The following is a 112100-nucleotide window of genomic DNA, read 5'->3' as shown; positions in this document are numbered from 1 at the left end:
GCATTGCCGTACGGGTTGCCCGGTGCTGCGGCGCCGTCGGGCGTCACCCGCAGGATCTTCCCCGACAGCGAGCCCGGATCCTGCGCTGCGTCCCGGTTGCCGGCGTCGCCGCTCGTGACGTAGAGCAGGCCGTCGGGACCGAAGGCGATGCGGCCGCCGTTGTGGTTCGCGCCGCCGCGGGGGATGCCGGTGAGCACGGGTTCGGGGGCGCCCAGCGTGAGCGAGCCCGGTGCACCCGTCAGGGGCATCCGCACGACCCGGTTGTCGGAGTCGGCCGTGTGATAGGCGTAGACGCGGTCTGGGCGCTCGCCGTCGCCGGGCAGGAACGCGAGCCCGAGCAGCCCGCCCTCGCCGCCTGCCGCGACGCCGGGCACGGTGCCTGCCCCACGATGCGAACCGTCGGCCAGCACCTCGACGATGTCGCCGCGATCGCGTTCGCTGACGAGCACGCCGCCGTTCGGCAGCACGAGGATCGACCACGGCGCGTCGAGCTCCGCGGCGATCGGCTCGGGTGCGCCCGACGGCTGCAGCACCGGCGGCGGGGGCACGGGGGTCGCGGGCGGGGCGGTGGAGGGCGGCGGGGAGCTCGGCAGCGGCGTCGGAGTCGGCAGCGGGGGATCTGCCGTGCACGCCGCAAGTGCGATGAGGGCGACCGCGAGCACCGCGCCGGCAGCGGATGCCGCGCGCCCGACGGGCCGCGACCATCGCCGTCGTGGAGTGCCGTTGTCGTCGACGGCGTCGCCGCCGTGCGGAACCCGAGTGCGCGCCATCCCGTCCTCCTCACCCCAGTGTGCCCCGAGTCCGCGCCAGAATGGGAGCATGCCCGCCGAGAACGATGCGAACAGCATCGACCTGAACAGCGACCTCGGAGAGTCCTTCGGGGCATGGCGCCTCGGCGACGACGCGGCGATGTTCGCCCTCGTGTCGAGCGCCAACGTCGCGTGCGGGTTCCACGCGGGCGACGCGGTGACGATGCTCGCGAGCGCGCGCCTCGCAGCGCAGCACGGCGTCGCACTCGGCGCGCACCCCGGCTACCGCGACCTCGCCGGGTTCGGGCGGCGCGCACTCGACACGAGTCCGGTCGAGATCGCCGCCGAGCTCCTCGCGCAGCTCGGCGCCCTCGACGGCGTCGCCCGCGCCGCCGGCACCCGCGTGCGGTACGTGAAGGCGCACGGCGCCCTCTACCACCGACTCGCGGCCGACGACTCCGCCGCCCATGCCTTCGCCGAGGCCGTCGCGGCCTTCGACCCCGCGCTCACCGTGCTCGGCCAGCCATCGGGCGCGATCGTCAGGGCAGCGGATGCCGCGGGCCTCCGCTACGCCCGCGAGGCCTTCGTCGATCGGGGCTACGTGGCCGACGGCTCGCTCGTGCCCCGCGGAGAACCGGGCGCCCTGGTCGCCGATCCCGCCGCGGCATCCGATCGGGCGCTCGAGATCGCCGAGACCGGAGGCATCACCGCCGATGACGGCAGCCGGGTCGAGCTCGGCGCCGATTCGCTCTGCCTGCACGGCGACACGCCCGGTGCCGTCGCGATCGCACGTGCCGTGCGCACGGCGCTCGAGGGCGCCGGGTTCGAGATCGAGGCGTTCGCGTGAGCCGGCGGCTGCTGCCGAGCGGCGACTCGGCGCTGCTCGTCGAGTGCGACAGCCTCGACGAGGTGCTCGCCCTGCACGATGCGCTCGCGGCGGAACCACCGGCCGGGCTCGTCGAACTCGTGCCGGCGGCGCGCACGATCCTCGTCGCCGTCGACCCCGAACGGCTGCCGCTCGAGTCGGCGGCCACGTGGGTGCGGCGCATCCCGGCCGAAGCCGCAGCACGACGGACGGGCCATGCGGCCGACGAGGTGACCGTCGACGTCGTGTACGACGGCGACGACCTCCGGAGCGCCGCAGCACTCCTCGGCGTCTCGGTAGAGGCGCTCGTCGCTCGGCACCAGGCGATCGAGTGGCGGGTCGCGTTCATCGGCTTCGCGCCCGGGTTCGGCTACCTCGTGAGCGACGACTGGCCGTTCGAGGTGCCGCGGCTCGATGCGCCGCGACCTCGCGTGCCCGCCGGTGCCGTCGCGCTCGCCGGTGCCTTCGCCGGGGCCTATCCGCGCCAGAGCCCAGGAGGCTGGCGACTGATCGGGCGCACCGACGCGGGGCTCTGGGATCCGGCCGCTCCGTCGCCCGCGCTCTTCGTGCCCGGACGCCGGGTGCGGTTCAGGGACGTCGGCCGGCCATGAGCTTCACGGTCGAGGCGACCGGCCCGCTCGCGCTCGTCGAGGACCTGGGCAGGCCGGGGCTCGCACACCTCGGGGTGGCGGGGTCGGGCGCGCTCGATCGCGGAGCCCTCGCCCTCGCGAACCGACTCGTCGGCAACCCCGACGGCGCTGCGGGCCTCGAGCTCCTGATGGGCGGGTTCCGCGCGCGATTCGACGCGGAGGCCTGGATCGCCGTGACCGGCGCGTGGGGGCGCGTCACGCTCGACGGCCACCGGGTCGCGCCGTACAGCGCGGCTCGCGCCATCGCCGGGTCGGTGCTCGAGATCGGGCCGGCCGAACGCGGTGCCCGCTACATGCTGGCGGTGCGCGGGGGCATCGACGAGCCGATGGAGCTCGGCTCCCGCTCGCGCGACACGCTCTCGGCGATCGGCCCGGTACCGGTGGCCGCGGGACGGGTGTTCGAGCTCGGCCCGGTGCCCACGGCATCCGTGCCGCTGCTCGATCGCGAGGCCGCCTTCCCGCCGCCGGCCGGTGCGGTGACGCTCGCGCTCCTTCCCGGGCCGCGTGCCGACTGGTTCACGGATGCCGCGCGCGCCGCGCTCTTCGACGCCGACTGGCGCCTCTCGGAGCAGGCCGACCGCGTCGGCGCGCGGCTCGTCGGCCCGGCGCTCGAGCGGCGCGTGACCGGCGAGCTCGCGAGCGAGGCGACCGTGCCCGGGTCGATCCAGGTCGCGGGCGACGGGCGGCCGACCGTCCTCCTCGCCGACCGCCCGGTCACCGGCGGCTACCCCGTCATCGCGATCGTCGCGCCGGCCTCGCTCGACGCGGTCGCCCAGCTCCGCCCCGGCCAGGAGGTGCGGTTCCGGCACGCGCGCGCCGGTCGGGCCTGATCGGCGATCGGCACGGGATCGGATCGATCGACTGCTCCCGCTCCGAGTCCGCGTCGATCTCCGAGGCCGTGGCGGGCAGGCGCAGAAGTCAGGGCTTCGAGAGGAACACCGAGCGTGCGGGCGGGGGCGACGGCACGGCCGTGGCGTCCGTCACGACGGGAGCGCCCGCGATGAACCGGCGGAGCTCCTCGCCGTCGACGAGCTTGGCCGGCGACGGGTCGCTCGCGAGGCGGCGGGGCAGGCCCGCGAACGGCAGTTCGTCGTGCGACGCGTACATCACGACGTTGCCGAATCGACGGCCCTTCAGCATCGACGTGTCCGCGGCGATCGCGAGGTGCTCGAAGACGTGCGAGAGGGTTGCGGCCTGCGATCGGGCGAACGCGAGGCCCGCGCCGTCGGCGACGTTGACGGCGACGATGCCGCCGGGCGCGAGCCGCGGCGAGACGAGCCCGTAGAACTCGGCGCTCGTCACGTGCGCGGGAGTGCGAGCCCCGGAGAAGATGTCGACGATCGCGATGTCGACGGCGCCGTCGAGTCCGGCCGGCAGCTTCGCGAGCACCTCGCGGGCGTCGCCGTGCCGCACGCGAACCTGCGCACCGCGGGGGAGCGGCAGGTGCTCGCGCACGAACTCAACGAGATCGGATTCGAGCTCGACGACCTGCTGCCGCGAACCCGGCCGGGTGGCCGCGACGTAGCGGGGGAGCGTGAGCGCGCCGCCGCCGAGGTGCACGGCCGTGATGGCCTGCCCCTCGGGCCGCACGAGGTCGACCGCGTGCCCGATGCGCCGCACGTACTCGAAGCCGAGCCAGTCGGGGCGCTCGATCTCGACGTGCGACTGCGGGGTGCCGTCGACGTAGAGGGTCCACGAGCCCGGCGATTGGCGCGACTCCTCGAGCCGGGCGAGGTGGCCGCTGACGGCGAGGCGACGTTCGAGCTCTGACACGGATGCCACGCTACCGCGCGGTCCCGCTCGCGCTGCGCCCGCCGGGAGGACGGCTCCGCTCAGCAGGCGCCCCACAGCACGAAGTCGAGGCGGTCGCCGTCGAGCACCTCCGCCGGATGCGGGCCGTGGGCGAGCAGTCGCTCGCGCAGGCGAGACGGCAGGCCGCCCGGTGCCGCGACGAGCACGGCGTTGCCCTCCTCAGCGCCCGAGAGCACGCTCGGGTCGCCCGCGACGAGGAGCGCCGCGGCAGGGGCGGCTCGGGCGATCGCACGCGCCTGCCTGCCGAGCCGGCCGAGCCCCGCGGCGTCGGCCACGTTGACGGCGAGCACGCCGTCGGGCGCCACGAGCCCGAGGCATCCGCTCATGAAGTCGACGGTATCGACGAACGCCGGCGCCTGCAGGCGGGAGTACAGATCGACGATGACGACGTCGAACGGGCCCGCGACCGTCTCGATGACGGATGCCGCGTCGCCGACGACGATCTCGATGGGCGCCCCCTCCGGCAGCGGCAGCCGTTCGAGCACGGTGTCGAGCAGTTCGCGATCGAGCTCGACGACGAGCTGCCTCGCACCGGGGCGGGTCGCAGCGACGTACCGTGCCAGCGTGAGGGCGCCGCCGCCGAGATGCAGCACCCGCAGGGGCGCACCCGGTGAGGCTGCGGCATCGATGACGTGCCCGATGCGCCGCGTGTACTCGAAGAACAGGTGCGTCGGGTCGAGCGGGTCGACGTGCGACTGCGCCGTTCCGTCGACGAGCAGGGTCAGGCCGTGCTTCGAGAAGACGTCCGCCTCGAACTCGATGTGCAGCGCCATGCCTGCATCGTGTCACGCATCGAACCGGTGGCGGTCGAAGTACGCAAATCTGAAACCACCTTGCGTTTTTTCCGCGACTCCTCGGGGCGCCGGCGACTTCTGGCGGAGAAAGTGTTTGACAGACATCCGATCACTGTGCTTCACTCAACCCCAAGCTATTACGCAAGCCACTTGCGAAATAGAAAATGCGCCGTTGCATGCACCATCGGCGAACCCGAAGGAGCAGCGATGGAGCCCGGCACGCACGAGCACCGCATCAGCGCGCTGCGCCGATCGAACACCGCACGCTGCGCCCTTCACCTGCGCGACCAGGGCCCCGCCGCCGTCTCCGAGCTCGCCCGTGCCACCGGGCTCTCGCGGCCCACCGTCGAAGCGGCGCTCGCCGACCTCGTCGCCCGCGGACTCGTCGCGACCGACGAGACGAACGGGCACCGCGGCGCAGGCAGGCCTGCCAGGGTCTCGCGCTTCGTCGGCGGCTCGGGCTACGTCGCCGGCGTCGACGTGGGCATCGCCGGCATGCGCGTCATCCTCGCCGACCTCGCGGGCACCGTGGTGGCACGGGTCGAGCACCGGGGGCCGGTGCCGAAGGACGGCAAGGCGCGAATCGAGGCCGTGCGCGTGCTCGTCGCCGATGCGCTGCGGCTCGCCGATGCACCGGCCCATCGCCTCATCTTCGCCCACATCGGCGTCACCGGTCTGGTGCGCGCCGACGGCCGCATCTGGATCTCGCACGGCTTCGCCGACTGGGAGGGCGTCGACGTCGGCGGCAAGCTCGCGGCCCTCCTCGGCTGCCCCGTCACGCTCGACAACGACGTGAACCTCGCAGCGCTCGCCGAGCAGCGGCTCGGCTCGGCTCGGCTCGCCGACGACATGATCTTCCTCCTCATCGGCAGCCAGATCTCCGCGGGGCTCGTGCTCGACGGCCGGCTCCGGCGGGGCAGCCACAACGCCGCCGGCGAACTCGGCGATGCGAGCCTGCGGGTTCCCCTCGACGAACGCGGACACCTCCTCTGGCGGTCGGCTCCGACCGCACGTGGGGTCTTCGAGCTCGCCGACGCGGGCGATGCCGACGCCCGTGCCGAGGTCGACGGGTTCATCGCGGGCATCGCCGACACGGTCGTCGTGCTCGCCCAGACGATCGACCCCGATCTCGTCGTCATCGGCGGCCCGATGTCACGCGCCGGCGACCGGCTCGTCGCGCCGCTCAACGCGGCGGTCGCCGGGCTCGTGTCGCTGCCGTTCGCCCCGACGATCGTCGCCTCGCGACTCGGCATCGACTCGATCGCCTTCGGCGCGCTGTCGCGGGCGTTCGACCTCAGCTCGGAGCTCGTCTACGGAGTCCACGAGGTGCCCATGCCGGCACTCCGTCGGCCCGACGGCGGCGACGCTCTCGATTCCAACGGAAAGGACTTCGAATGGTGAACATCGACGGGCCGGAGCGTCCGCTCCGACTTGCCGTGATCGGATGCGGGGCGAGGTCGACCCTCGCGCAGCACGCCTCGGCCTCGGGCCTCGGCGAGATCGTCGCGCTGGTCGACCCCGATGCGGCCGCGATCGCTCGTAGCCGTGAAGCGCTGTCGGCGACCGCCGAGGCCTTCGCGAGCACCGGCGAGCTGCTCGCATCCGGGCTCGACATCGACGGCGCCTTCGTGCTCACGCCCGACGACACGCACGCCGAGGTCGCCATCGACCTGCTCCGCGCGGGTGTCGCGGTCTACGTCGAGAAGCCGCTCGCCACCACCACCGAAGACGCCGATGCCGTGCTCGAGGCCGCGATCGACGCCGGTGCGAAGCTCTACGTGGGCCACAACATGCGCCACATGGCCGTCATCCGCACGATGCGCGACGCGATCGCGCGCGGCGAGATCGGCGAGGTCAAGGCGGTCTGGTGCCGTCACTTCGTCGGCAACGGCGGCGACTACTACTTCAAGGACTGGCACGCCGAGCGGGCGAGGTCGAACGGCCTGCTCCTGCAGAAGGGCGCGCACGACATCGACGTCATCCACTGGCTCGCGGGCGGCTACACGACCCGAGTGGTGGGCATGGGCGGCGACACGCTCTACGGCGGCATCGCCGATCGGCGCGACAACTCCGATCGCACGATGCCCGAGTGGTTCAGCCTCGAGAACTGGCCGCCCCTCGCGCAGCGCGAGCTCAACCCGGTGATCGACGTCGAAGACCTGTCGATGGTGCTCATGAGCCTCGACAACGGGGTCTACGCCTCGTACGAGCAGTGCCACTACACGCCCGACTACTGGCGCAACTACACCGTCATCGGCACGAAGGGACGCCTCGAGAACTTCGGCGACACCGACGGCGGCGTCGTGCGGGTCTGGAACGAGCGCCACGTCTACCGACCCGAGGGCGACCTCGAGCACCCCATCGTCGGCGACGAGGGCGGACACGGCGATGCCGACTTCCGCACGGTCACCGAGTTCCTCCGCTTCGTGCGCGAGGGCATCCCCACCGAGACCTCGCCCATCGCGGCCCGCCACGCGGTCGCGACCGCGGCCGCGGCGACGGACTCGCTTCGAAACTCATCGGCCCCCCGTGATGTGCCGGCGCTGCCCTCGGGCGCCGTCGGCTACTTCGAAGGGGCCGGGGACCCGGTCGGCGCGGCGCACACCGCGCCGACCGGTGGGTGACGAGTCACCCGTAATCACCTGCACATCGGGCGATCCCGCCCACTCTAACCGGAGGAGAACACCCATGCGCCGCACAGCGCTACTGGCCGGAGTCGCCGCCACGGCACTCCTGCTCACCGCCTGCTCGTCCAACGACGGCGGGTCGACGTCGACCGCCGACAAGGACATGACGGCGGAGATCAACTACGCCTTCTGGGATGCCACTCAGGAAGCGGCGATCGACACGATCATCGAGGAGTTCAACGAGGAATACCCGAACATCACGGTGAAGAAGGACGTCACGCCGTACTCGGAGTTCTTCGGCAAGCTCCAGACCCAGGCCTCGTCGGACACGCTGCCCGACGTCTTCTGGATGAACGGTCCGAACTTCCAGCTCTACGCCTCGAACGACAAGCTCGAGCCCGTGACCGACGCGGTCGACCCTGCGAACTACCCGCAGGCGCTGAACGACCTCTACTCCTTCGACGGCACCCAGTACGGCGTGCCCAAGGACTACGACACCGTCGCGGTCTTCTACAACAAGGCGCTCTTCGACCAGGCCGGTGTCGCGTACCCGACCGAGGGCTGGACGTGGGACGAGTTCCACGAGAAGGCGAAGGCCATCTCGGACGCGCTGAAGGCCGACGGCGTCTACGGCACCGTCAACGGCCTCTCGGGCGGCCAGGAGGTCTACTACAACACCATCCTCCAGGCCGGTGGCGAGGTCATCTCGGCCGACAGCACGACGTCGGGCTACGACAGCCCCGAGGCGATCGAGGGCATCCAGTTCGTCGCCGACCTGATCGCCGACGGCTCGGCGCCGACGCTCCAGCAGCTCTCGGACACCCCGCAGAACGTGTGGTTCGTCAACGGCAAGTCGGCCATGTTCTGGTCGGGCACCTGGTCGAACGCCGAACTCCGTGATTCCGACATCGTCGACGACATCGAGGTCGCGCCGCTGCCGAAGAACGAGCAGGAGGCGACGGTCATCCACGGCCTCGCGAACGTCGTCGCGAAGTCCTCGAAGAACAAGGCCGCCGCGCAGGCGTTCCAGGAGTTCCTCGCGTCCGAGCGCGCCGCCGTCATCCAGGCCGAGGCCGGCGCAGCGCTGCCCGCCTTCTCGGGCACGCAGACCGCGTTCATCGAGTCGGCGCCGTACAACCTGCAGGTCTTCCTCGACGAGGCCGAGAACTCCTCGTTCCCGTACCCCGTCTCGAAGAACACCGCGGCGTGGAACCAGCTCGAGAACGAACTGCTCCCCGCCGCCTTCTCGGGCGAGCGCCCCGTCGCCGAGGTGGCGAAGGAACTGGCCGAGAAGATGAACGAAGCACTGGCCGAAGAGAACGAATGACCTCCTCAGCAGTACGCGAGGCCGACGTCGCAGCTCCGGCTGCGGCGTCGGCCCCGCCGGCCGGCCGCGGCAGACGCCGGGGCCGCAGCGACCTCGGCTGGGCGCTGGTCTTCGTCCTGCCGTTGTTCGCGGGCATCGCCCTCTTCTACCTGTGGCCGATCGTTCGCAACGTCTGGTTCAGCTTCACCGAGTGGGGGCCCTTCGGCGACTCCGAGTGGGTCGGCCTCGACAACTACATCGAGCTCGCCGGCGACGCCACGATGGGCCGCGCCATCCTGAACACCCTCGGGTACACGGCGATGCTGCTCTGCGGCGTGCCGCTCGCGGTCTACTTCGCGAGCCTGCTGAACCGCCCCGGCCTGCGATTCGCGAACCTGTTCCGCACCGCATTCTTCCTGCCGTACGTCGCGATGCCCGCCGCCATCTCCATGGTCTGGCGCATCATCTACAACGGCGACTTCGGCATCCTGAACTACGCGCTCTCGCTCATCGGCATCGACGGCCCGAGCTGGCTCTCGACCAAGGGCGTCGCGCTCGTCGCCGTCGCCCTCGTCGGCATCTGGATCTCGCTCGGCTTCAACCTCATCATCCTGTCCGCGGGCATGAAGGGCATCCCCGTCGAGCTCTACGAGGCCGCATCGCTCGACGGCGCGACGCGCTGGAAGCAGTTCACGACGATCACCGTGCCGCTGCTCACCCCCTCGATCTTCTTCGTCTCGGTGATGACGGTCATCGCGGGCTTCCAGGTCTTCGACCTGCTCTACGCCCTCATGGGCACGACGAACCCCGCCATCGACAAGACCCAGTCGGTCGTCTACTACTTCTTCACGAACATCAAGACGGGTGACAACGGCTACGCGGCTGCGATCGGCGTCGTGATCCTCCTCCTCGTCGGCATCTTCACGATGCTCCAGTTCCGACTCCAGAAGAAATGGGTCACCTATGTCTAAGCGTCGCGTCGGCGCGCGCGAGTCGAACACGATCGCCTACGTCGTGCTCACGGTCGGGGCGGTCGTGATGATCTTCCCGTTCGTCTGGCAGCTCATCATGTCGCTCGGCACGAACGCCGACGTCATCTCGATCCCGCCGTCGTTCTGGCCCTCGGAGTTCAAGCCCGAGAACTACCTCAACGTGTTCGACCGCGTGCCGTTCCTCAGCCAGTTCTGGGTGTCGGTCGGCATCACCGTGATCCGCACGATCGGCCAGCTCGTGCTGTGCTCGATGGCCGGCTACGCGTTCGCGCGCATGTACTTCCCCTTCAAGGGAGTCGTGCTCGCCCTCATCCTCGCGATCCTCATGGTGCCGCCGCAGGTCTACCTGCTGCCGCAGTACCAGATCATCCAGGGTCTCGGCTGGCTCAACACCGTCATCGGCATCGCAGCGCCCGGCATCTTCAGCGCCTTCGGCACGTTCATGATGCGCCAGTTCTTCATGGGGCTCCCGCCCGAGCTCGAGGAGGCCGCCCGCCTCGACGGCGCGAACCAGTTCCAGATCTTCTGGAAGATCATGCTGCCGCTCGCGAAGCCGGGGCTCTCGGCGCTCGCGATCATCACGGTGCTCTGGTCGTGGAACGACCTGCTCTGGCCGCTCATCGTCGCGACGAGTGCCGAGAGCATGCCGCTCTCCGCCGGCATCGCGACGCTCACGAGCGGTCGTACGATCACGGACTACCCGATGCTGCTCGCCGCGGCGATGATGGCGATGGCGCCGGTCCTGATCCTCTTCCTCATCATGCAGCGCCGGGTCATCGACGGCGTCGCATTCTCCGGACTGAAATGAGCGAGCGGATGACGCAGCGCAACGAATCCCTCCGTGTCGGCCTCATCGGGGCTGGTGCGATCTCCCACGCCCACGTGCCCGGATGGCTCGCGCTCGGCGCGCGGGTCACCGTGTACTCCGAGGCCGGCGCCGAGGCGCTCGCCGAGCAGTACGGGCTCGAGGTCGCCCGCTCGCTCGACGAGCTGTGGCCGGCCGTCGACGTCGTCGACATCGTCACGCCGACCGCGACGCACGCCGGACTCGCGCTCGCCGCGATCGGACACGGCATCGACGTCGTGTGCGAGAAGCCGCTCGCGCGCACCGCTGCCGACGCGGAGTCCGTCGTCGACGCGGCCGAGCGGGCCGGCGTGCGGCTCTTCCCGGCGCACGTCGTGCGGTACTTCCCCGAGTTCCTCGCGGCGCGCAGCGCGATCGCGGCCGGACGCATCGGCCGGCCCGCGGTCTTCCGCTTCCGGCGGCAGAGCGCTGCGCCGCAGTCGCCCTGGTTCTTCGACGACGCCGTCTCGGGCGGCATCGTGATGGACCAGATGATCCACGATCTCGACCAGGCCGAGTGGCTCGGCGGTCCGGTGCGCCGCGTGTTCGCGCGACTGCAGCGCGGCGGCGATGCAGCGGCCCCGGTGGTCGCCGCCCAGGTCGTGCTCGACCACGAGTCGGGGCTGATCAGCCACGTGCACGGCACCTGGGGGAGCCCGGCGCTGCCCTTCTCCTATTCGTTCGACCTCGCGGGCGACGGCGGGGTGCTGCGATTCGACTCGATGCGCGACGACACGATGCGTGCTGCGCTGCCGCCGATCGACGGCGGGGGATACCTGCCCGAGACGAGCGGGGTCGAGAGCCCGTACTCCGCCGAGATCGCCGACTTCGTGCGCGCCATCAGCTCGGGAGGCGCCGCCCTGGTCGACGGCGCCGACGGCGTCCGCGCCGTGCGGATCGCGGAGGCCGCGCTCGAGTCGATCGAGAGCGGCCTGCCGGTCGATCTCGAACCAGCTGGCGAGGCGACGGATGCCTCGACCGACGACGCCATGATCGGAGCCCGCGCATGAGCCGCACGACCGAACCGCTGCGCATCGGCATCCTGTCGTTCGCGCACCCGCACGTCGAGGCGTACGCCCGCGCGCTCGTCGCACGCGGCATCGAGGTCGTCGGCACCGACCTCCCGCCGTACGACGCGGGCACGCAGCGCGGCGCAGAGCTCGCGGCGCGCCTCGGCATCGAGTACCTCGACGACGTCGACGCCGTGCTCGCGCGTGCGCCGCACGGCGTCATCGTCACCGCCGAGAACGTGCGGCATCGCGAGCTCGTGCTCGCGGCGATCGGCGCCGGCGCCCACGTGCTGTGCGAGAAGCCGATCGCGACCGAGGTCGGCGACGCCCTCGCCATGGTCGATGCGGCCGAGGCCGCGGGCGTCTCGCTCATGACCGCGTACCCGGTGCGCTTCGCGCCCTCGTTCCGCGAGCTCGTCGCCCGCGTCCGCGCAGGACAGCTCGGCGAGCTCGTCGCCGTCTCCGGCACGAACAACGGCAAGATCCCGCTCGACCGCAGTTGGTTCACGAGCGGGGCCGCCGCCGGCGGCGGCGCGCTCGTCGATCACGTCGTGCACTGCGCGGACCTCCTCGACGAGCTCCTCGGCGAGCCGGCGCAGGAGGTCTACGCGACGGCGAACCGCATCCTGCACGCCGACCGCGGCGTCGAGGTCGAGACCGGGGGAGTCGTGTCGATCGCCTACCCGTCGGGCGTCATCGCGACGATCGACTGCTCGTGGAGCCAGCCCGACACGGCCTCGACCTGGGGCGGGCTCACGCTCGAGGTGCACGGCACCCGCGGGTCGATGCGGATCGATCCCTTCGCCGCGCACGTCTCGGGCTACGGCGAGGGCGGCGCGACCTGGGACGCCTTCGGCACCGATCTCGATCAGCTCATGGTCGACGAGTTCCTCGGAGCGATCCGCGAATCGCGGGCCCCGCGTCCCGACGGCTCGGTCGGTGTCCGCACGCTCGCGATCGTCGACGCGGCGCAGCGGTCGGTGCGCTCCGGGCTCCCGGAAGGCGTGCTCGCACGGGCCTGAACGAACCCCCGACCGGCGCCCCGAGGCATCCGCTCACCGACTCGATGGTGAGCCGCAGCGGGGCGCCGGTGCGCATCTGGGGGCCACCAGATCGTCGTTATACCGGAGATTCGCAGACAAATCAAGAATCGACTGGACACGGCGCGTCTGGCGACATATAGTTAACCTTTGCGCTCCCAGACCCACCATGCCTTCATATTGCGGTCGGCTTCCGTGCGTGTCGAGATCCTGAGGTCTCCGGCATCCGCACTCGTCTGAGGGGTTCCACTCTCCGCTACCGACAGTGAACCGGCCCGACGGGGCCATGGAGGTTATTCACTTGGCTGCTGCGCGCAACGCGACCACGCCCACCCCCAAGAACGGACGCGGTGCAAGCCGTCTCTCGTTCGCCAAGGTCACCGACACCCTCACGGTACCCGACCTGCTCGCTCTCCAGACGGAGAGCTTCGACTGGCTCGTCGGCAACGAGGCGTGGAAGACACGCCTCTCCGAGGGCAAGGCGGCAGGCCGTCAGGACCTGCCCGAGACCACCGGTCTCGAGGAGATCTTCGAGGAGATCTCCCCGATCGAAGACCTCGGTGAGACCATGCAGCTCTCGTTCACCAACCCTGAGCTCGAGCCTCCGAAGTACACGATCGACGAGTGCAAGGAGAAGTCGAAGACCTACTCCGCACCGCTGTACGTGAACGCGGAGTTCATGAACCACCTCACGGGTGAGATCAAGACGCAGACCGTCTTCATGGGCGACTTCCCGCTCATGACCCCCAAGGGCACGTTCGTCATCAACGGCACCGAGCGCGTCGTCGTCTCGCAGCTCGTGCGTTCGCCGGGCGTCTACTTCGAGCGCACCCCCGAGAAGACCTCCGACAAGGACATCTACTCGGCTCGCGTCATCCCGAGCCGTGGCGCATGGCTCGAGTTCGAGATCGACAAGCGCGACCAGGTCGGCGTCCGCATCGACCGCAAGCGCAAGCAGAGCGTGACCGTCTTCCTGAAGGCCCTCGGCCTCACCTCCGAGGAGATCCTCGAGGAGTTCGCCGGCTACGAGTCGATCGCCCTCACCCTCGAGAAGGACAACATCCTCACGAAGGAAGAGGCGCTCAAGGACATCTACCGCAAGCTCCGTCCGGGCGAGCAGGTCGCTGCCGAGGCCGCGCGTGCGCTCCTCGACAACTTCTACTTCAACCCGAAGCGCTACGACCTCGCGAAGGTCGGCCGGTACAAGATCAACAACAAGCTCGGCCTCGAGGCTCCCCTCACCGACTCGGTGCTGACGGTGCAGGACATCGTCGCCACGATCAAGTACCTCGTCGCGCTGCACGACGAGCGCACCACCCTACCCGGCCGCCGCGCCGGCAAGGCGGTCGACCTGCGCCTCGACGTCGACGACATCGACAACTTCGGCAACCGTCGCATCCGCGCGGTGGGCGAGCTCATCCAGAACCAGGTCCGCACCGGCCTGTCCCGCATGGAGCGCGTCGTCCGCGAGCGAATGACCACGCAGGACATCGAGGCGATCACCCCGCAGACCCTGATCAACGTGCGACCCGTCGTCGCCGCGATCAAGGAGTTCTTCGGCACCTCGCAGCTGTCGCAGTTCATGGACCAGAACAACCCGCTCGCAGGTCTGACCCACAAGCGCCGCCTCTCGGCGCTCGGCCCCGGCGGTCTCTCGCGCGACCGCGCCGGCGTCGAGGTCCGAGACGTCCACCCGTCGCACTACGGCCGCATGTGCCCGATCGAGACCCCGGAAGGCCCGAACATCGGCCTCATCGGTTCGCTCGCATCGTTCGCGCGCATCAACTCGTTCGGCTTCATCGAGACGCCGTACCGCAAGGTCGTCGCCGGCAAGGTCACCGACCAGATCGACTACCTCACGGCGTCCGAAGAAGACGACTACATCGTCGCCCAGGCCAACGCGCCGCTGAAGGCCGACGGTCACTTCTCCGAAGACCGCGTCCTGGCACGTCAGAAGGGCGGCGAGGTCGACCTCGTTCCCGCCGACCTGATCGGCTACATGGACGTCTCGCCGCGCCAGATGGTGTCGGTCGGTACCTCGCTCATCCCGTTCCTCGAGCACGACGACGCGAACCGCGCCCTCATGGGTGCCAACATGCAGCGTCAGGCTGTGCCGCTGCTCCGCAGCGACTCGCCGTTCGTCGGAACCGGCATGGAGGGCTACGCGGCCATCGACGCCGGTGACGTGATCACCGCCGACAAGGCCGGTGTCGTCGCCGAGGTCTCGGCCGACTCAGTCACCGTGCAGCTCGACGCCGGTGGCACGCAGACCTACTTCCTGCGCAAGTTCGACCGCTCCAACCAGGGCACGTCGTACAACAACCGCGTCCTCGTGAACGCGGGCGACCGCGTCGAGGTCGGCGAGGTCATCGCCGATGGTCCTGCGACCGACAACGGCGAGCTCGCGCTCGGCAAGAACCTCCTCGTGGCGTTCATGCCGTGGGAGGGTCACAACTTCGAGGACGCGATCATCCTCAGCCAGAACCTCGTGAAGGACGACGTGCTCTCGTCGATCCACATCGAGGAGTACGAGGTCGACGCCCGCGACACGAAGCTCGGCAAGGAGGAGATCACCCGTGATCTCCCGAACGTCAGCCCCGACCTGCTGGCCGACCTCGACGAGCGCGGCATCATCCGCATCGGCGCAGAGGTCCGCCCCGGAGACATCCTCGTCGGCAAGGTCACGCCGAAGGGCGAGACCGAGCTGTCGGCCGAAGAGCGTCTGCTCCGCGCGATCTTCAACGAGAAGAGCCGTGAAGTCCGCGACACCTCGCTGAAGGTGCCCCACGGTGAGCGCGGCACGATCATCGCCGTCAAGGTGTTCGACTCGCAGGACGGCGACGACGAGCTCGGCTCGGGCGTCAACCAGCGCGTGGTCGTCTACATCGCCCAGAAGCGCAAGATCACCGAGGGCGACAAGCTCGCCGGCCGTCACGGCAACAAGGGCGTCATCTCGAAGATCCTCCCGGTCGAGGACATGCCGTTCCTCGCCGACGGAACCCCGGTCGACGTCATCCTGAACCCGCTCGGCATCCCCGGCCGCATGAACTTCGGCCAGGTGCTGGAGACCCACCTCGGCTGGGTCGCCAAGCAGGGCTGGAAGGTCGACGGCAGCCCGGCGTGGGCCAAGAAGCTTCCGAAGGAAGCGCATGAGGCCGCGCCCGGCACCAAGGTCGCGACCCCGGTGTTCGACGGCGCCCTCGAGGAGGAGATCGCGGGTCTGCTCGACTCGACGCTCCCCAACCGCGACGGCGAGCGACTCATCGACTCGAGCGGCAAGACCCAGCTCCTCGACGGCCGTTCCGGCGAGCCGTTCCCGTACCCGGTCTCGGTCGGCTACATGTACATCCTCAAGCTGCACCACCTCGTCGACGACAAGATCCACGCGCGTTCGACGGGCCCGTACTCGATGATCACCCAGCAGCCGCTCGGTGGTAAGGCGCAGTTCGGTGGTCAGCGATTCGGTGAGATGGAGGTCTGGGCGCTCCAGGCCTACGGCGCGGCATACGCGCTGCAGGAGCTCCTCACGATCAAGTCCGACGACATCCTCGGCCGCGTCAAGGTGTACGAGGCGATCGTCAAGGGCGAGAACATCCAGGAGCCCGGCATCCCCGAGTCCTTCAAGGTGCTCATGAAGGAGATGCAGTCGCTCTGCCTGAACGTCGAGGTGCTCTCGGCCGACGGCACCGCGGTCTCGCTCCGCGACACCGACGACGAGGCCTTCCGTGCTGCGGAAGAGCTCGGCATCAACATCTCCGCGCGCTTCGAGTCGTCGAACATCGACGAGATCTAAGCCTGGCCAGTAGACGACTACAGAGACTTTCCAAGGAGAGAAATTGCTCGACGCAACGACTTTTGACGAGCTTCGCATCGGCCTGGCCACCGCAGAGGACATCCGCAAGTGGTCCTACGGTGAGGTCAAGAAGCCTGAAACCATCAACTACCGCACCCTGAAGCCCGAGAAGGACGGTCTGTTCGGCGAACAGATCTTCGGCCCGAGCCGCGACTGGGAGTGCGCCTGCGGCAAGTACAAGCGTGTCCGCTTCAAGGGCATCGTCTGTGAGCGATGCGGCGTGGAGGTCACCAAGTCCTCCGTGCGCCGTGAGCGCATGGGCCACATCGAGCTCGCCGCTCCGGTCACCCACATCTGGTACTTCAAGGGTGTGCCCAGCCGTCTCGGCTACCTGCTCGACATGGCGCCGAAGGACCTCGAGAAGGTCATCTACTTCGCCGCCTACATGGTCATCGACGTCGACGACGAGGGTCGTCACGCCGACATGCCCGGCCTCGAGAACGAGCTCCGGCTCGAGATCAAGACCATCGGCGACCAGCGCGACGCCCGCATCGCGACGCTCATGGCGCGCAAGGAGGAGGAGCTCGCCGCACTCGAGGCGGAGGGCGCCAAGTCCGACCAGAAGAAGCGCGCCGAAGCGGCCGCCGACAAGGAGATGACGCAGGTCCGCAAGTCGGGCGACGAGCAGATCGCGCACCTCGAGCGCGTGTGGGAGGACTTCCGCACCCTCAAGGTCGGCGACCTCAAGCCCGAGGACTCGGTCTTCCACGAGCTCCAGGACCGCTTCGGCATGTACTTCGACGCCTACATGGGCGCCGAGGCCATCAAGAAGCGCCTCGAGGCCTTCGACCTGGCCGCCGAGGCCGACGACCTGCGCCTGCAGATCGCCGAGGGCAAGGGCCAGAAGAAGATCCGTGCGATCAAGCGTCTGCGCGTCGTCAGCTCCTTCCTGCAGACCGGCAACTCGCCGGCCGCGATGGTGCTCGACGTCGTGCCGGTGATCCCGCCGGAGCTCCGCCCGATGGTGCAGCTCGACGGTGGCCGCTTCGCGACCTCCGACCTCAACGACCTCTACCGTCGTGTGATCAACCGCAACAACCGTCTTCGTCGTCTGCTCGACCTCGGCGCCCCCGAGATCATCGTCAACAACGAGAAGCGGATGCTGCAGGAGGCCGTCGACGCACTGTTCGACAACGGCCGCCGCGGTCGCCCCGTCACCGGCACCGGCAACCGCGCCCTGAAGTCCCTGAGCGACATGCTCAAGGGAAAGCAGGGTCGCTTCCGCCAGAACCTGCTCGGCAAGCGCGTCGACTACTCGGGCCGTTCGGTCATCGTCGTCGGCCCGCAGCTGAAGCTGCACCAGTGCGGTCTGCCCAAGCAGATGGCGCTCGAGCTGTTCAAGCCGTTCGTCATCAAGCGCCTGATCGACCTGAGCCACGCTCAGAACATCAAGGCCGCCAAGCGCATGGTCGAGCGTTCGCGCCCCCAGGTCTGGGACGTGCTCGAGGAGATCATCCGTGAGCGCCCGGTTCTGCTGAACCGCGCACCCACGCTGCACCGCCTCGGCATCCAGGCCTTCGAACCGCAGCTCGTCGAGGGCAAGGCCATCCAGCTCCACCCGCTCGTGTGTGCTGCGTTCAACGCGGACTTCGACGGCGACCAGATGGCCGTGCACCTTCCCCTCTCGGTGGAGGCGCAGGCCGAGGCCCGCATCCTGATGCTCGCCTCGAACAACATCCTGAAGCCGTCCGACGGCCGTCCGGTGACCCTGCCCACGCAGGACATGATCATCGGCCTGCACCACCTGACGACCGGCAAGCCCGGCGCCGCAGGTGAGGGTCGTGCGTTCTCGTCGATCTCCGAGGCCATCCTCGCGTTCGACCAGAACCGTCCGGGCGAGCTCGCGCTCGACCTCGGCGCCACGGTCAAGATCCGTCTCGAGGGCCTGCACTTCGCCGAAGGCGAGACCCCCGAGAACTTCGTTCCCGGCAAGCCGTACCTGCTCGAGACGACCCTCGGTCGCGCCCTCTTCAACGAGGCGCTCCCGGTCGACTACCCCTACGTGAACGCGCAGGCGGGCAAGACGCAGATCTCGGAGATCGTCAACGACCTCGCCGAGCGCTACCCGAAGACCGAGGTCGCTGCGACCCTCGACCGGATCAAGGACGCCGGCTTCCGCTGGGCGACCCGTTCGGGCGTGACCGTCGCACTCTCCGACATCCTGACGCCGCCCAACAAGGGCGAGATCGTCTCGAAGTACGAGAAGCAGGCCGCCAAGGTCCAGGGCCAGTTCGAGAAGGGTCTGACGACCGACCTCGAGCGTCGCCAGGAGCTCATCCAGATCTGGACCAAGGCGACCGACGAGGTCGCCAAGGCCATGCAGGAGAACTTCCCGACCGACAACACCATCAACCGCATGGTGACGTCGGGTGCTCGTGGTAACTGGCTGCAGGTGCGCAACATCGCCGGCATGCGAGGCCTCGTGAACAACCCGAAGGGTGAGATCATCCCTCGCCCGATCATCTCGAGCTACCGCGAGGGACTCTCGGTCGCCGAGTACTTCATCGCGACGCACGGTGCCCGCAAGGGTCTGGCCGACACGGCCCTCCGTACGGCCGACTCGGGGTACCTCACGCGTCGTCTCGTCGACGTCTCGCAGGATGTCATCATCCGCGAAGACGACTGCGGCACGACCAAGGGCCTCGAACTGCCGATCGCGACGACGGATGCCTCGGGCGAACTCGTCCGCGACCCGAACGTCGAGAACGCGGTCTACGCCCGCAGCCTGGCCGCCGACGCGGTCAACGCCAAGGGCGAGGTCGTCGCGGAGGCCGGTGAAGACGTCGGCGACGTGCTCATCGACAAGCTCATCACGGCTGCCGTCGAGACCATCAAGGTGCGCTCGGTGCTCACGTGCGAGTCCGCCGTCGGTGTCTGCGCGAAGTGCTACGGCCGTTCGCTCGCGACCGGCAAGCTCGTCGACATCGGCGAGGCCGTCGGCATCATCGCGGCCCAGTCGATCGGTGAGCCCGGCACGCAGCTGACGATGCGTACCTTCCACACGGGTGGTTCGGCCTCGGCCGACGACATCACGCAGGGTCTTCCCCGCGTGCAGGAGCTCTTCGAGGCGCGTACCCCCAAGGGTGCGTCGCCCATCGTCGAGGCTCCGGGTCGCATCACGATCGACGAGACCGACAAGCAGCGCAAGGTCATCCTCACGCCCGACAACGGCGACGAGCCGATCGCGTACAACGTGCTCAAGCGTTCGACCCTCCTGGTCGAGGACGGACAGCACGTCGAGCTCGGCCAGCAGCTGATCGTCGGCACCGTCGACCCGAAGGAGGTCCTCCGGGTCAAGGGTGTGCGCGAAGTGCAGAAGCACCTCGTCAACGGCGTGCAGGACGTCTACCGCTCGCAGGGTGTGCCGATCCACGACAAGCACATCGAGGTCATCGTGCGCCAGATGCTGCGCAAGGTCACCGTCGTCGACCACGGCGACACCGACCTGCTGCCCGGTGAGCTCGTCGACCGCCTGAAGTACAACGACATCAACCGCGCCGCGCTGACCGAGGGCAAGAAGACCGCCTCGGCCCGCCAGGAGGTCATGGGTATCACCAAGGCCTCGCTCGCGACCGAGTCGTGGCTGTCGGCCGCGTCCTTCCAGGAGACGACCCGCGTGCTCACGCAGGCCGCCATGGAGGGCAAGTCCGACCCGCTCGTCGGGCTCAAGGAGAACGTCATCATCGGAAAGCTCATCCCGGCGGGTACCGGCCTCGGCAAGTACCGGAACGTCGCGGTCGAGGCGACCGAGGAGGCGAAGGCGGAGCGTTACCCGAACCGCATCTTCACCGACGATGCAGCGTTCACCGAGGGCGACCTGAGCTTCGTCGACTTCGACGCGTTCTCGAGCGACGACTTCACCCCCGGCAACTACAGCTAGTCAGCCGATACGACAGCAGGGCCCCGGAGCGATCCGGGGCCCTGCTTCGTTTTCCCGGGCGTACGGCCTCGATACCTCGGATGCATCGGCAGGACACCGGCACATCCGCCCGGTTGCCGGGCCGAACGAAGCGCCGCGCGCGCTCCCGGAATCCGGCCGCATCCGTTGCTACAGTTGGCCAACCACGGGTGCGCGGGGTGCCCGGAAGGAGCGCGATCATGAGCAGCACGACTCCCGGAGCCGACCCGGAACGTCACGAAGAGGAGACCGGTCCGGTCGACGGCGGCGCCGTCGACGATTCCGCGCCCGAGCCCGCTCCCGTAGTGAACGAGACCGGCCCCGTCGATGAGGGCGCGCCGGTCGAGCCCGCAGCCGACCAGGCCGTTCCGGCATCCCCTCCGGCCGCCGATGCGTCCGAGCCCGAGCCCGAGCCCGAGCCCGCCGACGACGACTTGGCCGCGACCTCGCGACTCGACGAGGCCGTCGAGCGGGCGAGCGCCCACCCCGCTCCCGAAGAGACCAACGGCATCGACGACCTGGACGCCTCGGCGACCCCCGGGCCCGTCGCCGCCGACGCCGTGCGCCGTGAGACGTACGTGCCGGCCGCAACCGTGGCAGCAGGCACCGCCGCCGGTGCGGCCACGCTCGCCGACGTACCCGAACCCGTGTACGTTGCCCCGCAGCCCGGACCGCAGACCATCTACGTGCAGGCGCCGACGCCGCCGAAGGCGAAGGGCAATCGCGGGTTCGGAGTGCTCGTCGCGCTCATCGGCACGGTCGCATTCGCGGTGCTCTACGGGGCCATCGGCTATCTGCTCTACGTGAGCTACGGGGCGCCGGCCGGCGAGGCGATCGGCGTCGCCGAGTTCCTCCTGAGCCCGCGATTCCTGGTTCCCGTCGTCGCGTTCTTCGTCGGGTTCGCGCTGCTCGCGGCGATCGTGAACCGCGGCCCGTGGTGGACCTACGCGGTGTTCGGCCTGCTGGTCGGCGCGCTCGTCTACTTCGCGTACATCGGCGGTTCGCTGCTCGCGGTGCAGGCGTGGACGCTCACGCTCGAACAGGCGAACGACTTCATCGCCGAGCGCTGGCTCGACCCGTTCGCGATCATCGCGGCGGTCATCGCCCGTGAGATCCCGATCTGGCTCGGCGGCTGGATCGCCGCACGCGGTCGCACCGTCACCGAGCGCAACCGACTCGCGATCGAGGCGTACGACCGCGAACTCGCGGCGGGGCCGCAGGCGCAGCGCTACTGACGCCTACTCCGAGGCCGCGCAGTCGCGAACGAGTTCGGCGGGCGCCTCGACGAGGAGATTTTCGTTCCATGCGCTGAAGGTGAAGGCGCCGTCGCCGCTCGTGTCACCGGCGGCGAAGCCCGTCGGCAACGGTGCTCCGATGCGTTGCACCTGCATGACTCCCGCGGGTGCGGTCTCGCCGCCCACGACCAGTTCGAGGAGCTCGGCGTCGGCCGACGGCTGGGTGACACTCACCGATGCGCTCGCCCCGAGCAGCGCAGACACCAGGTCGGCAGGGCGCAGGAGCGGCGACCACTGGTCGACGAGGCCGTCGCCGGCCGCGGCGCAGACGTACCCCTGTTCCAGCTCGGGGATGCCGAGTTGCGCGGCGAATGCGTCATTGCCCCGCAGATAGGTGCGCCCCTCGACGACGACGACATCGAAGCTCAGCCCGCCGGCGGTGATCTTCGCCGCGAAGTCTCCGGGCCGACCGCGGTAGTCGACGGCGATCGTGCGACCGGGCACCGGGTCGGCCTCGGGCGTCGCTGCGGTCAGCTCGGTGAACGTGCCCGAGTACTCGACGGAGCCTGCCGCCGCGACGGCGTCGACGACCTCCTCTGCCGCATCGGTCCCGGTCAGGAGCCAGAGCCCGTTGCCATCGATCTGCGACGGGTCGAGGTCGCCGGGATCGACGTGCGACGGGGTCGGCGGCGCCTCGGCAGGCGCCTGGCTGCAGCCGGCCAGCGCGAGCGCCGCGACGAGCGCAAGCGGCGCGGCACGTCTCACGATGTCGCGTCGGCGACGCACGCGCTCTGGGCACGCTGCGCTCCGAGGGTCGCAGCGTCGAGCGAGACCTCACCCGTCGTCGCAGTGGGGCGCACGACGAAGCACGTGTCGTTCTCGTACAGGCCGAGGGCCGAGGGCAGCCAGGCCTCGGTGCCGGTGACCCACTGGGTCAGGTCGATCGCTTCGCCGTCGCCGTGCACGGCGTAGACGCTGTAGGCCGCATCGGGTCCGCTCCAGTCGAGGTGGGCGTTGCCGCCGTCGATGCTCAGTCCGAGACCGCTCACGGCGACCGAGTCGTCGTTGACGGCCGTGATGATGAACCAGGTGACGGCGCTCGCGAGCGCGACGAAGGTGAGCCCGATCGAGACCATGAACGCCGGATGCCGCCACCACTTGCGCTCCTGAGCCGGCGCTTCGGCCAGTTCGGGGAGGACCGAACCAGCGGCGCCGAGCGGGCGGGTTCCTGCGGTCTGCGGTAGGGCGGTCTGACCGGGCGCGCTGCCGAGCGATGGGTTCTGCATCGGATCCTTCCGGGGCTGCGCCGAACGAAACGGACGGCGCCGGCCGACCGCGTACCATGGTATCCCGAACGCCCGAGGGCACGATCCGTGCGCGACGACAGGAGAGCAGTGGTCACAGCGCGCGTCCGCCGGGCCGTGACGGCCGCGCTCGTCGTCGCGTGCGCGATAGTCGCCGGGCCGCATGCGGCTGCGCACGCCGAGGGCGACGGCGGGGCGGACGCCGCGGCATCCGGTGTGCCGACCGGCCCGACCTCGATCGCCGTGCCCTATCTCGGTTCAGCCTCGATCGAACCGGGGGAGGGCTGGCAGATCACCGACTGCACGGGCCCGAGCGCCGCGAGCTCGCTCGTCGTGGCGTGCGACCCGACGAAGATCCTGCTGAGTGCGCCGAGCTTCGATCCCGAAGCGCCCGTCGCGATCGTGCCGGTGCCGCTCTCGAACGGCCGCACCTCGATCACGGTGGACTACTCCGTGGCGCTGGCCCCGCCCGAGGCGCCGACGATCGCCGGTGGAGCATTCGGATACCCCGTCGCCGCGGGATCCGCCGTGCTGCTCCCGCTCAGCGACCTCGGGATCGCCTGCGCCGTCTGCATCGACGGCGGCGCACTCGATGTCGTCGAAGTGCGTCCGGAGGGGGCGGGCAGCGCCGCATCGAACGGCACGCACCTGGTCTTCCGGCCGTCGGCGAGTTTCACCGGCGACGCCGAGCTCATCGTGCGCTACGCCGACGATTACGGCGCCTGGTCGGCCGATGCGTCGGTCGTCGTGCCGGTCTACGCTCCGAAGGCGACGCTCGTGGCATCGAGCATCACGACTCCGCTCGGCGAGGGGGCGCAGACGGTCGACCTGCTGCCGCTCGTGTTCCGGTTCGGGAGCGGCGACGCCGAGATCTCGCTCGTCGGCTGCGGCTCGGCGATCCACGGGTCGGTGGTGTGCTCGCCCGACGGCACGGCGGTCTACGCGCCGTCCGGGGCATCCGTCGACCAGTTCAGCTACCACGTCGTCTCGGCCGACGGCGAGCACGCGACGGGGTCGGTGACGTTCGTTCCGGATGCCGCGGAGCGGACGCTCGTGCCGGCATCGGCGGCCGGCGCCGATGATGGCGTACCGTCGAAGATCGTTCCGCTCGTGCCGGTCGAGGGCGATGCGGCAGGTGGGCGGGCCGGGATCTTCGCTCCGCTGATCGAGACGCTCGACCGGGCGGGCGTGCGATGACGGCGGCGATGGTGTTCGCGACAGAGAGGTGTGCAGCATGAGCGTTCGATTGACGGTCGGCGAACCGGTCGCGGCGGGAAAGCCGGCGTCGTGGCTCCTGAAGGTCGACGAGGCGACCACGGTCGGGGAGGTCGCGGAGTCGCTCGGTGTCGTGCCCAGCGTGCTCGACCCTCAGGCGGGCACGGCGACGCCGCTCGCCGAATCGGCCGTGCTCTCGGGCGCCACGGTTCCTGCGGGGGCCTCGCCGCTGCTCGCACCGGGCACGCTCCGACTCGAGGTCGTCGGCGGACCGTTCGCCGGTGAGAGCGTGCCGATCAGCAGGGGCGATGCGATCACGATCGGCAACGCGGCATCCGCAGGCCTCACGATCGCCGATCCCGCCTTGGCGCCGCAGCACGCGGTGCTGGCGCTGAACGCCCCCACGACCCTCGAGAGCGGCCGGCCGGCCCCGCTCGCCGCGACGCTCGCACCCGCCGTGGACGCCGCGCCGATGTGGGTGAACGGTGAACCGATCACTGCCGAGGTCGCGCTCGTTCCCGCCGACCTCTTCCAGATCGGCAGCAGCATGTTCCGGATCGGCATCACCCCCGGATCCGATGCCGACCTCACTCGCGACGCTCTCGGCGGTCGCGGCTTCAACCGCCCATCGCGCATCGAGCCGACGAAGGCGCAGCCCGTCGTTCAGCTGCCGGGCGACAAGCCCGAAGACCCCGACCAGTCGCCGATGCCGTGGCTCTCCGCGATCATCCCGGTCGTGCTCGGCGTCACGATGGCCGTCGTGTTCCAGCGCCCCATCATGCTGCTCATGGCCGCAGCGAGCCCCATCATGGTCGTCGGCTCGTTCATCGCGAATCGCAAGCTCGCGAAGAAGAAGGGCCTGAAGACCGAGAAGCAGTGGATCGAGGAGGTCAAGGTCGCGGAGCGCCGCATCAGCGACCTGGCGCGCGTGCAGCGGCTCGAGGGCTGGTACCGCATGCCCGACCCGGTCATGATCGCCGACATCGCACTCCGCCCGCTCTCGCGGCTGTGGGAGCGACGCAAGAGCGACGGCGACGCCATGCAACTGCGCGTGGGTGTCACCGAGGTCGCCCTCGACGTCCGATTCGAGGGAGGGGGCAAGGACCGCTCGGCGCCGGCTCGCGTCGGGGTCACGCCGCAACCGGTCGCCGCCGAGCTGCGCTCGGGGGTCGTCGGCATCGCCGGCCCGGCCGATGCCGTGCGCAACCTCGCCCGATCGATGGTCGCCGCCTTCGCGACGATGCGCTCGCCGCGCGATTCCGAACTCATCGTGATCTGCGACGCGGCCGACGATGCGGAATGGGGCTGGACTCAGTGGTTGCCGCACGCGCAGGGCGGCGGGTCCGCGGTGACGATCGGCAACACCGACGACAGCCGCCGCGAGCGGCTGCGCGAGGCGGCCGTCACGCTCGAGACGCGCATGCGCATGGCTGGCCAGCGCGGCGCCGTGATTCCCACCGACATCCTCATCGTCGTCGACGGCGCCCGTGACTACCGCATGCTGCCCGGCATGGTGCCGCTGCTCGAGCACGGTGCCGCGCACGGCATCCACATCATCGCGCTCGACTCCGAACGAGCACGACTGCCGGAAGAGGCGGCGAGCGTCGTCGTGGTCGACCCCGCCGACCCGTCGATCGGCCGGTTCGAGACGGGCAAGGAGTACTACCCGACGGTGCTGCTCGACGGCGTCTCGATCGCCGCTGCCGACCGCATCGCACGGAGTCTCTGCTCCATCCAGCATGTGAGCGGCGTGGGCGACGACGCGATGCTGCCGACGAGCGTGCGCATGGTGGACCTGCTGAAGATCGATCTCGACGACCCGGCGCCGATCATGGCGCGCTGGGCGAAGCAGCCGCGCAACACCTTCGTCGTGGTCGGCGCGAACGCCGACGGCGAGTTCGCACTCGACATCGCACGCGACGGCCCGCACGCGCTGGTCGCCGGAACGACGGGTTCGGGCAAGTCGGAGTTCCTGCAGGCGCTCGTCGTGAGCCTCGCGATGGCGAACCGACCGGATGCGCTGAACTTCGTGCTCGTCGACTACAAGGGCGGCTCGGCCTTCGCGGACTGCGAGCGGCTGCCGCACACCGTCGGCATGGTCACGAACCTCGATGCGCGCGAGACCGAACGAGCGCTCGCGTCGCTCGATGCCGAACTCAAGCGCCGTGAGCGCGTGCTCCGCGACATGAACGCCAAGGATGTCGAGGGCGCATGGGCGAAGGACGCCGACACGGCGGCCAAGCGCGGCCTCGCGCGCCTCATGATCGTCATCGACGAGTTCGCCGAGCTGAAGACGGAGCTGCCCGAGTTCATCGACGGCCTCGTGCGCATCGCTCGCGTCGGTCGTTCACTCGGGGTGAACCTCGTGCTGGCCACGCAGCGGCCCTCGGGAGTCGTGACGCCCGAGATGCAGTCGAACATCAGCCTTCGCGTCGCGCTCCGCGTGACCGATCGGGCCGATTCCTCCGACATCCTCGGATCCGGTGAAGCCGCGCTCATCAGTTCCTCCACACCGGGCCGGGGCTTCGTTCGACTGGGGCCGTCGGCGGCACCGGCCGGATTCCAGACCGCGCGCGTCGCCGGCATCAGGCCGGGCGTGCAGCGTGCGGTCAAGTCGCTCCCGCCGAAGGCTCCGCTCGAATGGGAGTCGCTCGGCTTCGCCGCGCGGTATCCGAGCACGGGCCCGACCCATGCCGCGAACACCGATCACGACGACACCGACCTGCGCGCACTGGTCGACGTAATCACGCTCGCCACGCAGCAGATGGGCATCGCGAAGAATCCATCGCCCTGGTTGCTGCCGTTGCCCGCCGTGCTGCCCCTCGAGCGGTTCGCCGACCATCAGATCGCGCGCACCTCCCTGGTGCTCGGCCTCGAGGACGTGCCGGGCGAGCAGTCGCAGCGCAGTCTGACCTGGGACATCGCGAACGGCTCGCACGTGCTGTTCATCGGCGGCTCGATGTCGGGCCGGACGACGGCGCTGCGAACGATGCTCGCCCAGACGGTGCAGCAGTTCTCGCCGGCCGACCTGCATCTCTACGTGATCGACTTCGGCAACGGCGCCCTGCTTCCGTTGGCCGACGCCCCGCACTGCGGCGCCGTCGTCACGCAGCTCGATGCCGATCGGCTGCCGCGTCTCGTGCAGCGGCTGCTCGAGGAGCTCACGAGCCGCCAGTCGATCCTCTCGGCCGCGGGCGTCGGGCACATCAACGAGCAACGGGCTCAGGCTGCCCCCGGCGACGCCCTCCCGTACGCCGTCATCGCGCTCGACGGTTGGGAGCGGATGCTCTCGACCATGAACGCCGACGCGCTCATCGCATTCCGCGACCAGTTCATGCGGGTGCTCCGCGAGGGCCCCGCGGTGGGCGTGCGCGTGCTCATCACGGGCGACCGGTCGATCACCGGAGACAAGGTGAGCTCCTTCATCGACGAGCAGTACGTGCTGCCGCTGCGGGACATCAGCGACTACCGCACGGCCGGGATCATGGCGAAGGACATCCCGCTCGACCTGTCGCCCGGCCGAGTGCTCTTCGGCGCAGCCGGCACCGAGGCGCAACTCGCCGTGCTCGTACGGGAGACGAGCGGCGAAGCCCAGACCACGGCGCTCCGTCGCGTCGTCGAGCAGGTGCGCGACCACTTCGACCAGTTCCCGCAGCTCGCCGATCTCGCCCAGCCGTTCCGGGTCGACCCGTTGCCCGGCTACATGGCGCTCACCGCGGCCTACGAGCTGCCGCTCGGCGATTCCGGTCCGGCAGACGGCCCGGTCGTGGCGGTCGGCGGCGACCACCTCTCGCGTTTCACGCTCGACTGGCCGGCCGAAGGCGGCTTCGTGGTCACCGGCGGCCGAAAGTCGGGCCGCTCCTCGACGCTCGCCGCCATGCTGCACCAGCTCGCGTGGCGCAAGGAGCCGCTCCTCGTGGTGTCGGCGCGGCAGTCGGTGCTGACCGAGGTCGCGGCCGGTCACGCGGTCACGGTCGTGTCCGCCGCGGATACCGCTCCGGCGCAGCTCGACGAGATCCTCAACGCGCTCGGCGAGCGGGTGACGATCTTCGTCGATGACGCGGAGCTGTGGAAGAACGCGCCGATCGAACACGCGCTCAGCGGGGTCAAGCATCGTGCCGCGTTCATCGTCGCGGCGGATACGGAGTCGGTGTCGACCCTGTTCGGCGGGCCGTTCGTGGAGGCGAAGAAGGCACGGCGTGCGCTCGTGCTCCGCCCCGAGTCATCCGTCATGGGCACGCAGGTGATCGGGAGCCCGATCCCGAAATTCATGCTGGGTCGCGGCTCGGCCGGCGGCGGCGTCCTCACGACCGCTGCGGGCTGGATGCCGGTGCGAGTGCCCGACATCCGCCAGTGACGGTGACGGTCTCGCGCCGCCGTACACTGGATGCCGGAACGGGGGCCGATGCCCCGAACACCGAGGAAGGAAGTTCGCCGTGGCCTCCACGCGTTGCGTCTACTGCGATGCGACCCTGCAGCCGAACAGCATGTTCTGTCTCGAATGCGGGCAGTTGATTCCTCAGTCGGAGAAGCCCCCGGTGCCGGCGCAGTTCTCGCCCGGTGCCGCCGCGACGCCGACGGCTCAGCCGCAGGCCGCCCCGCGTGCGACGTCGGCCGTCGACCCGGTGCCGCTTCCCGGGACGCTCCCGTGGCAGCAACGCGGGACCGCGCAGCCCGACGCGGCGGCGGTCGCGCCCGCGGCAGCCGTCGAGGTCCGGCAGCCCCTGAGCCGTGCCGAGCTCGTGTTCTCCACCGGGCAGCGGGTCAGGATCGCCGGCAACGCCGTCATCGGGCGAAAGCCCGCGCAGACGGCGCAGGCGACCGGCGCTCAGGCGATCGAGGTCGAGGACGACACCCGCTCCATGTCGCGGGTGCATCTCTTCCTCGAGCTGAGCGACGGCATCCTCGTCGCCGGCGACGCCGGTTCGAGCAACGGTTCGGGCGTGGAGCGCGCCGGCGTGCTCACCCCGCTCGAGAGCGGTGGCACCAAGGTCGAGGTCATCCCGGGCGACACCGTGTGGGTCGGCGACGTGAACTTCGTGATCCATTCGGCCTGACAGGTCCGCCGTACTGCATGGGGAGTGCTCCCCATGGGCGGGGCGCCGATCGCCGAGTAACGTACAGGTGTCGGGTCGAGGGTGTTCCATTCAGCGGATGCCTCGGCGCGGCGGTGAACCTGAACGTTCCTGTTGATCCCACGGAGGAAACCATGGCGGAAATCCGCGTCACTTCTGACTCGCTGGCCGGTGTCGCCGGGCAGCTCTCGAGCGGCTCGCAGTCGATCGAGTCGCAGCTGTCGAACCTGAAGTCGCTGGTCGAGGGCCTGATCTCGGGCGACTGGTCGGGCACTGCATCGCAGAGCTTCAACGAGCTCTACTCCCAGTGGGACCAGGCCGGCCTGCAGCTGAAGGAGTCCCTCCAGGGCATCAGCGACCTGCTGAACCAGGCTGCGCTGTCGTACGAAGACAGCGAGAACGCGATCGCCGGCACCTTCAACGGCTGACGAACCCCTTTCTCAGGTGCCGACGCGGTCTCGCGTCGGCGCTTGAGTCGTTCACCCCTCAGGAGCTCGCATGGTCTATTTCAAGGTACGCGCCGACTCGCTCAGCGAGGTGGCCGCACTCATCGGAAACGTCATCGTCGCCTTCGACGCGAACCTGGCGGCCGTCGACGGCACGGTCACGCGAACGGTCGATGCCACCTGGGTCGGTGAAGACGCCGAGAAGTTCGGCGAGAACTGGGCGACGTTCGTCGCCCTCTCCGGTCAGGTGCGTCTCGCGTTGACCGGCCTGCAGCAGGGGCTCATCTCGGCAGACGGCTCCTACACCCGCACCGAATCCGGTGTCGGCGGCAGCTTCAAGGGCGGTCGGCAGGGGCTGGTGGCCGTGAAGAACGCGTCCGGCGGGCTGAGCTCGCGCGTCGCCTCCGGCGAAGAGAAGGCCGAGGACATGGCCGAGTTCTTCGGCCGTGACTACGCCGGCGACGACGAGGTCGAGCAGTTCGGCGGCGGAATGCTCGGCCCTCGCAAGTCCGGCGGCCAAGCCACCGGCGGCGGAGCCGGCGACACCGACGGCGACGGCGACGACGACTCGATCGGCACGGGCGTGTTCCGCCTCGGCGCCGATGGCGAACCCGCGGTGGTTCCCGAACAGATCCTCGGCGCACCCGATTCCGGTGATGCCTCGGCCCCGACGCGCGATGCGGCAACGACCGACGGAGAAGAAGACCGTGGCTGAACAGCAGGCAGACGTCTCGGAGCTGCAGGCTCTCGTGCAGACGATGGGCGAACTCGTGGCGTACTGCTCCGCGCTCAAGCAGGGAGCGAGTGGGTTCGCCTACATGCTGCCCAACGAGTGGCAGGGCCCCGCAATGCAGGCGTTCCTCGGCACGTTCGAGGCCTGGGCGGTCGGCGCGACCTCGCTCGAGGGCGTCGCCGAGTCGCTTCGCCAGCAGGTGGAGACCTCGCACAACTCGTACTCGTCCACGATCGAGAAGCTGACGACCGACTGGTCCAGCATCGAAGCAAACCTCGGATAGGGACCTCATGTCGGACAACGTGAAACTCGATCCTGCACGCCTGGTGCAAGACGGCCAAGAGCTCTACGGCATCGCCAAGTCGCTCGACACCGCGATCACCATGCTGTCGAACAGCCTCGGCGGCAGTGCCGGCATGGCCGGCGACGACAACGCCGCCGAGGAGTTCTGCCAGGGCAGCGAGGGCTACGACGCGCTCGCCGGGCCCACGATCGACGGCGTTCGTTCCTTCTCGAACTCGCTGCGGCTCGTCGACGCCGCACTCAACAACACCGCACGCGCCTACGACGCAGCGCAGAAGCCGGGTGCGGGCCTCGACCCGAACAGCGCCTCGCCGAGTGCGGAGACCGCCCGATTCGACGAATCGAAGGCGAACCCGCCCAGCGCGCTCGGTGCTGGATGGCCCGGCGCCCTCGGCGAGTTCCAGGAGCTCATCGAGTGGGGGCTGCAGCAGGTCGGTGTCGTGATCCCGACCGGCGATGAAGACAAGCTGCAGAGTGCGTCAGACGCGTGGGGCGACTTCGCCCAGAGCATCCAGACCGCCCGCAGCCAGGTCTCGTCGAGTCTGACGAGCGTCGGCGCGATGACCTTCCCGCAGTCGGCATCGGTGCTGAGCTGCCGCAACAGCATCAGTTCGGGCCTGCAGAGCATGGAGACGAACGCTCGCGGCATGCGCGACTGGATCTCCGATTTCCGCACCCAGCTGCGGAACATGCGTGAAGAGCTCGGATGGTTCCTGAAGCAGATGGCGATCGAGATCGCCGCCGAGCTCGCGATCGGCGGACTGCTCACCGTCGTCACAGCGGGAATCGGCGCCATCGCCACCGCGGCGAAGGTCGGCACCACGGTCGTGCGCTGGTGCATCAAGATCGCCAAGCTCATCGACCGGCTCAAGGACTTCCTCAAGGGCATCCGCGGTATCAAGGGCGCCCTCGTGCGCGGCGGCCTTCGCGCCGCGAAGGAGGGCCTGCAGGCAGGTCTGGCGAGCGCGATCGCGACGACGAGTGTCAACGCGGCACGAGCCGACGAGAAGGACTACAAGGCGCAGGACGTCGGCACGGCGTTCATCTCCGCGTTCGCAGGTGGTGCGGTGGCGTCGCCGGCGTCGAGGCTTCTGGGCGGCAGCGGCGGTCCCGGTTTCCGGCCGGGCGTGCGCCAGATCTCCGGCGAGGCGGGTGCGGGCGCGATCGACGGTCTCGCGAGCTCCGCTGTCGAGTCGGGTATCACCGGCAACGACTTCAATCCGATCTCGGCGATGGTGCTCGGCTCCCTCATGGGCGGCGGATTCACGGCTGTCGGTCGAGGCATCAGCGCCGTCCGTGGCGGGGACTCGGGTTCGCCGGCCGGGCCAGGGGTCGGGAACCCCGGCGCCAACACCTCAGCCGACGGAACGCCGACCCCGGGCTCGGGCACACCGTCGTCGAACTCGAACGGCACCGGCGGCACGTCGGTCGACACGGATTCCTCCGGCATTCCGACGCCGGGTTCCGGCGACGGCGGCTCGAGCGGTGCCGGCGACGGCTCGCCGATCGACCTCGGTGATGGCGGGCCCACTCCTGGCGGTTCGGCCGACGGCGGGTCGCCTGACGCGGGTACGCCGAGCACGCCTGATGCGCCGAGCACGCCGGATGCCGGGACGCCTGATGCGCCGAGCACGCCGGATGCCGGGACGCCTGATGCGCCGAGTACGCCTGATGCGCCGTCTGCTCCTGATGCGCCGAGTACGCCGGATGCCGGGACGCCTGATGCGCCGAGTATGCCTGATGCGCCGAGTACGCCTGATGCGCCGAGTACGCCGGATGCCGGGACGCCTGATGCGCCGAGTACGCCTGATGCGCCGAGTACGCCTGATGCGCCGTCTGCTCCTGATGCCGGTACGCCGCATGCCGGGACGCCTGATGCGCCGAGTACGCCTGATGCGCCGTCTGCTCCTGATGCCGGGACGCCTGATGCACCGTCTGCTCCTGATGCCGGTACGCCTGAGGCGCCCAGCGCTCCCGAGGTAGGGACGCCGGACGCCGCCACTCCTGAGGCGCCGAGCACCCCGGATGCGCCGAGCACTCCCGATGGCGGTTCCACCGACGGCGCAACTCCCGAGGCGCACTCCGACGGTGCTCCGCAGGGCGCTGCTGCGCACCACGCCACCACCTCGACTGCAGACGCCGATGCACCCGACGCGCCGGATTCCGCGGCATCCGATGCAGACGGGGCCGACGTCGACGGCACCACGCCCGACCCGGCCGGCGATGCGGCTGCCGAATCCTCGTCCAACGGCGTCGACCTCGGCGACCTCTCACCCGAGGCCGCCACCGCGATGGCGGGCACAGGTGCTGCCGCTGCCGCTGTCGTGCTGATGCGCCCGACCCTTCCCGGATCCCAGGCGGGGAACGGTGCGTCCACCTCGACGAGCAGCACTCCGCAGTCCGCTGGTTCCGACGGTTCGGCACCCATCGGATCGACGCCCGATGGCTCGACCTCCGACGGATCGTCGACCGGTGACGGCTCGACCCCCGACGGCACGGCGCCGGAAGGATCGACGGGATCCGGTGCCGACGGCGGCACGCCCGATGCCGATGCCACCCCGCAGCAGAGCACCAGGACCGAAGCGGAGATCCGGCAGGCGCTCGCCGAGATCAACCCGAACTTCGACCCGCACAACCCGGCGAACGGGTACGCGACGAACTGCGGCAACACCTCGGCGATCCTCAACGACTTCCTGAATGGCAACCCGACGTCGGAGGCGCCCACCGGCACCCTCGACGTGCCCGAGATGGAGGCGCGCACCGGCCTGCCCCAGACCTCGATGACGCCGCAGCAGATCGCCGACTCGCTCACCGCGATGGGTCCCGGATCGCACTGCGTGGTCGGCATCGACCGGTCCAGTGGCGACGGTCACTGGTTCAACGCCTTCTTCGACGGCGACCAGGTATGGACGCTCGACGCGCAGACCGGCGACATGTCGCCGTGGCCGCCGAACGAGCCGACGGCCACCAACTGGGACGCCTCGATCACACCCGAGAACGTCGCTCCCGCGACGCCTGCAACGCCCTCGACCACGACTCCGGCGACACCAGCTACGGCTCCCGACGGATCGACGCCGACGACGGTTGCTCCGGTTTCGACACCGGATGGCTCGACGCCGGATGGTGCGACGCCCGACGGCTCGACGCCGGATGGCGATCGCGCCGCCAGCTCGAACCAACCGAGCCAGACGCCGACGACCCCCGAGCACGCGTCCGACGGCTCCGCCGGCGCGGCAACCACGTTCAACGGGTACGACATCCCTGAGCTCACCCCCGAGATCCGGCAGCAGCTCGAGGCGTTGGCCGCGCAGAACGGGTCGCCCATCGTCGCGAACCCGGATGGCACGTTCTCCATGGCCACGCCGGTGGACGTGACGAGCTTCGAGATGAAGAACAAGAAGCACGACTGGGTCGAGTTCCAGCGACAGGTCGGGCTGCAGCAGCAGGGGCTGAACGCGCTCAGCATCTCCGAGTGGCGGCACAACGTCTCGTACTACGACGCGAACGGCCGTGTCGCCAGGGCCGAACAGGATGCCGGCCATGCGTTGTTGAAGACCAACGGCGTGGTCATGACCAACCAGGCGATCCTGCACGGCCCCGACCAGGTCGCCGGCGGTCGTCCCGACCGCTTCGACGGCGCAGGCTCGCTGGGGGTCAACAGCTCCCTCGGCAGCCAGTGGTCACGTCGTGTCTTCGACTTCCGGAACGACATGCGCATCGCCACCCGCACGATCCCTGCGGCGCTGCAGCCCCACATCCGACTGAACGTCCACCTCGGTGCGACCAATGTTCGCGATGGCGGTCCAGCCGCGACGCAAGCGACGCTGACGTCTGCTCAGCCCGTCAAGTCCGGCCCGAGCGGTACGACGTCGCCATCGACGACGGCGCCGTCCTCCGGCACACCGGCGGCACCGTCCTCCGGGACCCCGTCGTCAGCCTCGACGGCGGCGCCGTCCTCCGGGACCCCGTCGTCAGCCTCGACGGCGGCACCGTCCTCCAGCACTCCGACGGCCGCCACGCCACCGTCGTCGACACGGGCGGGGGCCGTGCCCACGACACCGTCGACGCCCGGATCGGACTCGTCGAATCCGTCGTCATCGACCGGCGACGCTTCGACCTCCCCGACCACGGCGACGGTCTCCTCGCCGGACCCGGGTGCACCTTCGACGCCCGCGGCGTCACCGGCGCCCGGAGCGGTGGCGATGTCCGACGGCACCGTGCACACGACGCGGTTCGACTCCGACTCGCTCACCGGTGCCGACGCCGTTCGGTTCCGCGATGCGCTCGCATCGATCGTGGGCGCACACGGAATCACGCCCGAGCAGTTCACCGATCTGGTCGACACGCCGATCTCGGAGCTCTCCCGCACCGAGCTCGACATCGTCATCGACGTCCGCGACCGGATGCCGTCTCCATCGACGGCCGATGTGCTGCAGAAGACGATCCAGCCGGGCGATGCTGCGAATATCCTCGCGTCGGCGAGCGGCGGCACCGGATCCGGACCCGCGATGCATGACGTGGGAGGATTCGTCGCCCGCCCTGCGGACACGGATGGGCTGACGACCCTGCAGATCCACACGACGCTGGGTCTCGACTACCCCGGGAGCCCATTCCCCGGCAGCCTGTCGAACGGGGACCCGTTCTTCGATGTGGTCTACCAGGCCGATCCCACCCAGTCGCCCCAGGTCGCCGATGCTGTCGCGAAGTTCCTGCAGCGGGAGGTTCCGAGCTCGGTCTGGGCCTTGGCTCCAGCGGATCGTGCGCCAGCGATCCAGTCGTTCTGGGACGGGCTGAGCGCGACCGAGCGTGGCGACTTCGAGGCGCAGTATCCGTCGCTCGGGTACCAGCTGCCGAAGGCGCTCGACCCGTCGAATCCGTTCCGGGGAAGTGGATTCTCCGGTGTCGGGCGCGACTACCTGCCGGAGGCCTCGTACGGTCGAGGTCGGACTGCGCTTCCCGACGGTTCGGAGCTTTGGAAGACATTGCCCGATGGAACCCGGGAATTCGTCGCGGTCCTCCAGCGGACTGATCCGACGAAGCCGGGCATCTGGGTGACGCGCACTCCACTCGGTGCGCCGTCCGGAACGCCGTGACGGAGGACAAGCGGGTCGACGGTCGTGGGTGGGCCACGTTGCGCGGAGAGCGGGTGACGGTCTCGGGCTGGCCTGAATCGACCTCGCTCAAGGTGACTGCGGAGCGCGAGGTTCTCGAGGGCTTCGACCCCACGCCTGCTGACGTGACATACGGGTACTCGCGCGAGCCGTGGGCGTCTGCGGAGGTGCCGGTCGAGGCGCTGTCGCATCTTGTCCTCACCGAGACGCGAGAGCGTGCGGCATCGGCGGTGACGGCGGACGACGTCGGCGTGTTCGGGGTCATCGGGTCGACTTCGGTCCGGCTCGGAGACACGGTCGGCTTCGTCTTCCAAGGGGAACCGCGTCTGCGGGTGGAGTGCGATGAGGTCGAACCGCCGGTCGGGTTCGCGTGGACGCGCAACGCGAGTGGGTGGAGTGCCGACGTGCCGCGCTCGGCGATCACGGCCGTCGAGCGCAGGATCATCTTCGCGTCGTGGCGCGGGGCGAAGGTCCGGGTCGCGCGAGTCGACGGCGACACCGCGATCGTGTACTCGGAACGGATCGTGTACACGGACGCCTACGCGCCGTTCGAGGCTGCCGAGATGGATGCCATCGACGACATGAAGGCGGGTTGGTCGGCGAGAGTGCGTGTGGGCGACCTCGAACCGGCCCGGGCGACTCGCTCGACGTCGCCGCTGGTGCCGGCGCATTTCCCGCTCGCGGTCGGCCGTGTGGGCGAGCGCGCCGAGCAGGTGGGTCTGCTCGAGGCCGACGGTGTGCTCCGCAGCGATCTGGCGGCAGTGGTGCGGCCGGTGGTCGACATGCCCGATCCGCTGATGTCGCTCTATGGGCTTGATTTCGTGCCGCGACCGCAGCGGGAGTGGCGGCGATTCGTGCCGTCAGGCGAGATCGAGGCACCTGAGCTGGTCGTGACCGAAGCTCGCGTCGACGGCGCCTGGAACCCGGTGGGTCGCATCGACGCAGACTCGTGGAGGGTGTTCGGCACCGACCTCGAAGAGATCCGGTTGGATACGATCGAGGCATATCGGTATACCTCGTCGACGGTCGGTCTGGAGTCCGCGCCCCGTGTGCGGACCCGGAAGGCCTACCTCGAAGCGCGCGGGTTGTGAACAGTTGAACGAGACGAGAAGAGGCGACGCAGTGTCGAGCATCCAGAAGGCCGTGACGCCGGCGCAATCGGCCGCGATCCTCGAGCGGGGTCTCGACACCGTCGCCGGGTATGTGGTGCGGCGTGCGGATGCGGAGTACGCGGACACCCCGGCCGAGCTGTATCGACTGCATGCGCTGGGATTCGCAGGTTCGCCGTTCGACCCCGCCGGAGCGATCGATGTGCTCATTCTGCCGGTGGCACCGACCATGCAGTTCGAGGACGCGATCGGTGGCACCGAACGATCCGAGCTCGCGAAGACGGGCGGCGCGTTCCTCGACCGCCCTCCGTTCCTCGGCACGGGGTTCGCCCCGGTCGACCGAGCGGTGCCCGTGTGGTGGCTCGCCCCGACCAGGGTCTCGCCCGGTACCGAGCTCGTCCGCTACCACCAGACCGGTGCGACCGAGGTGCTGGCGACCTACGTCGACGTGGCGACGGGATGGGAGATCGCCGGTGCAGTGACCCGGTTGCCTGTTACCCCGTCCCTCCTCGTCGGTACGCTCGCCGAAGTCGACGGGGCGTACCGTGCCTGCGACCTGGTCGGCGATCTCGTCGTGATGCTCGACGCTGCGACCGGCGATCGCGTCGAGTCCGCCCGCAGAGACGTCCAACGGGTCTTCGAGCTGCAGATGCTCGGTTCATGGAACGGCTTGGAGCTGCGCCTCGTCGAACAGGGCTCGAACGCCGGAGAGCCGATCGCGCGTTGCGTGTACCTCGGCCACGATGCCGACATCGCCGAAGGCCTGGGGCTCGTGAAGATCGAAGCAGGCGTCTACGAACTCGTCGTTCTCGAGGCGCAGCTCGAGGGGCTCCGAACCACGATGCTCGAAGTCGCAGATCTTCCGGCGACACCCTCGCTCTAGCCTGGCTGCAGCCGGGCTCGTGAAGGCATCGTCTGCGCACGGTAGCCTGTCGGTTCACGACTCGAGGAGGAACGCGATGCTGGATGTCGCCACGACACGGTTCATCGAACAGGTGGGTGCATTGCCCGCTGAGGCGCTCGCCGCGGTCTTCGACCAATCATTGGACCTTTGGGTGCCCGCCGGTCGTGCGGCGAGTGGAGCCATCAAGATCTCGGCCGCCAAGAACTCCGAGCTCGATCACGATGTGCGGGCGATGCTGCGCCCCCGCGCCGCGGAGCTCGATGCGCACGCGGCCGGCCTGCATTCCGATGCGACGGGTGCGACCGTGATCGCGGCCCGCGCCATCGAGACCCGCGCGACGCTCGCCGTCGAGCACTACGACGTGCTGGTCGCGCCGTTCGTCGCAGCCGGTGTCGAGGTGCCGTCGCACGCCGAGCCCGCCTGATCCGACCGACGCCCGAGCACCCGACCCATCCGCGGCATGCCGGTTCACCGCGAGTGGCGCATGTGCGACAGGATGGGGAGCGCTCCCCATCGCCCGACGGCTCGATCTGTGGTGTCGTGGAAGCCTTCGCCGCGTGGAGCACGTCGCGTGAAGCCTGCTGAGGAAGGACCGGAATGACCACGTTCAACACGTTCACCCAGGTGGCGCCGATCGGCGAGGAGACCATCGACCGGTTCGCCGGACAGGTCCCCGCCGAGGTCGTCGACCTGTGGCGTCGTCAGGGTGCCGGATTCGTCGGCGCCGACGGGTTCTTCCGCTTCGTCGATCCCGATCGCGCCGCGCAGATGCTCGAGGGCGTCTTCGCGATGCCCGACGGGTCGACCGTGCTGTTCACGACAGCGCTCGGCGACGTCGTCTTCCACGCGGGCGGCGTCTACTTCGTCGTGAAGTTCCGATTCGGAGCGATCGACCTGGCGCAGGGCCTCTCCTTCGACGCGCTCGTCTCGCTCATCGAAGACGAACGTCACCGCGACGACGTCTGGCAGTGGCAACCGTATCCGGCCGCGCGCGACCGTGACGGCGTTCCCGCGTTCGAACAGTGCTTCGGGTTCGTGCCGCTGCTCGCCCTCGGTGGCCCGAACGAGGCGGCCAACCTGCAGCTCGGCGGACTCTACGAGCACCTCGCCCTCATCACGCAACTCGCCGGTCAGCCGCGGGTGCGCGGTGCGCTCCCGCTTCCGACGACGGGCGCGCCGAGCGCGGTTCCGGATGCCGCGGTAGATCGCGACCGTCTCATCGAGGTGGCCCGCGGCCTGTTCGCCAAGCTCACCGAGGGGCCGAACCTGAACATCATCGACCTGCCCGACGGACTCGGCATCTGCGCCGTGCACGCCGTGCGCGGCGGCGGCAAGATCTACGTCGCGCCCGATGAGTCTGTGCTGTTCGTCGCCTCTGCGATGGACTTCGACGCCGGACTCGCGGCCTTCCGCTCGGGGGAGCGCACGCCGCACATCATGTTCGAGCGCCGCGATGGCGGGGCGACCTCGTGACCTCCGTGCTCGAACAGCGCTGCGAACGGCTGCGCCAGCCCGTGACCGAGCTCGTCGCGGTGAGCATCTCGGCGACCCTGCGTCCCCAGGACCTGCCCGAGTTGCGTGCGGCCATCGCCGACGTGCGCGCGATCCTCGGCGAAGACGCCTCGGACATCCCTGCGGGCGCATTCCTCGACTGGTTGCCGACGGCGCTGCGCAACCTCGAGCGTATGGACGAAGCGGTCGCCGGCGGCGATGCCGCCACGTCGTACGCGATCCTCACCGACAAGGCAGATGGCTTCATCCGCCTCACCGACGGTTGCGCCGGCTTCCCGGGGTGGTCGGCGACCTGAGCCCGGGCGGCGGGGCGTCAGCCGCGGAGGAACGGGTCGAGGAATCCGTTGACGATCGTCTGGCTCGCGCGAGCGCCGTAGTTGTCGACCGTGACCTGGCTGATCGCCGCATAGGCGTTCTCGCGCAGCACGACCGGCGGCAGCGGCTGCCATCCGTTGCCCGACCGTGCGACGACGGTCACGTAGGCCACTGAGTCCCTGGGCGCCAGCCAGATGCCGAAGGTGACCTGTCCGCTCTTGGCCGCGGGCACGGGGAGGTACACGCGCGGGTCGCCGGTGCGGAACTGCTCGAGCAGGGCGGCGGCATCCTGCGGGACGACGTGCGCGTACGCGTTCACGCTCTGCTTCACCCGCGAGCCGGTCTCGACGCGCTCCCATCGGTACGACCAGGCCGTCAGCCAGACGATGCCGCCGATGAGCGCCGCGGCACTGAACAGCACGAGCGTGGGTGCCACGAGGCCGCGCAGTCCCGAACGCCGCCCGTCGTAGTCCGACGACATCGCGACGATGGCGTCGTACTGCGTCAGCGAGACGACGAGTCCGATGATCCCGGCGAGGATGAACATCGCCGCGGTGATCATGAGGCCCCTGGAGCGCACGCGGCGCAGCTCCTGGGGGATGGTCGTCAGTGGCCGTTCAAGGTGTTCCATGGGCATCCTTCGGTTCGTCGACCGGCCATTTGCGGTCGATCATCGGCCCCTTCCACTCGAAGTAGCCGAAGACCGAGGTGAATGTGCCGGTCGGCACTCCTCGTCGCGAGGCCTCGTCGACGAGGACCCGGGCTGCCTGATGCGCGGCCGCATCCTCGATCACGGAGTCGAGCATCAACGGGATCAGGCCGCGTCGCGCGCCGTCGAACTCGTCGAAGAGCGTGACCCGTTCGGCGCCGCGATCGCCGCCGAACGCGCGCTTGAGGGCGACACCGTCGCGCACGCCGATCTCGCAGAGCAGCGTGCCGTTGCCGGCCTTCAGCGCGGCGGTGGCGAGCGGGCCCGACAGGGGGAGCCGCTGCATCCGGGCCGACCGCGCATGGTCGTCGAGAACCCCGACCAGGACCATGTCGTGCCATGCGATGAGCGGGGCTCCGGCCATGCGGACCCCCTCATCGGTGATCGTCAGCGCGACGTCGGTGCCGGTCACGAGAAGCATGAGGGCGCGTCGCCGTCGCAGTGCCATGACGGTCGAGATGAGACAGGCGCCGGCGCCCAGCGTGGCGACGATGAGCGTGAACCAGCCCATGCCCGAGACGATGGCGAAGACGAGCCCGGCGGTGACGAGGCATCCGAGTACGACGCTGACGAGGACGATGCCAGAATTCCAGCGGCCGACGGTGTCGACCTTGGCGCGGTCGACGGATGCCTCGAAGATCGGCTCGGCCATCGGTGCCCTCTCGCATTCTGATCGGGCCGGCGGCCGGCTCCGAGCGTGGACAGCCTATCGCCCGGACGTCCTGTCCGGCGCCGGTCGGCAGCTCGTCGATGACGGCAACGGAATCCAGATCTTCGAGACTGCCGGGGGTAGTCGCGAGATCCCGTGCAGCGGGTTCCACGTACCCCCGGCGCCGGAACCGTTGGAATGGCGGCCCGAGATCGTCGCCTTCGAGGCGCTCTCGTCCGAGCAGCGCGACCTCGCCGCAACGGCGCCGCGCTCTTCGAGCAGCTCGCGCGCGACGCGGGCCCGGTGGAGGGGGCCGACTCAACGTCGACACGGCGAGATGCCGCTCCGCGTTCCCGCGACCCGGACAGCGCACGGGTGACGCGGATTGGCTGGAACATCCGCGTGCGGCGTACGCTCGAACGCATGGACCCGCGTCGCACGGCCTGGATCGTGGCCGCCTTCGCCGCGGCGCTCGATCTCGCCCTCGTCGTCTGCGCGTACGGGTTCGTCAGCCTGTTCACGGGTGTCGAGGTGGTCGTCGACCCCGAGGCCGGGCTCTTCGTGGCTCCGGCCGCGATCGGGGCATCCGTCGTCGCCCTGCTGCTCACCCTCGCCGTCACACTCCGGCGGCCAGACCGCATCTGGTCGAGCGTGCTGTTCTCGGCGTTGTGGACGTGGCTCGCCTTCGTCGTCGTCTCGGTCATCGGCTACGCCCTCGCGAGCGAGGGCAGCACCCTGCTCGCCGCGCTGCTGTTCGGCCTCGGCTTCGGCATCGGCTGGTTCGGTCTCCTCATTCCCGCGCTCGCCGCGGTGACGGCCGCCTTCGCCGTGCTCGTGGCGCGTGGTCGCGACTCCGGCATGGAGCGCCCGCGGTGGCCGTGGGAGCGCGACGAAGACGAGTGAGAGGCTCGTCGGCGCGCCATCCGCTCGCCGTTCTGCGACGTGGACTGCGCGGCGGCAGTATCGTGAACCTGATGCAGGGTTCGATCGAGGCGCGCGTGAGTCACGAGGTCGACCGGTGGCTGGCATGGCTGCCCCGGTGGCGACCCGGGACGCACCGCGCGCGCGTGCGCCTCTGCACGCGGTGCTTCGGCTCGCCGATCCTCGCGGCTGCGGGGCTCGACGTCGATGTGCCGCACCCGGTGCAGCACGCCTTCTCGATGCGAATGAAGGGGGTCATCGACCTGGCGGTCGACGACTACACGGCGCGCAACCTGCCGATGCTGCACCGCGAGATCCGGCTCGCCGAGGAACGCAAGGCCCGCCGGCCCTACCGCGCCGGTGAGGGCCTCGAGCCCGAGTTCCTGGGCCTCGACGTCGACCCCGAGCCCGTCCCCGACCAGCCGTTCCTCTTCACCCTCTCAGGCCTGGAAGCGGATGCCGCGGCCGAAGCCGCCGAACCGGCTCCGCGCCCGTTCACGCCTGAGGAGAAGGAGGCGCTCCGCGAGGAGGTGCGCCTCGCCGACGATTTCGCCAAGCAGCTCGGCCGCCGCATCTGCGTCGAGCTGGCGCAGCACCGCTACCGCATCGGCAACGCCGTCGAGCGTCTCGTCGAGCCGCAGATCGAGGACCTGCTCGCTGATCTCGACCGCGAACTCGACTCGCCCGGCTGGCCGAGCTGACCGACGGTGGGGGAGTGGACGACCCACCGCGATCGCGGCAGAAGAGTGGGCATCCCATGAAGTTCCGGGATGAGTACTTCTCGCGCGAGCAACGGTATTCCCTCGGCCTCGAAGAGGAATCCGGTCGGTACTTCTCGTCGTTCCCGGTGAGCAACGGCGTCGTCGACTATGCGGAGTACTACGAGCTCACGGGTGAGCAGTATGCGACGTTCCTCGCGAACCCCACCGAGGCGCTCGCGTTCGTCGACGAGTGCCGTGCTCATGAACACGATGACCTCCTGCTGCAGCAACCGGGCCGGAACCGAGGCACTCCGATCTGAGTGACGTCGACAACCGAATCGAGTCAGGGGAGGATCCGACGATGAATGAGGCACGCCAGGCGCTCGCGCAGTACTTCGTCGAGCACCCGCCCGCGATCTCGGGCGACCTCTTCATCGCCGATGAGTGGTTCGAGGACGAGCAGGACTACCTGCCGGTCTGGGGCTCGCGGCAGTTCCACCTCGACGGTGTCGAGGCATTCGCCCGCTGGGACAATCTCGCGATCTTCATCGACAAGCGCACAGGCGAGGTTCGTCAGGAGTTCCGCACTCCGAATATCGTGAAGATCAGCAGCATGACGCCCGTCGTCGTGACGGAATGAGGAAGATCGTGCTCGAGAGACCAACCCGGACCTTCATCGCGGAGGCCTGCGGGCTCCCGCCGCACGGCGAGGCGACCAACTGATGCTGGGTGCCGAGACGATGCGCTTCGTCGATGAGGCGACGGCACTGTCGCCGACGGATCTCGAAGCGGCGTTCGATCGCCAGGTCGACCTGTGGACCGAGGGCGGCAAGGAGGCGAGCGAAGCGGCGGGGCCGTCCGCGAGCGCGAACTCCGAGCTCGATCATCGGATTCGAGGAGCGCTCCTTCCCCGCGCCGACGAACTCGACGAACTCCCCTTCGGGCTCCACTCGGATGCCCAAACGGTGATCTCCACGGCGGCGCGAGCGATCCTGACACGCCACCGCCTGACCCCTGAGCAGTACACGGTGCTGGTCACCCCGTTCGTCGAGCTCGGCCTCGACATCCCTGTTCGCGCCCCAGGCCGGCCGGCCTGACCGGAGAATGGGGGAGCGGACGACCCGCTGCATCCGCCGTCATTTGACCGCGAGGTTACGGCGCATTACCATTGATCGGGTGTGCGCGTTGTCGCGCGCTCGAATCGTGCCTGCAAGACCGGTGCGAGACGGGCCGAGATGATTCGCACGCATCGGGCGATTCGCCCCCACGGCATACCCACCAACCAAGGCGCTGCAACTCTGCGGTGCCGGTGGGTCGTGATGTGAATTCCATCAAACGCTGTCACCGTGCAGCACCAACAAGGAGAAGCAGTGCCAACCATTCAGCAGTTGGTCCGCAAGGGCCGCTCGCCGAAGGTCACCAAGACCAAGGCTCCCGCCCTGAAGGCGAACCCCCAGCAGCGCGGCGTGTGCACGCGTGTGTACACCACCACCCCGAAGAAGCCGAACTCCGCGCTCCGCAAGGTCGCTCGTGTGAAGCTCTCCAACGGCACCGAGGTCACCGCCTACATCCCCGGTGAGGGCCACAACCTCCAGGAGCACTCGATGGTGCTCATCCGTGGTGGTCGTGTCAAGGACCTCCCCGGTGTGCGCTACAAGATCGTCCGCGGCGCGCTCGACACGCAGGCCGTGAAGAACCGCAAGCAGGGCCGCAGCAAGTACGGCGCGAAGATGGAGAAGAAGTAATGCCTCGTAAGGGACCCGCTCCGAAGCGCCCCGTCGTCGCCGACCCCGTCTACGGGTCGCCCGTCGTCAGCCAGCTCGTCAACAAGATCCTCGTGGACGGCAAGAAGGACCTCGCGCAGCGCATCGTCTACGAAGCGCTCTCGAACGTCGCCGAGAAGAACGGCCAGGACGCCGTCGCCACCCTGAAGAAGGCGCTCGACAACGTGCGCCCGACCCTCGAGGTGCGCTCGCGCCGCGTCGGCGGTTCGACCTACCAGGTCCCCGTCGAGGTCAAGCCCCACCGCGCCAACACCCTGGCACTGCGCTGGCTCACCAGCTACGCCAAGGCTCGTCGCGAGAAGACGATGACCGAGCGTCTCACCAACGAGATCCTCGACGCCTCGAACGGCCTGGGTGCCGCGGTCAAGCGCCGCGAAGACACCCACAAGATGGCCGAGTCGAACCGCGCCTTCGCCCACTACCGCTGGTAGCAGGCAGAGCGGATGCCGCGGCCGCGGCTCGCGGCATCCGCTCCCACTCCCTTTCCCTTCCTGAATCTCCGGAGGAACCCCCGTGGCACAAGACGTGCTCACCGACCTGAACAAGGTCCGCAACATCGGCATCATGGCGCACATCGATGCCGGCAAGACCACCACGACCGAGCGCATCCTGTTCTACACGGGCGTCAACCACAAGATCGGCGAGACCCACGACGGCGCCTCGACGACCGACTGGATGGAGCAGGAGAAGGAACGCGGCATCACGATCACGTCTGCCGCCGTGACCTGCTACTGGAACAAGAACCAGATCAACATCATCGACACCCCCGGCCACGTGGACTTCACGGTCGAGGTCGAGCGCTCGCTCCGCGTGCTCGATGGTGCGGTCGCCGTCTTCGACGGCAAGGAGGGCGTCGAGCCCCAGTCCGAGACCGTCTGGCGCCAGGCCGACAAGTACGACGTCCCGCGCATCTGCTTCGTCAACAAGATGGACAAGCTGGGCGCCGACTTCTACTTCACGGTCGACACCATCATCAGCCGCCTCGGCGCGAAGCCCCTCGTGCTGCAGCTCCCGATCGGTTCGGAGTCCTCGTTCGAGGGCGTCGTCGACCTGGTCGAGATGCGTGCACTCACGTGGCGCGGCGACGCCAAGGGTGACGTCAAGATGGGCGCCGAGTACGCCATCGAGGAGATCCCCGCCGACCTCGTCGACAAGGCCGCCGAGTACCGCACCGCGCTGCTCGAGGTCGTCGCCGAGACGAGCGACGAGCTCATGGAGAAGTACTTCGGCGGCGAAGAGCTGACCGTGGCCGAGATCAAGGCCGCGATCCGCAAGCTCACCGTCAACTCCGAGATCTACCCAGTGCTCTGCGGTTCGGCGTTCAAGAACCGCGGTGTGCAGCCCATGCTCGACGCCGTCATCGACTACCTCCCGTCGCCGCTCGACGTGCCCGCCATCGAGGCGCACGACGCTCGCGACGAAGAGAAGATCGTCATGCGTCACGCCGACGCCTCGGAGCCGTTCACGGCTCTCGCGTTCAAGGTCGCGGTGCACCCGTTCTTCGGTCGCCTCACCTACGTGCGCGTCTACTCCGGTCGCCTCGACAGCGGCGCCCAGGTCGTCAACTCGACCAAGGGCAAGAAGGAGCGCATCGGCAAGATCTTCCAGATGCACGCCAACAAGGAGATCCCGATCGACTCGGTGACCGCCGGCAACATCTACGCGGTGATCGGCCTGAAGGACACCACCACCGGTGACACCCTCTGCGACCCGAACAACCAGGTCGTCCTCGAGTCGATGACCTTCCCCGAGCCCGTCATCGAGGTCGCCATCGAGCCGAAGACCAAGGCCGACCAGGAGAAGCTCGGCACGGCGATCCAGAAGCTCGCCGAAGAGGACCCGACCTTCCGTACGGAGCAGAACCAGGAGACCGGTCAGACGGTCATCAAGGGCATGGGCGAGCTCCACCTCGACATCCTGGTCGACCGCATGAAGCGCGAGTTCAACGTCGAGGCCAACGTGGGCAAGCCCCAGGTCGCGTACCGCGAGACGATCAAGCGCGCGGTCGAGAAGCACGACTACACCCACAAGAAGCAGACCGGTGGTTCCGGCCAGTTCGCGAAGATCCAGTTCGCGATCGAGCCGCTCGAGATCGAAGGCGACAAGATCTACGAGTTCGAGAACAAGGTCACCGGTGGCCGCATCCCGCGCGAGTACATCCCCTCGATCGATGCCGGCTTCCGCGATGCCATGCAGTACGGCATCCTCGCCGGTTACCCGATGGTCGGCGTCAAGGCGTCGATCCTCGACGGTGCCGCCCACGACGTCGACTCCTCGGAGATGGCGTTCAAGATCGCCGGCTCGATGGGCTTCAAGGAAGCCGCTCGCAAGGCGAACCCCGTTCTGCTCGAACCGCTGATGTCCGTCGAAGTCCGTACTCCCGAGGAGTACATGGGCGACGTCATCGGCGACCTGAACTCGCGTCGCGGTCAGATCCAGTCCATGGAGGATGCCGCAGGCGTGAAGGTCGTGCGTGCGCACGTCCCGCTCTCGGAGATGTTCGGTTACATCGGCGACCTTCGGTCGAAGACCTCTGGTCGCGCGGTGTACTCGATGGAGTTCCAGAGCTACGCGGAGGTCCCGAAGGCTGTGGCCGACGAGATCGTCCAGAAGAACAAGGGCGAATAGTCCGATACGCACGAACCTTCCGGTTCGCGTAACATATCAACACAACCCCCGTAGACCTCCGGTCGCAATCCAGCGCCCGGCGGTTCTACACGAGTCCTGAGGAGGACCCACAGTGGCTAAGGCCAAGTTCGAGCGGACCAAGCCGCACGTCAACATCGGAACGATCGGTCACGTCGACCACGGCAAGACCACGCTCACCGCAGCGATCTCGAAGGTGCTCGCCGACAAGTACCCGTCGGCCACCAACGTGCAGCGCGACTTCGCGTCGATCGACTCCGCTCCCGAAGAGCGCCAGCGCGGCATCACGATCAACATCTCGCACGTCGAGTACGAGACGCCGAAGCGCCACTACGCGCACGTCGACGCCCCGGGTCACGCCGACTACATCAAGAACATGATCACCGGTGCGGCTCAGATGGACGGCGCGATCCTCGTGGTCGCGGCGACCGACGGCCCGATGGCGCAGACGCGCGAGCACGTGCTGCTCGCCAAGCAGGTCGGCGTGCCGTACCTGCTCGTCGCGCTCAACAAGTCCGACATGGTCGACGACGAGGAGATCCTGGAGCTCGTCGAGCTCGAGGTTCGCGAACTGCTCTCGAGCCAGGGCTTCGACGGCGACAACGCTCCCGTCGTGCAGGTCTCGGGCCTCAAGGCCCTCGAAGGCGACGAGAAGTGGGTCCAGTCGGTCCTCGACCTCATGACCGCCGTCGACGAGTCGATCCCCGACCCCGTGCGCGACAAGGACAAGCCCTTCCTCATGCCGGTCGAGGACGTCTTCACGATCACCGGTCGTGGAACCGTCGTCACGGGCCGCGCCGAGCGTGGCACGCTGAAGATCAACTCCGAGGTCGAGATCGTCGGCATCCGCCCGACGCAGAAGACCACCGTCACCGGTATCGAGATGTTCCACAAGCAGCTCGACGAGGCATGGGCCGGCGAGAACTGCGGTCTGCTCCTTCGCGGCACCAAGCGCGAAGACGTGGAGCGCGGCCAGGTCGTCGTCGCACCCGGCTCGGTCACCCCGCACACGAACTTCGAGGGCACCGCGTACATCCTCTCCAAGGAGGAAGGCGGGCGTCACAACCCGTTCTACGCGAACTACCGTCCGCAGTTCTACTTCCGCACCACCGACGTCACCGGCGTCATCACGCTGCCCGAGGGCACCGAGATGGTCATGCCCGGCGACACCACCGACATGACCGTTGAGCTGATCCAGCCCATCGCCATGGAAGAGGGCCTCGGCTTCGCCATCCGTGAGGGTGGCCGCACCGTGGGTGCCGGAACGGTCACCAAGATCGTCAAGTAGGTTCTCCTACTGATCGCCGACAGGGGTCGGGCCTTCGGGTCCGGCCCCTTTCGCGTACCCGGGCAGGGTCGGGACTGTTGCATCCGGTCGGGTCCGGCCCCTTTCGCGTATCCGCCGGGGGCCGCGAGCGCAACCCCTTCCCAGCGCGGACCGAGGGTTCTACGCTGAGAAAGATGGCAGCTTCCCCCACGCCATTCGTTCGATCGACGGTTCGCCCAGAGATCCAGGCTCTTCGGGCGCTCGCCGTCGGAGCAGTCGTGCTCCATCACGGCTGGCCCGCCGTCGCGCCGGCCGGCTACATGGGAGTCGACGTGTTCTTCGTCGTCTCCGGCTTCCTGATCACCGGGCTGTTGCTCCGCGATGCGGAGCAACGGGGGCGCATCTCGCTCCGCACCTTCTACCTCCGGCGGGCCCGGCGCATCCTCCCGGCTGCCGTCACCGTGCTCGCCGTGGTCTCGGTGCTCACGATCCTGCTCGTGCCCCAGCGCGAATGGCGATCCTGGTTCAGGGAGATCGTCGCGAGCACGCTCTACTACGAGAATTGGCAGCTCGCGGTCGACTCCCAGATCCCGCGACGGGCCGATCTCGAGTCGACCCCGGTGCAGCACTTCTGGTCGCTCTCGGTCGAGGAGCAGTTCTACCTGTTCTGGCCGCTGCTGCTGATCGTCGCCATCTGGTTCGCGGCGCGCAGGGGAGTCGGCTCTCGACGAGTGCTCCTGCTCCTGCTCGGCGCGGTGACGGTGGCGTCGTTCGTGCACTGCATCGTGCTGACAGCGCAGGATCCCGATCTCGCCTACTTCTCCACGTTCACGCGCACGTGGGAGTTCGGCGTGGGCGGCCTCCTCGCGCTCGTCGCCGCGACACCGCTTCGCGGGCACGAGGGGGTGCGCTCCGTCGTGGCGCTCGCCGGGCTCGTGCTCATCGCCGTGCCGATCGTCACGTTCCGCTCGCCCGACCTGTTCCCCGGCGCGATCGTGCTGGTGCCCGTCGTCGGTACGCTCGCGGTGATCTGGGCCGGCATGCCGCAGCTCGCATGGTCCCCGGCCAGGCTCGCCGCGCTGCGGCCGGTGCAATGGATGGGCGACGTGTCGTACTCGCTCTACCTGTGGCACTGGCCGATCTTCATGTTCGTGCCGTACCTGACCGGAATGCCGAGCCCGCCCTGGCTCATGGTGCTGCTCGTCGCGCTCTCGTTCCTCGTGGCCGGCCTCTCGAAGCGGTACATCGAGGACCCGTTCCGCACTCCCACGAACGGGCTGCGCGCCCGCCCGGCGGTCGTGATCGGCGCGCTGGCCGGAGTCATCGCCCTCGTCGTCGGCGCCGGTGTGGTCGCTCCGAGCGTCGCGGCCGAGCGGAATGTCGCCTGCTCGCGCAGCGACAGGGACTGACGCTCCGACCCCGATCGAGGAGCATCAGACGGTTGTGCCGTCGATCGTCGTCTCGAGATCGATGCTGCCGTGCACGCTGCGGGCGACGGTGCACGAGCGGTCGATCGCCTTGACCATGACGTCGATGAGCTTCGTGCGCTCGGCCTCGTCGAGCGAGGAGAGGTCGAGCAGAAGCTCCTCGTCGACGCGCGAGTACCGGTTGTCGGAGTCGGAGGTGCCGTGAGCCCATACCGTCATCTCGAAGTCGTCGCCGAGGCGCCGAGCGGCGACCCGGTCGGCGCTCATGCCGGCGCAGCCCGCGAGGGCGAGCTTCAGCAATTCGCCTGGCGTGAAGTGCCCCTCAGCCTCCGCCGGGCCGATCAGGACCGTCGACCCGCGTTCGTTCATGCCCTCGAAGGTGCGTTCCCCGGTGCGGGTGACCGTGACGCTGCCCGGTCCGATGCGGTCGCTCACCTGATGCGCGTGCTCGGTCATGTACGCCTCCAGCCTGGTCGTCACGTCGATTCCATCACGGATGTCACGAGCTCGGGACGCTCTCGTCTGCGACATCCCTGTGAACCGAGCCGAGCGCGACACGCCCGGGTTGCACGAAGGGCCTCATTGTGGCAAACTCGTTGAGTTCAACATTTCGAACGCGTGCACTCGTGCGCGCTGATCGGATCACTGTCAGGCAGTGCATAACCACCCGGCTCACCTCGTTCCAACGGGGCTCACGCAGGGGTCAGGTTAGGCCGCAGGCAGGAGAACAGACAATCCGACACACACAACGCCATGGGCGACCATGTCTGCGTGCGCGCCGGTGGGCTCGAAGGTCGAGCGTGTCGAGAGCACCGCCCCGGTATCGCCGGGCGGGTGGTTTCGACAGGCTCGATCACCGGCCTTTGACAGAAGAACAGTGGTGCTTCACACGGAGTAGCTACGCGGCGTCCGATGCCCTCGGAAGGGGTAAGACGCCTTGACAGAGAGAGAGTCAGCAATGGCGGGACAGAAGATCCGCATTCGACTGAAGTCGTATGACCACGAGGTCATCGACACCTCGGCACGCAAGATCGTCGACACGGTGACCCGCGCGGGTGCCACGGTCGTCGGTCCGGTGCCGCTTCCGACGGAGAAGAACGTGGTGTGCGTCATCCGCTCGCCCCACAAGTACAAGGACAGCCGCGAGCACTTCGAGATGCGCACCCACAAGCGCCTCATCGACATCGTGGACCCGACGCCCAAGGCCGTCGACTCGCTCATGCGACTCGACCTGCCGGCCGACGTCAACATCGAGATCAAGCTCTGAGGTAACAGATGTCTTCCGCTACCAAGAACGTGAAGGGTCTGCTCGGCACCAAGCTCGGCATGACCCAGGTGTGGGACGAGAACAACAAGCTCGTGCCCGTGACCGTCATCGAGATCGCTCCCAACGTGGTCACCCAGCTCCGCACCGTCGAGAACGACGGCTACGAGGCTGTGCAGATCGCTGCAGGCGCCATCGACCCGCGCAAGGTCAACCAGCCCGCGACCGGCCACTTCGCCGCCGCAGGCGTGACCCCCCGTCGCCACCTGACCGAGGTCCGCACCGCGGACGCCGCGTCGTACTCCCTCGGCCAGGAGCTCCCCGTCGAGGGTGCCTTCGAGGCCGGCCAGCTCGTCGACGTCGTCGGCACGAGCAAGGGCAAGGGCTTCGCGGGTGTCATGAAGCGCCACAACTTCAAGGGTGTCTCCGCTTCGCACGGTTCGCACCGCAACCACCGCAAGCCCGGTTCCATCGGTGCCTCGTCGACGCCCAGCCGCGTCTTCAAGGGCATGCGCATGGCCGGCCGCATGGGTGGCGAGCGCGTGACCGTGCTCAACCTCCGCGTGCACGCCGTCGACGCCGAGAAGGGCCTGCTGCTCGTCAAGGGCGCGGTTCCCGGTGCTCGCGGCCGTCTCGTTTTCGTCCGCAACGCAGTGAAGGGGGCGTAGTCCATGGCTACCGCCAACACCATTGACGTGCTCGACGCGACCGGCAAGAAGTCCGGCTCGGTCGAGCTGCCCGCCGAACTCTTCGACGTGCAGACCAACGTCCCGCTCATCCACCAGGTCGTCGTCGCCCAGCTCGCAGCAGCGCGCCAGGGCACGCACAAGACCAAGACCCGCGGCGAGGTTTCCGGCGCCGGTCGCAAGCCGTTCAAGCAGAAGGGCACCGGCCGCGCCCGTCAGGGTTCGATCCGCGCTCCTCAGATGACCGGCGGTGGCATCGTTCACGGCCCGCAGCCGCGCGACTACTCGCAGCGCACGCCCAAGAAGATGATCGCAGCGGCCCTCCTCGGCTCGCTCTCCGACCGCGCTCGCGGCGGCCGCGTCCACGCGGTCACGGCCTTCACGGCCAGCGAGACGCCGAAGACCAAGGAAGCCGTCTCGCTCCTCGCAGCGATCGCTCCGGCCAAGCGCTTCCTCGTCGTGCTCACGCACGGTGAAGAGCTCTCGCAGCGCGCGGTTCGGAACATCCCGACCGTGCACGTGCTGCGCGTCGACCAGCTGAACGCCTACGACGTGCTCGTCTCGGACGACATCGTCTTCAGCACCGCTGCCCTCGAGTCCTTCGTGGCCTCGAAGACGGCGAAGAAGGAAGAGGTCTCGGCATGACCGCCGCCGCGAACAACAAGGACCCGCGCGACATCATCATCGCGCCCGTCGTCTCGGAGAAGAGCTACGGCCTGATCGACGAGGGCAAGTACACGTTCATCGTGGACCCCCGCTCGAACAAGACCGAGATCAAGCTCGCCATCGAGAAGATCTTCAACGTCCAGGTGGCGTCGATCAATACCCTGAACCGCCAGGGCAAGACCCGCCGTACCCGGTTCGGCATGGGCAAGCGCAAGGACACCAAGCGCGCGATCGTCACCCTCAAGTCCGGCTCGATCGACATCTTCACGGCTGTCGGCTAGGGAGCAGAGGAATAAGAATGGCTATTCGTAAGTACAAGCCCACGACTCCTGGTCGTCGCGGTTCGTCGGTCGCCGACTTCGCGGAGATCACTCGCTCCACGCCTGAGAAGTCGCTGCTCCGCCCGCTGCCGAAGACCGGTGGTCGCAACAACCAGGGCCGCATCACGACGCGTCACATCGGTGGTGGCCACAAGCGCCAGTACCGCGTGATCGACTTCAAGCGCAACGACAAGGACGGCGTCAACGCCAAGGTCGCTCACATCGAGTACGACCCCAACCGCACCGCGCGCATCGCGCTGCTGCACTTCGTCGACGGCACCAAGCGCTACATCCTGGCTCCGAACAAGCTCTCGCAGGGCGACATCGTCGAGTCGGGTCCCGGCGCCGACATCAAGCCCGGCAACAACCTGCCGCTGAAGAACATCCCCACCGGTACCGTGGTGCACGCCATCGAGCTGCGCCCCGGCGGCGGTGCCAAGATGGCACGCTCGGCCGGAGCATCCGTTCGCCTCGTTGCGAAGGACGGCCCCTACGCCCAGCTGCGCCTGCCCTCGGGCGAGATCCGCAACGTCGACGCGCGCTGCCGCGCGACCGTCGGCGAGGTCGGCAACGCCGAGCAGTCGAACATCAACTGGGGCAAGGCCGGCCGCATGCGCTGGAAGGGCGTCCGCCCGACCGTGCGTGGTGTCGCCATGAACCCGGTCGACCACCCGCACGGTGGTGGCGAGGGCAAGACGTCCGGTGGACGTCACCCCGTCAGCCCCTGGGGCCAGAAGGAAGGCCGCACGCGCAAGCGCGACCTCCCCAGCGACAAGCTCATCGTTCGCCGCCGTAACGTCGGCAAGAAGCGCAAGTAGGAGTTGTAGAAGATGCCACGCAGTCTGAAGAAGGGCCCCTTCGTCGATGACCACCTGCTTCGCAAGGTGATCACGGCGAACGAGGCCGGCAGCAAGAACGTCATCAAGACCTGGTCGCGCCGTTCGATGATCATCCCGGCAATGCTGGGTCACACCATCGCGGTGCACGACGGTCGCAAGCACATCCCGGTGTTCGTCACCGAGACCATGGTGGGTCACAAGCTCGGCGAGTTCGCCCCCACCCGCACCTTCCGTGGACACGTGAAGGACGACAAGAAGGGCCGTCGCCGCTAAGCGGTGACGTGAAGGAGGAGAAGAAATGGTGGAGTCGATCGCACGCGTGCGACACATCCGCGTCACCCCCATGAAGGCCCGCCGCGTCGTCAACATGATCCGCGGCCGCCAGGCACAGGAGGCACTCGCCATCCTGAAGTTCGCCCCCCAGGGTGCGAGCGAGCCGGTGTACAAGCTCGTCGCCTCGGCCATCGCGAACGCTCGCGTCAAGGCCGATGCCACGAACACCTACCTGGACGAGCAGGACCTCTACATCAGCCGCGCATTCGTCGATGAGGGCACCACCCTCAAGCGATTCCAGCCGCGTGCGCAGGGTCGTGCCTTCCGCATCAACAAGCGAACGAGCCACATCACCGTCGTGCTCGCCACGCCCGAGGAGGGTACGAAGTAATGGGTCAGAAAGTAAACCCGTACGGCTTCCGTCTCGGCATCACCACCGACCATGTGTCGCGGTGGTTCTCCGACTCGACGAAGCCCGGTCAGCGCTACGCCGACTACCTTGCAGAAGACATCAAGATCCGTCGACTGCTGCAGACGTCGCTCGACCGTGCCGGTGTCTCGCGCATCGAGATCGAGCGCACCCGCGACCGAGTCCGCGTGGACATCCACACGGCTCGTCCCGGCATCGTGATCGGCCGCCGCGGCGCCGAGGCCGAGCGCATCCGCGCCGACCTCGAGAAGCTCAGCGGCAAGCAGATCCAGCTGAACATCCTCGAGGTGAAGAACCCCGAGGCCGACGCTCAGCTCGTCGCTCAGGGCATCGCCGAGCAGCTCTCCGCTCGTGTGGCATTCCGCCGCGCGATGCGCAAGGGCCTGCAGGGTGCACAGCGCGCCGGCGCCAAGGGCGTCCGCATCCAGGTCTCCGGCCGCCTCGGCGGCGCCGAGATGAGCCGTTCGGAGTTCTACCGCGAAGGCCGTGTGCCCCTGCACACCCTCCGCGCGAACATCGACTACGGCTTCTACGAGGCGAAGACCACCTTCGGCCGCATCGGTGTGAAGGTCTGGATCTACAAGGGCGACATCACCAACAAGGAGCTCGCCCGCGAGCAGGCCAACCAGAAGTCGTCGCGCCCCGAGCGCAGTGACCGTCCCCGCCGTGCGCCCAAGGCGCAGGAGCCGGTGGCAGCAGGAGTTGAGGCATAACCATGTTGATTCCCCGTCGAGTCAAGTACCGCAAGCAGCACCACCCCGGCCGTTCGGGCCACGCCACCGGCGGCACGAAGGTCACCTTCGGTGAGTTCGGCATCCAGGCGTTGACCCCCGCTTACGTGACGAACCGTCAGATCGAGTCCGCTCGTATCGCAATGACGCGTCACATCAAGCGTGGCGGCAAGGTGTGGATCAACATCTACCCCGACCGTCCGCTCACGAAGAAGCCGGCCGAAACCCGCATGGGTTCCGGTAAGGGTTCGCCCGAGTGGTGGGTCGCGAACGTCAAGCCGGGTCGAGTCCTCTTCGAGGTCTCCGGCGTCTCCGAGGAACTCGCTCGTGAGGCCATGACCCGTGCCATCCACAAGCTGCCCCTCAAGGCACGCATCATCAAGCGCGAGGAGGGCGACGCATAATGGCCGTCGGCACCAAGGAGCTCAGCCCCGTCGAGCTCGACACCTTTGAAGACGAGCGACTCGTCGATGAGCTGAAGAAGGCCAAGGAAGAGCTGTTCAACCTGCGCTTCCAGTCGGCCACGGGTCAGCTCGAAAGCCACGGCCGCCTCCGGGCGGTCAAGCGCGACATCGCGCGCATCTACACGGTCATCCGCGAGCGCGAGCTCGGCATCCGGGCAACGCCCGCGCCGGTCGAAGTTCCGGTCAAGGCCGAGAAGAAGACGAAGAAGGCCAAGGCCGAGGCATCCGCTGATGCTGCAGCCGAGGTCGAAGAGACGAAGGAGGCCTGATCATGGCTGAGACCAAGAAGGCTTCGGCCGAGGTCGACACCGCGGCCGAGCTCGTCCGCGGCTACCGCAAGGTTCGTCGCGGCTACGTCGTCAGCGACAAGATGGACAAGACCATCGTCGTCGAGGTCGAGGACCGCGTGAAGCACCCGCTGTACGGCAAGGTTCTGCGCCGCACCTCGAAGGTCAAGGCTCACGACGAGCTGAACACCGCCGGCATCGGCGACCTCGTCGTGATCAGCGAGACCCGTCCCCTTTCCGCCACGAAGCGCTGGCGCCTCGTCGAGATCGTCGAGAAGGCCAAGTAAGCCCCGGGCTTACTTGAAAGAAGGAGATTCAAAGTGCTTCAGCAGGAATCACGAGTCAAGGTCGCCGACAACACCGGCGCCAAGGTGCTCCTCACGATCCGCGTGCTCGGTGGCTCGAAGCGCCGGTACGCCGGCCTCGGTGACACCATCGTCGCGACCGTCAAGGACGCGATCCCCGGCGGCAACGTCAAGAAGGGCGATGTGGTCAAGGCCGTCATCGTCCGCACCGTCAAGGAGACCCGTCGTCCCGACGGCTCCTACATCAAGTTCGACGAGAACGCCGCAGTGATCCTGAAGAACGATGGTGACCCCCGCGGCACCCGTATCTTCGGACCGGTCGGTCGCGAGCTCCGCGACAAGAAGTTCATGAAGATCATCTCGCTGGCACCGGAGGTTATCTAGTCATGGCCAACATCAAGAAGGGTGACCTCGTTCAGGTCATCTCGGGCCGCAGCCAGGCTCGCGGCGGAGATCGCGGCAAGCAGGGCAAGGTCCTCGAGGTGCTCGTCGCCGAGAACCGCGTCGTCGTCGAAGGCATCAACTTCGTGACGAAGCACGTTCGCGTCGGCCAGACGCAGCGCGGCTCGAAGACCGGCGGCATCGAGACCGTCGAGGCCCCGATCCACGTCTCGAACGTCGCGCTCGTCGACCCCGAGTCGAAGAAGCCGACCCGCGTCGGTTTCCGCATCGAGACCGTGACGAAGGACGGCGTCGACAAGACCGTCCGCGTCCGTTACGCAAAGAAGTCAGGTAAGGACCTGTAATGACCGACACGGCTACGCAGGCTGGCAAAATCCAGCCGCGCCTGAAGACCAAGTACCGGGACGAGATCTCGAAGGCCCTCACCGAGGAGCACGGCTACACCAACGTGCACCAGGTTCCGGGTCTCGTGAAGATCGTCGTGAACATGGGTGTCGGCGAGGCCGCACGCGATGGCAAGGTCATCGACGGCGCGATCGCCGACCTCACCAAGATCACCGGCCAGAAGCCGCAGGTCACGAAGGCTCGCAAGTCCATCGCGCAGTTCAAGCTGCGCGAGGGCCAGCCCATCGGCGCGCACGTCACGCTCCGTGGCGACCGCATGTGGGAGTTCCTCGACCGCCTGCTCTCGCTCGCACTGCCCCGTATCCGCGACTTCCGCGGCCTCTCGGACAAGCAGTTCGACGGCACCGGCAACTACACCTTCGGTCTCACGGAGCAGTCGATGTTCCACGAGATCGACCAGGACAAGATCGACCGCGTCCGCGGCATGGACATCACTGTGGTGACCACCGCCAAGACGGACGAAGAGGGCCGCGCGCTGCTCAAGCAGCTCGGGTTCCCCTTCAAGTCGGCCGACGCCGCCAACTGAACCACGGATGCTGCGGGCTCACGCCCGCAGCATCCGATCCGGTCCTCCGCATCCGCGGGAGACCGACACCACAGGTCATCGCTCGTGTAACGGGCGCTGAAACCTGGTGAACGTAAGGAAATACTCGTCATGACGATGACCGACCCGGTCGCTGACATGCTGACCCGTCTGCGGAACGCGAACTCCGCACACCACGACTCCGTGTCGATGCCCAACTCCAAGCTCAAGGCGAACATCGCCGAGATCTTGAAGAAGGAGGGCTACATCGCGGACTTCGAGCTGACTGATGCTCGCGTGGGCAAGACGCTCACGCTGCAGCTCAAGTTCGGCCCCAACCGCGAGCGTTCGATCGCTGGCATCAAGCGCGTCTCCAAGCCCGGCCTCCGCGTCTACGCGAAGTCGACGGAGCTCCCCAAGGTGCTCGGCGGCCTCGGCGTTGCCATCCTGTCCACCTCCAGCGGTCTGCTCACCGACCGTCAGGCCGAGAAGAAGGGCGTAGGCGGAGAAGTCCTCGCCTACGTGTGGTAGTTCCATGTCACGAATCGGACGACTTCCCATCGACATCCCCGCGGGCGTCGACGTCAAGATCGACGGCCAGGCCGTTTCGGTGAAGGGCCCGAAGGGCGAGCTCGCGCTCACCGTCGCCGCCCCCATCGAGGTCAAGCTCGAAGAGAACCAGGTTCTCGTCACGCGCCCCGACGACGAGCGCACCTCGCGCTCGCTGCACGGCCTCACGCGTACCCTCATCGCCAACCAGATCATCGGTGTGACGCAGGGCTACTCCAAGGCGCTCGAGATCGTCGGCACCGGTTACCGCGTCGCGCAGAAGGGCTCGTCGCTCGAGCTCGCGCTCGGTTTCTCGCACCCCGTCGTCGTCGACGCACCCGCCGGCATCACGTTGACCGTCGAGGGCAACAACAAGATCACGGTCGCGGGCATCGACAAGCAGGCGGTCGGCGAGGTCGCCGCGAACATCCGCAAGATCAAGAAGCCCGAGCCGTACAAGGGCAAGGGCATCCGCTACGCCGGCGAGGTCGTGCGTCGCAAGGCCGGAAAGTCAGGTAAGTAATCATGGCTGTGAAGACCAAGACGGCTGCGCGTTCGCGCCGCCACACCCGCCTTCGCAAGAAGGTCGTCGGCACCGAGCTGCGTCCGCGCCTCGTCGTCACCCGTTCGGCACGTCACGTGTTCGTCCAGGTCGTCGACGACAGCAAGGGCCTGACCGTCGCCAGCGCCTCGACCATGGAGGCAGACCTCCGTGTGTTCGACGGTGACAAGACCGCCAAGGCCAAGAAGGTCGGCGAGCTCGTCGCAGAGCGTGCGAAGAAGGCCGGCATCGAGTCCGTCGTCTTCGACCGCGGCGGCAACAAGTACGCCGGTCGTGTCGCAGCGATCGCCGATGGAGCGCGAGAGGCAGGGCTCAACCTGTGAGCGAGAACACTACGAAGGAGACCGAGGTGACCGCAGAAGCACCCGTCGAGACGGCAGCAGCTTCGGAGCCGGCTCGGAACGAGCGCGACAACCGTCGCGGTGGCGGTCGTGACCGCAACCAGGGTGGCCGCGACCGCGGTGGCCGTGACGCCGACAAGAGCCAGTTCCTCGAGCGCGTCGTGACCATCAACCGCGTGTCGAAGGTCGTCAAGGGCGGCCGTCGCTTCAGCTTCACGGCGCTCGTCGTCGTGGGTGACGGCAACGGACTCGTCGGCGTCGGCTACGGCAAGGCGCGTGAGGTCCCGACCGCGATCTCGAAGGGCGTCGAGGAGGCGAAGAAGAACTTCTTCCGCGTTCCTCGCGTCGGCGCGACCATCCCGCACCCCGTCCAGGGTGAGGCTGCAGCCGGCGTCGTCCTGCTCCGCCCCGCTTCGGCCGGTACCGGTGTCATCGCCGGTGGTCCCGTGCGTGCGGTGCTCGAGTGCGCCGGCATCCACGACGTGCTGAGCAAGTCGCTCGGTTCGTCGAACACCATCAACATCGTGCACGCCACGGTCGCGGCCCTGCAGCAGCTCGAAGAGCCGCGCGCAGTCGCTGCCCGTCGTGGCCTCGCCTACGACGAGGTCGCTCCGGCCCGTCTGCTGCGTGCCGAGGCCCAGGCGGCAGAGTCCGCCGCAGCAGCGAAGGCAGGTGCCTGATGGCCAAGCAGCTGAAGGTGACCCAGATCAAGTCCAAGGTGAGCGAGAAGCAGTACCAGCGCGACACGCTGCGCAGCCTCGGACTCAAGCGCATCGGTGACTCGGTGGTTCGCGAGGACAACTCGCAGAACCGCGGCTACGTGAACACCGTCGCGCACCTCGTGAAGGTTGAGGAGATTGACTAATGGCTGACGAGAAGAAGGACGTCGCCGCCGAAGCCCCCAAGAAGGCTCCGGCGAAGAAGACGGCCGACAAGCCCGCCGCCGCGAAGGCAGCCCCCAAGGCTGCTGCCGAGAAGAAGGCCCCCGCCAAGGCCGCAGCAGCGAAGGCCGACTCGGCCGACGCCGCCAAGGCTCCGGCGAAGAAGGCCCCTGCGAAGGCTGCACCCGCCAAGAAGGCCGCTCCCAAGGCGGACGTCGCGGAGAAGCGCGAGCAGGTGCTGAAGGTCCACCACCTCCGCCCCGCTCCCGGTGCCAAGAAGGACAAGACCCGCGTCGGACGCGGTGAGGGTTCGAAGGGCAAGACGGCAGGTCGCGGTACCAAGGGCTCGAAGGCTCGCAACAACATCCGCCCCGGGTTCGAGGGTGGCCAGCTTCCGTACCACATGCGTGCGCCGAAGCTCCGCGGCTTCAAGAACCCGTTCCGCGTCGAGTACCAGGTCGTGAACCTGGAGAAGCTCGCCGAGCTCTACCCGAAGGGCGGCGACGTCACGATCGCCGACCTCGTCGAGAAGGGCGCCGTTCGCAAGAACGAGCGCGTCAAGGTTCTCGGCAACGGCGACATCCAGGTGAAGCTCACCGTCGCGGTCGACAAGGTCTCCGGCTCGGCTGAGCAGAAGATCGTCGCCGCCGGCGGCTCGGTCAAGTAGACCGGAACAGCACCGATTGCACGAGCCAGTCGGGACCTCGCGTATGATTCACGGGGGTCTCGACTGGCTCGAGCCGCATATGGACTGACTCCACACGGAGCAACAGGAGGACGAGTGTTCAACGCCATCGGGCGGATCTTCCGCACGCCGGATCTTCGCCGCAAGCTCGGGTTCACGCTGGGCATCGTCGCCCTGTTCCGGCTGGGTTCGTTCATTCCCGCGCCGTTCGTGGACTTCGGCAACGTCCAGGCGTGTCTCGCCGCGAACCAGGCAGGCGCAGCGGGGCTCTACGACCTCGTGAACCTGTTCTCGGGCGGTGCGCTGCTCCAGCTGTCGATCTTCGCGCTGGGCATCATGCCCTACATCACGGCGTCGATCATCGTGCAGCTGCTGCGCGTGGTGATCCCTCACTTCGAGACGCTGTACAAAGAGGGCCAGGCCGGTCAGGGCCGCCTCACGCAGTACACCCGCTACCTGACGATCGCGCTCGGCGTGCTCCAGTCGACGACGCTCATCACGGTCGCCCGCTCCGGCGCTCTCTTCCCGTCGGGTGCCCCCGAGTGCTCGCAGCTCATCACGAACGACGCCTGGTACGCGATCCTGCTCATGGTGATCACCATGACCGCCGGTACCGGCCTCATCATGTGGATGGGCGAGCTCATCACCGAACGCGGCATCGGCAACGGCATGTCGCTCCTCATCTTCACCTCGATCGCCGCGACCTTCCCCGGTTCGCTCTGGGCCATCGGCATCGCCCGCGGCTGGGACATCTTCGCGATCGTGCTCGCCATCGGCCTGCTGGTCGTGGTCGCCGTGGTCTTCGTCGAGCAATCGCAGCGGCGCATCCCGGTGCAGTACGCGAAGCGCATGGTCGGCCGGCGCACGTACGGCGGCAACAACACGTACATCCCGATCAAGGTCAACATGGCCGGTGTCGTGCCCGTCATCTTCGCCTCCTCGCTCCTGTACCTGCCCGCGCTCATCGCGCAGTTCAACACGCCGGCCGCCGGCGAGACGCCGCAGCCGTGGGTCGTGTGGATCACGAACAACCTCACGCAGGGCGGCCACCCGCTCTACATGCTGATGTACTTCCTGCTCATCGTCGGATTCACGTACTTCTACGTGGCGATCACGTTCAACCCCGACGAGGTCTCCGAGAACATGAAGAAGTACGGCGGCTTCATCCCGGGCATCCGGGCCGGCCGTCCCACCGCCGAGTACCTCGACTACGTGCTCACGCGCATCACGCTGCCGGGCTCGCTGTACCTCGGTGCGATCGCCCTGATCCCGCTGATCGCGTTCGCGGTCGTGGGGGCAGACCAGAACTTCCCGTTCGGCGGCGCTTCGATCCTCATCATCGTCGGTGTCGGCCTCGAGACGGTCAAGCAGATCGACGCCCAGCTCCAGCAGCGACACTACGAAGGACTTCTCCGATGACGGCTTCCGCAACCGGCTCAGCTCGCTTCCTGATCGTCGGGCCCCAGGGGTCCGGCAAGGGAACGCAGGGCGTGCTCGTCGCGGAGGCGTTCGGAGTGCCCCAGGTCGCCACCGGCGACATCTTCCGAGCCAACGTGGCCGGCGGCACCGAGCTCGGCAAGCGCGTGCAGGCGATCATCGAGGCGGGCGACCTCGTTCCCGACGCGCTCACGAGCGAGCTCGTGCGCGATCGGCTCGAGCAGGCGGATGCCGCGGGCGGCTTCCTCCTCGACGGCTACCCGCGCAACCGTGGCCAGGTCGACGACCTCGATGCGTTCCTCACGGCACGTGGCGAGTCGCTCGACGCGGTCATCGAGCTCGAGGTTCCCCGCGAGGAGAGCATCGCCCGGCTGCGGCATCGCGCGGTCGAGCAGGGTCGAACCGACGACACCGAAGAGGTCATCGCGAACCGACTCGCGATCTACGAGCGGGAGACCGCCCCGATCCTCGACGTGTACCGCCCGCGCGGCGTCGTCGTGCGCATCGACGGGGTCGGTTCACTCGACGAGGTGACCGAGCGCATCTTCTCGGCTCTCGCCGCACGCGGACTCGCGCCCAACGGCGTCACCGCCTGAGCGCATCGGTGTTCCGTCGGTCGATCTACAAGTCGCCTGCCGAGCTCCGCTCGATGCGGGCCGCCGGTGAGCTGACCGCTGCAGCGCTCGCGGAGACGCGCCGGCTGCTGGTTCCGGGTGCGACGCCGCTCGAACTCGACGCCGCGGCCGAACGCGTGATCCGCGACGGCGGCGGACGTCCGAACTTCCAGCTCGTTCCGGGCTACCGGCACACGCTCTGCGTGTCGGTCGACGACGATGTCGTGCACGGGATCCCCGGCGATCGCCCGTTCCGGGCCGGCGACATCGTCTCGGTCGACGGCGGTGCCGAGCTCGACGGTTGGAACGGCGATTCGGCGTTCACCGCGGTGCTGCCCGATGCCGCACGCCCCGATGTCGTCGCCGCTCGCGGAGAACTCAGCAGGGTCACGGAGCAGGCCCTGTGGGTCGGCATCGCCACGCTCGCCGGTTCGTCCCACCTCAACGAGGTGGGCGCTGCGATCGAGGAGTTCGTGCGTGGCGAGGGCGACTACGGCATCCTCACCGACTACGTCGGCCATGGCATCGGACGGTCGATGCACGAGGAACCGCCCGTCTTCAACTATCGCGTGGATCGGCGCGGGCCGGCCGTGAAGCCGGGGCTCGTGGTGGCGATCGAGCCCATGATCGTCGCGGGTGCCATCGACACCTTCACGCGCGACGACGACTGGACCGTGACGACCTCCGACGGTTCGGATGCCGCGCACTGGGAGCATTCGGTCGCGGTGCACGCCGATGGGATCTGGGTACTCACCGCGCCCGACGGCGGGGCAGCGGGCCTGGCGCCGTTCGGCGTGCGGCCGACACCGATCGCCTGATCGCTCGGCGCCGCTGCGTGCTGGTTGCGTGTCACGGTTCCATGAGCCGCGAGAGCACGGCGAGCAGCCCCGGATAGTCCGTCGCGTCGCTCACGAGCCGGTCGATGTTCGCGCGATCGCTGAACGCCTCGACGAACTGATCGAACAGCTCCTGGAAGCGGGCCCGTCCGTCCTCCGAGAACGCGATGAGCGCCACGACGTTGACCCGCGCGCCGGTCCACTCGATCGGCTCCTCGTCGATCGCGATCGCGATCGCGGTGCTGGCCGCTGACATCGTCATCGCGTGCGGCACCGCGAGGTGCTCGGTGAAGGCCGTCGAGGAGAGCCGCTCTCGTTCGAGGGCGGAATCGACATAGGCGTGGTCGATCACCCCGGCGGCGATCATGCGGTCGCCGAGCATACGGATGACCGACTCGGGATCATGCCCGCGGAGGCGGCCGCGCACGAACAGCTCGGGCGCGATGTACTCGGAGAGCGCGACCGCGAGGCGGGCTCGACGCCGCATGCTCCGGATGCCGGCCACCTCGGTGCGGATGCGCTCGAGATCGGCTTCGGTGGGAAACACCGCGACCCGTACGAAGTGTTCGACCGGCTGTGCTGGCTCCAGCACCGAGACGACGAGTTCGGCCTGAACGCGCGCCGGGTCGTCGACGGCATCGACGACGCCGACGAGCTCGATCTCGTCGGGGAACGCGGCGCCGATGCGCTCCGCGAGCGTCAGGTGCACGTCGTGGTAGGCCGGCGCCACGATCATCACCCGCACGCGATCCGCGCTCGATCGCTGCCGGTCGAGATACGCGCCCACGTGCATCGCGATGTAGGCGATCTCGTCGTCGTCGACGACGATGCCCTCGGCGAGCGAGAGCTCGTGCGCGATGTAGACCGACAGGTCGTAGATGAGCGGGTATGCCGACTTGATGGCGGCGGTGAGCGGATTCCGAGACGGGCGGCGCTCGGCCGAGCGGGCGACGAGGTTGTCGACGTGCAGGGCGAGCCGATCGATGAACTCGTCGTCGTCGAGATCGACGAGGTACTCCTCGGCGGTACGACCGACGACGGCGCGCACGAGCTCGGCCCGCGATGAGGGAACCGGCTGCGAGGCATCCGACGCCGCAAGCGAACGAGTGGCGGCCCGGTTGCCCAGCAGTCTCGAGAGGTGGGCGAGTTCGGTGTCGCCAATCCGGGTGCCGAACGTCGAGCGGATGACCCGGTCGAGCAGCTGCCCGAGCGGAGCCTCGCCGTCAGCAGGAGCCTGCGGGGCCGGCTCATCGGTATCGAGGGGCCGGTTGCGGCCGACGCGGTCGACGGCGATGGCGATGTGCAGCAGCACGTCGTTCAGTGCGTAGGCGTTGGGCGCGTATCCGGCGGCTGCGAGTTCGGCGACGAGCGCCTCCCGGAAGGCCGGCAGCTCGGGGAACGCGGCGCGCAGGCCGTCGGCGCCTCGACTGCCCCGCGCGGCCTCCTCGTGGAACAGCGATGCGAGGAGCTTCCGAGCCGCGGACTCCGTTCCGAGCAGGCGCACGCGTTCGCCGCTCCGCACGAGCGAGAGGCCGCTGCCGGCCAGCCGTGCCCTGACGCGGCCGAGGTCTGCCTCGATCGTCGACTCGCTCACGTGGAACGTGTCCGCGGCCTCGTAGACGTCGATGCCGTCGCTCGCATCGACCAGCTCCCGGATCAGTTGCGAGACCCGGGCCGCAGGCGGGGCGCCGGCGCCGGCGGAGCGATGCGAGGAGGCGGCGGCCCATGCCGCGCGATCGAGCCGGTATCCGAGCGGCCCGGACTCGACGATGAGCCTGCCGGCGTCGGCGTTGGCGTTGGCGGCGTAGGTGCGGATGGTTCGGGGCGTCACGCCGAGGAGCGCGGAGAATTCGGCCGCCGTCGTCCACCCGGAGCGCTCGGCGAGCGCGGCGACGAGTCGCTCCCAGTTCTCGGCCACGGGTCCTCCTGCTGAGACGCCCGAACTCCGGACGGTGCACACAGTCAACCATCCGAGGCCGCCTCCCGGTTCGGGAGAACGGCTTCCGGGGGTGCGGAAGCGAGTGTGCTGGTGCGGTACCGGCTGACACCGCACAATCGAGGAAGGACGGCGCAGTGCGAGCCGACGATCGACGGAGACCGCCAGGGCGGAGCGAGGAGGCACCGATGCGCATCATCGTCGTCTGCGGCGCCGGCGCCTCGAGCACGTTCGTCGCGATGCGGATCCGGCGTGCCGCCGACGCCAGGGGCATGACCCTCGAAGTGGCGGCGAGCGGGGAGTCCCAGCTCGCGACGGCCCTCATCGGAGCGGACGTGCTGCTCGTCGGCGCCCATCTCGGAGATCGGCTCGCCGCCATTCGCGAACGTGCGGCCGCGGCATCCGTCGATCTGGTCCTGCTCCCGGTCGATGCGGCCGTCGGCGCCGACCCGGATGCACTGCTCGAGCTCGCACTCGCCTCGCGTGAGGCGCGATCGTGACCCGCCGCGCGGTGCCCGCCGCTCCCTCATCCGCGGCGGGCGGCTATGGTGAACGAGGGAACGGATACTCGCGACGGGGGCCGGAAACATGCTGGAACGAACAGTTCGAATCGGATCGACGCACGGCCTGCACGCACGGCCGGCGAAGCTCTTCACCCAGGCCGTCGTCGCCTCGGGCGCCACGGTCACGCTCAGCAAGTCGGGTGGCAAGCCCGTCAACGCGGCGAGCATCCTCGGCGTCATCTCGCAGGGCATCGACCACGGCGACGAGGTCACTCTCGTCGTCGAGGGCGACGACGAGTCGGCAGTGCTCGACTCGCTCGTCGAACTGCTCGGCACCGACCACGACGAATAGCGCGTGGCGTCCGTCTTCCTTCGAACTGATTCGAGAGGGCGAATGATGGAGATCACGGGTACCGGCATCGGTCAGGGAGTGGCCGTCGGCCAGGTCGTGCGCATGGCCGAGCGGCTGCCGGAGCCGGTCGACCGGCCGAGCCACCTCGACCCCGCGCGCGAGACGGAGCGGGCGAAGGCCTCCCTCTCGGTCGTCGCCGCCGAACTCGCACGTCGCGGATCGCAGGCGGGCGGCGCCGCGAAGGACGTGCTCGAGGCGCAGGCCATGATGGCCGAGGACCCGAGCCTCCTCGACGAGATCGTGACGCGACTCCAGGCCGGCAAGACCGCCGAGCGAGCCGTGTTCGAGGCGTTCGGCTCCTACCGCGACCTGCTCGCCGGCATGGGCGGTTACATGGGCGAGCGGGCCGCCGATCTCGACGACATCTCGCAGCGTGTCATCGCGCACCTCCTGAAGCTGCCGGCGCCCGGTGTGCCCGACCCGGGTCACCCGTTCATCCTGGTCGCCAGGGACCTCGCGCCCGCGGACACGGCGACACTCGATCTCGACCAGGTGCAGGGTCTCGTCACGATCGACGGCGGGCCGACCTCGCACACGGCGATCCTCGCCCGCGAGAAGTCGATCGTCGCGATCGTCGGGGCGACGGATGCCGCGAGCCTCGCCGACGGCGACACCATCGTCGTCGACGCCGAACGTGGCATCGTCCTCACCGACCCCTCGGCCGAGGAGATCGCGTCCGCGAAGACGCGGATCGCGGAGCGAGCGGCGCGTTCGAGCGCTCCGATCGAGCCCGGCGCCCTCGCCGACGGCACCGCGGTGCCGCTCCTCGCGAACCTCGGCTCGGCCGACGGCGCTGCCGAGGCGCTTCGGCTCGGAGCCGAGGGGGTGGGCCTGTTCCGCACCGAGTTCCTCTTCCTCGACGCCGACACGGCGCCGAGCATCACCGACCAGCAGGCCCAGTACACGCGGCTGCTGACGGCGTTCGCCGGGAAGAAGGTCGTCGTGCGCGTGCTCGACGCCGGCGCCGACAAGCCGCTGTCGTTCCTGAACGACGCACACGAGGAGAACCCGGCGCTCGGACTCCGCGGCATCCGTGCCCTGCGGCACTCCGAGGCGATCCTGCGCGAGCAGCTCACCGCGCTCGCCGCGGCCGACGCGGCGACCGACGCCGAGCTGTGGGTCATGGCGCCCATGATCGCGACCGTCGAGGAGACCAGGTACTTCACCGGGCTCGCACGGGAGCTCGGCATCCGCGTCGCCGGTGTCATGGTCGAGACGCCGTCGGCCGCCCTCGTGGCCGACCGGGTGCTCGCCGCATGCGACTTCGCCTCGATCGGCACGAACGACCTCACGCAGTACACGATGGCCGCCGACCGGCTGCTCGGCACGGTCGCGAACCTCCAGAACCCCTGGCACCCCGCCGTGCTCCGCCTCATCGCGGACGTCGGGGCGGCCGGCGCCGACGTCGGCAAGCCGGTCGGCATCTGCGGCGAGGCCGCCGCCGACCCGCTCCTCGCCGTCGTGCTCGTCGGGCTCGGTGCCACCAGCCTGTCGATGTCGCCATCGGCACTCGCAGATGTCCGCGCCTCCCTCGCGCGGTACAGCCTGAGCGACGCGAACGCGCTCGCCCGGGCAGCCCTGGCCGCTGAGGGAGCGGCCGAAGCCAGAGCGGCGGCAGTCGCCGTCGCGACCGAGATCACCGCGACCCGGGAGACCGGGTCGTAACCACCAGAGAGGCACTGCCATGACAACGACGTCAGCGGACGCGAAGCGGCCCGGGGGAGCCCGCGTCGCCGTCCAGAGGTTCGGCTCGTTCCTGTCGAACATGATCCTGCCGAACATCGCGGCCTTCATCGCCTGGGGCATCGTCACGATGTTCTTCATCCCGGCGGGGTTCACGCCGAACGAGTCGCTCGCCGAACTCGTCGGCCCGATGATCACCTACCTGCTGCCGTTGCTCATCGCGAACCAGGGCGGCCGGCTCATCTACGACACCCGTGGCGGCGTCGTCGCCTCGATCGCCACGGTCGGCGTGATCGTCGGCACCGACATCCCGATGTTCCTCGGCGCCATGATCATGGGCCCGCTCGCAGCGTGGCTCATGAAGCAGGTCGACCGCATCTGGGAGGGCAAGATCAAGGCCGGCTTCGAGATGCTGGTCAACAACTTCTCCGCCGGCATCCTCGGCTTCGGTCTCGCGATCCTCGGCTACCTCGCATTCGGCCCCGTCGTCGAGTGGCTCAGCAACGCGCTCGAGGCCGCGGTCGACTGGCTGGTGGCCCTCTCGCTCCTGCCGCTCCTGTCGATCCTCGTCGAGCCCGGCAAGGTGCTCTTCCTGAACAACGCGATCAACCACGGCGTGTTCACGCCGATCGGCACCCAGCAGGCGTCCGAGACGGGCAAGTCGATCCTGTTCCTCGTCGAGGCGAACCCCGGCCCCGGCCTCGGCATCCTCCTGGCGTTCACGTTCTTCGGCATCGGCATGGCGCGGGCGACCGCCCCGGCCGCGATCATCATCCAGTTCTTCGGCGGCATCCACGAGATCTACTTCCCGTACGTGCTCATGAAGCCGCTGCTGATCGTCGCGGCGATCGCCGGCGGCATGACGGGCGTCGCGACCAACGTCGTCTTCAACAGCGGCCTGCGGGCGCCGGCCGCGCCGGGCAGCATCATCGCGGTGATCGCCCAGACGGCGTCGGACAGCTACGTCGGCGTGATCCTGTCGGTGGTGCTCTCCGCCGGCGTCTCGTTCCTCGTCGCGGCGATCATCCTGCGCGCGAGTCGCAAGCGCGACCTCGCGAGGGAGGGAGCCGGCGACCTCTCTGCCGCGATCGCGCAGACCGAGGCGAACAAGGGCAAGGAGAGCGGCGTGCTGCACAACCTGCAGGCCGACGTCGCAGCCGCCGGCGGTGCGCTGCTCGCCGAGGGCGAGGAGGCGGCGTTCGAGCGGAAGCCGATCCACACGATCGTGTTCGCCTGCGATGCCGGCATGGGCTCGAGTGCGATGGGCGCCACCGTGCTGCGCAACAAGATCAAGAAGGCGGGCATCGACAGCGTCGACGTCACGAACAAGGCGATCGCCAACCTCACCGACGACGTCGACCTCGTCATCACCCACCAGGACCTCACCGACCGGGCCCGCCGGCAGTCGCCGAACGCCCTGCACGTCTCGGTCGACAACTTCATGAACTCGCCGAAGTACGACGAGATCGTGCACCTGCTGGAGTCCGAAGGCGTTCGCTGAAAGGAAAGCCCATGACCGAACAGATCCTCTCTCCCGAGAACGTGCGGCTCGCGACACGTGCCGCCGGTCGAGACGACGCGATCCGCGAAGCGGGACGCATCCTCGTCGACGCCGGTGCCGTGCGGCCCGCGTACCTCGACTCGATGCTCGAACGGGAGGGATCCGTCTCGACGTTCATGGGCAACCTCCTGGCGATACCGCACGGCACGAACGAGGGCAAGGACGCGATCGTGCGTTCCGCGCTCTCGTTCGTGCGGTACGACGAGCCGGTCGACTGGGGCGGCGAGCCCGTGCGCTTCGTCGTGGGCATCGCGGGGCTCGACAACGAGCACCTCGAGATCCTCTCCAAGATCGCGATCATCTTCTCCGACGACGACTCGGTCCAGGCGCTCGTCGACGCCGGGTCGGCCGGGGAGATCTTCTCGCTGCTCTCGGAGGTCAACGACTCGTGAAGGCGGTGCACTTCGGAGCCGGCAACATCGGTCGCGGCTTCGTGGGGCTCCTGCTCCACGACGCCGGCTACGAGGTCGTCTTCGCCGACGTCAACGCCGCGCTGATCGACGACCTCGCCGCGGCGGACGCGTACACCGTGCACGAGGTCGGCGCGGGTGCGCGCGACCGGGTCGTCGACGGCTTCCGTGCGGTGAACAGCGCCACGGATGCCCCGGCGCTGGCCGCCGAGCTCACGACGGCGGACATCGCGACCACGGCGGTGGGCCCGACGATCCTCCGCTTCATCGCCCCGCACCTCGTGACGGCGTTGCGGTCGAGGTCGACGAATGCCCCGCCGCTCGCGATCATGGCCTGCGAGAACGCCATCAACGCGACCGACGTGCTGCGCGACGAGATGATCGCGCTCGTCGACCCGGCCGAATGGCCCGTGCTCGCCGCTCGCGCGGTGTTCGCGAACACCGCGGTCGATCGCATCGTGCCGGCCCAGGCTCCCGACGCCGGTCTCGACGTGACCGTCGAGACCTTCTTCGAGTGGGCGATCGAACGCAGGCCGTTCGGCGATTCGGCGCCGGCGATCGCGGAGGCGCACTTCGTCGACGACCTGGCCCCGTACATCGAGCGCAAGCTCTTCACCGTGAACACCGGACACGCCGCCACGGCGTACTTCGGCTTCCTCGCCGGGCACGAGCGCATCAGCGACGCGCTCGCCGACGACGGCGTCGCGGTGGCCGTGGAGCGTGCGCTCGTGGAGACCTCGGCGCTCATCGTCGCCAAGCACGACTTCGCCGAGGGACAGCAGGCCGAGTATCGTGCGACGATCCTGCGACGGTTCGCGAATCCCGAGCTGCCCGACACAGTCGAGCGAGTGGGGCGGCAGCCGCTCCGGAAGCTCGGCCGGCGCGAGCGCTTCATCGCTCCGGCCGCGGAACTCGCCGAACGCGGGCTTCCCGTCGACGGCCTGCTCGCCGCGGTCGGTGCCGCGTTGCGGTTCGACGTTCCGGGCGATCCCGAGAGCGTCGAGCTGCAGGCGCTCGTCGGCACGGTGGATCCGGTCCAGTTCGTGCGCGACGTGAACGGCATCGACGCGGGTCATCCGCTGCAGGTGCAGCTCGTGCGGACGGTCGCAACGTCGCAACGCGCCGGGTGACGCGCCTGTTGACGCGCCGGTCGACGGCCGATCCGAGGCGCTGGCCGGGCTCGACTGGCGAAAACGCTCGGAATCACCTAGAGTTGATCCTTGGTGTTCTGCACGCCTGCTTCGGCATGCCTGACGGCCCCTGATTCAGGGGAATTCAGCGCAGCGAGCGGAACCATCGCACGACCAGCATCCCAACTCCAAGCGATAGTGAGGCTATGGCCAAGAAAGACGGCGTCATCGAGATCGAAGGCTCGGTTGTCGAGGCCCTCCCGAACGCGATGTTCCGGGTGGAACTCACGAACGGACACAAGGTCCTCGCGCACATCTCAGGAAAGATGCGCCAGCACTACATCCGCATCCTCCCCGAGGACCGCGTGATCGTCGAGCTGAGCCCATACGACCTGACGCGCGGCCGCATCGTCTACCGCTACAAGTAACGGCTGCTCGGAAAGTAACGGCCCGCGACATCTCGTGGGTACGAGGACAGCGACACATCAAGGAACAATCGTGAAGGTCAACCCCAGCGTCAAGCCCATCTGCGACCACTGCAAGGTGATTCGCCGCCACGGCCGCGTCATGGTCATCTGCAAGTCGAACCCGCGCCACAAGCAGCGCCAGGGCTAGTCACCAGACGGCGGGGCGCGAGCGCCCCGCATCCCACAACTGAATACATCGGCAACGCCAGAACCGCCGGCATCCATGGATGCCGCGGGGACACCTCGAGTCGGAGGCTCGGGCACCGGCGTTGCTCCACACCTCCACTTCGAAACAGGAGAAGCCACACATGGCACGTCTGGCAGGAGTCGACATCCCGCGCGAGAAGCGCGTGGAGATCGCACTGACTTACATCTACGGCGTCGGCCGCACGCGAGCACTCACCACGCTCGCCGAGACCGGCATCGACGGAAACATCCGCGTGAAGGACCTCAGCGACGACCAGCTCATTGCGCTGCGCGACTACATCGAGGGCAACTTCAAGGTCGAGGGTGACCTCCGCCGCGAGGTCGCCGCCGACATCCGCCGCAAGGTCGAGATCGGCTCGTACGAGGGCATCCGCCACCGTCGCGGTCTCCCGGTCCGCGGCCAGCGCACCAAGACCAACGCTCGTACCCGCAAGGGCCCGAAGCGCACCGTCGCCGGCAAGAAGAAGCCCGGCCGCAAGTAACCGCTCGTCGCCAGATCTAGGAGATTTCACACATGGCAGCACCCAAGGCGGCTACTCGCAAGCCGCGCAAGAAGGAAAAGAAGAACATCGCCGTGGGCCAGGCCCACATCAAGTCGACGTTCAACAACACGATCGTCTCGATCACCGACACCAACGGTGCCGTGATCAGCTGGGCCTCCTCCGGTGGCGTCGGCTTCAAGGGCTCGCGCAAGTCGACCCCGTTCGCCGCGCAGCTCGCCGCAGAGTCGGCCGCCCGCCAGGCGCAGGAGCACGGCATGAAGAAGGTCGACGTGTTCGTCAAGGGTCCCGGCTCCGGCCGCGAGACCGCGATCCGCTCGCTCCAGGCCGCAGGCCTCGAGGTCGGCAGCATCAACGACGTGACGCCCCAGGCGCACAACGGATGCCGCCCGCCCAAGCGTCGCCGCGTCTGATTCCCTCCCGGTGATCGAGGAGCGGTCCGGCTCAGCCGGGCCCTCCTCGATCGCCGGGACATCCGTTCTCTCACACAACTCAAGATCCTCGTACTCGCAGGTGTCATATAGCGGACACCCTGCCGAAAGGAATCAACAGTGCTGATCGCACAGCGCCCGACGCTCACCGAAGAGAACATCTCGGAGTTCCGTTCGCGTTTCGTGATCGAGCCCCTCGAGCCGGGCTTCGGTTACACCCTGGGCAACTCGCTCCGTCGCACCCTCCTCTCCTCGATCCCCGGCGCAGCCGTGACGAGCATCCGCATCGACGGCGTGCTCCACGAGTTCTCGACCGTTCCGGGCGTGAAGGAGGATGTCACCGAGATCATCCTCAACATCAAGAACCTGGTCGTCTCCAGCGAGCACGACGAGCCCATCACCGCCTACCTGCGCAAGCAGGGTGCCGGTGAGGTCACCGCAGCCGACATCTCCGCTCCGGCGGGTGTCGAGGTGCACAACCCCGAGCTCGTGATCGCGACGCTCAACGACTCGGCGAAGTTCGAGCTCGAGCTCACGATCGAGCGCGGCCGCGGCTACGTCTCGGCCAGCCAGAACCGCAACGAGTACTCCGAGGCCGGCCAGATCCCGGTCGACTCGATCTACTCGCCGGTCCTGAAGGTCACCTACCGCGTCGAGGCCACCCGTGCCGGCGAGCGCACCGACTTCGACCGCCTCGTGGTCGACGTCGAGTCGAAGCCGGCCATCACGCCGCGCGACGCGATCGCCTCGGCGGGCCGCACGCTCACCGAGCTGTTCGGACTCGCTCGCGAGCTGAACACTGCTGCCGAGGGCATCGAGATCGGCCCCGCGCCGGTCGACGCCGTGCTCTCCAGCGAGCTCTCGATCCCGATCGAAGACCTCGACCTGTCGGTGCGCAGCTACAACTGCCTGAAGCGCGAGGGCATCAACACGGTGTCCGAGCTCGTCGCCCTGTCGGAGTCGCAGCTCATGAACATCCGCAACTTCGGCCAGAAGTCGGTGGATGAGGTCAAGGACAAGCTCACCGAAATGGGCCTGTCGCTGAAGGACTCCGTCCCCGGATTCGACGGGGCCCACTTCTACACGGGCTTCGACGACGAGAACTAGGCAGACCTCGCGGTCGCCCACCAACCCCCACCTACTGGAGAGAACGAACCATGCCGAAGCCCACGAAGGGCCCCCGCCTCGGAGGCGGCCCCGCCCACGAGCGGTTGATGCTCGCGAACCTCGCTGCAGCGCTGTTCACGCACAAGCGCATCACCACCACTGAGACGAAGGCCAAGCGCCTCCGTCCGCTGGCCGAGCGTCTCGTGACGTTCGGCAAGCGCGGCGACCTGCACGCGCGTCGTCGCGTGCTCGCCGTCATCGGCGACAAGACCGTCGTGCACGAGCTGTTCACGGTCATCGCCCCGCAGGTCGCAGACCGTGAGGGCGGCTACACCCGCATCACGAAGGTCGGCAACCGCAAGGGCGACAACGCGCCCATGGCGGTCATCGAGCTCGTGCTCGAGCCCGTGACCCCGAAGAAGCGCGCCGCGAAGCCGGCCGCCGCCGCGGCGCCCGTCGCCGAGGAGGCTCCGGCCGAGGTCGTCGAGGAGACGACCGAGGTCGAGTCGACCGACGCAGCAGCTGAGGAGACGACCGAGGTCGTCGCCGACGAGGCGGAGTCCGCCGAGGCCAAGTAGCCTCCTGCTCGCTCACGAGGGGCCCCGGTGCTTGCACCGGGGCCCTTCGCCGTCTCGGCAGCATGAACGCCGTCTAGTCTGGAGCGGTGACCGAGCACGAACTGTCGCCGCTCTTCGAGCGCATCACGGCTCCCGCGACGCTCCCGAACCTCGCGCACCGCGACGTGCACGCCTGGCGTCCGGTCGGCGACGACGATCTCGACCGGATCGTGGAGCTCGAGGCGGCTATGGCGGCCGCCGACCACCCCGAATACGCGGTCCCGAGGGAAGAGCTCGCCGACGACCTCGGGATGTCGTTCGTCGACCGCGAGCGGGACTCGATCGTGGCACTCGATGCCGACGGCCGAGCGGTGGCGTGGGGGGTCGCGTACCACCCACCCGGGCGCGACACCCTGGTGCGCACCATCCTCGTGGGGGGCGTGCATCCCGAGCTGCGTCGCCGCGGCATCGGTCGCCTCCTCCTCGGCTGGCAGCGCGCGCGGGCAGCCCAGCAGCTCGCGGCATCCGATCTGCCGCTTCCGGGATGGATCATGGGGTTCTCCGACGACCGTGCGCGCTGGGCCGGTCCGCTGCTCGAGTCCGAGGGCTTCACCGCCGCGCGGTTCTTCGCCGGGTTGCGCCGCGATCTCGGCGAGCCGATCGACGACGTCGCCGCCGGCGAGGGCATCCGCATCGAGGTGCTGGGGACATCGCGGACCGACGAGGTGAGAGCCGCCCGGAATGACGCGTTCCGCGACCACTGGGGCAGTCAGCCGAGGTCGGAGGAGGAATGGGGCGCCTTCGTCTCGAGTGCCGTGTTCCGCGCGGATCTCTCCGTCATCGCCATCGACGAGGCGAGCGAGCGAGTGGTGGGGTTCGTGCTGAGCGAGGTGAATGAAGACGACTGGCATGGTCAGGGGTTCTCGAGCGTGCACGTTCCACTGGTCGGGGTCGTGCGCGGGCATCGCGGACGCGGCGTGGCGAAGGCCCTCCTGGCCGCCCACCTGACCGCCGCAGGCGCCGCCGGACTCGAGTACTCGACGCTCGAAGTCGATGCGGCGAGTCCGACCGGGGCGTTCGCGTTGTACGAGCGGATGGGGTTCCGGGCGGCGACCACCGAGACCAGTTACACGATCGTGTTCTGAGGCGCCGCGACGAGGTCCGAGCGCACAGCGCCGGGTCCGGAGACGGGTCCGGAACCGACGTATCGCGGCGATTCGCGTTGTGCCAGAATCTGTTCTCGGTGCCGCAGTCAACGGTGCTCGAAGAGGAGCAGCGTGACCGCCGTCCGCATCCCCGTCGACCGGGATCTCTCGATCGATTTCGCCCGCGCGTTCTGCCTGCCGATCGTGGTGCTGCTGCACGCTCTGCAGATGGGCATCGGCGGGGAACCGCTGCGGGCGTTCAACGCGCTCGACGGGTTCGAGCCGCTCGCCTGGGCGACGTGGCCGCTCATGATCATGCCCGTCTTCTTCATCTGCGGCGGGTTCGCGTCGATCACGCAGTGGCGACGGCTCCGCGGACACGGCGAGACCGTGTCCCACTACCTCCGCATCCGCGCCATCCGCCTGGCGCAACCGGTGGTCCTGCTCGTCGCGGCAGTCGGTGCGGTGCTCGCGTGCATGCTGCTTGCAGGGGTCGACGGCGAGTTCGTCCGGACGTTCGCGGTTCGACTCGCCGAGCCGCTCTGGTTCATCCCCGTGTACCTGATCTGCACGGCATTCGTGCCGACGATGTCGTGGTTGCATCGTCATGCGCCATGGCCCGCCTACCTCGGTCTCGCTGCTGCGGTGGTCGTCGTCGACGTGCTCGTGCGAGGGTTCGGAGCACCTCTCGGCGCACTCAACTGGATCTTCGTCTGGCTGTTCGCCCAACAGCTGGGATTCGGGCTCCGCGACGGCTGGTTCGCGCGTCGTTCGCGACTCGTGCTCGTGCTCGGCGCGGTCGGCGCCTACGGTGTCATCGGCATGCTCGTGACCTGGTTCGGGTACTCGCACGACATGCTCGACAACCTCAACCCGCCGACGCTGGCGATCCTCGCCCTGGCGCTCGGGCAGGTCTGCCTGTTCGCGCTCGCGCAGCCGCTCATCCGGCGCGTGATGTCGTGGCGGCCGATGCTCGGAGCGGTGTTCGTCTTCGGCGTCTACGGAATGGTCATCTACCTCTGGCACACCTTCGCGATGGCGGTCGTCACTGCGCTCCACCTCGCGTTCGACCTGCCGTTCCCGCCAGTGCTCTCGCCGGCGTGGTGGGCGACCCGTCCGCTCTGGATCCTCGCCATCGCCGTCGTCGTCGCCGGATGCTGCGTGGTCGTGCCGCGCATCGAGTCGCTGTGGCCGAAACCGGTCGAGCGCACGTCGCCGCTCGCCGCGGTGCTCCTCTGGAGCGCGTTCGCGGTGATCGGCGTCGGAGTCCTGCTCGCATTCGGCTACCTTCCGTGGCAGAACGGGCTGCTGGGCTGGGCGCTCGTCACCGCAGCGGTCGTCGCGCTCATCGTCGGCGGTCCGGGGCACCGGACGCGGAACGCGGCGATGCCGGCCGAGCTGCCGATCGCGGCGCCGACCTCGGCTGCGCGATCGTAGGCTTGAGGGCATGGTCGTCTCCGAATCCGTCGTCTCGTCGAGCCCCGGTGCCGGCCCGGTCGCGCTCGGAGACGACGCCGAGGGCGTGGTTCGCGTGCGACTCGCGCTCGCGTACGACGGCACCGACTTCAACGGATGGAGCCGGCAGCCCGGACTGCGAACGGTTCAAGGGGTCGTCGAGGATGCCCTCGGCATCCTCTTCCGGCGTGCCGGAACCGCACCGCGCCTGACCGTTGCCGGACGGACCGATGCCGGCGTCCATGCCCTTGGGCAGGTGGCGCACTTCGACGTCCCGCGGTCGGCACTCGCCGCGGTGACCCGGGCGCGCCGCGGTCACGCGCCCGCACCCGAGGACACGGGGCCCGCGGCGGTGCTGCTTCGCAGGTTGGCCGGTGTGATCGGGGCATCCGATGCCGATGTCGTGGTGACGGGGGCCGCGCTCGCTCCCGATGGATTCGACGCGCGATTCTCGGCGATCTGGCGACGATACGAGTATCGGATCGCAGACGCCGCCGCTGCACGGGATCCGCTCGCGCGACACCGGACGGTGTGGCGCCCGCGTGCGCTCGACGCCGAGCGTATGGATGCTTCGGCCCAGGCCCTCCTCGGCCTGCACGACTTCGCCGCCTTCTGCAAGCCGCGTGATGGAGCGACGACCATCCGCACGCTGGAGTCGTACCGCTGGCGACGCGATACCGACGGCGTGCTCGTGGCGTCGCTGCAGGCCGATGCCTTCTGCCACTCGATGGTGCGTGCGCTCATCGGGGCTGCGGTCGCGGTCGGCGAGGGACGCCTCGACCTCGACGCTCCGGCAGAGCTGCTCCGCGCCCGGCAACGCACGAACGCGTTCATGGTCATGCCGGCGAAGGGCCTCGTGCTCACCGAGGTCGGTTACCCCGACGATCACGAACTCGAGGTTCGCGCCGCGCAGACGCGCGCGCGGCGCGAACTGAGCGTGCAAGTCGACGACGAGGCGGACGCGGGGGAGTGAGGGGCAACCGATTGGACGCGTGCCTCTCGACCCGCTAAGCTTGCCCTTTGGTGCCGTCCTCTGCGGCGGCATCCGAAGTTGAGCCCTCCACCAGGGCGTTCGGACGCATCGCGGGCGAACACCCACCGGAGTGGGATTCACGAACCCCTCACTCGATCAGAAAGCAGCACTTCCGTGACGCGCACGTTCACTCCCAAGCCGTCCGACATCCAGCACGACTGGGTCGTCATCGACGCAACCGATATCGTCCTCGGTCGCCTCGCGAGCCACACCGCAGCCCTGCTGCGCGGCAAGCACAAGGCGATCTTCGCGAACCACGTCGACACCGGTGACTTCGTCATCATCGTCAACGCCGACAAGGTGGCCCTCACCGGCCAGAAGCTCGAGCAGAAGAAGGCCTACCGCCACTCGGGGTACCCGGGCGGTCTCACGGCCGTCAGCTACGCCGAACTCCTCGAGAAGAACCCCGTCCGCGCCGTCGAGAAGGCGATCCGCGGCATGCTCCCGAAGAACTCGCTCGGTCGGGCCCAGCTCAAGAAGCTGAAGGTCTACACCGGCCCGGAGCACCCGCACGCGGCACAGCAGCCCAAGCCGTACACCCTCACCCAGGTCGCCCAGTAGTACCGGCACCCTCGACGTTCTCGAAATAAGGATTCACACCACCATGGCGAAGATCGCAGACCAGATCGAAGCGGCTCCCGAGAGCTACACCACCGAGAGCGCCCCCGAGGCAGCTCCCGCTACCCCCCGCCCCGTGCTCAACGTGTCGGGCGCGGCCGTCGGCCGCCGCAAGCAGGCGATCGCCCGCGTGCGCCTCGTTCCCGGCGCCGGCAGCATCACCGTCAACGGCCGCGAGTTCGCAGCCTACTTCCCCAACAAGCTGCACCAGCAGCTCATCACCGACCCGTTCACGGTGCTCGAGCTCATCGGCTCGTACGACGTGGTCGCGAAGATCACGGGCGGCGGCCCGTCGGGCCAGGCAGGCGCGCTGCGTCTCGCCATCGCTCGCGCGCTGAACGAGATCGACCGCGAGAACAACCGCGCGACCCTCAAGAAGTCGGGCTTCCTCACGCGTGATGCACGCGTGATCGAGCGCAAGAAGGCCGGTCTCAAGAAGGCCCGCAAGGCGCCGCAGTTCTCGAAGCGCTGATTCCAGCGTCCGGTTCTCCGTACATGCCTCGGCTTTTCGGAACCGACGGGGTCCGGGGCCTGGCCAACCGTGAACTCACGGCTGACCTGGCCCTGGGCCTCGCCCAGGCGGCTGCCGCCGTCCTCACTCAAGGGCGTCACGCCGACGAGCTTCGCGCCGCCGGCCGACGCCCTGTCGCCGTCGTGGCGCGCGATCCGCGCGTCTCGGGCGAGTTCCTCACCGCTGCGGTCTCGGCCGGTCTCGCGAGCTCCGGTGTCGACGTGCTCGACGCCGGGGTCATTCCGACCCCCGCGACGGCGTTCCTGATCGATTCGATCGGCGCCGACTTCGGCGTGATGATCTCGGCCTCGCACAACCCGGCGCCCGACAACGGCATCAAGTTCTTCTCCTACGGCGGCACGAAGCTTCCCGACGAGGTCGAAGACCGTATCGAGTCGTTCCTCGGCAAGCAGAAGCTCGCTCCGGTCGGCGATGGAGTCGGTCGCATCCGTCGGTTCGCCGACGCTGAAGATCGCTACGTCGTGCACCTGCTCGGCACGCTGCCGCACCGCCTCGAGGGGCTCAAGGTCGTACTCGACTGCGCCCACGGTGCCGCGGCCGGGGTCTCGCCCCAGACCTTCGCAGACGCGGGCGCCGACGTCATCGTCATCGGGGCCGATCCCGATGGCATGAACATCAACGACGGTGTCGGTTCGACGCACCTCGAGAAGCTCCAGGCCGCCGTGATCGAACACGGCGCCGATCTCGGCATCGCCCACGACGGTGACGCCGACCGCTGCCTCGCGGTCGACGCCGACGGCGAGGTCATCGACGGCGACCGCATCATGGCGATCCTCGCCGTCTCGATGAAGGAGCGCGGCACACTCACCGACGACACGCTCGTGGTGACCGTCATGTCGAATCTCGGCCTGCGCCGCGCGATGGCCGAGCACGGCATCCGCGTCGTCGAGACCAAGGTCGGCGACCGCTACGTGCTCGAGGCCCTCGCAGCCGAAGGGCTCGCGCTCGGCGGCGAGCAGTCGGGCCACGTCATCATGAGCGAGTTCGCCACGACCGGTGACGGGGTGCTGACCGGCCTTCACCTCGCCGCAGAGATGGCCCGCACGGGAAAGACCCTCGCTGAACTGGCCTCGGTCATGACGGTCTACCCGCAGGTGCTCGTGAACGTGCGCGGAGTCGACCACCACGCCCTTGCCGACGATGCCGAGATCGGCGCCGCGGTCGTCGCGGTCGAGGCCGAGCTCGGCGACAGCGGCCGCGTGCTGCTGCGACCCTCGGGCACGGAGCCGATGGTTCGGGTCATGGTCGAGGCTGCAGAGCAGGACGCCGCGGAGCGGCACGCAGAGTCCCTCGCCGCCGTGGTGCGCGAGCGACTCGCCATCGTCTGACGACGCCGCGGCACTCCGCACGACGACGCCGCCCTTCGGACGCCATCGCGTCAGGAGGGCGGCCGAGCGTTCAGAGCTTGCGGAGCAGCACGCTCGAGACCGTGTGATCCGAACTCTTGCGGAGTACGAGGGATGCGCGCGATCGCGTCGGCCGGATGTTCTGCAGCAGGTTCGGCTCGTTGATCGAGTGCCAGATCTCGCGTGAACGCGCTCGCGCCTCGGCCTCGGTGAGGCTCGCGAATCGGTGGAAGTACGAGCGCGGGTTCGCGAACGCCCCGCGCTGGAGTTTCAGGAAGCGCTCCTCGTACCAACGTGCGATGTCGCTCGTGCGGGCGTCGACGTAGATCGTGAAGTCGAAGAGGTCGCTCACCGCGAGGCGATGTCCGGGGCCCGGAGGCTGCAGCACGTTCAGGCCCTCGACGATGAGCACGTCAGGGCGGCGCACGGTGATCTGCGCGTCCTTCACGATGTCGTACGCGAGGTGCGAGTAGAACGGTGCGCGCACCTCGGCGGCGCCCGCCTTGACCTCGCTCACGAAGCGGAGCAGCGCGCGCCGGTCGTACGACTCGGGGAACCCCTTCCGCGCCATGAGCCCGCGGCGCTCGAGCTCCGCATTGGGGAAGAGGAATCCGTCGGTCGTGATGAGTTCGACTCGCGGCGTGTGCTCCCAGCGGGCGAGCAGCTCGCGAAGCAGGCGGGCGATGGTCGACTTGCCGACCGCGACCGAACCGGCGACGCCGATGACGAAGGGCGTCGATTCGAAGCGTTCGCGCAGAAACTCGCTCGTGACCTTGTGCAGCGATTTCGTGCCGCCGACGTAGAGGTTCAGCAGCCTGCTGAGCGGCAGGTAGACCTCGGCGACCTCACGCGGGTCGAGCGGCTCACCGAGGCCGCGCAGCTGCACGATCTCGGTCTCCCGAAGCGGCGACGGCATCGATGGTGCGAGCGCGGCCCAGTCGGCCCGATCGAGTTCGATGAACGGGGAGATCTGCGCCGCGTGCGACGACGGGCTCTGCGGATCGGGCACCGTGCCAGTGTAGTCAGACGGAGCGGGCACCCAGCGGCGCGCCAGTAGAATCGCACGCATGTGTGGAATCGTCGGATACGTCGGAGAGCGCAACAGCCTCGACGTCCTCATGAATGGCCTTCGTCGCCTCGAGTACCGTGGTTATGACTCGGCAGGAGTAGCGATCGTCGACGACGACGGCCTCATGGAGACGGCCAAGCGCGCCGGCAAGCTCCAGGTGCTCGCCGACGAACTCGAGGCGAACCCGTTGCGCCACGGCGGCACCGGCATCGGTCACACCCGGTGGGCGACGCACGGCGGGCCGACGGACGTCAACGCTCACCCGCACCTCGGGGATGAGGGACGACTCGCACTCATCCACAACGGCATCATCGAGAACTTCTCAGAGCTGAAGGCCGAACTCCTCGCCGAGGGGTATTCGTTCGAGAGCGAGACCGACACCGAGGTCGCCGCGGTGCTCCTCGGCAAGGAGTACCAGTCGACCGGCGACCTCCGCGAGGCATTCCGCAACACCGTGTCACGCCTCGACGGCGCGTTCACCCTGCTCGCCGTGCACCGGTCGGAGCCCGGCGTCGTGGTCGGCGCCCGCCGCAACTCCCCGCTCGTCATCGGCCTCGGAGACGGCGAGAACTTCCTCGGGTCGGATGTCGCCGCCTTCGTCGAATACACGAAGCGCGCCCTGGCGATCGGCCAGGACCAGATCGTGGTGATCACCGCGAGCGACGTCGTCGTCACCGACTTCGACGGACAGCCCGTCGAGGTCGAGCCGTTCGACGTGGCGTGGGACGCGTCCGCCGCAGAGAAGGGCGGCTGGTCGTCGTTCATGCGCAAGGAGGTGTCCGAGCAGCCTGAAGCCGTCGCGAAGACCCTCCTCGGCCGCATCGTCGACGACGCTGTGGTGATCCCCGAGCTCGAGTCCTTCGGCGATGAGGAGCTCAGGGGCATCCGTCGCATCACGATCATCGCCTGCGGCACCGCCGCCTACGCCGGAACGGTCGCGAAGTACGCGATCGAGCAGTGGGCGCGCATCCCCGTCGAGGTCGAGCTCAGCCACGAGTTCCGATACCGCGAGCCGGTGCTCGACGACGACACGCTCGTCGTCTCGATCAGCCAGTCGGGCGAGACCATGGACACTCTCATGGCGGTGAAGTACGCCCGTGAGCAGGGCGCGCGCACGATCTCGATCTGCAACACGCAGGGCGCCACGATCCCGCGCGAGTCCGATGCGGTCGTCTACACCCACGCGGGCCCCGAGGTCGCCGTGGCCTCGACGAAGGCGTTCGTCGCGCAGATCGCGGCGCTGTACCTGTTCGGCCTGCACCTCGCACGTGTGCGCGGCACCCTGTCGGCCGAGGCGATCGCGACCCAGCTGCACGAGTTGCAGGCGGTGCCCGAGAAGCTCGAGCTCGTGCTCGCCGAGTCCGAGAAGGTCGCGCAGCTCGCCCACTGGATGGCCGACACCCGCTCGGTGCTCTTCCTCGGTCGTCACGTCGGGTACCCGATCGCGCTCGAGGGGGCGCTGAAGCTCAAGGAGCTCGCGTACATCCACGCGGAGGGCTTCGCCGCCGGCGAGCTCAAGCACGGTCCGATCGCGCTCATCGAGCCCGGACAGCCCGTCTTCGTGGTGGTGCCGAGCCCGCGCGGTTCGGCGACGCTGCACCCGAAGGTCGTCTCGAACATCCAGGAGATCCGCGCGCGCGGGGCACGTGTCATCGCGATCGCCGAGGCAGGCGACGCTTCGGTGCTGCCGTTCGCCGACGAGGTGCTGCGCATCCCGCTCGCGGCGCCGCTCTTCGAGCCGCTGCTCGCCGTCGTGCCCCTGCAGATCTTCGCCATGGAGCTCTCGCAGGCGAAGGGTCTCGACGTCGACCAGCCTCGCAATCTCGCGAAGTCGGTCACGGTCGAGTGAGCACGCGAGTGCGGGAGATGGCGCCGTGATCGCGGGGATCGGCATCGATGTCGTCGACATCGCCCGGTTCGAGCGGTCGCTGACCCGTACTCCCGCACTCCGCGAGCGCTTGTTCGCCGAGAGCGAACGCGACCGCCCGGCGCGCTCGCTCGCGGCTCGGTTCGCGGCGAAGGAAGCGCTCATCAAGGCCCTCGGAGGGAACACCGTGATCCGGTGGCATGACATGCGTGTCGTGCAGGATGGGCACGGGAATCCCGACTTCGAACTCTCCGGCGCGATCGCCGAGCTCACGAGCAGCCTCGGCATCGATCGCGTGCACCTCACGATGAGCCACGACGCCGGCATCGCGAGCGCGTTCGTCGTGCTCGAGACCGGCGCCGGGAGCGCATCGTGACCACGGATCCGGACGCCGCTGCGTCGCCGTTCCGCGAAGCGGTCGTCGACCTCGACGCCGTGCGCGAGAACATCAGCGCGCTCGCCGCGGCGGTGGCGCCGGCCCGCACGATGGCGGTGGTGAAGGCGAACGCCTACGGGCATGGCGCCGTGCCCGTCGCGCGTGCGGCGCTCGAGGCCGGCGCCGACTGGCTCGGCGTCGCCGACATCGACGAGGCGCGCGCGCTCCGCGACGCGGGCATCGACGCACCGCTCCTCGCGTGGCTGCACGACCCGGGAGCCGACTTCGCGCCGGCGATCTCCCGCGACATCGATCTCGGCATCTCCTCCCGCGGCCAGCTCGAGGCCGTCGCCGAGGCCGCGGCATCCGTCGACCGAACCGCGCGGGTGCATCTGAAGCTCGACACCGGGCTCAGCCGCAGCGGCGTCGCGCCCGAGGAGTGGGCCGACTGCGTCGCCCGTGCCGCCGAGCTCGAAGCCGCGGGGCGCATCCGCGTCGTCGGTCTGTTCAGCCACCTCGCCAACACCTCTCCCGAAGAGGACGCCGTTCAGCTCGCGGCGTTCGCGGGCGGTCTCGATCGGGCAGCTGCCGCAGGGCTCCGGCCCGAGGTGCGCCACCTCGCCTCGACCGCGGGCGCGCTGCGCCTGCCCGCCGCGCGGTTCGATCTCGTGCGCATCGGCATCGGCGCCTATGGCATCCCGCCGTTCGGCGACGGCACGACCGCAGCGGACCTGGGGCTCCGTCCGGCGATGACGCTGCGCGGCCGGGTGGCCGCCGTGCGACGCATCGAGCCGGGCACCGGAGTCTCGTACGGGCATACCTGGCGGGCCGATCGACCGACGACCCTCGCGCTCGTGCCCCTCGGCTACGCCGACGGCATCCCGCGCCAGGCCTCGGGTCGCGGCGAGGTCTGGATCGGGGGAACCCGACGCCCCGTGGTCGGGCGCATCGCGATGGACCAGTTCGTCGTCGACGTCGGCGACGACACGGTCGAGACGGGCGATGAGGTCGTGCTCTTCGGCGACCCGCAGACGGGCGCGCCCTCGGCCGACGACTGGGGTGACGCCGCCGACACCATCGGCTACGAGATCGTCACCCGCATCGGAGCGCGCGTGCCGCGGCGCTACCTCGGCGGCGCATGATGCGCTTCGAGGTGCCCGAGACCGAGGCCATGGAGGCGTTCGGCCGTGAGCTCGGGGCCGTGCTCCGCGCCGGCGACGTCGTCGTGCTCACCGGCCCGCTCGGCGCGGGCAAGACCACGCTCACGCGCGGCATCGGCGCCGGCCTCGGCATCCGCGGGCCGGTGCAGAGCCCGACCTTCGTGCTCGCTCGCACGCATCCGAGCCTCGTCGGAGGCCCGCCGCTCGTGCACGTCGACGCGTATCGGCTCGGCAGTGCGGCGCTGCTCGACGACCTCGATCTCGACTTCGAGGGTTCGGTCGTCGTGGTGGAGTGGGGCGCAGGCCTCGTCGAGGACGTCACCGACTCCTGGCTCGAGATCGTCATCGAACGGCCGACCGGTGCGAGTCGCGCCGTCGAGCGAGCAGCGGATGCCGCGGGCGACGACGCGCTCGACACCGACGCCGACGTCGCGCTCGACGCCGACGAGCCTCGCGCAGTCACCGCGACGGGGTTCGGCCCCCGCTGGGCGGACACCCCGTACGCTGCGCGCGCGTAGGCTTGGGGGCATGCTTCTCGCGATCGACACCTCGACTGGCACGAGTGTCGCCGTCGTCGATCGCGACCGGGCCACGGGCGAACTGCGCTGCCTCGCCGAGACCGGAACCGACGACACGATGCGGCACGCCGAGGTGATCGGCGGCTTCATCAGGGACGCGCTCGCAACGTCGGGCATCGACCGCCGCGAACTGTCGGGCGTCGCCGCGGGCATGGGGCCGGGGCCGTTCACGGGGCTCCGCGTCGGCATCGCGGCCGCGCACGCCTTCGCACTCGGCATCGATCGTCCCTTCGTGCCGGTGGTCAGCCACGACGCGATCGCCTGGAGCCGGTACACGGCGGGCGACACGAGGTCGCTGCAGGTCGTCACCGACGCCCGTCGACGGGAGTTCGCCGTCTCCGACTACGACGGGATCGACGGCGACGGGCTGCCCGTGCGGGTCGGAGGACCCGGGCTCGTGCCACGCGATGAGGTGCCGCCCGCCCGCGGCATCCGATTCGACGCCACGATCGTCTCGGCCGGCGCGATCGGAATGCTCGCCGAACTCGCCTTCGCGGCGGGCCGGCTGCCGCTCGCGACCGATGCCCCGATCTATCTGCGCGCTCCCGATGTGACCCCCTCCGCCGGCAAGAAGGTGCTGCGATGAGCGTGTTCATGCGGCGTGCCAAAGTCTCCGACCTCGACCGCATCATGGTGCTCGAGCGCGAGACGTTCGAGGCCGACGCCTGGCCCGAGGACGCCATGCGCCGCGAGCTCGAGAGCCCGCACGCCTACTACCTCATCGCGGTCGACGACGAGGCCGACGACGACGGCGCCGGACTGCTCGGCTATGCCGGCCTCCTCGCGCCCGCGGGCGGCGGGCAGGGCGACATCCAGACGATCGCGGTCGCACCCGCGATCCGGGGGATCGGCCTCGGTCGCGGGCTCATGCACGCGCTCATCACCGAGGCCCGCCGCCGTCACGTGGCCGAGATCTTCCTCGAGGTGCGCGCCGACAACCCCATCGCCCGCGCGCTCTACGACTCCCTCGGCTTCGAGGAGATCGGCGTCCGCCGTCGGTACTACCGCGGCGGCATCGACGCCGTGCACATGCGACTGACGGTGCCGCCCGCGGTGGCCCGGCCCGCCGAGGCGGGTGCGACGGGTGCCGCGTCGGCCGAGCGGACCCCGCTCCAGACGAACGACGCGGAGGCGAAGCGATGAACCGCGAAGCCCCGCTGATCCTCGGCATCGAGACGTCGTGCGACGAAACCGGTGTCGGCATCGTCCGCGGCACGACGCTGCTCGCCAACACGATCGCCTCCTCCATGGACGAGCACGCGCGGTATGGCGGCATCGTGCCCGAGGTCGCGGCGCGGGCCCACCTCGAGGCGCTCGGCCCGACGATCCGGGCGGCGCTCGCCGAGGCATCCGTCACCCTCGACGACCTCGATGCCGTCGCGGTGACGAGCGGGCCCGGTCTCGCCGGCGCGCTCATGGTCGGCGTCGGCGCCGCGAAGGCGCTCGCCCTCTCGCTCGACGTGCCGATCTACGCGGTGAACCACCTCGTCGGCCATGTCGGTGCCGACCTGCTCGACACGGCTGCACCGCTCGAGACGCCGACGGTCGCGCTGCTGGTCTCCGGCGGGCACACCTCGCTCCTGCTCGTGCGCGACCTCGTCTCCGACGTCGAGCTCCTCGGCGAGACGATCGACGACGCGGCCGGCGAGGCGTTCGACAAGGTCGCCAGGCTCCTCGGCCTCCGTTACCCGGGCGGCCCCGAGATCGACCGGGCGGCGATCGGCGGCGACCCGCGCGCCATCCGCTTCCCACGTGGTCTCACGCAGCCGAAGGACCTCATCGCCCACCGATACGACTTCAGCTTCTCGGGGCTGAAGACGGCCGTCGCCCGCTGGGTCGAGCAGCGCGAGGCCGCCGGCGAACCGGTGCCGCTCGCCGACGTCGCCGCGAGCTTCCGCGAGGCCGTCGTCGACGTGCTCGTCTCGAAGGCGGTGGCCGCGTGCACCGACCTCGGCGTTCCGCGCCTGCTGCTCGGCGGTGGAGTCGTGGCCAATGCGCGTCTCCGTGAGGTGGCGATCGAGCGAGCGGATGCCGCGGGCATCGCCCTGCGCATTCCGCCGCTGTCGCTCTGCACCGACAACGGCGCCATGATCGCGGCGCTCGGCGCGCAGCTCGCGATGGCGGGGCATCCGCCGTCGACGCTCGATTTCGGAGCCGACTCGACCCTCCCGGCGACCGAGATCCAGATGGCGGCAGGCGTCGCATAGTCCGTGCGCCGGCGCGCGTGGCGCGATAGTGTGAGCGGGAGACCGGATGCCGCCGTCGTTGACGGCGCCCGGGAGCGCCTGCCACTGTGGTGGGAACGCAGTCGACCACTTCGAGGGGACCCCGCACCGTGACCGATCCGAACCTTCCCGAACAGCCCGCCGTGCCGCCGGTCCCGCCGGTCCCGCCGGCTGCGACCGAGGTTCCGGCTGCGCCTGCCGCCCCCGCTGCGCCCGCCGCTCCCGCGTACGGTGCGCCGCAGCCGCCTGCGGCTCCGGCATACGGCCAGCCCGCTGCGCCCGCCTACGGCCAGCCGGCACCCGCCTACGGCCAGCCGGCGTATGCCCAGGCGCCTGCCGGCAAGACCAACGTCCTCGCGATCGTCTCGCTCGTGTCGGCGTTCTTCGTCTCGCTGGCGGCCGTCATCACCGGTCACATCGCGCTCAGCCAGATCAAGAAGACCGGCGAGCAGGGCCGCGGTCTCGCCATCGCGGGCCTCATCATCGGCTACGTCGGCCTCGTCGCCGGCCTCATCTGGTTCATCGTGGTCATCGCGATCCTGATGGCCGGTGCCGCCAGCGGATCGTTGTCCTCCACCTACTGAACCGAGTCTCCGAGCCTCCGAACGACCACGAAGAAGGGCGGAATGCCATGAGTGATCCGAAGAACCCCGATGTCCCCGATGTGCCCGACGAGCCCGTGACGCCGAACGAGCCCGAACCGACGGTGCCGAACGTGCCCGAGCCCGAGGCTCCGAGCGCGCCCGAACCCGTCGTTCCCGTCGACGCGGCACCCGCCGCATCGACGCCCGACGTTCCCGAGGTGCCGTCGGCGCCCGAGCCGCCCGCAGCTCCCGTTCCGCCGGCGCCGCCCGCGCCGCCGGCTCCGCCTGCCGCCCCGAGCTATGGTGCGCCGACACCGCCGGCCCCGCCCGCCCCGCCGGCCTACGGTGCTCCCGCGCAGCCCGCTGCGGGTGCTCCGGGTGCCGGGTACGGTGCTCCGGCACAGCCCGCCTACGGCGGCGCATACGCGCCGGCCACGCCGTCGAAGCCGACTCCGGTGCTCAGCCTGATCTCGCTCATCGCCGGCATCGTGGGCCTGCTCGGATTCTTCGTCGTCTTCATCCCGTTCGTCGGCGGCGTCCTGCAGCTCTTCATCCCGGCCGCGGCCGTCGTGCTCGGCTTCCTGGGCAAGAAGAAGGAGCCCGCAGCCAAGGGCATGTGGCTCACCGGCATCATCCTCGGATTCGTCGGCATCGGCATCGCGCTGCTGTCGCTCGTGCTGTGGGGCGTGTTCGCCGCCAGCTACGGGAACTACTACTACTGAGGAGCACCCGATGACCGCGCGTGAGGGGGGTTCGCCCGACGGCGAGGCCCCCGACCGCGTTGCGGGGGCCGGCATGCCGCCGGAGTCGTCGCAGCCGCCGTTGGCCCGGCCCGGGACACCGCCCGGTCCGTCGGCCCAGCAAGCGGATCCTGCGGCGCCCGCCGAGCCACGTGCCCAGCAGCCGGGTCCCGCGACACCCGTCGATCCGCTCGCCCCGCAGGCGGATCCTGCGACGGCCGCCGATCCGCTCGCCCCGTTCCAGCCCTCAGAGCCGACATTCAGGGCCGAACCTGCTGTGCGCGAGTTCGAGGTTCCGTTCGACACGGGGCAGCTCCAGTCGATCTCGACCGGGCAGCTCCTCATCGTCCATCGCCCAGGCCTCGATCCGGTCGAGGAGGCGGAGGAGCAGACGCAGCGGCGGGTGTACAGCTGGGTCGCCGCGGTGGTCGGCACCATCGGCGCAGCGGCTTCGCTCTTCGTCGGGTGGATGCTGCCGCTGTCGATCGCGGCGCTCGTCTTCGGCGTGCTCGGGCTGCGCCGAGAAGAGCACGGCCGAACCCTGGCCTTCGTCGGCATCGGCACGGGGCTCGCCGGGCTCGTGTTCTCAGCCGTGTGGATCGGGTACTACGCGATCGTCTTCGGGGCGCTTCCGCGCTGAGCTCGCGCCGCGTCGGAGCTGCCCGTGCGTCAGCGCCGTTCGAGGTCGGCGCCGTTCGAACGTCAGAGCCGCTCGACGAGCAGCGCGACGTGCCGGCCGGCTTCCCTCGTCAGCACGATGGTCGCAGACGCAGCGCCCTTCAGCTTCAGGCGCGTTCGGAGCTGCGCCGGGTCGACGTCGACCCCGCGCTTCTTGATCTCGAGGGTGCCGATGCCGCGGGCCGCGAGAGCCTGCCGCAGCTGTCGTTCGTCGGCGGGCAGGCGTTCGATCACGCGGAAGCCGCGGGCGAACGGCGAATCGAACGCGGTGTCGGAGGTGAGGTACGCGATGCCGGAGCTCAGCATCCAGGCGCCGTTCGCACGCGCGAGATCGCCGATCAGGCGTGCTCGGATCACGGCGCCGTCGGGCTCGTAGACGTACTCGCCGAGCGGGCCGACGGGTGCGTCCTCACTGTCGGCATCGGCAGTGAGCTCCTGCGCGGCATCGCCGCGGATGACGAGCGCGGCCCGTCGGATGCCCGGTCGGGCGACGGCGCCGAACCAGACGCCGAGCTCGACGAGATCGCCGTCGACGGAGACCCATTGCGCCTCGGCCTCGGCCGGGATCACATCGCGGTCGGTGCCCGGGCCGAGCTTCACGCCGACCGGCATGCGCTCGCCGAGCCCGAATGCGAAGTCGAGCGAGGGGGAGTAGGCCGAGGCATCCGTGATTCTCGTCGTCGTGCCGCCCGCGGTGGTGCGCCGGGCGGGGTCGAGCCAGGCGCCGTCGATGCCGCCGAGCGCGACGTTCTCGGCCTGCTCGTGCAGCACGCGCACGTGCGAGAACGGCGTGAGATTGTAGGCGGCGATCGCGGCGGTCACCTCGTCGGCCTCGGCGGCGGTGACCTCGAGGTCGATCGCGGCCATGGCGAGGGCGTCTCCGCCGATGCCGCAGCCGAGATCGGCGACGTGGCGCACTCCGGCGCGCGAGAACCGCCCGGCGTGCAGGGCCGCGACCTTCAGGCGGGTCGCCTGCTCGAGTCCTGCCTCGGTGAAGAGCATGCGCGACGCGAACGGGCCGAACTTGGCCGCGGCCTTCGCGCGGAGCTTCGCCTGGCTGAGGACGGCGGCGACGAGAGTGGGCGGGTGGCCCTGCTTGCGCAGATCGGCGACGGTCTTGACGATGTCGGCCTTCGAATCCCAATCGGGCAGCCCGTCGAGCAGCGTGAGACCCTCGGGGGAGAGCAGTTCGACGAGTTCGGCACGATCCACTCGGCAACGCTAGCACCGCGCGGCAGCACGAGCACCGGTCGCGGCACGAGGTGCAGTGCGTCGGAACCGGTGTTTCGCCAGCGGCTGAACGGGCTGGCACTCACGTTGCACGAGTGCCAAATCGCGCCTAGACTCGCCTTAGCACTCTCGCTCTGAGGCTGCTAACCAAGTCTTCGTCAAGACAGTTTTCTTCACAGAGAGAAGGGGTCAACCGTGTCGGTTTCCATCAAGCCGCTCGAGGATCGCATCGTCATCAAGCAGGTCGAGGCCGAGCAGACCACCGCATCCGGTCTGGTCATCCCCGACACTGCCAAGGAGAAGCCCCAGGAGGGCGAGGTCGTGGCAGTGGGCCCCGGCCGCATCGATGACAACGGCAACCGCGTCCCGCTCGACGTCGCAGTCGGCGACAAGGTGATCTACTCGAAGTACGGCGGCACCGAGGTCAAGTTCGGCGGCGAGGACTTCCTCGTCCTGTCGGCTCGCGACGTGCTCGCAGTCGTCGTCCGCTAAGCGCGACACGATCCGAGGCCCGGACACCCCAGTGGGGCGTCCGGGCCTCGTCGTATCCGGGCGACGGATGCCGCGGCATCCGTCGCCGACCGCCCGGCAGGCGCCGGGCTCGCCCGCCCGCAGTGGCCGGATCTCGACGCGGAACGGCCGCCCCGACGCCGGTCGACGACTGCCGGCGGGCGTAGTCTGTGCAGGTGCCATCCCGCTCCGAGACCCAGGTTCCCTCTCCGGTGAGTTCCTCGGCAGGCGTGAGTCGCTCGGGCCTCGTCTACGCGATCGCGGCCTACGGTCTCTGGGGATTCCTGCCGATCTACTTCATCGCGCTCGCACCGTCGGGCCCGGTCGAGATCGTCGCCTGGCGCGTGCTGTTCTCGCTCGTCTTCTGCGCCCTGCTCATCGCGGTCACTCGAGCGTGGCGTGCGCTCGCCGTGCTGCTCCGCGATCGCCGCATCGTGCTCACGATGGGCCTCGCGGGCGTGCTGATCTTCATCAACTGGCAGACCTACGTCTACGCCGCGACGACGAACCAGGTCGTCGAAGCCGCCCTCGGCTATTTCATCAACCCCATCGTCACGGTGTTCCTCGGGGTGTTCGTGCAGCGAGAGCGGCTGAATCCGACGCAGTGGACCGCGGTCGGCATCTCCATCGTCGCGGTGATCGTGCTCGCGCTCGGGTACGGCCAGCTGCCCTGGATCGCGCTCGTGCTCGCGTTCTCGTTCGGGTTCTACGGGCTCATCAAGAAGCGCGTCGGCCCGAAGGTCGACGCCGTCTCGGGCCTGACGCTCGAGACCGTCTGGCTCGCGCCCCTCGCGGTCGTCCAGCTCGTCTTCGTGGCGATGACCACGGGGCTCACGATCGGCACCGTGAGCGTGTGGCACACGGCGCTGCTGGTCGGGCTCGGCGCAGTCACCGCCGTGCCGCTCCTGCTGTTCGCCGCCGCTTCACGCCGGCTGCCGCTCATCTTCATGGGCTTCATCCAGTACTTCGCGCCGTTCATCCAGTTCCTCGTCGGAGTGTTCATCCTGCAGGAGCCGATGCCCCTCGAGCGCTGGGTCGGTTTCGGGCTCGTGTGGCTCGCGCTCATCGTGCTGACGGTCGACCTGCTTCGCGGGGTCCGGGCCTCACGACGTGTCGTCGCCGAACCAGTCTGAACCGACTTCGAGGCCCTGCGAGGCACCTTCGCTCCCGAGCCGGGCGAGCGGATGCCGCGGGCGCGCGATCCCCGCGTGAAAGCCCCTGTTTCCGCCGATTCCGTGCGTTGAACACGCTCGAGGTGTCGGCGCGGTAACGATTGACGCGGTGTTACACGGTTGTGACCGCAGCGTCTTGTTTCCGCCATGGGCGCGGAATACTGTCAGACAACGGCGTCACCACGGCGCTGCATTGTGTACCAATTCCTTCAGTCCCAAGGAGCAACATGAGCGTATTCGCGAAGGCCACGGCCAAGCGTTCGGCTCGCGCAGCCTGGACGGGTCTCGCCATTGCCGGCGTCAGCACCCTTCTCCTGTCTGCGTGCGCGTCGGGCGGCACGCCGTCGACCGAGACGGAAGAGCCGGGCGAAGACACCGCCGGCGACGCCCTGCCCATCGAGGCCGGTGAACGTGCGCTGGATCTCAAGATCGGCACGATCCTTCCCCAGAGCGGTACGCTCGCGTTCCTCGGCCCGCCCGAGGAGGCCGGCGTGGCACTCGGCGCAGAAGAGGTCAACGACGCCGACTCGGGCATGAGCCTCGAGGTCGTCTACCGCGACTCCGGTGACACCACGACGGACATCGCAACCGTCTCCGTGACCGACCTGCTCTCGCAGGACGTCTCGGCGATCGTGGGCGCGGCTTCGTCGGGCGTCTCCTTCACCGTGATCGACCAGATCACTTCGGCAGGAGTCGTGCAGTTCTCCCCGGCGAACACCTCGCCCGACTTCACCGAGTACGAAGACGCCGGTCTGTACTTCCGCACGGCACCCTCCGACCTGCTCCAGGGCGAGGTGCTCGGCACGCAGATCGCCGACGACGGCAACTCGACCCTCGGTCTGCTCGTGCTGAACGACCCCTACGGCACCGGCCTCGCGGCCGCGACCAAGGAGGCGTTCGAGGCGGCAGGCGGCGAAGTCGTCGCCGAAGAGCTCTTCAACACGGGTGACTCGAACTTCGACGCGCAGCTCTCGGCCATCTCGGCCGCGAACCCCGACGCCGTCGCAGTCATCACGTTCGACGAGGCGAAGGTCGTCGTACCGGCGCTCGTCGGCTCGGGCTACCCCGGTGACCAGCTCTACTTCGTCGACGGCAACCTGTCCGACTACAGCGCGGACTTCGCTCCCGGCCTCATCGCCGGCTCGAAGGGCACGCTGCCCGGCCCGAAGCTCGAAGACGACTTCCGCGACCGACTCCTCGGAGTCAACCCGGACCTCGCCGACTTCAGCTACGGCCCTGAGTCGTACGACGCAACGGTCCTCATCGCCCTCGCGGCGTACGCGGCGAACAGCACCGACGGTGCCGACATCGCCAAGTACCTGCGTCAGGTGTCGGGTGGCTCGGGCGACGGCGAGAAGGTCACGACCTTCGCCGACGGCGCTGCGCTGCTCGCCGAGGGCAAGCAGATCGACTTCGACGGTGCGTCCGGTCCCATCACGCTCGACGAGCACGGTGACCCGACCGAGGCGACCATCGGCGTCTACGAGTACGGCGACGACAACAAGTACACCCGCATCAACTAGTACGGGTAGAACTGAGCGGGTCCCGGCTTCGGCCGGGGCCCGCTTTCGTGCGCCCGGCACGCCCATCACCGTCGAGCAGCCCGCAGCGGCGATGGTAGCGTCATGGCCCATGATCGATGACTGCGTGTTCTGCGCGATCCTCGCGGGTGAGGCGCCTGCGCACCACGTGTACGAAGACGAGCTCACTGTCGCGTTCCTGAGCATCCATCCGGCAGCTCCCGGCCACACCCTGCTCATCCCACGAGAACACGCGCCGCATCTGTGGGACCTTTCCGATACGGCGGCAGCCGGACTCGGCCGTTCGCTTCGACGCGTCGCCGCCGTCATCACGACCGAACTGGACCCCGATGGCATGACGGTGTTCCAGGCGAACGGTGCCGCCGGGTGGCAGTCGGTCTTCCACGTCCACTTCCACCTGGTCCCGCGGATGCACGACGACCCGCTCGTTCCGGCGTGGACCGAGACACTCGCCGATCCGCTCGGGCTCGACCCGATGGCGCAACTACTCCGAGAGGCGTTCACGCGGGAGCGGCAACCATTCGTGGAATGACAGAGGGGCGGATGCCGCAGCATCCGCCCCTCTGTCGTTCTCGTGCCGGTCAGTCCTGCCCGAGCGTGCCCAGGTAGAGGCCGATGACCTTCGGGTCGTTCAGCAGGTCGCGACCGGTGCCCGTGTAGGCGTCGCGGCCCTGGTCGAGCACGTAGCCGCGGTCGCAGATCTGCAGGCAGCGGCGCGCGTTCTGCTCGACCATGATGGTCGTGACGCCGGCGCGGTTGATCTCCTTGACCCGCAGGAACGCCTCGTCTTGGCGCACGGGTGAGAGACCCGCGCTCGGCTCATCGAGGAGCAGCACGTGCGGGCCCATCATGAGAGCACGCGACATGGCGACCATCTGCCGTTCACCGCCCGACAGGGAGCCGGCGCGCTGGCCGAGTCGCTTGCCGAGCTCGGGGAAGATCTCGGTGACGAACTCGAGCCGCTCCTTCAGCCCCTTGGGCTTCTGGAACAGACCCATCTCGAGGTTCTCCTGGATGGTGAGCGACGGGAACACGTTGTTCGTCTGCGGCACGAAGCCCACGCCCTTGGCGACGAGCTTGTTCGCCTTCAGGTTCGTGATCTCCTCGCCGTTCAGCCGGATCTGGCCCTCGCGCACCTTCACGAGTCCGAAGATGGACTTGAGCAGGGTCGACTTGCCGGCGCCGTTGGGGCCGATGATGCCGATGAGCTCGCCCTGACGCGCCACCAGCGAGCACGCGTTCAGGATGTTCACTCCGGGCAGGTAGCCGGCCGTGACGTTGTCGACCGCGACGACCTCGTCGCCGACGGGTTCGATCACCGCGCTCGCGGCGGATTCACTGTTCGTCATCGATGAGCTCCTTGATGGCCTCGACGTTCTCGGTGTCGGTGACACCCAGATCGGTGTCGTGGTGGGCGCCGAGGTAGGCGTCGATCACGGCGGGATTCTCCATGACGGTGTGCGGATCGCCTTCGGCGACGATGCGCCCCTCGGCCATGACGACCACCCAGTCGGCGATGTGACGCACCATGTGCATGTCGTGCTCGACGAACAGCACGGTCATGCCCTGCGACTTCAGGTCGAGGATGTGGTCGAGCAGCGACTGCGTCAGTGCCGGGTTGACACCGGCCATCGGCTCGTCGAGCATCACGAGCGTGGGGTCGCTCATGAGCGCCCGCGCCATCTCGAGGAGCTTGCGCTGTCCGCCGGAGAGGCTCGCCGCGTAGTCGGTCTGCTTGGCGTCGAGCTTGAACCGGGTGAGCAGCTCGACGGCCTTCGCCTCGATCTCCTCCTCCTGCTTGCGCCAGAGGAACGGAAGGACCGCACGGAAGAGGTTCTCGCCGCTCTGGCCCTTCGCCCCGAGCTTCATGTTGTCGAGCACGCTGAGCAGTCCCAGCGCCTTCGTCAACTGGAAGGTGCGGATGAGGCCCATGCGCGCGACCCGGTAGGCCGGCACGTGGGCGAGCGAGCGCCCTTCGAACTCCCACTTGCCGGTGTCGGGCTTGTCGAAGCCCGTCAGCAGGTTGAAGAACGTGGTCTTGCCGGCGCCGTTCGGGCCGATGAGCGCGGTGATCGCGCCGCGGGGGATCTCGACGTGGTCGACGTCGACGGCTTTCAGACCGCCGAACGTGCGGGTGACCCCGTCGGCGATGAGGATCGGGTCGACCTTGCGGCAACCCGGCTCTGCTTCGCCGATGTGGAGGCCGGTGGTCTTCACCGGCTTGGACGTGGGAGTGACATCACTTGACAAAGGCCAACTCCTTCTTGTTTCCGAAGATGCCCTGGGGCCTGAAGATCACGATCAACATGATCGCGATGCCGACGAGGATGAACCGGAGCTGTCCGGCCTGCACCTGCGTCATGAACGGGAGCCAGCCGGCCTCGACCGCCCGGGAGATGAAGCCCGAGAAGAAGGAGAGCAGCACCCAGAAGATCATCGAGCCGATGATGGGCCCGAGGATCGTGGCGGCCCCGCCGAGGAGCAGGATCGCGTAGACGAAGAAGGTGAGCGACGTCTGGTAGTTCGCCGGTACGACCGCTCGGGGCAGGATGAAGATCATGCCGGCCAGGGTGCCGTAGACACCACCGAGGATGAGGCTCTGCATCTTGTAGGAGTAGACGTTCTTGCCCAGGGCGCGAACGGCGTCCTCATCTTCACGGATGCCCTTGATGACGCGGCCCCACGGGCTGCGCATGATGAGCCAGGTGAGCAGGGCCAGGAGCACCACGACGGTCCACCCGACGATGCGCAGCCACCAGTCGTACTCGTTGTACTGGAACGGGCCGAAGCCGTAGGTGCCCTTCGGGATCGGGTTCAGGGCCGCGAAGCTGCCCTTGTACCCGTTCAGGCCCTGCGCCGAGCCCGTGACGGCCTCGAACGTGTTCGTCGTGAAGATGAGCCGCAGGATCTCGGCCGCCGCGATCGTGACGATCGCGAGGTAGTCGGCCCTGAGCCGCAGGGTCGGGATGCCGAGGATCAGCGCGAACACGACGGACGCGCCGATGCCGACGAGCACCGCCGCCCAGACGGGCAGGTTGAAGGAGAGCACCGAGATGGCGTAGCCGTACGCGCCGAGGGCCATGAAGCCCGCCTGCCCGAAGTTCAGCAGGCCCGTGTATCCGAAGTGGATCGCGAGGCCGAGGGCCGCCAGTGCGTATGCCGCGGTCGTGGGGCTGATGAGCTCCTGTGCCGCGTTGGAGAAGATCTGAATCCAGTCGATCATGGTCGGTCCTCCTTAGCCGATTCTCTCGCGGCGACCGAGGATGCCCTGCGGTCGGAACAGCAGCACGAGGATCAGCACGACGAGCGCGCCCACGTACTTCAGGTCGCTCGGCAGCCACAACGTCGAGATCTCGATGAAGAGACCGACGATGAGCGAACCGACGAGGGCGCCGAAGGCGGTGCCGAGGCCGCCGAGGGTGACCGCGGCGAAGATCAGCAGCAGGATCTGGAAGCCCATGTCCCAGCTGACGCCGGGCCGGAAGTAGGCCCAGAGGATGCCGCTGAGGCCGGCGAGCGCTGCGCCGAGCACCCAGACGATGCGGATGACGCGGTCGACGTCGATGCCGCTCGCCGAGGCCAGGCTGGCGTTGTCGGCGACGGCGCGAGTGGCCTTGCCGATACGGGTCTTCACGAGGAAGTACGCGACGGCGAGGAGGACCACGACCGAGACGATCATGCTGCCCACGTCGATCCAGGAGAGCTGGACCCCGCCGAACGACAGCTCCTTCGGGGCGGTGGCCCCCGGCAGCTGCCGGGTCGCTCCGCCGTAGAAGAACTGGTACGTGTAGCGGATCGCGAGGGAGAGGCCGATGCTCACGATCATGAGCGGGATCAGCCCCACACCGCGTTTGCGGAGCGGTTTCCAGATCACGGCGTCGAGGGTCCAGCCGAGCGCGGCGCTGAGCACGATGGCGATCGCGATGGCGAGCCAGATGGGCCAGGCCAGGTCGACGCCGAAGCTCAGCACCATGAGGGCGCCGAAGGTCACCATCTCGGCGTGGGCGAAGTTCGAGAGCCCCGTCGTGCCGAAGATGAGCGACAGGCCGATGGCCGCGAGCGCGAGCAGCAGGCCGAAGTTCAGGCCGTTGATCACGCGCTCGAGCAGTTGCGCAGCGAAGTTCGTGGTCGTGCGTTCGCCTTCGCCGAGGAAGAAGTTCACGGCCTTCAGCTTCGTGAGGCCGAACTCAGCGGTGACGGTGGCTTCGCCCTTGGCGACGACGACACCCTTCGGCAGGGTGTCCTCGTCGAGCGTGACCTCGTACTCGCCCTTCTCGGGCACGCCGATGCGCCATTTGCCGTCGACATCGGTCTCGGCGTCGGCTTCGAAGCCGCCGCCTTCGACCGTGATCTTGACGCCTTCGAGCGGCTCGCGATCGAATTGCACGTTCCCCGTGAAGAAGTACTCGAACTCTTCGGAAGCCTGGGCCGTACTCCCATCCTCCGCCATCGCAGGGGACGCTGCGATGCCGGACAGAGTGAGTGCGGACAAAAGAATTCCGAGGAGAACGAGCCACCTCCTTGGAGACCGATGGGCGAGCGTTCGTGTGGGTTTCACTGCACCTCCAAGGGCACCCCTCTGGCCGGTGGCCGTCGGGGTTCGGTCCTTACCTGTCGACAACGTCGTCGACAGTACGTGCCGATTATGTCTCATGTGTTTCGCACATGAGGCAAACGGCGTTCGATTGTTATCCGGGAATGCCCGGGATGCAAACTCGCTTAACATTGATACTGCGGGCCCGACCACCGGCGCGCGGTATTCGGGCAGAACTCGACACAAGGAGCGACATGGACCAGGCCGACCCGTTCGGACTCACAGGACTCACCTACGACGACGTCCTCCTGCTGCCTGGTCACACCGACGTGATCCCGAGCGAGGCCGACACGACGTCGCGTCTCACCCGCCGCATCAACGTCGCGACGCCGCTGCTGTCGGCCGCGATGGACACCGTGACCGAGGCCCGCATGGCCGTCGCCATGGCTCGTCAGGGCGGCATCGGCATCTTGCACCGCAATCTCTCGATCGCCGACCAGGCCGACATGGTCGACCGCGTCAAGCGCAGCGAGTCGGGCATGGTCTCCAATCCGGTGACCACGACCCCCGAGGCATCCGTCGCCGACGTCGACGCCCTCTGCGCGACCTACCGGGTCAGCGGCCTGCCGGTCGTCGACACCGACGGCAAGCTCGTCGGCATCATCTCGAACCGCGACATGCGGTTCGTCTCCGACTTCGAGAAGCCGACCACGACCGTGGCCGAGGTCATGACGAAGATGCCGCTCATCACGGGCCGCGTCGGCATGAACCCCGACGAGGCGCTCGCGATCTTCGCGAAGCACAAGGTCGAGAAGCTGCCGCTCATCGACGACGAGGGCCACCTCACCGGCCTCATCACGGTCAAGGACTTCGACAAGTCGGAGCAGTACCCGAACGCCACCAAGGACAGCGAGGGCCGCCTCCGGGTCGGCGCCGCCATGGGCTTCTTCGGCGACGCGTGGGAGCGCGCTGAGGCGCTCCGCGACGCGGGGGTCGACGTGCTCGTCGTCGACACCGCGAACGGCGAGTCGGCCGGCGTGCTCGACATCATCCGCCGGTTGAAGACCGACCCGACCTTCGCTCACATCGACGTCATCGGCGGCAACGTCGCGACCCGCGAGGGCGCGCAGGCGCTCGTCGATGCCGGCGCCGACGCCGTGAAGGTCGGCGTGGGCCCCGGCTCGATCTGCACCACGCGCGTCGTCGCGGGCGTCGGCGTGCCCCAGATCACGGCCGTGTACGAGGCATCCAAGGCCACGAAGCCCGCCGGCGTGCCGCTCATCGCCGACGGCGGCCTGCAGTACTCGGGCGACATCGCGAAGGCCCTCGTCGCCGGCGCCGACACCGTGATGCTCGGCTCCCTGCTCGCCGGCACGGCCGAGAGCCCCGGCGAGCTCGTCTTCCAGAACGGCAAGCAGTTCAAGGCCTACCGCGGCATGGGTTCGCTCGGCGCGCTCCAGACACGCGGCCAGAAGACCTCGTACTCGAAGGACCGCTACTTCCAGGCGGATGTCCCGTCGGACGACAAGCTGATCCCCGAGGGCATCGAGGGCCAGGTGCCCTACCGTGGCCCGCTGTCGGCCGTCGCGTACCAGCTCATCGGCGGCCTCCGCCAGTCGATGTTCTACGTCGGGGCGCGCACGATCGCCGAGCTGAAGACCAAGGGCAGGTTCGTGCGCATCACGCCGGCGGGGCTCAAGGAGTCGCACCCGCACGACGTGCAGATCGTCGTCGAGGCGCCGAACTACACGCGCTAATCCGTCACGGAAACAGGCACGTTCTGGCGACTCGCCGCGAGCGTGCCTGTTTCCGTCTCCGCCGCGGCGTGTCGGCCTGTTCTCAGGGCAGGCGTCAGCTCCGGGCGTCGGCGAGCCTCGTGACGGCTTCGGCGAGCACCTCGGGCGTGCAGGCGAAGTTCAGTCGCGCGTGCCCGCGGCCGACGCTCGCACCGAAGGTCGGTCCGATGCCGAGTGCGACCTTCGCGTGCTCGAGCGCGTAGGCGGCAGGGTCGTCGCCCCAGCCGAGCGCCGAGAGATCGAGCCATGCGAGATAGGTCGCGTCGGGGATGCGGTAGCGGACATCGGGGAGCTCGTCGGCGAGCAGCTCGGCGAGCAGGTGCCGGTTGTCGTCGAGGCTCGCGAGCACGCCGTCGAGCCAGGCGCCGCCGTGGCGGAAGGCCGCGATCGTCGCGATCGCCCCGAACTGGCTCATGCGCCACTCCACCTCGTAGGGGAGTGCCGTGCGGGCGCGGTCGCCGCGATCGCTCGCGGTCACGATGAGCGCGGTCTTCAGCCCGGCGATGTTGAACGCCTTCGTCGCCGCCGTCACGGCGACGCCGTGCTCGCGGGCGGCGTCGGAGACGGTGAGGAACGGCGTGTAGTCGACGCCCGGCTGCACGAGCGGCCCGTGCACCTCGTCGGAGACGATCGTGACCCCGTGGCGGGCGGCGATCTCGGCCAGGGCGGCCAGCTGCGAGGCGGCCGGAACCAGGCCGATCGGATTGTGCGGGTTGCAGAGCACCATCGCCCTGGCGCCCGCGGCGAACGCCGCATCGATGCCCTCGAGGTCGAGCGCCCAGCCCTCGTCGATGCCGCCGAGCATCGGCACCTCGACGACCGTGCCGGATGCCTCGGTCACGAGGTCGAAGAAGGGCGGGTAGATCGGCGGGGTGATGATGACGCCGTCACCCGGTTCGGTGACCCGGCGCAGCATCTCGACGATGCCCATGCTGACGTCGGCGGTGCACGTCACGCGCGCCGGGTCGATCTCCCACCCGAGGCGGGCGGCGGCGAAGCCCTGGAACGCCTCGGCCACCTGAAGGCTCCCGGCCGAGTAGCCCGTGTCGGAGCGGTCGACTGCGGCGTGCAGCGCCGCCTTGATCGGCTCGGCGAGCGGGTAGTCCATCTCGGCGACGGGCAGCGGCAGCACGTCGGCGGGGTAGAGCCGCCACTTCGCGCTCGTTCGCGTGCGGAGGACGTCGAGGGGCTCGGCTGCGGTGCGTTGCATGGATCCAGCTTGCCGCAGAACGGCTGCGGGTGGCAGAGGCAATCGCGGCGCGATAGTCTGGTCGGCTGCCCATCGGGCGGTGCGGAACCGGGCGAGGTGGCCCGGCCGCGGACCGAACGGATCTCGCATGGGTTTCATCGACGTCAACGGCGTCTCCTTCTCGCTCGCCGACGGCAGGCCGCTGCTCGCCGACCTCGCCTTCCGCGTGACGGATGGCGCGACGACCGCCCTCATCGGCGCGAACGGTGCGGGCAAGTCGACGCTGCTTCGCATCATCCGCGGCGAGCTGCGACCCGACGAGGGCAGCGTGCAGGTCGACGGCGGCCTCGGCGTGATGGATCAGTTCGTCGGCACGGGCGCGACGATCGAGGGCACGGATGCCACGGTGCACGGCCTGCTCGTCTCGGTCGCGCCGACCCGCATCCGTGCGGCGGCGATCGAGCTCGAGGCATCCGAGTCCGCCCTCATCGAGCACGACGACACCGCCGCTCAGATGCGGTACGCCACCGCGCTCGCCGAGTACGCGGAGGCCGGCGGCTACGACCAGGAGGTCGTGTGGGACCATTGCACGATCGCGGCGCTCGGCATCCCGTTCGAGCGGGCGAAGTGGCGTGAGCTCTCGACCCTCTCTGGCGGCGAGCAGAAGCGGCTCGCGCTCGAGGCGCTCTTCCGCGGTCCCGAGCAGGTGCTGCTGCTCGACGAGCCCGACAACTCGCTCGACGTGCCGGGCAAGCGCTGGCTCGAGTCGCAGCTGCGCGCGACGCCGAAGACCGTGCTCCTCGTCTCGCACGACCGAGAGCTGCTCGCCCGCGCCGCCGACCGCATCGTCACGCTCGAGGTCGGGGCGGCCGGCAACACGGCGTGGGTGCACGGCGGCAGCTTCGAGGGGTACCACCGGGCACGCGAGGAGCGTTTCGAGCGCCTCGACGAGCTGCGCCGGCGCTGGGACGAGCAGCATGTCGCGTTGAAGACCCTCGTCGCGACCCTGAAGGTCAAGGCGACCTACAACGACGGCATGGCCTCCCGCTACCAGGCGGCGATGACGCGCCTGCGCCGGTTCGAGGAGGCCGGGCCGCCCGAGGAGCGGCCGCCGACCCAGGCCGTGTCGATGCGGCTGCGCGGCTCCCGAACGGGCAAGCGCGCCGTGGTCGGCGAGCGGCTCGAGCTCACGGGACTCATGAAGCCCTTCGACCTCGAGGTCTGGTACGGCGACCGCGTCGCCGTGCTCGGCTCCAACGGCTCGGGCAAGTCGCACTTCCTTCGACTGCTCGCCGGCGGCGGCACCGAGCCCGACCGTACGCTCGGCCACGTCACGACGGTGGGCGAGTCCCTCGCGCGGGTGCCGCACGAGGGCCGTGCCGTGCTCGGCGCCCGGGTCGTGCCCGGCTGGTTCGCGCAGAACCACGAGCATCCCGAGTACCGCGGGCGCACGCTGCTCGACATCCTGCATCGCGGCGACGCGAATCGCGACGGCATGGCGCGGGAGGCGGCCAGTTCGGCGCTCGATCGGTACGGGCTCGCGGCATCCGCCCAGCAGACGTTCGACTCGCTCTCGGGCGGCCAGCAGGCGCGGCTGCAGATCCTCCTGCTCGAGCTCTCCGGAGCGACCCTCCTGCTGCTCGACGAGCCGACCGACAACCTCGACCTCGTCTCGGCGGAGGCTCTCGAGGAGGGGCTGTCGCGGTTCGACGGCACCGTGCTCGCGGTCACCCACGACCGCTGGTTCACGCGCGGTTTCGACCGGTTCCTCGTCTTCGGCAGCGACGGCGAGGTCTACGAGTCGGATGCCCCGGTGTGGGACGAGTCCCGGGTGGTGCGCGCACGCTAGCTCCGCTCTGCGACGAGCGGGCCGTGCGGGGGCGGGTCACCCGATCGGGTGAGGCGCGCACGGGGTGCCGACACCCAGACTGATCGGCATGACGAGACAGAAGATCGACAGGCGAAGGGCGATCGCCGGACCGGCGCTCATCATCGTGTGCGCGCTGCACACCGCGGTGGGGGTGATCGCCTCCGCACCGGCCGTGGGCGAGGCGTTGGCCGAGGGCTGGTACGGAGCGATGACGAGCAACCTCGAGGTGGCGCTCTGGTTCCTGATGACCGGATTCTTCGGAGTGGTCGCGGGACTGGCGATGACCGTCCTCGAGCACGCGGGGCGGATGCCATGGCCGGTCAGCATCGGGCTGTTGACGATCGCGCTGATCGGGGTGAGCGCAGCGCCCGTGTCCGGGTTCCTGTTCGTGCTGGTGGCGGCGGTCATCGCCGTCGTGCAGTCGGCGCGACAGCATCGTCGGCGACCGGCGTCGGAGGAGGGGGCGGTGCTCGAGCACTCGTCTCGATCGGCGACGGGACGGGCATGAGCTCGGCCCGGTCCGCCGTCGGTTCCGGCTCCGAGAGCGCCGGGGAGACCTCTGCGTCGACGGCCGCGATGGTGACGGCAGTCCTCGGCGCGCTGGGGCTGCTCGCGTTCGCGACGGTGAACATCGTGTTCGAGGGAACGGGCCGCTTCGCAGGGGGACCTCTGGCGGCCTACGCCTCCGGCCTGACCGTCATGAACTGGCTGGTCGTGAGCCTCAAGCTGTTCGGCGCCGCCGTCGTGATGCTCTCGGTGAGCAGGCGGGCGACGGCGTTCGCGCCCAACACGATGACGCTGCTGCTGTGGGGAGCCTTCGGCACCTTCGCTGTCTATGCGCTCGGCACGATCGCCGAGGCCGCCGCACTGGCGACCGGGATCGCCGGGAGCCCCGCCGACATCGATGCGGCCGGCGTCGTCTACCTGCTGGGTGCGGTGTTCTTCGCGACCTGCTTCGGCGTCGTGGCGATCTCGTACTCCCGGCGCACTCGCTGGCGACCGGTCCCGATCGTGGCCGGCCTCCTCGGCGCGCCGATCCTCCTCGTCGGCATCCTGGTGCTCGCGCCGACGCTGCTGGTCGCCCTCGGCGTCATGCCGCCGCTGTAGGTCGGTGCGAGTTCCGGTGGACGCCCAGCTCCTCTCAACCGGCGGAGTATCGGCCGGGTAGGGTTGAGTGGTGACCCAGGAGATCGAGATCGGCCGCTCCAAGCGGGGCCAGCGCGTCTACGCATTCGATGACATCGCAATCGTGCCCAGCCGGCGCACCCGCGACCCCGAAGACGTCTCGGTCGGGTGGACGATCGACGCGTACCAGTTCGACATCCCGTTCCTCGCCGCGCCCATGGACTCCGTCGTCTCGCCGCAGACGGCGATCATGATGGGCCAGCTCGGCGGCCTCGGCGTGCTCGACCTCGAGGGGCTCTGGACCCGCTACGAAGACCCCGAGCCCGTGCTGGCCGAGATCCGGGGCCTGTCGCCCGAGCACGCCACGGCCCGCATGCAGCAGCTCTACTCCGAGCCGATCAAGCCCGAGCTCGTCACCGCGCGCCTCGCCGAGATCCGCGCGGCGGGCGTCACCGTCGCCGGCGCCCTCTCGCCGCAGCGCACCCAGGAGCTGTACGAGACCGTCGTCGCAGCAGGCGTCGACCTGTTCGTGATCCGCGGCACCACGGTGTCGGCCGAGCATGTCTCGAAGAACCAGGAGCCGCTGAACCTCAAGAAGTTCATCTACGAGCTCGACGTTCCCGTGATCGTCGGCGGTGCGGCGACCTACACCGCGGCCCTCCACCTCATGCGCACGGGAGCTGCCGGCGTGCTGGTCGGATTCGGCGGGGGAGCGGCATCGACGACACGCGCGACGCTCGGCATCCACGCCCCCATGGCCACCGCCGTGGCCGACGTCGCCGGTGCACGGCGCGACTACCTCGACGAGTCGGGCGGCCGCTACGTGCACGTCATCGCCGACGGCGGCGTGGGCAAGTCCGGCGACATCGTCAAGGCGATCGCGTGCGGCGCCGACGCCGTCATGCTCGGCGCGGCACTGGCACGGGCGACGGATGCCCCGGGCGGCGGATATCACTGGGGTGCCGAGGCGCACCACCCGAAGCTCCCGCGCGGCCAGCGCGTGCACGTCGGACAGGTTGCTCCGCTCGAAGAGGTGCTCTACGGGCCCGCACCTTCGGCCGACGGCGTCACGAACCTCATCGGGGCGCTGAAGCGCTCGATGGCCACCACCGGGTACTCCGACCTCAAGGAGTTCCAGCGCGTCGAGGTCGTCGTCGCGCCGTACCAGTCGTCCTGACCCGCGCGTTCCATGGCGCCCGGGCGGGTGCTCGGGTAGCGTGGAACCGGATCGCGCGGCCTCGCCGTGAGGCCGCGGGGATGGGGTGGCACGATGGCGACTCAGAAGTCGGCGAGGCTCAAGTCGGTGACGCGTTCGACCAAGCTCGGACCTGACGAGCGGAAGGCCGCGATCGCGCGGCTGAAAGAGAAAGAGCTCGACATCCTCGTGGTGGGCGGCGGCATCGTCGGCACCGGAGCCGCGCTCGATGCGGTCACGCGAGGCCTCTCGACCGGGCTCCTCGAAGCCCGTGACTGGGCGTCGGGCACCTCGAGCCGTTCGTCGAAGCTCGTGCACGGCGGCATCCGATACCTCGAACAGCTCGACTTCCGGCTCGTGCGGGAGGCGCTCATCGAGCGGGGACTGCTGCTGCAGCGCATCGCACCGCACCTCGTGAAGCCGGTTCGGTTCCTGTACCCCCTGAAGACCCGCGTCATCGAGCGGTTCTACGTCGGCGCCGGCATGATGCTCTACGACATCTTCAGCTACACCGGCGGGCGGCCCCCCGGGGTGCCGCACCATCGACACCTCTCGAAACGGCAGGTGATGCGGGCCATCCCGTCGCTCTCGAAGGACGCGCTCGTCGGCGGTCTCACGTACTACGACGCACAGGTCGACGACGCGCGCTACGTCGCCTCACTCGCTCGCACCGCGTCGTTCTACGGCGCGCACGTCGCGAGCCGGGTGAAGGTCGACGGTTTCATCAAGGTCGGTGAACGCGTCGTCGGCGTGAAGGCGCACGACCTCGAGACCGACGAGCACTTCGAGATCCGGGCGAAGCAGGTCGTGAACGCCACCGGCGTCTGGACCGACGACACGCAGCGCATGGTCGGCGAGCGCGGCACGTTCAAGGTCCGCGCCTCGAAGGGCGTGCACCTCGTCGTACCGCGCGACCGCATCCAATCGGCGATGGGCATGATCTTCCGCACCGAGAAGAGCGTGCTGTTCGTCATCCCGTGGGGCCGTCACTGGCTGATCGGCACGACCGACACCGACTGGAACCTCGACAAGGCGCATCCGGCCGCCACCGCCGCCGACATCGACTACCTGCTCGAGCACGTCAACGCGGTGCTCGGCATCCCGCTCACTCGAGAAGACGTCGAGGGCGTGTTCGCCGGGCTCCGGCCCCTCCTCGCCGGGGAGAGCGACCAGACCTCGAAGCTCTCGCGCGAGCACCTCGTCGCGCACACGGTGCCCGGTCTCGTCGTCATCGCCGGCGGCAAGTGGACGACGTACCGCGTCATGGCGAAGGATGCCATCGACGCGGCGGTCGACGCGCTCGACGGCAAGGTGCCGAAGTCGACGACGCAGGACATCCCGCTCCTCGGAGCAGAGGGGTACCAGGCGGCGTGGAACAAGCGCGGCAAGATCGCGCGCGCCTTCGGCGTGCACGAAGTGCGCATCGAGCACCTGCTGAACCGCTACGGCACGATGACCGACGAACTGCTCGACCTGATCCGCGAAGACCCCTCGCTCGGGGAGCCGCTGCCCGGCGCCGACGACTACCTCGGCGCGGAGGTCGTCTATGCGGCCACGCACGAGGGCGCGCTGCACCTCGACGACGTGCTCGCCCGTCGCACGCGCATCTCGATCGAGGCGTGGGACCGCGGCGTCTCCGCCGCGCCCGTCGCTGCGAAGCTCATGGGTGAGGCGCTCGGCTGGAACGCGGCTCGCCAGACGCTCGAGGTCGAGCGCTACCTCGAACGGGTCGCCGCCGAGCGCGCCTCGCAGGAGCAACCCGACGACGCATCGGCCGACCGTGTGCGCCTCGAGGCTCCCGACATCGTGAAGGTGGACTAGCGCGCCGAGACCGGTGACGTCGTGATGTCCGACGGGACGGGCGTGGATCGAGGGCTCCCGCCCAGCGCCTAAACTGGAGGGCATGCTCGTCAGCCCCGGAATCACGCCCCACGCGGGAACCGGCGACTGATGCTCAAGATGATGCTGCGCCCCAGATGGGTGCTCGCACTGCTCCTCGCGCTCGGCATCGCCGCGGCGTTCGCCCTGCTCGGCCAGTGGCAGCTCGAGCGGGCCGTCGAGTCGTCGGTCGTCGACGAACGCCCCACCGAAGAAGTGAGGCCGTTCGCCGGCATCGCCGAGCCCGATCGGCCGACGACGCAGGCGGCGACCGCCCAGCTCGTCGAGGTCACCGGCACCGTCGTGCCCGGCGACACGGTCATCGTCGAGGGCAGACTGAACGAGGGCGTCGCCGGATTCTGGCCCGTCGTGCACCTCGAGGTCACCGACGGCACCCCGGCGGGTCTTCCGGTCGCGCTCGGCTGGGCCGCCGACGAGGAGGCCGCTCGTGAGGCCGCCGCCGCCTTCGAACGCTCGATCGACCCGAGCGAGCCCATCACCCTCGTCGGTCGCTTCCTGCCCAGCGAGGCGCCGATCGCCCCCGATGCCGAGGCCGACCCGTTCGCCATGCAGACGGTCGCCGTGGCGCAGCTCATCAACGTCTGGGCCGACTACGACGACCGGCCCGTCTACTTCGGCTACGTCACCGCAGCAGAGGCGCCTGCCGGCCTCGACGCGATCGCCTCGCCGCCGCCCGAGCAGGAGCAGCAGCTCGACTGGCTCAACGTCTTCTACGCGGTCGAGTGGGCGGTCTTCGCCGGGTTCGCGATCTACCTCTGGTACCGGCTCGTGCGCGACGCCGTCGAACGCGAGCGCGAAGAGCAGGAGGAGGCCGAGGCATCCGCTGCTCGGGTCGTCGCCGGCGGTTCGCCGGGCGGCGACTGACGCTCGCCCTCGTTCAGCCCGCCGCGCCGTCGGCAGCGAATGACGCGGCGTACTCGGCCGACGGCGGTATCGGCGTGATCACATCGACGAGCACGCCACCCGGGTCGCGCACGATCACGTGACGTTGCCCGAAGCCCTCGCTCCGCAGCTCCTGCACGATCGGCACACCGGCGGCCTCCAGCGCGGAGGCGAGCACGTCGACATCGTCGACCTCGATGTTCACGATCACGCCCGCCGCCGGCACGCGGAAGTCGGCGGGAATGCTCTGGTGGGCGGAATCGAGCAGCGCGATCTCGGCGTGCGGAGGCAGCGGATGCCGCAGGCTGACGTACCAGTCGGTGTCGAACGTCAGATCGAAGCCGAAGTGCTCGCGGTAGAAGTCGGCACTCGCTTCGACGTCGGTGGTGCCGAGCACGGGATAGAGATTCATGGTGACCCTCCTCGGGTAAAGAAACATACAGTGTGTATGTATTGTGAAACACGTACAGTGTGTATGTCAATGGTCGAGCGCGACATCGTTGGGGTCGGAGGAATTCGTGGCTACGAAGGCGGAACAACGGGAGCGAACGCGCGCGGTCATCCTCGAGCTCGCCACGCAGGCGTTCGCCGAGCGCGGCTACGCCGGCGTCGCCCTCGAAGACCTCGTCGCAGAGGCAGGGCTCACCCGCGGGGCGCTCTACCATCACTTCGGCAGCAAGCAGGCGCTCTTCCGCGCCGTGCTCGAAGCGGCGCAGGCCCGAGTCGCGCGCGCCGTCGAGGTGGCCGCCGCCGGCGCCGGCGATCCGCTCACCGGTTTCCTCGACGGCTGTCGTGCGTTCCTCGAGGCGAGCCTCTCGCCCGGCGTGCGCCGGATCCTCCTCGTCGACGGTCCTGCAGTGCTCGGATGGGACGACTGGCGCAGCGGCGATCTCGACACGAGTGCCGGCCTCCTCGACGAGGGCGTCGCGGAACTGGCCGCGGCCGGAGTCATCGCGCCGCATCGGCTGCGCACCGTCGCGACGATGGTCTCGGGCGCCCTCAACGAGGTCGCAGTGGCCAACGCAGCGGCCGCAGACGCGCCGGGTGAGATTGACGCGGCTGTGGAAACACTGGCCCGCATGCTCACGGGACTCGCCCCGCTCGACGCCGCGTAGACTGGTCTCATGCCCCTCGAGCCGAAATCCGCCGATCTGCCGCGCATTCGCGGGGCGCTGAAGTTCTACCAGGTCGCTTCGGTGATCACCGGTGTCATGCTCCTGCTGCTGTGCGCCGAGATGATCATGAAGTACGTCTTCCACCTCGAGCTCTACGCCTTCGGCGACCAAGGGGTGCTCGCGTTCACCCCGGTGATCGAGACGGCCGCCGGCCTCGAGTCGACCGGCACCGGCGTGAACCTCTCGACCGGCATCCTCATCGCCCACGGCTGGTTCTACGTCGTCTACCTCTTCAGCGACTTCCGGCTCTGGAGCCTCATGCGCTGGCCGTTCAGCCGCTTCATCATCATCGCGCTCGGCGGCATCGTGCCGTTCCTCTCGTTCTTCCTCGAGGCGCGCATCGGCCGCGAGGTGCGCGAGTACCTCGACCGCCGCGAGGCTGCGGAGACCGCAGCCGCCACGACTTCGGGCACCACCGACTCAGGCGCCCCTGACACGTCCGACACCCTGGAGGCCCAGCAGTGACCGATCAGCCCACCGAGCAGCGTCCGGTTCTCGTCGTCGATTTCGGCGCCCAATACGCCCAGCTCATCGCCCGGCGCGTGCGCGAGGCATCCGTCTACTCGGAGATCGTGCCGCACACGATCACCGCGGCCGAGGTGGCCGCCAAGAACCCGATCGGCATCGTGCTCTCCGGCGGACCCTCGTCGGTCTACGAGGAGGGCGCCCCGGCGCTCGACGAGGGCATCCTGAAGCTCGGCGTGCCGACGCTCGGCATCTGCTACGGCTTCCAGGTCATGGCGACGCAGCTCGGCGGCGAGGTCGCGCAGACCGGCCTGCGCGAGTACGGCGCGACGGCAGCGACGGTGACGGATGCCTCAGGCAACGCGCTGCTCGAGGGTCAGCCCGTCGACCAGACCGTGTGGATGAGCCACGGCGACTCGGTGTCGCGCGCGCCCGAGGGCTTCGAGGTGCTCGCCTCGACCGCGTCGACGCCCGTCGCCGCGTTCGCCAACGACGAGAAGAAGTTCTACGGCGTGCAGTGGCACCCCGAGGTCAAGCACTCGGAGTTCGGCCAGCGCATCATCGAGAACTTCCTGCACCGCGCCGCCGGAATCCCGGCCGACTGGAACTCGGGCAACGTCATCGCCGAGCAGGTCGCCCGCATCCGCGAGCAGGTCGGCACCGCGCGCGTCATCTCGGCGCTGTCGGGCGGCGTCGACTCCGCCGTCTCCACAGCGCTCGTGCAGGAGGCCGTCGGCGACCAGCTCACGGCCGTGTTCGTCGACCACGGGCTGCTCCGCAAGGGCGAGCGCGAGCAGGTGCAGCAGGACTACGTCGCAGCCACGGGCGTGCGGCTCATCACGATCGACGCCGAAGACACCTTCCTCGACGCGCTGGCGGGCGTGAGCGATCCCGAGCAGAAGCGCAAGATCATCGGGCGCGAGTTCATCCGCGCGTTCGAGCAGGCCGAGCGCGACCTCATCGCCGAGGCCGCCGCAGCCGGCGAGCCGATCAAGTTCCTCGTGCAGGGCACGCTCTACCCCGACGTCGTCGAGTCGGGCGGCGGCACGGGCACGGCGAACATCAAGAGTCACCACAACGTCGGCGGCCTTCCCGAAGACCTGCAGTTCGAACTCGTCGAGCCGCTGCGCACCCTCTTCAAGGACGAGGTGCGCGCGATCGGCCGCGAGCTCGGACTGCCCGAGGCGATCGTCGGCCGCCAGCCGTTCCCCGGCCCCGGGCTCGGCATCCGCATCGTCGGCGAGGTCACCCGCGAGCGGCTCGATCTGTTGCGCGAGGCCGACGCGATCGCCCGCGAAGAGCTGAGCGCGGCCGGCCTCGACCAGGAGATCTGGCAGTGCCCCGTCGTGCTCCTCGCCGACGTGCGCTCGGTGGGCGTGCAGGGCGACGGCCGCACCTACGGTCACCCCATCGTGCTGCGCCCCGTCTCGTCGGAAGACGCGATGACCGCCGACTGGACGCGCCTGCCGTACGACGTGCTGGCGAAGATCTCGAACCGCATCACGAACGAGGTCCCCGAGGTGAACCGCGTCGTGCTCGACGTCACGTCGAAGCCGCCGGGCACCATCGAGTGGGAGTGAGGCTCCGCTGAAGAAGGCCGGCACCCGACGGGTGCCGGCCTTCTCTCGTCAGACGCGTCGCGCCGAGTCGCAGGACGATCGGGAGCGCCACGCCGAGGGCGAACGGCGTGTCGCCGCTACGCTCCTGCGACTCAGCGCTGGCCCCACTGTCAGACTGGTCGCATGGGCGTCGTCGAGAACTCGAAGTTGACCGTGGTCGGAGCCGGAAGCGTGGGCACGAGCCTCGCGTACTCGGCGCTGATCCGCGGGAGTGCGAGCGAGGTCGCGCTGTACGACATCGCGCGCGAGAAGGTCGACGCCGAGGTGCTCGACCTCGCGCAC

Annotated in this window: 118 protein-coding genes (2 of these 118 running past the window's edge); 101 read left to right on the top strand and 17 right to left on the bottom strand. The window is 69.0% G+C overall.

The features are described from left to right. On the bottom strand, nt 1-770 hold the 5' portion of the coding sequence (locus ACFCVM_RS06615) for a PQQ-dependent sugar dehydrogenase (protein ID WP_375835241.1). 469 nt of this gene lie to the left of the window's left edge; the window shows 770 of its 1239 coding nt (coding positions 1-770); the start codon lies at nt 768-770; the stop codon falls past the left edge of the window. 49 nt (nt 771-819) lie between these two features. On the opposite strand from ACFCVM_RS06615, the gene ACFCVM_RS06610 reads away from it, so the two are divergent. The 3 genes from ACFCVM_RS06610 to ACFCVM_RS06600 are packed head-to-tail and all read left to right on the top strand — an operon-like array spanning nt 820 to nt 3094. Then, the gene (locus tag ACFCVM_RS06610; protein ID WP_375835240.1) at nt 820-1596 is read left to right on the top strand and encodes a LamB/YcsF family protein; all 777 of its coding nucleotides are present in this window, start codon (nt 820-822) and stop codon (nt 1594-1596) included. Further along, nucleotides 1593-2225, top strand: coding sequence for an allophanate hydrolase subunit 1 (locus ACFCVM_RS06605; RefSeq protein ID WP_375835239.1), 633 nt, complete (start codon nt 1593-1595; stop codon nt 2223-2225). The genes ACFCVM_RS06610 and ACFCVM_RS06605 overlap by 4 nt, the downstream gene beginning before the upstream one ends. Next, nucleotides 2222-3094 carry a biotin-dependent carboxyltransferase family protein gene (locus ACFCVM_RS06600; protein WP_375835237.1) on the top strand — a complete coding sequence of 291 codons (873 nt, stop codon included), beginning with the start codon at nt 2222-2224 and terminating at the stop codon, nt 3092-3094. The genes ACFCVM_RS06605 and ACFCVM_RS06600 overlap by 4 nt, the downstream gene beginning before the upstream one ends. Before the next feature lie 88 nt (nt 3095-3182). Here ACFCVM_RS06600 and ACFCVM_RS06595 read toward each other — a convergent pair whose 3' ends face one another. Both ACFCVM_RS06595 and ACFCVM_RS06590 read right to left on the bottom strand, forming a co-directional pair. Next, nucleotides 3183-4037, bottom strand: coding sequence for a spermidine synthase (locus tag ACFCVM_RS06595; RefSeq protein ID WP_375835236.1), 855 nt, complete (start codon nt 4035-4037; stop codon nt 3183-3185). A gap of 59 nt (nt 4038-4096) precedes the next feature. After that, nucleotides 4097-4849, bottom strand: a complete 753-nt coding sequence (locus ACFCVM_RS06590; RefSeq protein WP_375835234.1) for a spermidine synthase — start codon at nt 4847-4849, stop codon at nt 4097-4099. A 228-nt stretch (nt 4850-5077) separates the two neighbouring features. On the opposite strand from ACFCVM_RS06590, the gene ACFCVM_RS06585 reads away from it, so the two are divergent. The 10 genes from ACFCVM_RS06585 (at nt 5078) to ACFCVM_RS06540 (ending at nt 21675) form a co-directional block, all read left to right on the top strand. Beyond that, nucleotides 5078-6271, top strand: a complete 1194-nt coding sequence (locus ACFCVM_RS06585) for an ROK family protein (protein ID WP_375835233.1) — start codon at nt 5078-5080, stop codon at nt 6269-6271. After that, on the top strand, nt 6265-7494 hold the full coding sequence (locus ACFCVM_RS06580) for a Gfo/Idh/MocA family protein (protein WP_375835231.1): 1230 nt from the start codon (nt 6265-6267) through the stop codon (nt 7492-7494). Before ACFCVM_RS06585 ends, ACFCVM_RS06580 begins: the two co-directional genes overlap by 7 nt. Nucleotides 7495-7558: 64 nt before the next feature. Continuing rightward, nucleotides 7559-8824 carry an ABC transporter substrate-binding protein gene (locus tag ACFCVM_RS06575; RefSeq protein ID WP_375835229.1) on the top strand — a complete coding sequence of 422 codons (1266 nt, stop codon included), beginning with the start codon at nt 7559-7561 and terminating at the stop codon, nt 8822-8824. After that, nucleotides 8821-9774, top strand: a complete 954-nt coding sequence (locus tag ACFCVM_RS06570; RefSeq protein WP_375835227.1) for a carbohydrate ABC transporter permease — start codon at nt 8821-8823, stop codon at nt 9772-9774. Before ACFCVM_RS06575 ends, ACFCVM_RS06570 begins: the two co-directional genes overlap by 4 nt. Next, entirely contained in the window at nt 9767-10603 is an 837-nt protein-coding gene (locus ACFCVM_RS06565; protein WP_375835226.1) for a carbohydrate ABC transporter permease, read from the top strand. The genes ACFCVM_RS06570 and ACFCVM_RS06565 overlap by 8 nt, the downstream gene beginning before the upstream one ends. An 8-nt stretch (nt 10604-10611) precedes the next feature. After that, nucleotides 10612-11649 (top strand): Gfo/Idh/MocA family protein, encoded by a 1038-nt coding sequence (locus ACFCVM_RS06560; RefSeq protein WP_375835224.1) that lies wholly within the window; start codon nt 10612-10614, stop codon nt 11647-11649. Beyond that, the gene (locus ACFCVM_RS06555) at nt 11646-12671 is read left to right on the top strand and encodes a Gfo/Idh/MocA family protein (protein ID WP_375835222.1); all 1026 of its coding nucleotides are present in this window, start codon (nt 11646-11648) and stop codon (nt 12669-12671) included. Before ACFCVM_RS06560 ends, ACFCVM_RS06555 begins: the two co-directional genes overlap by 4 nt. A 319-nt stretch (nt 12672-12990) precedes the next feature. Next, entirely contained in the window at nt 12991-16482 is a 3492-nt protein-coding gene (gene rpoB / locus ACFCVM_RS06550) for a DNA-directed RNA polymerase subunit beta (RefSeq protein WP_375835221.1), read from the top strand. Between the two features lie 43 nt (nt 16483-16525). Further along, nucleotides 16526-20422, top strand: coding sequence for a DNA-directed RNA polymerase subunit beta' (gene rpoC / locus ACFCVM_RS06545; RefSeq protein WP_375835219.1), 3897 nt, complete (start codon nt 16526-16528; stop codon nt 20420-20422). Between the two features lie 218 nt (nt 20423-20640). Continuing rightward, nucleotides 20641-21675 carry a hypothetical protein gene (locus ACFCVM_RS06540; RefSeq protein WP_375835217.1) on the top strand — a complete coding sequence of 345 codons (1035 nt, stop codon included), beginning with the start codon at nt 20641-20643 and terminating at the stop codon, nt 21673-21675. A 3-nt stretch (nt 21676-21678) separates the two neighbouring features. Here the strand turns inward: ACFCVM_RS06540 and ACFCVM_RS06535 are convergent, their stop codons facing one another. Further along, nucleotides 21679-22440: a hypothetical protein gene (locus tag ACFCVM_RS06535; RefSeq protein WP_375835216.1), complete on the bottom strand. Its 762-nt coding sequence runs from the start codon at nt 22438-22440 to the stop codon at nt 21679-21681. Next, nucleotides 22437-22961, bottom strand: coding sequence for a hypothetical protein (locus ACFCVM_RS06530; RefSeq protein ID WP_375835215.1), 525 nt, complete (start codon nt 22959-22961; stop codon nt 22437-22439). Before ACFCVM_RS06530 ends, ACFCVM_RS06535 begins: the two co-directional genes overlap by 4 nt. A 108-nt stretch (nt 22962-23069) precedes the next feature. Here ACFCVM_RS06530 and ACFCVM_RS06525 point away from each other — a divergent pair, with 108 nt between their 5' ends. The 12 genes from ACFCVM_RS06525 (at nt 23070) to ACFCVM_RS06470 (ending at nt 39683) form a co-directional block, all read left to right on the top strand. Then, nucleotides 23070-24176, top strand: a complete 1107-nt coding sequence (locus ACFCVM_RS06525; RefSeq protein ID WP_375835214.1) for a hypothetical protein — start codon at nt 23070-23072, stop codon at nt 24174-24176. A gap of 37 nt (nt 24177-24213) precedes the next feature. Then, the gene (locus ACFCVM_RS06520; RefSeq protein WP_375835212.1) at nt 24214-28551 is read left to right on the top strand and encodes an FtsK/SpoIIIE domain-containing protein; all 4338 of its coding nucleotides are present in this window, start codon (nt 24214-24216) and stop codon (nt 28549-28551) included. A 79-nt stretch (nt 28552-28630) separates the two neighbouring features. Beyond that, nucleotides 28631-29251 carry a hypothetical protein gene (locus ACFCVM_RS06515; RefSeq protein WP_375835211.1) on the top strand — a complete coding sequence of 207 codons (621 nt, stop codon included), beginning with the start codon at nt 28631-28633 and terminating at the stop codon, nt 29249-29251. Between the two features lie 152 nt (nt 29252-29403). Next, nucleotides 29404-29697, top strand: a complete 294-nt coding sequence (locus tag ACFCVM_RS06510) for a WXG100 family type VII secretion target (RefSeq protein WP_056010942.1) — start codon at nt 29404-29406, stop codon at nt 29695-29697. 70 nt (nt 29698-29767) lie between these two features. Further along, complete coding sequence (locus ACFCVM_RS06505; RefSeq protein ID WP_375835210.1) at nt 29768-30430, top strand: WXG100 family type VII secretion target; 663 nt, start codon at nt 29768-29770, stop codon at nt 30428-30430. Beyond that, entirely contained in the window at nt 30423-30731 is a 309-nt protein-coding gene (locus ACFCVM_RS06500; RefSeq protein ID WP_375835209.1) for a WXG100 family type VII secretion target, read from the top strand. The genes ACFCVM_RS06505 and ACFCVM_RS06500 overlap by 8 nt, the downstream gene beginning before the upstream one ends. A gap of 7 nt (nt 30732-30738) precedes the next feature. After that, a complete protein-coding gene (locus ACFCVM_RS06495) occupies nt 30739-35844 on the top strand; it encodes a polymorphic toxin type 15 domain-containing protein (protein WP_375835207.1) in 5106 nt (1701 codons plus the stop codon). Continuing rightward, nucleotides 35841-36953: a hypothetical protein gene (locus tag ACFCVM_RS06490; protein ID WP_375835206.1), complete on the top strand. Its 1113-nt coding sequence runs from the start codon at nt 35841-35843 to the stop codon at nt 36951-36953. The genes ACFCVM_RS06495 and ACFCVM_RS06490 overlap by 4 nt, the downstream gene beginning before the upstream one ends. 31 nt (nt 36954-36984) lie before the next feature. Beyond that, the gene (locus ACFCVM_RS06485; protein WP_375835205.1) at nt 36985-37854 is read left to right on the top strand and encodes a hypothetical protein; all 870 of its coding nucleotides are present in this window, start codon (nt 36985-36987) and stop codon (nt 37852-37854) included. Between the two features lie 76 nt (nt 37855-37930). After that, a complete protein-coding gene (locus ACFCVM_RS06480; protein WP_375835203.1) occupies nt 37931-38299 on the top strand; it encodes a hypothetical protein in 369 nt (122 codons plus the stop codon). Between the two features lie 173 nt (nt 38300-38472). Beyond that, the gene (locus ACFCVM_RS06475; RefSeq protein ID WP_375835202.1) at nt 38473-39348 is read left to right on the top strand and encodes a T6SS immunity protein Tdi1 domain-containing protein; all 876 of its coding nucleotides are present in this window, start codon (nt 38473-38475) and stop codon (nt 39346-39348) included. Next, the gene (locus ACFCVM_RS06470) at nt 39345-39683 is read left to right on the top strand and encodes a hypothetical protein (protein ID WP_375835200.1); all 339 of its coding nucleotides are present in this window, start codon (nt 39345-39347) and stop codon (nt 39681-39683) included. Before ACFCVM_RS06475 ends, ACFCVM_RS06470 begins: the two co-directional genes overlap by 4 nt. 17 nt (nt 39684-39700) lie before the next feature. On the opposite strand, the gene ACFCVM_RS06465 is transcribed toward ACFCVM_RS06470, so the two are convergent. Together ACFCVM_RS06465 and ACFCVM_RS06460 are read right to left on the bottom strand one after the other, a co-directional pair. Then, a complete protein-coding gene (locus ACFCVM_RS06465) occupies nt 39701-40333 on the bottom strand; it encodes a hypothetical protein (RefSeq protein ID WP_375835199.1) in 633 nt (210 codons plus the stop codon). Next, nucleotides 40320-41063, bottom strand: a complete 744-nt coding sequence (locus ACFCVM_RS06460) for a hypothetical protein (RefSeq protein WP_375835198.1) — start codon at nt 41061-41063, stop codon at nt 40320-40322. Before ACFCVM_RS06460 ends, ACFCVM_RS06465 begins: the two co-directional genes overlap by 14 nt. 420 nt (nt 41064-41483) lie before the next feature. On the opposite strand from ACFCVM_RS06460, the gene ACFCVM_RS06455 reads away from it, so the two are divergent. The 10 genes from ACFCVM_RS06455 to ACFCVM_RS06410 all read left to right on the top strand — a co-directional run bounded on the left by ACFCVM_RS06455 (nt 41484) and on the right by ACFCVM_RS06410 (nt 49788). Then, on the top strand, nt 41484-41963 hold the full coding sequence (locus tag ACFCVM_RS06455; RefSeq protein WP_375835197.1) for a DUF6121 family protein: 480 nt from the start codon (nt 41484-41486) through the stop codon (nt 41961-41963). Between the two features lie 71 nt (nt 41964-42034). After that, a complete protein-coding gene (locus ACFCVM_RS06450; RefSeq protein WP_375835196.1) occupies nt 42035-42682 on the top strand; it encodes a spermidine/putrescine ABC transporter substrate-binding protein in 648 nt (215 codons plus the stop codon). 56 nt (nt 42683-42738) lie between these two features. Further along, nucleotides 42739-43002 (top strand): hypothetical protein, encoded by a 264-nt coding sequence (locus ACFCVM_RS06445; protein ID WP_375835194.1) that lies wholly within the window; start codon nt 42739-42741, stop codon nt 43000-43002. 41 nt (nt 43003-43043) lie between these two features. Next, a complete protein-coding gene (locus ACFCVM_RS06440; RefSeq protein ID WP_375835193.1) occupies nt 43044-43322 on the top strand; it encodes a hypothetical protein in 279 nt (92 codons plus the stop codon). A gap of 82 nt (nt 43323-43404) precedes the next feature. Next, complete coding sequence (locus ACFCVM_RS06435; protein WP_375835192.1) at nt 43405-43779, top strand: hypothetical protein; 375 nt, start codon at nt 43405-43407, stop codon at nt 43777-43779. A gap of 273 nt (nt 43780-44052) precedes the next feature. Beyond that, nucleotides 44053-44427 carry a 30S ribosomal protein S12 gene (gene rpsL / locus ACFCVM_RS06430; protein ID WP_022893888.1) on the top strand — a complete coding sequence of 125 codons (375 nt, stop codon included), beginning with the start codon at nt 44053-44055 and terminating at the stop codon, nt 44425-44427. Next, on the top strand, nt 44427-44897 hold the full coding sequence (rpsG, locus tag ACFCVM_RS06425) for a 30S ribosomal protein S7 (protein ID WP_056010907.1): 471 nt from the start codon (nt 44427-44429) through the stop codon (nt 44895-44897). The genes rpsL and rpsG overlap by 1 nt, the downstream gene beginning before the upstream one ends. Nucleotides 44898-44979: 82 nt before the next feature. Then, complete coding sequence (gene fusA / locus ACFCVM_RS06420; RefSeq protein WP_375835190.1) at nt 44980-47094, top strand: elongation factor G; 2115 nt, start codon at nt 44980-44982, stop codon at nt 47092-47094. A 112-nt stretch (nt 47095-47206) separates the two neighbouring features. Next, a complete protein-coding gene (gene tuf, locus ACFCVM_RS06415; RefSeq protein ID WP_204458658.1) occupies nt 47207-48400 on the top strand; it encodes an elongation factor Tu in 1194 nt (397 codons plus the stop codon). A gap of 173 nt (nt 48401-48573) precedes the next feature. Beyond that, entirely contained in the window at nt 48574-49788 is a 1215-nt protein-coding gene (locus tag ACFCVM_RS06410; RefSeq protein WP_375835188.1) for an acyltransferase family protein, read from the top strand. A 24-nt stretch (nt 49789-49812) separates the two neighbouring features. Here ACFCVM_RS06410 and ACFCVM_RS06405 read toward each other — a convergent pair whose 3' ends face one another. Further along, entirely contained in the window at nt 49813-50286 is a 474-nt protein-coding gene (locus ACFCVM_RS06405; protein ID WP_375835186.1) for an OsmC family protein, read from the bottom strand. A 478-nt stretch (nt 50287-50764) separates the two neighbouring features. Here ACFCVM_RS06405 and rpsJ point away from each other — a divergent pair, with 478 nt between their 5' ends. The 23 genes from rpsJ (at nt 50765) to map (ending at nt 63288) form a co-directional block, all read left to right on the top strand. Beyond that, nucleotides 50765-51073, top strand: a complete 309-nt coding sequence (gene rpsJ, locus ACFCVM_RS06400) for a 30S ribosomal protein S10 (RefSeq protein WP_017201594.1) — start codon at nt 50765-50767, stop codon at nt 51071-51073. An 8-nt stretch (nt 51074-51081) separates the two neighbouring features. Next, on the top strand, nt 51082-51738 hold the full coding sequence (gene rplC / locus ACFCVM_RS06395) for a 50S ribosomal protein L3 (RefSeq protein ID WP_332062636.1): 657 nt from the start codon (nt 51082-51084) through the stop codon (nt 51736-51738). Between the two features lie 3 nt (nt 51739-51741). Further along, entirely contained in the window at nt 51742-52401 is a 660-nt protein-coding gene (gene rplD / locus ACFCVM_RS06390; protein WP_375835185.1) for a 50S ribosomal protein L4, read from the top strand. Further along, nucleotides 52398-52703, top strand: a complete 306-nt coding sequence (gene rplW, locus ACFCVM_RS06385) for a 50S ribosomal protein L23 (protein WP_056010886.1) — start codon at nt 52398-52400, stop codon at nt 52701-52703. The genes rplD and rplW overlap by 4 nt, the downstream gene beginning before the upstream one ends. A 17-nt stretch (nt 52704-52720) precedes the next feature. Then, entirely contained in the window at nt 52721-53560 is an 840-nt protein-coding gene (rplB, locus tag ACFCVM_RS06380; protein WP_074260107.1) for a 50S ribosomal protein L2, read from the top strand. A 12-nt stretch (nt 53561-53572) separates the two neighbouring features. Further along, entirely contained in the window at nt 53573-53854 is a 282-nt protein-coding gene (gene rpsS, locus ACFCVM_RS06375) for a 30S ribosomal protein S19 (RefSeq protein WP_056010880.1), read from the top strand. 25 nt (nt 53855-53879) lie between these two features. Continuing rightward, complete coding sequence (gene rplV, locus ACFCVM_RS06370; RefSeq protein ID WP_074260108.1) at nt 53880-54245, top strand: 50S ribosomal protein L22; 366 nt, start codon at nt 53880-53882, stop codon at nt 54243-54245. Then, on the top strand, nt 54245-54997 hold the full coding sequence (rpsC, locus tag ACFCVM_RS06365; RefSeq protein WP_056010873.1) for a 30S ribosomal protein S3: 753 nt from the start codon (nt 54245-54247) through the stop codon (nt 54995-54997). The genes rplV and rpsC overlap by 1 nt, the downstream gene beginning before the upstream one ends. Nucleotides 54998-54999: 2 nt before the next feature. Further along, nucleotides 55000-55419 (top strand): 50S ribosomal protein L16, encoded by a 420-nt coding sequence (rplP, locus tag ACFCVM_RS06360; protein WP_056010870.1) that lies wholly within the window; start codon nt 55000-55002, stop codon nt 55417-55419. Further along, on the top strand, nt 55419-55748 hold the full coding sequence (gene rpmC, locus ACFCVM_RS06355; protein WP_074260109.1) for a 50S ribosomal protein L29: 330 nt from the start codon (nt 55419-55421) through the stop codon (nt 55746-55748). Before rplP ends, rpmC begins: the two co-directional genes overlap by 1 nt. Before the next feature lie 2 nt (nt 55749-55750). Beyond that, nucleotides 55751-56053 (top strand): 30S ribosomal protein S17, encoded by a 303-nt coding sequence (gene rpsQ, locus ACFCVM_RS06350; protein WP_375835182.1) that lies wholly within the window; start codon nt 55751-55753, stop codon nt 56051-56053. Nucleotides 56054-56086: 33 nt separating this feature from the next. Then, nucleotides 56087-56455 (top strand): 50S ribosomal protein L14, encoded by a 369-nt coding sequence (gene rplN / locus ACFCVM_RS06345; RefSeq protein WP_056010861.1) that lies wholly within the window; start codon nt 56087-56089, stop codon nt 56453-56455. A gap of 2 nt (nt 56456-56457) precedes the next feature. Then, on the top strand, nt 56458-56817 hold the full coding sequence (gene rplX / locus ACFCVM_RS06340; protein ID WP_056010858.1) for a 50S ribosomal protein L24: 360 nt from the start codon (nt 56458-56460) through the stop codon (nt 56815-56817). Then, nucleotides 56817-57404, top strand: a complete 588-nt coding sequence (gene rplE, locus ACFCVM_RS06335; RefSeq protein ID WP_056010855.1) for a 50S ribosomal protein L5 — start codon at nt 56817-56819, stop codon at nt 57402-57404. Before rplX ends, rplE begins: the two co-directional genes overlap by 1 nt. Nucleotides 57405-57533: 129 nt before the next feature. After that, on the top strand, nt 57534-57932 hold the full coding sequence (gene rpsH / locus ACFCVM_RS06330) for a 30S ribosomal protein S8 (RefSeq protein WP_056010852.1): 399 nt from the start codon (nt 57534-57536) through the stop codon (nt 57930-57932). A gap of 4 nt (nt 57933-57936) precedes the next feature. Continuing rightward, on the top strand, nt 57937-58473 hold the full coding sequence (gene rplF, locus ACFCVM_RS06325; protein ID WP_332062641.1) for a 50S ribosomal protein L6: 537 nt from the start codon (nt 57937-57939) through the stop codon (nt 58471-58473). A 2-nt stretch (nt 58474-58475) separates the two neighbouring features. Then, nucleotides 58476-58835 carry a 50S ribosomal protein L18 gene (rplR, locus tag ACFCVM_RS06320; protein ID WP_056010846.1) on the top strand — a complete coding sequence of 120 codons (360 nt, stop codon included), beginning with the start codon at nt 58476-58478 and terminating at the stop codon, nt 58833-58835. A gap of 26 nt (nt 58836-58861) precedes the next feature. After that, the gene (gene rpsE, locus ACFCVM_RS06315; protein ID WP_375835179.1) at nt 58862-59533 is read left to right on the top strand and encodes a 30S ribosomal protein S5; all 672 of its coding nucleotides are present in this window, start codon (nt 58862-58864) and stop codon (nt 59531-59533) included. Then, nucleotides 59533-59718, top strand: coding sequence for a 50S ribosomal protein L30 (gene rpmD / locus ACFCVM_RS06310; protein WP_375835177.1), 186 nt, complete (start codon nt 59533-59535; stop codon nt 59716-59718). The genes rpsE and rpmD overlap by 1 nt, the downstream gene beginning before the upstream one ends. Then, nucleotides 59718-60401 carry a 50S ribosomal protein L15 gene (gene rplO / locus ACFCVM_RS06305; protein WP_375835176.1) on the top strand — a complete coding sequence of 228 codons (684 nt, stop codon included), beginning with the start codon at nt 59718-59720 and terminating at the stop codon, nt 60399-60401. The genes rpmD and rplO overlap by 1 nt, the downstream gene beginning before the upstream one ends. A 114-nt stretch (nt 60402-60515) precedes the next feature. Further along, complete coding sequence (gene secY / locus ACFCVM_RS06300; RefSeq protein ID WP_375835174.1) at nt 60516-61838, top strand: preprotein translocase subunit SecY; 1323 nt, start codon at nt 60516-60518, stop codon at nt 61836-61838. After that, a complete protein-coding gene (locus ACFCVM_RS06295) occupies nt 61835-62452 on the top strand; it encodes an adenylate kinase (RefSeq protein WP_375835172.1) in 618 nt (205 codons plus the stop codon). Before secY ends, ACFCVM_RS06295 begins: the two co-directional genes overlap by 4 nt. Before the next feature lie 8 nt (nt 62453-62460). After that, complete coding sequence (map, locus tag ACFCVM_RS06290; RefSeq protein ID WP_375835170.1) at nt 62461-63288, top strand: type I methionyl aminopeptidase; 828 nt, start codon at nt 62461-62463, stop codon at nt 63286-63288. 31 nt (nt 63289-63319) lie between these two features. Here map and ACFCVM_RS06285 read toward each other — a convergent pair whose 3' ends face one another. Next, nucleotides 63320-65224, bottom strand: coding sequence for a BglG family transcription antiterminator (locus ACFCVM_RS06285; RefSeq protein WP_375835169.1), 1905 nt, complete (start codon nt 65222-65224; stop codon nt 63320-63322). 206 nt (nt 65225-65430) lie between these two features. Between ACFCVM_RS06285 and ACFCVM_RS06280 the strand changes: the two genes are divergently transcribed. The 18 genes from ACFCVM_RS06280 to glmM all read left to right on the top strand — a co-directional run bounded on the left by ACFCVM_RS06280 (nt 65431) and on the right by glmM (nt 80321). Further along, nucleotides 65431-65742, top strand: a complete 312-nt coding sequence (locus tag ACFCVM_RS06280; protein ID WP_375835167.1) for a PTS sugar transporter subunit IIB — start codon at nt 65431-65433, stop codon at nt 65740-65742. Nucleotides 65743-65830: 88 nt separating this feature from the next. After that, complete coding sequence (locus ACFCVM_RS06275) at nt 65831-66097, top strand: HPr family phosphocarrier protein (protein ID WP_375835166.1); 267 nt, start codon at nt 65831-65833, stop codon at nt 66095-66097. A gap of 42 nt (nt 66098-66139) precedes the next feature. Then, entirely contained in the window at nt 66140-67822 is a 1683-nt protein-coding gene (ptsP, locus tag ACFCVM_RS06270; protein ID WP_375835164.1) for a phosphoenolpyruvate--protein phosphotransferase, read from the top strand. 19 nt (nt 67823-67841) lie between these two features. Further along, complete coding sequence (locus tag ACFCVM_RS06265) at nt 67842-69341, top strand: PTS mannitol transporter subunit IICB (RefSeq protein ID WP_375835162.1); 1500 nt, start codon at nt 67842-67844, stop codon at nt 69339-69341. Nucleotides 69342-69352: 11 nt separating this feature from the next. Further along, nucleotides 69353-69793 (top strand): PTS sugar transporter subunit IIA, encoded by a 441-nt coding sequence (locus ACFCVM_RS06260; RefSeq protein WP_375835161.1) that lies wholly within the window; start codon nt 69353-69355, stop codon nt 69791-69793. Continuing rightward, nucleotides 69790-70941 (top strand): mannitol-1-phosphate 5-dehydrogenase, encoded by a 1152-nt coding sequence (locus ACFCVM_RS06255; protein ID WP_375835160.1) that lies wholly within the window; start codon nt 69790-69792, stop codon nt 70939-70941. The genes ACFCVM_RS06260 and ACFCVM_RS06255 overlap by 4 nt, the downstream gene beginning before the upstream one ends. A gap of 206 nt (nt 70942-71147) precedes the next feature. Continuing rightward, nucleotides 71148-71369, top strand: coding sequence for a translation initiation factor IF-1 (gene infA, locus ACFCVM_RS06250; protein ID WP_021759551.1), 222 nt, complete (start codon nt 71148-71150; stop codon nt 71367-71369). A gap of 70 nt (nt 71370-71439) precedes the next feature. Continuing rightward, nucleotides 71440-71556, top strand: a complete 117-nt coding sequence (gene rpmJ / locus ACFCVM_RS06245; RefSeq protein ID WP_005050492.1) for a 50S ribosomal protein L36 — start codon at nt 71440-71442, stop codon at nt 71554-71556. Between the two features lie 160 nt (nt 71557-71716). Then, nucleotides 71717-72097, top strand: a complete 381-nt coding sequence (gene rpsM, locus ACFCVM_RS06240) for a 30S ribosomal protein S13 (RefSeq protein ID WP_074260121.1) — start codon at nt 71717-71719, stop codon at nt 72095-72097. A gap of 32 nt (nt 72098-72129) precedes the next feature. Continuing rightward, nucleotides 72130-72528, top strand: a complete 399-nt coding sequence (rpsK, locus tag ACFCVM_RS06235; protein WP_022889749.1) for a 30S ribosomal protein S11 — start codon at nt 72130-72132, stop codon at nt 72526-72528. 138 nt (nt 72529-72666) lie between these two features. Next, nucleotides 72667-73653 carry a DNA-directed RNA polymerase subunit alpha gene (locus ACFCVM_RS06230; protein WP_022893850.1) on the top strand — a complete coding sequence of 329 codons (987 nt, stop codon included), beginning with the start codon at nt 72667-72669 and terminating at the stop codon, nt 73651-73653. A gap of 50 nt (nt 73654-73703) precedes the next feature. Then, a complete protein-coding gene (gene rplQ, locus ACFCVM_RS06225) occupies nt 73704-74231 on the top strand; it encodes a 50S ribosomal protein L17 (RefSeq protein WP_375835157.1) in 528 nt (175 codons plus the stop codon). An 86-nt stretch (nt 74232-74317) separates the two neighbouring features. After that, nucleotides 74318-75355, top strand: a complete 1038-nt coding sequence (locus ACFCVM_RS06220; RefSeq protein ID WP_375835155.1) for a GNAT family N-acetyltransferase — start codon at nt 74318-74320, stop codon at nt 75353-75355. A 132-nt stretch (nt 75356-75487) separates the two neighbouring features. Next, a complete protein-coding gene (locus ACFCVM_RS06215) occupies nt 75488-76792 on the top strand; it encodes an acyltransferase (protein ID WP_375835153.1) in 1305 nt (434 codons plus the stop codon). A 10-nt stretch (nt 76793-76802) separates the two neighbouring features. Further along, entirely contained in the window at nt 76803-77783 is a 981-nt protein-coding gene (locus ACFCVM_RS06210; protein ID WP_375835151.1) for a tRNA pseudouridine synthase A, read from the top strand. Between the two features lie 174 nt (nt 77784-77957). After that, the gene (rplM, locus tag ACFCVM_RS06205) at nt 77958-78404 is read left to right on the top strand and encodes a 50S ribosomal protein L13 (protein ID WP_056010815.1); all 447 of its coding nucleotides are present in this window, start codon (nt 77958-77960) and stop codon (nt 78402-78404) included. Nucleotides 78405-78447: 43 nt separating this feature from the next. Beyond that, nucleotides 78448-78933 carry a 30S ribosomal protein S9 gene (gene rpsI / locus ACFCVM_RS06200; protein WP_375835150.1) on the top strand — a complete coding sequence of 162 codons (486 nt, stop codon included), beginning with the start codon at nt 78448-78450 and terminating at the stop codon, nt 78931-78933. A 23-nt stretch (nt 78934-78956) separates the two neighbouring features. Beyond that, nucleotides 78957-80321 carry a phosphoglucosamine mutase gene (glmM, locus tag ACFCVM_RS06195; protein WP_375835148.1) on the top strand — a complete coding sequence of 455 codons (1365 nt, stop codon included), beginning with the start codon at nt 78957-78959 and terminating at the stop codon, nt 80319-80321. A gap of 70 nt (nt 80322-80391) precedes the next feature. Here the strand turns inward: glmM and coaA are convergent, their stop codons facing one another. Beyond that, the gene (coaA, locus tag ACFCVM_RS06190; RefSeq protein ID WP_375835147.1) at nt 80392-81408 is read right to left on the bottom strand and encodes a type I pantothenate kinase; all 1017 of its coding nucleotides are present in this window, start codon (nt 81406-81408) and stop codon (nt 80392-80394) included. On the opposite strand from coaA, the gene glmS reads away from it, so the two are divergent. From glmS to ACFCVM_RS06140, 10 genes are all read left to right on the top strand, one after another. Then, entirely contained in the window at nt 81407-83257 is a 1851-nt protein-coding gene (glmS, locus tag ACFCVM_RS06185) for a glutamine--fructose-6-phosphate transaminase (isomerizing) (RefSeq protein WP_375835146.1), read from the top strand. The genes coaA and glmS overlap by 2 nt on opposite strands. A gap of 25 nt (nt 83258-83282) precedes the next feature. Then, nucleotides 83283-83651 (top strand): holo-ACP synthase, encoded by a 369-nt coding sequence (locus ACFCVM_RS06180; RefSeq protein WP_375835144.1) that lies wholly within the window; start codon nt 83283-83285, stop codon nt 83649-83651. Then, nucleotides 83648-84793, top strand: coding sequence for an alanine racemase (alr, locus tag ACFCVM_RS06175; RefSeq protein ID WP_375835142.1), 1146 nt, complete (start codon nt 83648-83650; stop codon nt 84791-84793). Before ACFCVM_RS06180 ends, alr begins: the two co-directional genes overlap by 4 nt. Continuing rightward, complete coding sequence (gene tsaE, locus ACFCVM_RS06170; protein WP_375835140.1) at nt 84790-85329, top strand: tRNA (adenosine(37)-N6)-threonylcarbamoyltransferase complex ATPase subunit type 1 TsaE; 540 nt, start codon at nt 84790-84792, stop codon at nt 85327-85329. The genes alr and tsaE overlap by 4 nt, the downstream gene beginning before the upstream one ends. A 10-nt stretch (nt 85330-85339) precedes the next feature. After that, nucleotides 85340-85975, top strand: coding sequence for a tRNA (adenosine(37)-N6)-threonylcarbamoyltransferase complex dimerization subunit type 1 TsaB (gene tsaB / locus ACFCVM_RS06165; protein ID WP_375835139.1), 636 nt, complete (start codon nt 85340-85342; stop codon nt 85973-85975). A gap of 8 nt (nt 85976-85983) precedes the next feature. Beyond that, nucleotides 85984-86532, top strand: a complete 549-nt coding sequence (gene rimI / locus ACFCVM_RS06160; protein WP_375835137.1) for a ribosomal protein S18-alanine N-acetyltransferase — start codon at nt 85984-85986, stop codon at nt 86530-86532. After that, nucleotides 86529-87596, top strand: coding sequence for a tRNA (adenosine(37)-N6)-threonylcarbamoyltransferase complex transferase subunit TsaD (gene tsaD, locus ACFCVM_RS06155; RefSeq protein WP_375835135.1), 1068 nt, complete (start codon nt 86529-86531; stop codon nt 87594-87596). Before rimI ends, tsaD begins: the two co-directional genes overlap by 4 nt. A gap of 128 nt (nt 87597-87724) precedes the next feature. Next, nucleotides 87725-88198: a DUF4190 domain-containing protein gene (locus ACFCVM_RS06150; RefSeq protein WP_375835134.1), complete on the top strand. Its 474-nt coding sequence runs from the start codon at nt 87725-87727 to the stop codon at nt 88196-88198. A gap of 47 nt (nt 88199-88245) precedes the next feature. After that, nucleotides 88246-88920, top strand: a complete 675-nt coding sequence (locus tag ACFCVM_RS06145; RefSeq protein ID WP_375835132.1) for a hypothetical protein — start codon at nt 88246-88248, stop codon at nt 88918-88920. A gap of 10 nt (nt 88921-88930) precedes the next feature. Next, the gene (locus ACFCVM_RS06140; RefSeq protein WP_375835130.1) at nt 88931-89578 is read left to right on the top strand and encodes a hypothetical protein; all 648 of its coding nucleotides are present in this window, start codon (nt 88931-88933) and stop codon (nt 89576-89578) included. Nucleotides 89579-89640: 62 nt separating this feature from the next. On the opposite strand, the gene ACFCVM_RS06135 is transcribed toward ACFCVM_RS06140, so the two are convergent. Next, nucleotides 89641-90828 carry an SAM-dependent methyltransferase gene (locus tag ACFCVM_RS06135; protein WP_375835128.1) on the bottom strand — a complete coding sequence of 396 codons (1188 nt, stop codon included), beginning with the start codon at nt 90826-90828 and terminating at the stop codon, nt 89641-89643. 213 nt (nt 90829-91041) lie between these two features. Between ACFCVM_RS06135 and groES the strand changes: the two genes are divergently transcribed. The 4 genes from groES to ACFCVM_RS06115 all read left to right on the top strand — a co-directional run bounded on the left by groES (nt 91042) and on the right by ACFCVM_RS06115 (nt 94601). Beyond that, nucleotides 91042-91338, top strand: a complete 297-nt coding sequence (groES, locus tag ACFCVM_RS06130) for a co-chaperone GroES (protein WP_022889766.1) — start codon at nt 91042-91044, stop codon at nt 91336-91338. A 194-nt stretch (nt 91339-91532) separates the two neighbouring features. Next, nucleotides 91533-92489, top strand: coding sequence for an EamA family transporter RarD (gene rarD, locus ACFCVM_RS06125; protein ID WP_375835126.1), 957 nt, complete (start codon nt 91533-91535; stop codon nt 92487-92489). A gap of 266 nt (nt 92490-92755) precedes the next feature. Continuing rightward, entirely contained in the window at nt 92756-94051 is a 1296-nt protein-coding gene (locus ACFCVM_RS06120) for an ABC transporter substrate-binding protein (RefSeq protein WP_375835125.1), read from the top strand. A 109-nt stretch (nt 94052-94160) separates the two neighbouring features. After that, nucleotides 94161-94601, top strand: coding sequence for an HIT family protein (locus tag ACFCVM_RS06115; protein ID WP_375835124.1), 441 nt, complete (start codon nt 94161-94163; stop codon nt 94599-94601). 49 nt (nt 94602-94650) lie between these two features. Here the strand turns inward: ACFCVM_RS06115 and ACFCVM_RS06110 are convergent, their stop codons facing one another. Genes ACFCVM_RS06110 through ACFCVM_RS06095 form a run of 4 tightly spaced genes read right to left on the bottom strand, consistent with a single transcriptional unit; the run spans nt 94651 to nt 98456 of the window. Beyond that, on the bottom strand, nt 94651-95418 hold the full coding sequence (locus ACFCVM_RS06110; protein WP_375835122.1) for an ABC transporter ATP-binding protein: 768 nt from the start codon (nt 95416-95418) through the stop codon (nt 94651-94653). Further along, on the bottom strand, nt 95405-96319 hold the full coding sequence (locus ACFCVM_RS06105; RefSeq protein WP_375835120.1) for an ABC transporter ATP-binding protein: 915 nt from the start codon (nt 96317-96319) through the stop codon (nt 95405-95407). The genes ACFCVM_RS06110 and ACFCVM_RS06105 overlap by 14 nt, the downstream gene beginning before the upstream one ends. After that, nucleotides 96309-97289, bottom strand: coding sequence for a branched-chain amino acid ABC transporter permease (locus tag ACFCVM_RS06100; RefSeq protein WP_375836671.1), 981 nt, complete (start codon nt 97287-97289; stop codon nt 96309-96311). Before ACFCVM_RS06100 ends, ACFCVM_RS06105 begins: the two co-directional genes overlap by 11 nt. A gap of 15 nt (nt 97290-97304) precedes the next feature. Continuing rightward, nucleotides 97305-98456 (bottom strand): branched-chain amino acid ABC transporter permease, encoded by a 1152-nt coding sequence (locus ACFCVM_RS06095; protein ID WP_375835118.1) that lies wholly within the window; start codon nt 98454-98456, stop codon nt 97305-97307. 401 nt (nt 98457-98857) lie between these two features. Between ACFCVM_RS06095 and guaB the strand changes: the two genes are divergently transcribed. Next, entirely contained in the window at nt 98858-100360 is a 1503-nt protein-coding gene (gene guaB, locus ACFCVM_RS06090) for an IMP dehydrogenase (protein ID WP_375835117.1), read from the top strand. A gap of 94 nt (nt 100361-100454) precedes the next feature. Here the strand turns inward: guaB and ACFCVM_RS06085 are convergent, their stop codons facing one another. Next, nucleotides 100455-101609 (bottom strand): MalY/PatB family protein, encoded by a 1155-nt coding sequence (locus ACFCVM_RS06085; RefSeq protein WP_375835116.1) that lies wholly within the window; start codon nt 101607-101609, stop codon nt 100455-100457. 127 nt (nt 101610-101736) lie between these two features. Between ACFCVM_RS06085 and ACFCVM_RS06080 the strand changes: the two genes are divergently transcribed. The 6 genes from ACFCVM_RS06080 (at nt 101737) to ACFCVM_RS06055 (ending at nt 108541) form a co-directional block, all read left to right on the top strand. Then, nucleotides 101737-103437 (top strand): ABC-F family ATP-binding cassette domain-containing protein, encoded by a 1701-nt coding sequence (locus tag ACFCVM_RS06080; protein ID WP_375835114.1) that lies wholly within the window; start codon nt 101737-101739, stop codon nt 103435-103437. Nucleotides 103438-103525: 88 nt separating this feature from the next. After that, nucleotides 103526-103966, top strand: a complete 441-nt coding sequence (locus ACFCVM_RS06075; RefSeq protein WP_375835112.1) for a DUF6463 family protein — start codon at nt 103526-103528, stop codon at nt 103964-103966. Then, nucleotides 103963-104565, top strand: a complete 603-nt coding sequence (locus ACFCVM_RS06070; RefSeq protein ID WP_375835110.1) for a hypothetical protein — start codon at nt 103963-103965, stop codon at nt 104563-104565. The genes ACFCVM_RS06075 and ACFCVM_RS06070 overlap by 4 nt, the downstream gene beginning before the upstream one ends. Before the next feature lie 70 nt (nt 104566-104635). Continuing rightward, nucleotides 104636-105760 carry a GuaB3 family IMP dehydrogenase-related protein gene (locus ACFCVM_RS06065; protein ID WP_375835109.1) on the top strand — a complete coding sequence of 375 codons (1125 nt, stop codon included), beginning with the start codon at nt 104636-104638 and terminating at the stop codon, nt 105758-105760. A 93-nt stretch (nt 105761-105853) separates the two neighbouring features. Continuing rightward, nucleotides 105854-107599: a glycerol-3-phosphate dehydrogenase/oxidase gene (locus tag ACFCVM_RS06060; RefSeq protein WP_375835107.1), complete on the top strand. Its 1746-nt coding sequence runs from the start codon at nt 105854-105856 to the stop codon at nt 107597-107599. Between the two features lie 141 nt (nt 107600-107740). After that, entirely contained in the window at nt 107741-108541 is an 801-nt protein-coding gene (locus ACFCVM_RS06055) for an SURF1 family cytochrome oxidase biogenesis protein (protein WP_375835106.1), read from the top strand. A gap of 13 nt (nt 108542-108554) precedes the next feature. Here ACFCVM_RS06055 and ACFCVM_RS06050 read toward each other — a convergent pair whose 3' ends face one another. Beyond that, complete coding sequence (locus ACFCVM_RS06050; protein ID WP_375835105.1) at nt 108555-108971, bottom strand: VOC family protein; 417 nt, start codon at nt 108969-108971, stop codon at nt 108555-108557. A 106-nt stretch (nt 108972-109077) separates the two neighbouring features. On the opposite strand from ACFCVM_RS06050, the gene ACFCVM_RS06045 reads away from it, so the two are divergent. The 4 genes from ACFCVM_RS06045 to ACFCVM_RS06030 all read left to right on the top strand — a co-directional run. Next, nucleotides 109078-109674 carry a TetR family transcriptional regulator gene (locus ACFCVM_RS06045; RefSeq protein WP_375835103.1) on the top strand — a complete coding sequence of 199 codons (597 nt, stop codon included), beginning with the start codon at nt 109078-109080 and terminating at the stop codon, nt 109672-109674. Between the two features lie 9 nt (nt 109675-109683). Continuing rightward, nucleotides 109684-110199, top strand: coding sequence for a DUF3817 domain-containing protein (locus ACFCVM_RS06040; protein WP_375835101.1), 516 nt, complete (start codon nt 109684-109686; stop codon nt 110197-110199). Then, nucleotides 110196-111779 carry a glutamine-hydrolyzing GMP synthase gene (gene guaA, locus ACFCVM_RS06035; RefSeq protein ID WP_375835099.1) on the top strand — a complete coding sequence of 528 codons (1584 nt, stop codon included), beginning with the start codon at nt 110196-110198 and terminating at the stop codon, nt 111777-111779. The genes ACFCVM_RS06040 and guaA overlap by 4 nt, the downstream gene beginning before the upstream one ends. A gap of 162 nt (nt 111780-111941) precedes the next feature. Further along, nucleotides 111942-112100, top strand: partial view of an L-lactate dehydrogenase gene (locus tag ACFCVM_RS06030; protein ID WP_375835098.1) — the 5' end (the start) only. It continues 786 nt past the right edge of the window; 159 of the gene's 945 nt are visible here — the first part of the coding sequence; the start codon lies at nt 111942-111944; its stop codon lies beyond the right edge, outside the window.

The organism is Agromyces sp. NPDC056389, from assembly GCF_042262385.1.
In the GTDB taxonomy this organism is placed as follows: Bacteria; Actinomycetota; Actinomycetes; order Actinomycetales; family Microbacteriaceae; genus Agromyces.
Note: the sequence above shows the minus strand (reverse complement) of the source record. Positions and strands in the feature narration are given on the sequence as shown.

What these genes read in the sequence shown, in the direction of transcription:
- ACFCVM_RS06610 (WP_375835240.1), top strand. Translation starts at nt 820, where the DNA reads ATGCCCGCCGAGAACGATGCGAACAGCATCGACCTGAACAGCGACCTC.
- ACFCVM_RS06600 (WP_375835237.1), top strand. Translation starts at nt 2,222, where the DNA reads ATGAGCTTCACGGTCGAGGCGACCGGCCCGCTCGCGCTCGTCGAGGAC.
- ACFCVM_RS06590 (WP_375835234.1), bottom strand. Translation starts at nt 4,849, where the DNA reads ATGGCGCTGCACATCGAGTTCGAGGCGGACGTCTTCTCGAAGCACGGC.
- ACFCVM_RS06585 (WP_375835233.1), top strand. Translation starts at nt 5,078, where the DNA reads ATGGAGCCCGGCACGCACGAGCACCGCATCAGCGCGCTGCGCCGATCG.
- ACFCVM_RS06580 (WP_375835231.1), top strand. Translation starts at nt 6,265, where the DNA reads ATGGTGAACATCGACGGGCCGGAGCGTCCGCTCCGACTTGCCGTGATC.
- ACFCVM_RS06575 (WP_375835229.1), top strand. Translation starts at nt 7,559, where the DNA reads ATGCGCCGCACAGCGCTACTGGCCGGAGTCGCCGCCACGGCACTCCTG.
- ACFCVM_RS06570 (WP_375835227.1), top strand. Translation starts at nt 8,821, where the DNA reads ATGACCTCCTCAGCAGTACGCGAGGCCGACGTCGCAGCTCCGGCTGCG.
- ACFCVM_RS06565 (WP_375835226.1), top strand. Translation starts at nt 9,767, where the DNA reads ATGTCTAAGCGTCGCGTCGGCGCGCGCGAGTCGAACACGATCGCCTAC.
- ACFCVM_RS06560 (WP_375835224.1), top strand. Translation starts at nt 10,612, where the DNA reads ATGACGCAGCGCAACGAATCCCTCCGTGTCGGCCTCATCGGGGCTGGT.
- ACFCVM_RS06555 (WP_375835222.1), top strand. Translation starts at nt 11,646, where the DNA reads ATGAGCCGCACGACCGAACCGCTGCGCATCGGCATCCTGTCGTTCGCG.
- ACFCVM_RS06540 (WP_375835217.1), top strand. Translation starts at nt 20,641, where the DNA reads ATGAGCAGCACGACTCCCGGAGCCGACCCGGAACGTCACGAAGAGGAG.
- ACFCVM_RS06530 (WP_375835215.1), bottom strand. Translation starts at nt 22,961, where the DNA reads ATGCAGAACCCATCGCTCGGCAGCGCGCCCGGTCAGACCGCCCTACCG.
- ACFCVM_RS06520 (WP_375835212.1), top strand. Translation starts at nt 24,214, where the DNA reads ATGAGCGTTCGATTGACGGTCGGCGAACCGGTCGCGGCGGGAAAGCCG.
- ACFCVM_RS06510 (WP_056010942.1), top strand. Translation starts at nt 29,404, where the DNA reads ATGGCGGAAATCCGCGTCACTTCTGACTCGCTGGCCGGTGTCGCCGGG.
- ACFCVM_RS06505 (WP_375835210.1), top strand. Translation starts at nt 29,768, where the DNA reads ATGGTCTATTTCAAGGTACGCGCCGACTCGCTCAGCGAGGTGGCCGCA.
- ACFCVM_RS06495 (WP_375835207.1), top strand. Translation starts at nt 30,739, where the DNA reads ATGTCGGACAACGTGAAACTCGATCCTGCACGCCTGGTGCAAGACGGC.
- ACFCVM_RS06480 (WP_375835203.1), top strand. Translation starts at nt 37,931, where the DNA reads ATGCTGGATGTCGCCACGACACGGTTCATCGAACAGGTGGGTGCATTG.
- ACFCVM_RS06475 (WP_375835202.1), top strand. Translation starts at nt 38,473, where the DNA reads ATGACCACGTTCAACACGTTCACCCAGGTGGCGCCGATCGGCGAGGAG.
- ACFCVM_RS06465 (WP_375835199.1), bottom strand. Translation starts at nt 40,333, where the DNA reads ATGGAACACCTTGAACGGCCACTGACGACCATCCCCCAGGAGCTGCGC.
- ACFCVM_RS06460 (WP_375835198.1), bottom strand. Translation starts at nt 41,063, where the DNA reads ATGGCCGAGCCGATCTTCGAGGCATCCGTCGACCGCGCCAAGGTCGAC.
- ACFCVM_RS06455 (WP_375835197.1), top strand. Translation starts at nt 41,484, where the DNA reads ATGGACCCGCGTCGCACGGCCTGGATCGTGGCCGCCTTCGCCGCGGCG.
- ACFCVM_RS06450 (WP_375835196.1), top strand. Translation starts at nt 42,035, where the DNA reads ATGCAGGGTTCGATCGAGGCGCGCGTGAGTCACGAGGTCGACCGGTGG.
- ACFCVM_RS06445 (WP_375835194.1), top strand. Translation starts at nt 42,739, where the DNA reads ATGAAGTTCCGGGATGAGTACTTCTCGCGCGAGCAACGGTATTCCCTC.
- ACFCVM_RS06440 (WP_375835193.1), top strand. Translation starts at nt 43,044, where the DNA reads ATGAATGAGGCACGCCAGGCGCTCGCGCAGTACTTCGTCGAGCACCCG.
- ACFCVM_RS06435 (WP_375835192.1), top strand. Translation starts at nt 43,405, where the DNA reads ATGCTGGGTGCCGAGACGATGCGCTTCGTCGATGAGGCGACGGCACTG.
- rpsG (WP_056010907.1), top strand. Translation starts at nt 44,427, where the DNA reads ATGCCTCGTAAGGGACCCGCTCCGAAGCGCCCCGTCGTCGCCGACCCC.
- ACFCVM_RS06410 (WP_375835188.1), top strand. Translation starts at nt 48,574, where the DNA reads ATGGCAGCTTCCCCCACGCCATTCGTTCGATCGACGGTTCGCCCAGAG.
- rpsJ (WP_017201594.1), top strand. Translation starts at nt 50,765, where the DNA reads ATGGCGGGACAGAAGATCCGCATTCGACTGAAGTCGTATGACCACGAG.
- rplC (WP_332062636.1), top strand. Translation starts at nt 51,082, where the DNA reads ATGTCTTCCGCTACCAAGAACGTGAAGGGTCTGCTCGGCACCAAGCTC.
- rplD (WP_375835185.1), top strand. Translation starts at nt 51,742, where the DNA reads ATGGCTACCGCCAACACCATTGACGTGCTCGACGCGACCGGCAAGAAG.
- rplW (WP_056010886.1), top strand. Translation starts at nt 52,398, where the DNA reads ATGACCGCCGCCGCGAACAACAAGGACCCGCGCGACATCATCATCGCG.
- rplB (WP_074260107.1), top strand. Translation starts at nt 52,721, where the DNA reads ATGGCTATTCGTAAGTACAAGCCCACGACTCCTGGTCGTCGCGGTTCG.
- rpsS (WP_056010880.1), top strand. Translation starts at nt 53,573, where the DNA reads ATGCCACGCAGTCTGAAGAAGGGCCCCTTCGTCGATGACCACCTGCTT.
- rplV (WP_074260108.1), top strand. Translation starts at nt 53,880, where the DNA reads ATGGTGGAGTCGATCGCACGCGTGCGACACATCCGCGTCACCCCCATG.
- rpsC (WP_056010873.1), top strand. Translation starts at nt 54,245, where the DNA reads ATGGGTCAGAAAGTAAACCCGTACGGCTTCCGTCTCGGCATCACCACC.
- rplP (WP_056010870.1), top strand. Translation starts at nt 55,000, where the DNA reads ATGTTGATTCCCCGTCGAGTCAAGTACCGCAAGCAGCACCACCCCGGC.
- rpmC (WP_074260109.1), top strand. Translation starts at nt 55,419, where the DNA reads ATGGCCGTCGGCACCAAGGAGCTCAGCCCCGTCGAGCTCGACACCTTT.
- rpsQ (WP_375835182.1), top strand. Translation starts at nt 55,751, where the DNA reads ATGGCTGAGACCAAGAAGGCTTCGGCCGAGGTCGACACCGCGGCCGAG.
- rplX (WP_056010858.1), top strand. Translation starts at nt 56,458, where the DNA reads ATGGCCAACATCAAGAAGGGTGACCTCGTTCAGGTCATCTCGGGCCGC.
- rplE (WP_056010855.1), top strand. Translation starts at nt 56,817, where the DNA reads ATGACCGACACGGCTACGCAGGCTGGCAAAATCCAGCCGCGCCTGAAG.
- rpsH (WP_056010852.1), top strand. Translation starts at nt 57,534, where the DNA reads ATGACGATGACCGACCCGGTCGCTGACATGCTGACCCGTCTGCGGAAC.
- rplF (WP_332062641.1), top strand. Translation starts at nt 57,937, where the DNA reads ATGTCACGAATCGGACGACTTCCCATCGACATCCCCGCGGGCGTCGAC.
- rplR (WP_056010846.1), top strand. Translation starts at nt 58,476, where the DNA reads ATGGCTGTGAAGACCAAGACGGCTGCGCGTTCGCGCCGCCACACCCGC.
- rpmD (WP_375835177.1), top strand. Translation starts at nt 59,533, where the DNA reads ATGGCCAAGCAGCTGAAGGTGACCCAGATCAAGTCCAAGGTGAGCGAG.
- rplO (WP_375835176.1), top strand. Translation starts at nt 59,718, where the DNA reads ATGGCTGACGAGAAGAAGGACGTCGCCGCCGAAGCCCCCAAGAAGGCT.
- ACFCVM_RS06295 (WP_375835172.1), top strand. Translation starts at nt 61,835, where the DNA reads ATGACGGCTTCCGCAACCGGCTCAGCTCGCTTCCTGATCGTCGGGCCC.
- ACFCVM_RS06280 (WP_375835167.1), top strand. Translation starts at nt 65,431, where the DNA reads ATGCGCATCATCGTCGTCTGCGGCGCCGGCGCCTCGAGCACGTTCGTC.
- ACFCVM_RS06275 (WP_375835166.1), top strand. Translation starts at nt 65,831, where the DNA reads ATGCTGGAACGAACAGTTCGAATCGGATCGACGCACGGCCTGCACGCA.
- ptsP (WP_375835164.1), top strand. Translation starts at nt 66,140, where the DNA reads ATGATGGAGATCACGGGTACCGGCATCGGTCAGGGAGTGGCCGTCGGC.
- ACFCVM_RS06265 (WP_375835162.1), top strand. Translation starts at nt 67,842, where the DNA reads ATGACAACGACGTCAGCGGACGCGAAGCGGCCCGGGGGAGCCCGCGTC.
- ACFCVM_RS06260 (WP_375835161.1), top strand. Translation starts at nt 69,353, where the DNA reads ATGACCGAACAGATCCTCTCTCCCGAGAACGTGCGGCTCGCGACACGT.
- infA (WP_021759551.1), top strand. Translation starts at nt 71,148, where the DNA reads ATGGCCAAGAAAGACGGCGTCATCGAGATCGAAGGCTCGGTTGTCGAG.
- rpsM (WP_074260121.1), top strand. Translation starts at nt 71,717, where the DNA reads ATGGCACGTCTGGCAGGAGTCGACATCCCGCGCGAGAAGCGCGTGGAG.
- rpsK (WP_022889749.1), top strand. Translation starts at nt 72,130, where the DNA reads ATGGCAGCACCCAAGGCGGCTACTCGCAAGCCGCGCAAGAAGGAAAAG.
- rplQ (WP_375835157.1), top strand. Translation starts at nt 73,704, where the DNA reads ATGCCGAAGCCCACGAAGGGCCCCCGCCTCGGAGGCGGCCCCGCCCAC.
- ACFCVM_RS06210 (WP_375835151.1), top strand. Translation starts at nt 76,803, where the DNA reads ATGGTCGTCTCCGAATCCGTCGTCTCGTCGAGCCCCGGTGCCGGCCCG.
- rpsI (WP_375835150.1), top strand. Translation starts at nt 78,448, where the DNA reads ATGGCGAAGATCGCAGACCAGATCGAAGCGGCTCCCGAGAGCTACACC.
- glmM (WP_375835148.1), top strand. Translation starts at nt 78,957, where the DNA reads ATGCCTCGGCTTTTCGGAACCGACGGGGTCCGGGGCCTGGCCAACCGT.
- glmS (WP_375835146.1), top strand. Translation starts at nt 81,407, where the DNA reads ATGTGTGGAATCGTCGGATACGTCGGAGAGCGCAACAGCCTCGACGTC.
- coaA (WP_375835147.1), bottom strand. Translation starts at nt 81,408, where the DNA reads ATGCGTGCGATTCTACTGGCGCGCCGCTGGGTGCCCGCTCCGTCTGAC.
- tsaE (WP_375835140.1), top strand. Translation starts at nt 84,790, where the DNA reads ATGATGCGCTTCGAGGTGCCCGAGACCGAGGCCATGGAGGCGTTCGGC.
- tsaB (WP_375835139.1), top strand. Translation starts at nt 85,340, where the DNA reads ATGCTTCTCGCGATCGACACCTCGACTGGCACGAGTGTCGCCGTCGTC.
- rimI (WP_375835137.1), top strand. Translation starts at nt 85,984, where the DNA reads ATGCGGCGTGCCAAAGTCTCCGACCTCGACCGCATCATGGTGCTCGAG.
- tsaD (WP_375835135.1), top strand. Translation starts at nt 86,529, where the DNA reads ATGAACCGCGAAGCCCCGCTGATCCTCGGCATCGAGACGTCGTGCGAC.
- ACFCVM_RS06145 (WP_375835132.1), top strand. Translation starts at nt 88,246, where the DNA reads ATGAGTGATCCGAAGAACCCCGATGTCCCCGATGTGCCCGACGAGCCC.
- ACFCVM_RS06140 (WP_375835130.1), top strand. Translation starts at nt 88,931, where the DNA reads ATGACCGCGCGTGAGGGGGGTTCGCCCGACGGCGAGGCCCCCGACCGC.
- ACFCVM_RS06120 (WP_375835125.1), top strand. Translation starts at nt 92,756, where the DNA reads ATGAGCGTATTCGCGAAGGCCACGGCCAAGCGTTCGGCTCGCGCAGCC.
- ACFCVM_RS06115 (WP_375835124.1), top strand. Translation starts at nt 94,161, where the DNA reads ATGATCGATGACTGCGTGTTCTGCGCGATCCTCGCGGGTGAGGCGCCT.
- ACFCVM_RS06110 (WP_375835122.1), bottom strand. Translation starts at nt 95,418, where the DNA reads ATGACGAACAGTGAATCCGCCGCGAGCGCGGTGATCGAACCCGTCGGC.
- guaB (WP_375835117.1), top strand. Translation starts at nt 98,858, where the DNA reads ATGGACCAGGCCGACCCGTTCGGACTCACAGGACTCACCTACGACGAC.
- ACFCVM_RS06085 (WP_375835116.1), bottom strand. Translation starts at nt 101,609, where the DNA reads ATGCAACGCACCGCAGCCGAGCCCCTCGACGTCCTCCGCACGCGAACG.
- ACFCVM_RS06080 (WP_375835114.1), top strand. Translation starts at nt 101,737, where the DNA reads ATGGGTTTCATCGACGTCAACGGCGTCTCCTTCTCGCTCGCCGACGGC.
- ACFCVM_RS06075 (WP_375835112.1), top strand. Translation starts at nt 103,526, where the DNA reads ATGACGAGACAGAAGATCGACAGGCGAAGGGCGATCGCCGGACCGGCG.
- ACFCVM_RS06070 (WP_375835110.1), top strand. Translation starts at nt 103,963, where the DNA reads ATGAGCTCGGCCCGGTCCGCCGTCGGTTCCGGCTCCGAGAGCGCCGGG.
- ACFCVM_RS06060 (WP_375835107.1), top strand. Translation starts at nt 105,854, where the DNA reads ATGGCGACTCAGAAGTCGGCGAGGCTCAAGTCGGTGACGCGTTCGACC.
- ACFCVM_RS06055 (WP_375835106.1), top strand. Translation starts at nt 107,741, where the DNA reads ATGCTGCGCCCCAGATGGGTGCTCGCACTGCTCCTCGCGCTCGGCATC.
- ACFCVM_RS06050 (WP_375835105.1), bottom strand. Translation starts at nt 108,971, where the DNA reads ATGAATCTCTATCCCGTGCTCGGCACCACCGACGTCGAAGCGAGTGCC.
- ACFCVM_RS06040 (WP_375835101.1), top strand. Translation starts at nt 109,684, where the DNA reads ATGCCCCTCGAGCCGAAATCCGCCGATCTGCCGCGCATTCGCGGGGCG.